This window comes from Paucibacter hankyongi (genome assembly GCF_037482915.1).
Taxonomy (GTDB): domain Bacteria; phylum Pseudomonadota; class Gammaproteobacteria; order Burkholderiales; family Burkholderiaceae_C; genus Paucibacter_A; species Paucibacter_A hankyongi.
Genome location: NZ_JBBHJX010000002.1, coordinates 110,427 through 225,769, shown reverse-complemented (window position 1 = coordinate 225,769; position 115,343 = coordinate 110,427). Strand labels below are relative to the sequence as shown.

General features: G+C 61.5%; 88 protein-coding genes and 1 pseudogene (2 of these 89 cut by a window edge). 51 read left to right on the top strand and 38 right to left on the bottom strand.

Features of this window, described 5'->3' with window-relative positions; all coding sequences use genetic code 11:
- The 3 genes in view from WG899_RS04400 to WG899_RS04390 are tightly spaced (at most 1 nt apart) and all read left to right on the top strand, a layout consistent with a single transcriptional unit that may run on beyond the window.
- Positions 1–81: the 3' end of a tyrosine-type recombinase/integrase gene (locus tag WG899_RS04400; RefSeq protein ID WP_339594408.1), read on the top strand. 1,410 nt of this gene lie to the left of the window's left edge; the window shows 81 of its 1,491 coding nt (coding positions 1,411–1,491); its start codon lies off the left edge, out of view; it ends in the stop codon at positions 79–81.
- Complete coding sequence (locus WG899_RS04395) at positions 78–3,668, top strand: VPA1269 family protein (RefSeq protein WP_339594407.1); 3,591 nt, start codon at positions 78–80, stop codon at positions 3,666–3,668. The genes WG899_RS04400 and WG899_RS04395 overlap by 4 nt, the downstream gene beginning before the upstream one ends.
- A 1-nt stretch (position 3,669) precedes the next feature.
- The gene (locus tag WG899_RS04390; RefSeq protein WP_339594406.1) at positions 3,670–4,404 is read left to right on the top strand and encodes a hypothetical protein; all 735 of its coding nucleotides are present in this window, start codon (positions 3,670–3,672) and stop codon (positions 4,402–4,404) included.
- 788 nt (positions 4,405–5,192) lie between these two features.
- Here WG899_RS04390 and mads8 read toward each other — a convergent pair.
- From mads8 to WG899_RS04345, 9 genes are all read right to left on the bottom strand, one after another.
- Positions 5,193–10,745, bottom strand: coding sequence for a methylation-associated defense system ATP-binding protein MAD8 (gene mads8, locus WG899_RS04385; RefSeq protein ID WP_339594405.1), 5,553 nt, complete (start codon positions 10,743–10,745; stop codon positions 5,193–5,195).
- On the bottom strand, positions 10,742–12,415 hold the full coding sequence (mads7, locus tag WG899_RS04380) for a methylation-associated defense system protein MAD7 (protein WP_339594404.1): 1,674 nt from the start codon (positions 12,413–12,415) through the stop codon (positions 10,742–10,744). The genes mads8 and mads7 overlap by 4 nt, the downstream gene beginning before the upstream one ends.
- The gene (gene mads6 / locus WG899_RS04375) at positions 12,415–16,581 is read right to left on the bottom strand and encodes a methylation-associated defense system protein kinase MAD6 (RefSeq protein WP_339594403.1); all 4,167 of its coding nucleotides are present in this window, start codon (positions 16,579–16,581) and stop codon (positions 12,415–12,417) included. Before mads6 ends, mads7 begins: the two co-directional genes overlap by 1 nt.
- The gene (mads5, locus tag WG899_RS04370) at positions 16,581–17,984 is read right to left on the bottom strand and encodes a methylation-associated defense system restriction endonuclease subunit S MAD5 (protein ID WP_339594402.1); all 1,404 of its coding nucleotides are present in this window, start codon (positions 17,982–17,984) and stop codon (positions 16,581–16,583) included. The genes mads6 and mads5 overlap by 1 nt, the downstream gene beginning before the upstream one ends.
- Entirely contained in the window at positions 17,981–18,625 is a 645-nt protein-coding gene (gene mads4 / locus WG899_RS04365; RefSeq protein ID WP_339594401.1) for a methylation-associated defense system protein MAD4, read from the bottom strand. The genes mads5 and mads4 overlap by 4 nt, the downstream gene beginning before the upstream one ends.
- The gene (gene mads3 / locus WG899_RS04360; protein ID WP_339594400.1) at positions 18,625–19,962 is read right to left on the bottom strand and encodes a methylation-associated defense system AAA family ATPase MAD3; all 1,338 of its coding nucleotides are present in this window, start codon (positions 19,960–19,962) and stop codon (positions 18,625–18,627) included. Before mads3 ends, mads4 begins: the two co-directional genes overlap by 1 nt.
- On the bottom strand, positions 19,959–22,001 hold the full coding sequence (gene mads2 / locus WG899_RS04355) for a methylation-associated defense system DNA methyltransferase MAD2 (RefSeq protein ID WP_339594399.1): 2,043 nt from the start codon (positions 21,999–22,001) through the stop codon (positions 19,959–19,961). The genes mads3 and mads2 overlap by 4 nt, the downstream gene beginning before the upstream one ends.
- Positions 21,994–22,209 carry a methylation-associated defense system helix-turn-helix domain-containing protein MAD1 gene (gene mads1 / locus WG899_RS04350; RefSeq protein WP_339594398.1) on the bottom strand — a complete coding sequence of 72 codons (216 nt, stop codon included), beginning with the start codon at positions 22,207–22,209 and terminating at the stop codon, positions 21,994–21,996. Before mads1 ends, mads2 begins: the two co-directional genes overlap by 8 nt.
- A 573-nt stretch (positions 22,210–22,782) precedes the next feature.
- Positions 22,783–22,926 (bottom strand): hypothetical protein, encoded by a 144-nt coding sequence (locus WG899_RS04345; RefSeq protein WP_339594397.1) that lies wholly within the window; start codon positions 22,924–22,926, stop codon positions 22,783–22,785.
- A 216-nt stretch (positions 22,927–23,142) separates the two neighbouring features.
- Here WG899_RS04345 and WG899_RS04340 point away from each other — a divergent pair, with 216 nt between their 5' ends.
- Both WG899_RS04340 and WG899_RS04335 read left to right on the top strand, forming a co-directional pair.
- Complete coding sequence (locus WG899_RS04340) at positions 23,143–23,472, top strand: helix-turn-helix domain-containing protein (protein ID WP_339594396.1); 330 nt, start codon at positions 23,143–23,145, stop codon at positions 23,470–23,472.
- Entirely contained in the window at positions 23,469–23,729 is a 261-nt protein-coding gene (locus WG899_RS04335; protein WP_339594395.1) for a helix-turn-helix domain-containing protein, read from the top strand. Before WG899_RS04340 ends, WG899_RS04335 begins: the two co-directional genes overlap by 4 nt.
- A gap of 9 nt (positions 23,730–23,738) precedes the next feature.
- On the opposite strand, the gene WG899_RS04330 is transcribed toward WG899_RS04335, so the two are convergent.
- Positions 23,739–24,065 carry a helix-turn-helix domain-containing protein gene (locus WG899_RS04330; RefSeq protein ID WP_339594394.1) on the bottom strand — a complete coding sequence of 109 codons (327 nt, stop codon included), beginning with the start codon at positions 24,063–24,065 and terminating at the stop codon, positions 23,739–23,741.
- A 50-nt stretch (positions 24,066–24,115) separates the two neighbouring features.
- On the opposite strand from WG899_RS04330, the gene WG899_RS04325 reads away from it, so the two are divergent.
- Positions 24,116–24,631, top strand: coding sequence for a hypothetical protein (locus WG899_RS04325; protein WP_339594393.1), 516 nt, complete (start codon positions 24,116–24,118; stop codon positions 24,629–24,631).
- A gap of 99 nt (positions 24,632–24,730) precedes the next feature.
- On the opposite strand, the gene WG899_RS04320 is transcribed toward WG899_RS04325, so the two are convergent.
- The 3 genes from WG899_RS04320 to WG899_RS04310 are packed head-to-tail and all read right to left on the bottom strand — an operon-like array spanning position 24,731 to position 26,720.
- A complete protein-coding gene (locus WG899_RS04320) occupies positions 24,731–25,258 on the bottom strand; it encodes a hypothetical protein (protein WP_339594392.1) in 528 nt (175 codons plus the stop codon).
- 17 nt (positions 25,259–25,275) lie between these two features.
- Positions 25,276–26,109, bottom strand: coding sequence for a thermonuclease family protein (locus tag WG899_RS04315; RefSeq protein ID WP_339594391.1), 834 nt, complete (start codon positions 26,107–26,109; stop codon positions 25,276–25,278).
- A 2-nt stretch (positions 26,110–26,111) separates the two neighbouring features.
- Positions 26,112–26,720, bottom strand: coding sequence for a hypothetical protein (locus WG899_RS04310; RefSeq protein WP_339594390.1), 609 nt, complete (start codon positions 26,718–26,720; stop codon positions 26,112–26,114).
- Positions 26,721–27,065: 345 nt separating this feature from the next.
- On the opposite strand from WG899_RS04310, the gene WG899_RS04305 reads away from it, so the two are divergent.
- From WG899_RS04305 to WG899_RS04280, 6 genes are all read left to right on the top strand, one after another.
- Entirely contained in the window at positions 27,066–27,905 is an 840-nt protein-coding gene (locus WG899_RS04305) for an MbcA/ParS/Xre antitoxin family protein (RefSeq protein ID WP_339594389.1), read from the top strand.
- A gap of 21 nt (positions 27,906–27,926) precedes the next feature.
- Positions 27,927–28,232 (top strand): DUF4926 domain-containing protein, encoded by a 306-nt coding sequence (locus WG899_RS04300; RefSeq protein ID WP_339594388.1) that lies wholly within the window; start codon positions 27,927–27,929, stop codon positions 28,230–28,232.
- Positions 28,229–29,455 (top strand): hypothetical protein, encoded by a 1,227-nt coding sequence (locus WG899_RS04295; protein WP_339594387.1) that lies wholly within the window; start codon positions 28,229–28,231, stop codon positions 29,453–29,455. The genes WG899_RS04300 and WG899_RS04295 overlap by 4 nt, the downstream gene beginning before the upstream one ends.
- Positions 29,456–29,903: 448 nt before the next feature.
- Positions 29,904–31,274 carry a hypothetical protein gene (locus WG899_RS04290; protein ID WP_339594386.1) on the top strand — a complete coding sequence of 457 codons (1,371 nt, stop codon included), beginning with the start codon at positions 29,904–29,906 and terminating at the stop codon, positions 31,272–31,274.
- A 173-nt stretch (positions 31,275–31,447) separates the two neighbouring features.
- Positions 31,448–33,502 (top strand): caspase family protein, encoded by a 2,055-nt coding sequence (locus WG899_RS04285; protein ID WP_339594385.1) that lies wholly within the window; start codon positions 31,448–31,450, stop codon positions 33,500–33,502.
- Positions 33,503–33,698: 196 nt separating this feature from the next.
- Positions 33,699–34,142, top strand: a complete 444-nt coding sequence (locus WG899_RS04280; RefSeq protein WP_339594384.1) for a lysozyme — start codon at positions 33,699–33,701, stop codon at positions 34,140–34,142.
- An 84-nt stretch (positions 34,143–34,226) separates the two neighbouring features.
- Here the strand turns inward: WG899_RS04280 and WG899_RS04275 are convergent, their stop codons facing one another.
- Together WG899_RS04275 and WG899_RS04270 are read right to left on the bottom strand one after the other, a co-directional pair.
- Complete coding sequence (locus WG899_RS04275; protein WP_339594383.1) at positions 34,227–37,787, bottom strand: caspase family protein; 3,561 nt, start codon at positions 37,785–37,787, stop codon at positions 34,227–34,229.
- Complete coding sequence (locus WG899_RS04270) at positions 37,771–40,416, bottom strand: caspase family protein (protein WP_339594382.1); 2,646 nt, start codon at positions 40,414–40,416, stop codon at positions 37,771–37,773. Before WG899_RS04270 ends, WG899_RS04275 begins: the two co-directional genes overlap by 17 nt.
- 1,276 nt (positions 40,417–41,692) lie before the next feature.
- Between WG899_RS04270 and WG899_RS04265 the strand changes: the two genes are divergently transcribed.
- The 7 genes and pseudogenes from WG899_RS04265 to WG899_RS04235 all read left to right on the top strand — a co-directional run bounded on the left by WG899_RS04265 (position 41,693) and on the right by WG899_RS04235 (position 49,753).
- Positions 41,693–43,858 carry an ankyrin repeat domain-containing protein gene (locus WG899_RS04265; RefSeq protein ID WP_339594381.1) on the top strand — a complete coding sequence of 722 codons (2,166 nt, stop codon included), beginning with the start codon at positions 41,693–41,695 and terminating at the stop codon, positions 43,856–43,858.
- Positions 43,859–43,942: 84 nt separating this feature from the next.
- On the top strand, positions 43,943–44,437 hold the full coding sequence (locus tag WG899_RS04260) for a Dps family protein (RefSeq protein WP_339594380.1): 495 nt from the start codon (positions 43,943–43,945) through the stop codon (positions 44,435–44,437).
- 129 nt (positions 44,438–44,566) lie between these two features.
- Positions 44,567–44,941 (top strand): annotated as a pseudogene (locus WG899_RS04255) (Dps family protein); the annotation flags it as partial.
- 92 nt (positions 44,942–45,033) lie between these two features.
- The gene (locus WG899_RS04250) at positions 45,034–46,425 is read left to right on the top strand and encodes a TolC family protein (protein WP_339594379.1); all 1,392 of its coding nucleotides are present in this window, start codon (positions 45,034–45,036) and stop codon (positions 46,423–46,425) included.
- 38 nt (positions 46,426–46,463) lie between these two features.
- Positions 46,464–47,444, top strand: coding sequence for an HlyD family secretion protein (locus tag WG899_RS04245; protein WP_339594378.1), 981 nt, complete (start codon positions 46,464–46,466; stop codon positions 47,442–47,444).
- A gap of 3 nt (positions 47,445–47,447) precedes the next feature.
- Positions 47,448–48,620 (top strand): ABC transporter permease, encoded by a 1,173-nt coding sequence (locus WG899_RS04240; protein WP_339594377.1) that lies wholly within the window; start codon positions 47,448–47,450, stop codon positions 48,618–48,620.
- Entirely contained in the window at positions 48,620–49,753 is a 1,134-nt protein-coding gene (locus WG899_RS04235; RefSeq protein WP_339594376.1) for an ABC transporter permease, read from the top strand. Before WG899_RS04240 ends, WG899_RS04235 begins: the two co-directional genes overlap by 1 nt.
- 9 nt (positions 49,754–49,762) lie before the next feature.
- Here WG899_RS04235 and WG899_RS04230 read toward each other — a convergent pair whose 3' ends face one another.
- Positions 49,763–50,743, bottom strand: a complete 981-nt coding sequence (locus WG899_RS04230) for a GNAT family N-acetyltransferase (protein ID WP_339594375.1) — start codon at positions 50,741–50,743, stop codon at positions 49,763–49,765.
- A 91-nt stretch (positions 50,744–50,834) separates the two neighbouring features.
- On the opposite strand from WG899_RS04230, the gene WG899_RS04225 reads away from it, so the two are divergent.
- Positions 50,835–51,437, top strand: coding sequence for an AraC family transcriptional regulator (locus WG899_RS04225; RefSeq protein WP_339594714.1), 603 nt, complete (start codon positions 50,835–50,837; stop codon positions 51,435–51,437).
- Positions 51,438–51,452: 15 nt separating this feature from the next.
- Here WG899_RS04225 and WG899_RS04220 read toward each other — a convergent pair whose 3' ends face one another.
- Positions 51,453–53,507 carry a S9 family peptidase gene (locus WG899_RS04220; protein WP_339594374.1) on the bottom strand — a complete coding sequence of 685 codons (2,055 nt, stop codon included), beginning with the start codon at positions 53,505–53,507 and terminating at the stop codon, positions 51,453–51,455.
- Between the two features lie 191 nt (positions 53,508–53,698).
- Here WG899_RS04220 and WG899_RS04215 point away from each other — a divergent pair, with 191 nt between their 5' ends.
- On the top strand, positions 53,699–55,339 hold the full coding sequence (locus WG899_RS04215; RefSeq protein WP_339594373.1) for a peptide chain release factor 3: 1,641 nt from the start codon (positions 53,699–53,701) through the stop codon (positions 55,337–55,339).
- A 55-nt stretch (positions 55,340–55,394) separates the two neighbouring features.
- On the opposite strand, the gene WG899_RS04210 is transcribed toward WG899_RS04215, so the two are convergent.
- Both WG899_RS04210 and WG899_RS04205 read right to left on the bottom strand, forming a co-directional pair.
- Positions 55,395–55,670 (bottom strand): hypothetical protein, encoded by a 276-nt coding sequence (locus tag WG899_RS04210; protein WP_339594372.1) that lies wholly within the window; start codon positions 55,668–55,670, stop codon positions 55,395–55,397.
- A 136-nt stretch (positions 55,671–55,806) separates the two neighbouring features.
- On the bottom strand, positions 55,807–58,422 hold the full coding sequence (locus WG899_RS04205; RefSeq protein WP_339594371.1) for a TonB-dependent receptor: 2,616 nt from the start codon (positions 58,420–58,422) through the stop codon (positions 55,807–55,809).
- Between the two features lie 398 nt (positions 58,423–58,820).
- Between WG899_RS04205 and WG899_RS04200 the strand changes: the two genes are divergently transcribed.
- Entirely contained in the window at positions 58,821–59,510 is a 690-nt protein-coding gene (locus WG899_RS04200) for a response regulator (protein WP_339594370.1), read from the top strand.
- 35 nt (positions 59,511–59,545) lie between these two features.
- On the opposite strand, the gene WG899_RS04195 is transcribed toward WG899_RS04200, so the two are convergent.
- Positions 59,546–60,334, bottom strand: a complete 789-nt coding sequence (locus WG899_RS04195) for a substrate-binding periplasmic protein (RefSeq protein ID WP_339594369.1) — start codon at positions 60,332–60,334, stop codon at positions 59,546–59,548.
- Between the two features lie 299 nt (positions 60,335–60,633).
- Between WG899_RS04195 and WG899_RS04190 the strand changes: the two genes are divergently transcribed.
- Positions 60,634–61,848, top strand: coding sequence for a GNAT family N-acetyltransferase (locus WG899_RS04190; protein WP_339594368.1), 1,215 nt, complete (start codon positions 60,634–60,636; stop codon positions 61,846–61,848).
- Position 61,849: 1 nt separating this feature from the next.
- Here WG899_RS04190 and WG899_RS04185 read toward each other — a convergent pair whose 3' ends face one another.
- The 3 genes from WG899_RS04185 to WG899_RS04175 all read right to left on the bottom strand — a co-directional run bounded on the left by WG899_RS04185 (position 61,850) and on the right by WG899_RS04175 (position 64,461).
- Positions 61,850–62,863: a hypothetical protein gene (locus WG899_RS04185; protein WP_339594367.1), complete on the bottom strand. Its 1,014-nt coding sequence runs from the start codon at positions 62,861–62,863 to the stop codon at positions 61,850–61,852.
- Between the two features lie 81 nt (positions 62,864–62,944).
- Complete coding sequence (locus tag WG899_RS04180) at positions 62,945–63,328, bottom strand: nuclear transport factor 2 family protein (RefSeq protein WP_339594366.1); 384 nt, start codon at positions 63,326–63,328, stop codon at positions 62,945–62,947.
- Between the two features lie 50 nt (positions 63,329–63,378).
- Positions 63,379–64,461 (bottom strand): alpha/beta fold hydrolase, encoded by a 1,083-nt coding sequence (locus WG899_RS04175; RefSeq protein ID WP_339594365.1) that lies wholly within the window; start codon positions 64,459–64,461, stop codon positions 63,379–63,381.
- 120 nt (positions 64,462–64,581) lie between these two features.
- On the opposite strand from WG899_RS04175, the gene WG899_RS04170 reads away from it, so the two are divergent.
- Positions 64,582–65,514, top strand: coding sequence for a LysR substrate-binding domain-containing protein (locus WG899_RS04170; protein WP_339594364.1), 933 nt, complete (start codon positions 64,582–64,584; stop codon positions 65,512–65,514).
- A 207-nt stretch (positions 65,515–65,721) separates the two neighbouring features.
- Here the strand turns inward: WG899_RS04170 and WG899_RS04165 are convergent, their stop codons facing one another.
- The 6 genes from WG899_RS04165 to WG899_RS04140 all read right to left on the bottom strand — a co-directional run bounded on the left by WG899_RS04165 (position 65,722) and on the right by WG899_RS04140 (position 70,952).
- The gene (locus WG899_RS04165; RefSeq protein WP_339594363.1) at positions 65,722–68,076 is read right to left on the bottom strand and encodes an SLC26A/SulP transporter family protein; all 2,355 of its coding nucleotides are present in this window, start codon (positions 68,074–68,076) and stop codon (positions 65,722–65,724) included.
- Between the two features lie 191 nt (positions 68,077–68,267).
- Complete coding sequence (locus tag WG899_RS04160; RefSeq protein ID WP_339594362.1) at positions 68,268–68,681, bottom strand: GNAT family N-acetyltransferase; 414 nt, start codon at positions 68,679–68,681, stop codon at positions 68,268–68,270.
- 152 nt (positions 68,682–68,833) lie between these two features.
- On the bottom strand, positions 68,834–69,223 hold the full coding sequence (locus WG899_RS04155) for a DUF5360 family protein (protein ID WP_339594361.1): 390 nt from the start codon (positions 69,221–69,223) through the stop codon (positions 68,834–68,836).
- Positions 69,224–69,233: 10 nt separating this feature from the next.
- The gene (locus WG899_RS04150) at positions 69,234–69,950 is read right to left on the bottom strand and encodes a cytochrome c biogenesis CcdA family protein (protein WP_339594360.1); all 717 of its coding nucleotides are present in this window, start codon (positions 69,948–69,950) and stop codon (positions 69,234–69,236) included.
- Between the two features lie 57 nt (positions 69,951–70,007).
- Positions 70,008–70,448 carry a GNAT family N-acetyltransferase gene (locus WG899_RS04145; protein ID WP_339594359.1) on the bottom strand — a complete coding sequence of 147 codons (441 nt, stop codon included), beginning with the start codon at positions 70,446–70,448 and terminating at the stop codon, positions 70,008–70,010.
- A 72-nt stretch (positions 70,449–70,520) separates the two neighbouring features.
- Positions 70,521–70,952: a thioredoxin family protein gene (locus WG899_RS04140; RefSeq protein ID WP_339594358.1), complete on the bottom strand. Its 432-nt coding sequence runs from the start codon at positions 70,950–70,952 to the stop codon at positions 70,521–70,523.
- A 199-nt stretch (positions 70,953–71,151) separates the two neighbouring features.
- On the opposite strand from WG899_RS04140, the gene WG899_RS04135 reads away from it, so the two are divergent.
- From WG899_RS04135 to WG899_RS04125, 3 genes are read left to right on the top strand one after another with little or no spacing between them, the layout of a single operon-like run.
- On the top strand, positions 71,152–71,364 hold the full coding sequence (locus WG899_RS04135) for a YgaP family membrane protein (protein ID WP_339594357.1): 213 nt from the start codon (positions 71,152–71,154) through the stop codon (positions 71,362–71,364).
- Between the two features lie 3 nt (positions 71,365–71,367).
- Positions 71,368–71,940, top strand: coding sequence for an RNA polymerase sigma factor (locus WG899_RS04130; protein WP_339594356.1), 573 nt, complete (start codon positions 71,368–71,370; stop codon positions 71,938–71,940).
- A 16-nt stretch (positions 71,941–71,956) separates the two neighbouring features.
- Positions 71,957–72,202, top strand: coding sequence for a hypothetical protein (locus WG899_RS04125; protein WP_339594355.1), 246 nt, complete (start codon positions 71,957–71,959; stop codon positions 72,200–72,202).
- Between the two features lie 113 nt (positions 72,203–72,315).
- Here the strand turns inward: WG899_RS04125 and WG899_RS04120 are convergent, their stop codons facing one another.
- Positions 72,316–72,705: a hypothetical protein gene (locus WG899_RS04120; protein ID WP_339594354.1), complete on the bottom strand. Its 390-nt coding sequence runs from the start codon at positions 72,703–72,705 to the stop codon at positions 72,316–72,318.
- A gap of 164 nt (positions 72,706–72,869) precedes the next feature.
- Between WG899_RS04120 and WG899_RS04115 the strand changes: the two genes are divergently transcribed.
- From WG899_RS04115 to WG899_RS04105, 3 genes are all read left to right on the top strand, one after another.
- Entirely contained in the window at positions 72,870–73,322 is a 453-nt protein-coding gene (locus WG899_RS04115; RefSeq protein WP_339594353.1) for a YybH family protein, read from the top strand.
- A 69-nt stretch (positions 73,323–73,391) separates the two neighbouring features.
- Positions 73,392–73,805, top strand: a complete 414-nt coding sequence (gene gloA2, locus WG899_RS04110) for an SMU1112c/YaeR family gloxylase I-like metalloprotein (protein WP_339594352.1) — start codon at positions 73,392–73,394, stop codon at positions 73,803–73,805.
- A gap of 44 nt (positions 73,806–73,849) precedes the next feature.
- A complete protein-coding gene (locus tag WG899_RS04105) occupies positions 73,850–74,260 on the top strand; it encodes a GFA family protein (protein ID WP_339594351.1) in 411 nt (136 codons plus the stop codon).
- 10 nt (positions 74,261–74,270) lie between these two features.
- Here WG899_RS04105 and WG899_RS04100 read toward each other — a convergent pair whose 3' ends face one another.
- Positions 74,271–74,804, bottom strand: a complete 534-nt coding sequence (locus tag WG899_RS04100) for a MarR family winged helix-turn-helix transcriptional regulator (protein WP_339594350.1) — start codon at positions 74,802–74,804, stop codon at positions 74,271–74,273.
- 80 nt (positions 74,805–74,884) lie between these two features.
- Between WG899_RS04100 and WG899_RS04095 the strand changes: the two genes are divergently transcribed.
- Both WG899_RS04095 and WG899_RS04090 read left to right on the top strand, forming a co-directional pair.
- On the top strand, positions 74,885–75,754 hold the full coding sequence (locus WG899_RS04095) for an EamA family transporter (RefSeq protein WP_339594349.1): 870 nt from the start codon (positions 74,885–74,887) through the stop codon (positions 75,752–75,754).
- A 105-nt stretch (positions 75,755–75,859) separates the two neighbouring features.
- Positions 75,860–76,240: a SirB2 family protein gene (locus tag WG899_RS04090; protein WP_339594348.1), complete on the top strand. Its 381-nt coding sequence runs from the start codon at positions 75,860–75,862 to the stop codon at positions 76,238–76,240.
- A 31-nt stretch (positions 76,241–76,271) separates the two neighbouring features.
- Here WG899_RS04090 and WG899_RS04085 read toward each other — a convergent pair whose 3' ends face one another.
- The 3 genes from WG899_RS04085 to WG899_RS04075 form a co-directional block, all read right to left on the bottom strand.
- Positions 76,272–77,270, bottom strand: a complete 999-nt coding sequence (locus tag WG899_RS04085; RefSeq protein WP_339594347.1) for an SDR family NAD(P)-dependent oxidoreductase — start codon at positions 77,268–77,270, stop codon at positions 76,272–76,274.
- A gap of 46 nt (positions 77,271–77,316) precedes the next feature.
- Positions 77,317–79,053, bottom strand: a complete 1,737-nt coding sequence (locus tag WG899_RS04080; protein ID WP_339594346.1) for an alginate export family protein — start codon at positions 79,051–79,053, stop codon at positions 77,317–77,319.
- Between the two features lie 92 nt (positions 79,054–79,145).
- On the bottom strand, positions 79,146–80,618 hold the full coding sequence (locus WG899_RS04075; RefSeq protein WP_339594345.1) for a peptide MFS transporter: 1,473 nt from the start codon (positions 80,616–80,618) through the stop codon (positions 79,146–79,148).
- 281 nt (positions 80,619–80,899) lie between these two features.
- On the opposite strand from WG899_RS04075, the gene WG899_RS04070 reads away from it, so the two are divergent.
- The 4 genes from WG899_RS04070 to WG899_RS04055 are packed head-to-tail and all read left to right on the top strand — an operon-like array spanning position 80,900 to position 85,381.
- A complete protein-coding gene (locus WG899_RS04070) occupies positions 80,900–82,948 on the top strand; it encodes a M13 family metallopeptidase (RefSeq protein WP_339594344.1) in 2,049 nt (682 codons plus the stop codon).
- A gap of 22 nt (positions 82,949–82,970) precedes the next feature.
- Positions 82,971–84,056 carry a sensor histidine kinase gene (locus WG899_RS04065; RefSeq protein ID WP_339594343.1) on the top strand — a complete coding sequence of 362 codons (1,086 nt, stop codon included), beginning with the start codon at positions 82,971–82,973 and terminating at the stop codon, positions 84,054–84,056.
- Between the two features lie 8 nt (positions 84,057–84,064).
- On the top strand, positions 84,065–84,832 hold the full coding sequence (locus tag WG899_RS04060; protein WP_339594342.1) for a LytR/AlgR family response regulator transcription factor: 768 nt from the start codon (positions 84,065–84,067) through the stop codon (positions 84,830–84,832).
- 48 nt (positions 84,833–84,880) lie between these two features.
- Positions 84,881–85,381 (top strand): DinB family protein, encoded by a 501-nt coding sequence (locus tag WG899_RS04055; RefSeq protein ID WP_339594341.1) that lies wholly within the window; start codon positions 84,881–84,883, stop codon positions 85,379–85,381.
- A gap of 36 nt (positions 85,382–85,417) precedes the next feature.
- On the opposite strand, the gene WG899_RS04050 is transcribed toward WG899_RS04055, so the two are convergent.
- Complete coding sequence (locus tag WG899_RS04050; protein WP_339594340.1) at positions 85,418–89,374, bottom strand: response regulator; 3,957 nt, start codon at positions 89,372–89,374, stop codon at positions 85,418–85,420.
- 90 nt (positions 89,375–89,464) lie between these two features.
- On the opposite strand from WG899_RS04050, the gene WG899_RS04045 reads away from it, so the two are divergent.
- From WG899_RS04045 to WG899_RS04015, 7 genes are all read left to right on the top strand, one after another.
- The gene (locus tag WG899_RS04045) at positions 89,465–90,394 is read left to right on the top strand and encodes a hypothetical protein (RefSeq protein ID WP_339594339.1); all 930 of its coding nucleotides are present in this window, start codon (positions 89,465–89,467) and stop codon (positions 90,392–90,394) included.
- A gap of 138 nt (positions 90,395–90,532) precedes the next feature.
- Positions 90,533–91,087 carry a LuxR C-terminal-related transcriptional regulator gene (locus WG899_RS04040; protein WP_339594338.1) on the top strand — a complete coding sequence of 185 codons (555 nt, stop codon included), beginning with the start codon at positions 90,533–90,535 and terminating at the stop codon, positions 91,085–91,087.
- A gap of 132 nt (positions 91,088–91,219) precedes the next feature.
- Entirely contained in the window at positions 91,220–91,990 is a 771-nt protein-coding gene (locus WG899_RS04035; RefSeq protein WP_339594337.1) for an ABC transporter ATP-binding protein, read from the top strand.
- Positions 91,991–91,992: 2 nt separating this feature from the next.
- On the top strand, positions 91,993–92,706 hold the full coding sequence (locus WG899_RS04030; RefSeq protein ID WP_339594336.1) for an ABC transporter ATP-binding protein: 714 nt from the start codon (positions 91,993–91,995) through the stop codon (positions 92,704–92,706).
- Positions 92,707–92,731: 25 nt separating this feature from the next.
- Positions 92,732–93,946 (top strand): ABC transporter substrate-binding protein, encoded by a 1,215-nt coding sequence (locus WG899_RS04025; protein WP_339594335.1) that lies wholly within the window; start codon positions 92,732–92,734, stop codon positions 93,944–93,946.
- Positions 93,947–93,979: 33 nt separating this feature from the next.
- Entirely contained in the window at positions 93,980–94,867 is an 888-nt protein-coding gene (locus WG899_RS04020; RefSeq protein ID WP_339594334.1) for a branched-chain amino acid ABC transporter permease, read from the top strand.
- Positions 94,864–95,847: a branched-chain amino acid ABC transporter permease gene (locus WG899_RS04015; RefSeq protein ID WP_339594333.1), complete on the top strand. Its 984-nt coding sequence runs from the start codon at positions 94,864–94,866 to the stop codon at positions 95,845–95,847. Before WG899_RS04020 ends, WG899_RS04015 begins: the two co-directional genes overlap by 4 nt.
- Positions 95,848–95,904: 57 nt before the next feature.
- Here the strand turns inward: WG899_RS04015 and WG899_RS04010 are convergent, their stop codons facing one another.
- Together WG899_RS04010 and WG899_RS04005 are read right to left on the bottom strand one after the other, a co-directional pair.
- On the bottom strand, positions 95,905–96,282 hold the full coding sequence (locus WG899_RS04010) for a response regulator transcription factor (protein ID WP_339594332.1): 378 nt from the start codon (positions 96,280–96,282) through the stop codon (positions 95,905–95,907).
- A gap of 123 nt (positions 96,283–96,405) precedes the next feature.
- Entirely contained in the window at positions 96,406–97,392 is a 987-nt protein-coding gene (locus tag WG899_RS04005) for a caspase family protein (protein ID WP_339594331.1), read from the bottom strand.
- A gap of 236 nt (positions 97,393–97,628) precedes the next feature.
- Here WG899_RS04005 and WG899_RS04000 point away from each other — a divergent pair, with 236 nt between their 5' ends.
- The 4 genes from WG899_RS04000 (at position 97,629) to WG899_RS03985 (ending at position 104,844) form a co-directional block, all read left to right on the top strand.
- Positions 97,629–98,291: an RNA polymerase sigma factor gene (locus WG899_RS04000; RefSeq protein ID WP_339594330.1), complete on the top strand. Its 663-nt coding sequence runs from the start codon at positions 97,629–97,631 to the stop codon at positions 98,289–98,291.
- Positions 98,288–98,992, top strand: a complete 705-nt coding sequence (locus tag WG899_RS03995) for a hypothetical protein (RefSeq protein ID WP_339594329.1) — start codon at positions 98,288–98,290, stop codon at positions 98,990–98,992. The genes WG899_RS04000 and WG899_RS03995 overlap by 4 nt, the downstream gene beginning before the upstream one ends.
- A 120-nt stretch (positions 98,993–99,112) precedes the next feature.
- Entirely contained in the window at positions 99,113–100,009 is an 897-nt protein-coding gene (locus tag WG899_RS03990) for a fibronectin type III domain-containing protein (RefSeq protein WP_339594328.1), read from the top strand.
- Complete coding sequence (locus WG899_RS03985) at positions 100,006–104,844, top strand: Lcl domain-containing protein (RefSeq protein ID WP_339594327.1); 4,839 nt, start codon at positions 100,006–100,008, stop codon at positions 104,842–104,844. Before WG899_RS03990 ends, WG899_RS03985 begins: the two co-directional genes overlap by 4 nt.
- 199 nt (positions 104,845–105,043) lie before the next feature.
- Here WG899_RS03985 and WG899_RS03980 read toward each other — a convergent pair whose 3' ends face one another.
- Positions 105,044–108,115 (bottom strand): CHAT domain-containing tetratricopeptide repeat protein, encoded by a 3,072-nt coding sequence (locus tag WG899_RS03980; RefSeq protein WP_339594326.1) that lies wholly within the window; start codon positions 108,113–108,115, stop codon positions 105,044–105,046.
- 265 nt (positions 108,116–108,380) lie between these two features.
- Between WG899_RS03980 and WG899_RS03975 the strand changes: the two genes are divergently transcribed.
- The 4 genes from WG899_RS03975 to ubiA all read left to right on the top strand — a co-directional run.
- Positions 108,381–111,197: a CHAT domain-containing tetratricopeptide repeat protein gene (locus WG899_RS03975; protein WP_339594325.1), complete on the top strand. Its 2,817-nt coding sequence runs from the start codon at positions 108,381–108,383 to the stop codon at positions 111,195–111,197.
- A gap of 172 nt (positions 111,198–111,369) precedes the next feature.
- The gene (locus WG899_RS03970) at positions 111,370–113,802 is read left to right on the top strand and encodes an Ig-like domain-containing protein (protein ID WP_339594324.1); all 2,433 of its coding nucleotides are present in this window, start codon (positions 111,370–111,372) and stop codon (positions 113,800–113,802) included.
- 466 nt (positions 113,803–114,268) lie between these two features.
- The gene (locus WG899_RS03965; protein ID WP_339594323.1) at positions 114,269–115,171 is read left to right on the top strand and encodes a PEP-CTERM sorting domain-containing protein; all 903 of its coding nucleotides are present in this window, start codon (positions 114,269–114,271) and stop codon (positions 115,169–115,171) included.
- A gap of 134 nt (positions 115,172–115,305) precedes the next feature.
- Positions 115,306–115,343 carry the beginning of a 4-hydroxybenzoate octaprenyltransferase gene (gene ubiA, locus WG899_RS03960; protein ID WP_339594322.1) on the top strand. Its footprint extends 856 nt past the window's final position, so 38 of the gene's 894 nt are visible here — the first part of the coding sequence; it begins with the start codon at positions 115,306–115,308; its stop codon lies beyond the right edge, outside the window.

The following is a 115,343-nucleotide window of genomic DNA, read 5'->3' as shown; positions in this document are numbered from 1 at the left end:
ATTACCGACTTTTTGTTAATGCCGGAGGCAAAGCGCATCAAGTTTCCTGCGCATTGGGATGGCAGGGTGGAATCACGTTGAAAGCACCTGTCAGAAAAGGGTGTGAGGAGTTACCCACAACCGTCTCACCAAATGTAGGAGAACTCAAAACTGAAAAAGGCTTCTGGTCTGGCAAGACGATCTATTGGAATCCAGGCTCATCTATTGTTGTCCTCAAATCTGATTTAATGCCAAGGCATTTTGCGGATTTGGCGAGAAATTTGTACTTAGATAATTTAAGCGCGGGTATTTCCGAAAGACTCGACCACTGCCGAAAACAGCAGATCCTTCCGTTGTGTGATTTCATGCGAGAGTCAAAGACCTTTCGCAATACCTTCACGCCCAGCAGGCTGAGTGCGTTTGACGGCCAAGAGTTCATTGGGCCATTCAAAAAGAAACGCTGGCTTCCAATATCGGAGTGGCTGAAATCTAATCTAAAAACGGATGCAGAGAGAGAAACTTACTTGATAGAAGTGATGCGTGATTCGATGATCAACGGTAGAGGGGTATTGAACAATGTACACAGGCTGAATGTCTCATTTCTCCATTTTGGAATGCCGGATTTCGCCAAAGCCCTTGAATCATTTCAAACCGTTGAAGCAATGCTTTGCGCATTAGGAACGATACGTCAATTTAGCTGGAACTACTTTAAGCACGATTTCAATTGGGCGCACCAAAACAATAGGCAATGCATTCGGGTTTACAAAGATCTAGATTTCCCATTCGCAAAAATGTTAACGCCTGAGGATGCTCAATGGGCCCTTGGCTTTTCAAATGCAGCCAATCTCTTTCTAGTCTCGTGTGTCCGAGAAGGTTTCGTTCTGCTTCCATCCCACTACACCAATCTTGTCTCTTCGTGCCGTCTGATTCACCCAACCTGGAATTGGGATGCGGTTCCGCCATTGGCGACGCAACTTCTTCAGTCAGTACTCTGTTCCACTTCAGTAAAAAATATTGAGGACCTCCCCAACAATCCTCACGAATGGCTGAATGGGATCAAGGCGAAGTCAAATATGCAGCGTGTCTTCATGCCGCAAATTGAACTACATCAACGACTAAACCCCAGCCTACCGAGATGGCCTTTAGCCAATCTCAATAGGTCAAAACAGTTGGCCATAAGCAGAACTGCGAAGGATGATGCTGATCTCCTTGAGGCCGAATATGGCGAGGTATGGGCCGAGTTCTGCCGGGTTTATGAGATGGCTTCGGAGGTAGGTCCAACAGACCGCCGCATCGCTCTTAGGGCAATACTGCCCTGGGTGAAATTGAGGGGCTTCCGATCACCTGAACAGGTCATGCCACGAGATCTGCATGACCCATTACGGCCGTCCAACAGTGAATCATTTAAGGCGCATCTTGAGATTAACTCAAACTTCGCAACCGCGGGCGAGACTCGGTCACTTGGACCAACTTGGAATGCCGCAGCGCGGGCGTTTCTTTTGGTAAGTAACCACCTGAAAATAAGCCCGAGCGAAAAAATGAAGGGTTTTTCAAACCCGTTCGAACCACATGAAATGCCATTTGAGAAGGGCAAGCGGAGTAAAACAAAAAGAAAGAGGCTGCCAACGGATATTCACGAGGCGATCATTGAAATTCTTATGGACGCTGACGAAAGCGGTAAGCCGACCTACAGGTGGGCAATGAGCGCGTTTCCAGACACGTTTGATTGGTTCAACCCCGCTTCAGGAACACTGGAAAGGGTGCAATGTCCGTCCCGCTGCGCCGCACTTTCCCTTCTGCTATGCCTTCCATTTCGGGGTAAGCAAGTTCAATGGCTTGACAGAGGGCTAATGGATTCCATGAGATGGAACCAAAATGTGTCGGCTATGGTCGTCAACGAGCACCCGCTTAGGAATTTCAGGTATTCCGATGGCAGGACACAGGAGGAACTATATGGCCGACCAAGTGGCGTTCTGCAAGTCATGGGAGATGAGATCGGCGCGGAAGGTGGAACAGTCGGAATATTCGTCAATACGAACAAGACTGCAATGTGGAATCCGGAAAACAAAAGGGGTTATGAGGTGCCGTGGCCTATGCCCGCGCTTGATCCCGCAAATAAGCCGAATGTTGGCTCTTGGATTTCTCGACCCTACCAGATTATCTGGGCGCAGAATTCATGGATAGAAAAGTATTTGCCAATGCCAACGCCGGTTTCATTTGTCGACTCAGCCTCTGAGCGCGGGAAAATTCATGAGCGATACCTGAGCAGTATCCCAAGCTTCTGCCCGCTCTTTGCCGATTTGTCTGAGCGATCTTACAAGCACGGCGACGCACTCACTCATATATATTTGCCAGTTTCGAAGGCAAAATTAACTCGACTATTCAATTCGATATGCGTCGAAGTGGAGCGGAGATATGCGGAGGAAGGCAAAATAATATCAATTACAAGACCAGATTCTTCCGATACGGCCTATCAAGGCCGCAGCGCCATATTTGATATCCATGCTTTACGTGTGAGCGGGATCTCGCGTTTAATTGAACTTGGCATTCCAGTCGCAATAGTGCAAGAGTTTATTGTTGGTCACGCAACAGCTGTAATGACGCTCTACTACAACAAGGTTCTTACGGCTACTGCTCGGCAAGAAATTATGGCAGGCCTTCAAGCCGATGTTGGTGATTGGAAATATCGCAAGGAAGAGCTCTCGAAGAGGGCTGAATTGTGGTCATTTAACGTGCGGTGGGCCAAATATCGTCCTGCTGATCAAATGGCTGATTTTGCTAGTTGGAAATCAGTTCCTGGTGGAATATGTCCTGTCGGAGGGCTAGGGTGTGAAGAAGGGGGGATCCTAGATGACGACGCCGCATCGGGAAAAGAGACATTTGTTCCTGTAGTAGGGGGATGCGGAAACTGTAGATTCTTCTCAACAGGCCCTGCATTTCTCATTCACCAAAGTCAAGCACTGAATGAGATAATGCTTGAACTCAGGCTGCATGGTAAGCAGCGGGCTACGCTTATCGAAAAAAGATCAGAATTGTCATGGTCAGACACCCCAGAGCTGGGTCAACGACAACGTGAGTTGCTCGCGAGACAAATTGCCGAACTGAGTGAAGCAGTTGCAGATATTGACGTAAAGCTTGAGCCACTAGTCTTAGAGTGGATAAATAGACTGAGGATGTTTGAAGATTCGAAGGCAAAAATAGCCGTGTGGCGCGAGAATTCCCCCCAAGAAAGTACGAATCGAGCTACATCTCTCGAACATCTCTATGCTGATAAATTGCCCGTGGAGATTGATATCAGACTTGAGAAGGCAGGTGAATTTTCCTTAGTCCAAAATATCCTAGAAGGGGCTGTTGCCCGCGGCGGGCTTCATCATGCGTCGTCTTTGTCAAAAGAGCGATGTGCCGCGTTTATGGACCGAGTGTTGCGCTCTGGTGGCTCTCGCCGTTTATTAATTGACATTCAGGATGAAAAGACGCGATACGTTGTAGCTCATAAGTTTGCAAATGTGGCCAGCTCAATATTTGGCTCAGCAAGCATTGACGATCATTTGGCTAGCGGCGCACCTCTACATAGCTCTCGAGAGGATAAGGAAGCATTTATCGAATGGGCATCCACGCTACTTTGCTCCCAAGATTCAGCGTCGATATCGACGAAACGTCTGAACTCTAGTGGCGAGGTAAAACACTGAAATGGATGCAGCCGACGATTCATTCAGGCCTGATTCCGTTGACGAGTTGTTTGCTCGATTCAACGATCAAGCGGCTCCGAAAGCCAAGCGAAACCTCAAGCACATCCACGACGCGTGCAACACCATCGCCTTGGCCCGCGGTGAGATGAACTATTCACGTGTCTCAAAGGTTGCGATGGATCTGTCTGGCGGCCCCGCCTACCAGACCATACTGAACAGCCGTCTCTTTAGGGATTACATCGACGAACGAGTGCGCCTGGAGCAACGATTGAGCGGAGCTCACAGAGCAACCTTCCGCACATCTGGTGCTGCGACAGGGAAGGCCCAACCGGAGTACCCATGTGAGGGTTTGGATGCAAAGACGAGGGCTTGCATTGACATGCTTAGGGCCGAAGCAGACAGAAATGAACGACTCATTAAGGGGCTGCAGGAGGTACTGGAGCGCCAAACATTACGAATGCCGCTCTCTTTTGAGGAGGCGCTCAAAATTGGACCAGGCCAAGATGCAGAAGTGCAGCTGGGGCAGCTACCAAAGCAAGACTACATGCCCAAAGCGATGCGGGGTGCTTTGGAGGCGGTTTTGACGGACGCTGTAGCTTTGTTGAAGGTTGAGGCCCGGGGGGCGAGTCGTCGGCTGGTCGCTACCCGCAATGGCACAGAGGAGGTTCTTTTAACCCCAGCCGGATGGTCTGAAGCGTTAGCTTGGTTGCTTCGGGAGGAAGCTCGGTCGAAGTAGCCGTGGTTCAGATCGGATTGCGGTCGCGTTGATGGTCGGACCTAGCTGCAGCAAGACTTTGGCAACCTCTTCACGATCACGGCTGCAAACGCCGGCGAGGTGGACTTGATAACGAACGATGGCTTGCCGGTTGTGGTGGTTGGACCATTCAATAACCATCTTTACAACGGAAGTCTGGCAACCCGGGGTCGATGCCAATGCCGAAAAACACCACTACCAATGCACATCAAACACAAAAGGAGAAACAACATGCCCCCCCCTTCTTCACAGCCCCAGAAGGCTGTAGCCATCGAGGTAGACCTTAGCGGCGAGTCCGACCGTGCATGCATCGTGCTTGGCGTAGAGCTCTTGAACAATCACTTGCAATTGTTATTTGCGCGACACCTTCACGGGGAACAGCGGAATTTAATGTGCGGCCCGCTGAGTGGCTTTGAAACCCGTGCCCAACTCGCGTATGGCTTAGGGTGGATAGGTGAGGAGGTCGCGTCAGACCTGCAGACCATTGGACAAGTGCTTGAGGACTATGCTCATACCCCAGGCTATGTGCGTTCCTTCGAGAACTTCGTAACTGCAGACCGGTGCGCGTCGCTCAGATTCACGGGCGACCTTAGTGAGGACGAAGGTAGGGCCCCTGGCATCGCTCGGCAGCGCTTCGAAACGACCGTGGGTAGGCTAGCTCGACACCTGGCAGGCCTCGCGACAGACGCCGCCTGACCAGCAACCTATTCGCACGGCCCCTCCATTTTCATCGCTGTCGTAATGTTGGTCCGGCCAACTCACGAATTCAGTTACTCCTTTACCGCCACTCGAGTCGCACCGCCGTGCTGTGTAACCCTGGGCCTGCACCGAAGCTTGACGGCCCCTTTAGAAAATGAATCATCAGTGGCCTTGCTTGACCATACATAGGCCTCACCGGCTTTCAGCAGAGCCATTCGCTCTGGAGTCAGATTGCTTAGAGCGGCATTGGCTTTTTGGATGTGCTTCAACCATGCGGGTGAGTTGAATTTGTGCATGATGATCTGGGTGGACAACTCGATCAGACTGACCGGTACGGACGGCGGGTCTTGGCTCGCCACCATGATGCTCACGCCTTTGTGGCGCATCTCCCGCACCACTTCGATGAGGCCCGCAACCAAGTCGGGGCTTTCGATGTACTTGTGAGCCTCATCGAACACCACCAATTTATTGAAGCTGCGCCCATCGATCCGCGCATCGGCAAACAGCTGCAAGAGCACCACAAACAATCCAAGCGCCTGGTCCTTCTCGATGAATTCGTCCCGTAGATCTACGATGATCAGCCTTCCCGGCTTCACCACTTCCGTGAGCGAAATCGAGTCGTTGATGAACTCCTCCGCCAACTCCAGACGCATACGGGCCAGTTCCTTGAGATGTTCAGGAATCGATGAGGCCTCGATACCTGCACGCAGCCCCTCCAGGCTGATGTCATCGCGCATCGACTTCATGATGCGCATGATCTGCCGAATGTAGGTGGCCTGATTGCCTACAGCGCCCATCAAGAACTTCCAGTGCGACGCTTTCAGCTCAGATGCTGAGAACTGCAACGGCAGAACCTCGATACCTGGATACTCTGCTTGCCGCTCCTCGATCTTGTCCGCTGGCACCAGAAGCAGGACATCAGCAAGCGCCTTCGGTTCCGCACCGTAGACCTCTTTCAGCGCGCGAACCTGGTCGTCCACACTGTTTGCCCCCACCATCGAAGTGAACTCGGGCTTGTAGTCCATGGTCGGGCTGTAATGAAAGATCACCGTGGACAGCGGTTCAGGTAGGCAGTTGATGCCAGGTATGGCTAACGAGGCCATCTCTGCAACGCTTCCCAATGTGTAGCTCTTCCCGCCCCCCTGGACACCGAACAAGCTGATGGTGTGGGTCTGGTTGAGGTCCAGCGCAACCTTGCGCCCGGACACTTCGCCCAATAGACCGTACTGCGGCGTTACCCCCGTCGCCCCGAGCATGATGTCGTAGGCAACCCGACTATCGGCTGCCACGCCTGCCGGAATTGCCGGTACAACATCAACAACGTTCTCGGCTGAAGCTTCGCGCACCTCCGGCGCCGGACTCGCCTTCTGTGTACCGGCGGCGGGCGTTGTCGGTTCTTGTTCGACAATTGGCGACTGAACAGTAGCAATCACCATAGGCGCTACCAACACGTCGGGCTCTGGTTCACGCGCTTTAGTTACGGGAATAGCTTCGACGGGACGATAAGTAGGGCGAGGGCGATCATCCCAAGCCAGCGTTCGGTCGCGAGGCGGGCTCAGGAAGGCGGCCGTCTCGAAGGTTGGGACCGCCGGCGCCAACTCTCTGCGCCGCAGCAGTTCCTGCGTGACCTCCATGGCTGGATCTGCTGACCTCACGGCCTGCAAGCTGGCTAGGGTCTCGGTGTCGGTCACAGCCGACTCAACCAGCTGTCGAATTAGGTCGCTGCCGATTCGGTAATACTCGACCCCACTCTCGTGCTCAGCCGGTTCAGTTCCTGGCTTGCTGAAGTCAAAAACCACGGCGCTTCGCGTGAACTTCAGTGTGTAGGCGCGCTCATCCAGGCGCCGCAAGAAGTAGTGAGCTTCTTCAGCAGCCTCGGGCAAAACGACGCCGTACCGCTCCGAACGATCCAAATAGAAACCCAAAAGTGCCGCAAGATCTCGATTCTTGATCGGCCGATCAGGACGATCCATATCGGCGCGCTTCGGGTCGAAGTGGTAAGCGATAACTTGTTCTGTCTGCGCAATTTGCTCAGCAATCGATGCCTTCAGTTGGGCGTAGGCGGCCACATCGCCAACTTGGCTATAGCACTTGACCTCGACCAACCGGCAAGTCACCACGCGGCTGGACGGATCGAGATCAAAAAGTGCCAGGTCAGTTCGACGGAAATTGACCTCGTCACCCATCTCTTCGGCGTTCTGCCGGAGTGCCTTGTACAGCTCCAAATGTGCATCCAACGGGACCACGACTTGGTTCTGAAAGACACCTTGATGTTCAAGGAACAAACGAGAAAGCGCCAGACCCATCGCTTCAGCTCGCTGCGACGACGAGGACAATAACTTTAGGGCCAGGCGGCCGGACAGTGAGCGCAACTGATCCAGCATCACAAGGGCATGGCGGCCAGTATTTGGCAAACCGTAGTCGCCCAGGATGGGCACCAGCAGCGCCTCCAACTCCGCGACCGAGCGCGATGTGATTGCCAAGCGATGACTCATCGCATTGGCCATGTCGGGAGAATGATCGATCAGATAATCCGGCCGCGTCGAGTGCCTCCGATGATCAAAGAACTCAATGCCGAGATTCCGATCAATCGTGAGCACCCAATCGCTGACTTCGTGCACCTGATGAAGCATCGCACGCTCGTCAGCTGACAAGCTCAGTGCCACTACGGGGCGCGCGTGCGGCAGGTATTGGCTGCGGGCGACAGTAGCCACTGCAACCGACACTGCGCGGGAGATACCGCCCATCAAGTCAGACAGCGCTTCCGCCCCATCCAGCGGCTGCGCTGCGCCATGCAGCGGACGACGAAGCCACGTGATGGACTGTTCATCCTCCAGGTAGCTCACCTCAAAGGGCTGAACCAGGCCGTGAACGAAGGAGGAGTCATCCGAGTCTCGAACATCGACAGCGCGAATTTCCTCAGCGGGGAACAAATCAAACAAAAACGACAGATGCGCAGCATGCAGGTCCGGGTCGTCGCGGAACTCCTTGATCGCCCGAATCGCCAATCGCAACTTGGGGTGCAAGTGGCTGTCTGTCGGCGTCGAAAACGCGTCGGCCTCCTTCGCACTGGTGCCCGAGTCTGGCGCCAAGAGTTCCAACAAAGCCTCTCCAGTCGATGGCGCCGCTGGATCAAGTACAAACAGCCGGATGTCGTACCGAAGATCAGCAAACTGGGGATGCCGTTGCAGTGCCAACAAAACTTCAGCCAAGGCCCCAGCACGCCCGGCGTTGAAAGCGTTGATGGTCAGGGTCTCAACATACGGGTGCTGAATCAAATAGCGCTGGACCCGCGCCGCCAGATAAGCACTGTCGATGGTTGCGCCTCCAATGGCAGGCTCCTGCAGACCTAGCGCGGCACACACCTCCCCAACCAACCCCCGAGGGTCTTTCTCATCGGTCGCGGCATACAGCGACCAGAACGGATTGATGTTGTCCACGGCCATCGCCGTGCGGCCCAACTCCTCACCGAAAGGCAGCACTGGAGGAAAAGCTGCGGGCGCAAGCTGCTTGATCACTGCGTCCCGTGTCGGAACCACGAACTCTCGACTACTCGCCCGACTCCGCTCCATCCAGGTTTGTCCGAGCTGGCTCCAAGCGGCATGCCAGTTTGCACGCAGCGGATGCGTTGGCCCCAGCAGCACCGCGTCTCGCCGTCTGCCTTGATAGTCTTCCATCACCAAAGCCACCGAATCGATGGTCAGCGCGAAACGCAGCTCATCCATTGCTTGGCGCGCCACAGCCGCATCGGTCGAGCTGGATCGGACCAGCACGGCGTCGATCCACGCCAAGTAAGCAGCGGCGTAGTTTTGCACGGGCTCCTGCAGTTGCAGAAGGTCACTCGCTTGCATGATAAGGCGCTGGTCGCCCTGAAGGACGGCTCCAAAGAGCGTCGTCCGAGTTTCTCTGAAACGCTCCACCTCGTCAGAAGTGGGCCATTTGAAGGATGTCGTCGAACGCGTAGCGACACCGGATGCGCTGACCGACAACCTCAATCGGTTGAGGCCCTCGGGATCATCAAGAAATGCACGCTCAAGGCTGGCCAATACACCAGACACCAAGACGTTCGCTTTCCCTTCTTTGCCCAGCCGAATCTCTAGGGTCTCACCGCTGGTCGCAGTCTTGCTGCTCCGCTCCACCCACACACAGCCTGTGATCGAAACAGAACTTGGGTCTCGGTCCTGAGTCACTGCAGCGAAGCGTGCTCGCAGCAAGGCATGCATCAAACTCGGCTCACGCGGCACCGCACGTTGAGGAGGCTCTACCTCGACCTCCTCATCGGTCACCACATAGAAGAGATCGCTTTCGTTGGCGTTGGCATGCGTTTCCGCTGCATCGCTGTTGAAGCGCACCGGATTGCCCTCGCCGTCAGCGAGTGGAATGCGGTCACCGTCCTCCGTTTCTGCGTACACCCGAACGAAATGCCAGCCCTCTTCCCAGTCGATCTTGCCAATCGACGAAAACGCAATCACCCCGGAATCCGTACCTTTGGCCCATGGCGCTTTGCGGCGGCGCAGCCCAGTTGGTCCGTTGTCGCGCGAAACCACCTCTGCCACAAAGCGGGACAGGCCCTCCACCTTGGACGGCACAGGGTCAACGCGGAACGACACGCTGAACTTCTTCAGCCCAGTCTTGGAGATGGGCAACACCCGGTGCCCAATCAGTTCAGCCAAGCGCGGGTCTTCGTTGTCATCCTTCACCACAGGCAAATCTGGCAAGACGACATCACCAATGTAGATAGAGTCCGGATTGACGCCACCATCCTCAAAAAGCCACTTGTTGAACGCGAGAGGCCAATGCACGCGGTCGCGGACGATCAGCTGCGTCCACTCCCTTGGATTCGCAACGCCGACCCGCGAAAAAAACTCGCCCAGCTGCTTGCAGAACAAGGGATCAAGCAAACCCAGCTCCAGAGCGCGAACGCGCTCTGTCTTGGTGGACCACGTGATGCGTTCAACGCACTCGCGATTGCGCGCCATCCGAGCGGGGGCGCGCTCTGCCTGCTTGTACAGCTCAAAGTCAGGAACCAAGGCCAACTCGCACAGCGCTGCGCCCATCGCATCCTGGTCAAAATCATTGACTTGGCAGGTCAGCAGATACCGTGCAACTGCGGCATCGTCGGCATATCGCCATCGGCCCTCACCTCGGCGCAGCTCAGTTAGGCAAGCTTCGACGGCAACACGCAGATTGGCTGGAACCTGCGCAACCAGCTGGGCATTTAGCTCTGCATAGGCCCGATCAATCGACACCTCTTCAAACGTTGCAACCCCAAAGGAGTCCTCCGCCGATGCCCGCATGTCATTCGGCACAAACACGAGCAGTGGCGGCCGCAGCTCCTCGTTCGGCAGCGGATTTCTAAGTTCCACCAGCTTGGTACTGCTAACAGCCAAATCCGGCGCCAGCGCACGGAGGCTGTCATCTGCCAGCACCACAACATTGGCAGAAGGAACCGCAGCACGAAGGCCGCCCGCCAAGCGAATCATCAGCTCACGGTCCAAGTCCGTGACCCGCATGCAATGCCCGAGACCGCGGGCCGCCAAGAGCTTGGAAAGCTTCGGCAGCAGGACTGTTTCCAGCGCGGCGTTCAGCTCTTGACTGGTGAGTTCACGCAATCCTTGGCTCATGTGCGCGCTCCCTCGGCTCGTTCTGCAATCGTGTAGCGCGGCACAACGGTTTGTGTCACATAGGCATCTGAAAGGTCTCGATAGAAACCGATCTCGCGGAGGCGTCCGGTAAAGGCCTGCACATTGCTCCGCAGCGCTTTGCGCTCATCGATGGTCGGCGTGCCGAAGCCCTCCCCGGGCGGCAATTGGTCGATGTAAATGCCGTAGCGCTCACGCAAAAAGGACAGCAGGTCATCGATCCGCATTTCACCCGTAAAGTAGCCCTGGTCACCGCCGGGTCGCAGCACAGCAATCTGCAAAAGTACCTCCAGCAAGCGGCTTTCCAGCGCAAATCGCCGAGGCGCATGGCGCGCCCGGGTTTGCGCGAGCAGTGCACCCGACTTGTTTTTCAGCATCGTCGCGTCCAGCGACTCGATGATGTACTTGCGGTGAAAGGCGCCGCGCAGGGCAACCAGAATCTCAATGTAAGTCTCGAAATCCGAGAGCCCCATCTTGGTAATGGCCTCGACCTCCGAGTCCAAGCCCGCATCGCCTTCCGCCAGAGATTCCAAAAGCCCGGCTAAGCGTTCACCAAAGAACTTGTCCCGCTCTTCCGCGAAGGGTTCACCCTGCAACCCGTACAGCTCTCCCACAGAGAACACCGAATTCAAGGGCCGTATCAGCTTGCCGCGCCTTACGAGATGCTCTGAAAACTCGTCCAGCTTCTTGGCCACAAAGTAGGCGCGTACAAAATTTGGAATGCGCCGGTAGTACCCGTCAGCACTTCGCTCGGCCAGCGTCGCCGTTGCCGAATCCGCGCTGCCAGACAGATCAACATACAAGCCCAGCTTGTATGGGCAGTCACCCTGCGGTTCACGCTGTTCGCGGGGCTTCATTGGGCAGGCCGATTCAGCGCACAGCGAATTTGCACCCTCCAACTTCTGCCAGGCGGGCAGCAGCTTCAGCAGGCGCAGGTGATACAGCGCCAAGTGGAACGACAGCAGCACCTTCAGGTACTCCACCATCACCGAGCGTGGCATGAACGGCTTGTAAAACAGCAGCCGCTGAACGTCCTCGGCCATCAGGTCGGCCGAGCCTATGCATACCGGCGCGAAGCGGTCGCCGCCAGCACGCGTATCAGCCGTATCTTTCCGCTGAGACAAGAAGTGCAACAGCGTGGCCGTCTCGATGTCGGTCAGCGCCTTTTCGTTCAACTCACGCGTGACCTTGTCAAAGCCATCGAAGAAGAAACCCTTCAGGTGTTCGATGGCCTTGTGGCCCGCAAGGTGCCGTGCGTGATGGAGCATCTGATAGAGATGCTGGGCAGCGCCGTAGTCACGTGAATGCTTCGGGTTGCGAAAGCGATAGGTGTAGCCATGCAGCGGGCGGGGGCCAGCCACGGCCGCGTTCTTCTTCCCACGATTCACGATGTCCATCAAATGGGTTTCCACCCAACGCTCCACCATGTCTCGGTGCTGCGTGAAGCCCAGGAACTTGTTACTGGCTTCCAGGATGTCATCGACGAACTTGTCCACGGTCAACTCACGCTTGTCGCGGAAGACACTCGGATAGCCGCCATGCTCCAGGCGCTCGAACAGGCCCGTGAGCACCCGGTCCATCTCGATGGTTTTGAAGTCGAGATAGCTGATCTTTGGGAGTCGGAACTCCCTGTCCTTCTTCTGCAATGCCATCAGTTCCCCCTGGCGCCGCTCTCAGCGGCTTCTTCTTGGCGTGCTCCCGTCGCCGGCCCCTGCAGCAATCGCATCTCTACCCGACCATCGTCATGGCGCGCCAAGCGGTAGAAGTCGTGGCCCGTGGTGGTCAGCAGGATCTCTCGGTAAGGCTGGGCGTTGAGGCTGTTCTTGAAGACACCCAGGCAGAGATAGAAGCCCTGCATCTCTTCGACGCTCGGTCGGTAGCCTTCATTCAGGCGCACCAACATCTCGAACACATCCAAGTTGATGATCAACTCGCTGGTGATTGCGCCTTCGCCTTGCCCCTCGAATTTCAGCAGCAGGCCCGTTGGCAGGTGTTCAACGAAGCGCGCCTTGGCCGCAAAGTCTTGCACCTGCAGCCCAAATCCCTCCAATGGGAAGAGTCGGTAACTGCGGACCGTGCCGTGCTCGACCTGGCGCAACTGCAAGGCCAGGCTGGCCCCCAGGCGCTCAGGTCGCTGCAACCCTTCGCCACGGTTGATCGCATGCAGGATTTCGCTGGTGAGTTGTTCGATGGGCGTTGCCCCGCGAACGATCTCAACCATGCGCTTAGCAGAACGATAGGGCAGCATCTTTTCCCAGCTCGTGTCGCGCCGCTCAAAGAAGTGCTTGCGGCGAGCCATGGCCACGTACTCCCGGTGTTTGCGCGCCCGCTGATGCACCGTTGAATCTGACAGCCCACGCGGAAGATCCCCGAACAACCTCTTCAACACCTCGAAGGCGAACTGCCCCCGGCGCTCAAAACGGAACAAGGCTCGGTCATCCGGCTGTACAAAGTCCAACCCACGATCGAAGCGCGGGTCTTCTTGCTTGCCGACATCAAGACCGCTCAGCAAGGTCAACAACCTGTCTGAGGTAACTTGCCCACCACCCATCCAGCTGTTGAAGTAAAAGCTGCGTGCTACTTCATCATGTTTTCCGGCCGCGTACAGCGCGTGAATCTCGGCACAGTCGCGGTTACCGATCAACATGAAGGAAAGCGCTGAGCGCAGATCGCGCATCGTGATGTGCAGACGCCCGCGCAGGTGTGCCATGGTGTAAAGCGTCTTGAGGCGTTCCAGCAGGCGCGGCCCAGCAATCTCATCTTGGAAGCTGCGGGCGTTGTGCAAAGCGTAGCAACTGCTCTTCAAGTCGCACTGTTCGCAAGCTGACCAATTCTTGGGCTGCACGATGCTTTGCAGCGTGCGCTCCAGAATCGAACCGCCTTCAGCGTCGGCAACGACACTTCGCAGGTTCAGGTTCACCACCGCCACGCCAGACTCAGCTTCGCCGCTCGAAAACGCGCGCCGAACCAGTGCGGCCAATGCAGAAAAGTCTCCCTCATGGGTTGCGAGGAAGTCCACCAAACGGCCTTCGTTGATCGCGATCAGCCGGGTCTCTTGCGGCTTCCACAGCTTTGCGTCGCGCCCTTTGAACGGAGCCAGGAAATCCAGCAAAACCTTGTTGTTGTCTTTGTTGCCCTCGTCCTGGCTACCGTCATAGTTGATCAGATAGCGTTTGCCCGCCAAGCTCAGCTCGCTGCCATTGGGCAGGTCGCGATTTGCAGAACCGCCTCGGGCTTCAACCTCTTTCTCCAAGCGCTGCAAGAAGGCTGTCTTGCCATCACCAGCATTGCCCGAGATCAGCACCAACCGGAACTCGCCTTGCAGCACCGCAGGCAACAAGGCCCGATCAAGCGCCGTATCCACGTAGGCAGAGAAGCCCAGCGCATCCATGCCCCGTGTGCCCGCGTTACTGCGACGGCTCTGGCTGTAGAGCGTCAACAGGTGCGAAACAAAGGCATTGCTGTTCAACGCCGACTCGGCGAGAACGGCTTGACCACTTCTGACCGCCGTCGCAACAGCCGTCAGGCTGATGGTTTGAACGCGCCGCGCTTGGCGCACCTCGGCCAGCGCATCCCGGAAATCAATGGCGGTGTGATAACGCTCGGTCCGACGGGGAGCAATGGCCTTCAACACCACGGTCACCAACTCTGGGGCGAGGTCGGCGAAGCCCGATAGTTCGCGCGGGTCTGGCGCAGGCTTGTTGATGGGCGGCTCGGTCGTATCCCAGGGGTAGCGGGCGGTCAGTGCCTCATACAGGGTCAAGCCCAAGGCATACAGATCACGGTCGGCGCGCTCGTTATTGTGAGGAATGACCTCGGGATCGAAGTCGGGCGGCAAATAGCGCCGCGAGCCGCCGCCGCGTGACTCCTTGTCGTCGGCTCGAACCGAGACATTGAAGTCGATGATCTTGGCGCCCTTCTGGGTCCACAGCAGGTTGCGCGGCTTGATGTCGCAGTGATGAAATCCGTGTGCATGCAGGTGCACCAGCCCTTCCATCACCTGCTTGCCCAACTCCAGTGCGTCCTCGGGTGACAGCAAGCGATCCTGGATCATGTCGCCAACGTCGGAGCCTTCCACGTACTCAAACACCAGGAAGGGAATGTCGCGGCCAGGGATTACATCTGCATCCAGAACCCGTACCACGTGGGGGTGCTCTGGAATTTGCACCAGATGACGGTACTCCTTCTTCAATCGCTCCAGAGTCGAGTGCCGGTCGCTGACGATGAGCTTTACTGCGCGCGCCACATCGCCCAAGGTATCGATCACCTTGTAGACCACGCCAAAGCTGCCCCGACCCAACTTTTTCTCGACAATGAACTTGTGGGTCAGCCGGTAGCCCGCTGCAAGGTTCAAGTAGTCGGCTGGGGCTTCTTCCTCCGCTTCAACCAGTTCGGGTTTCCGCGCTTCGACTGGCCCGGAATGCGGTTGGGGTGCTGGTTGCAACAAAGCATTCAATGCCGCCAGTGCAGCCGGGGCGGTCAAGCGCGTGTGTTCGTCGAATGCGCACAGGCTCTGCAGCCAATCGTCAAAGGTCTCGTTCAGGTCAGGCCGCAGCGCGGATGGCTTGTTCAAAAACTCGCCCGCTCGGTCCCACACCTTGGTAGGCTCACCTGCAAACGGACGCTCCCCAGTGAACAGCTCATAGAGGATGACGCCAGCGGAAAAAATGTCTGACGCCGTTGACGCAGCGCCTGGCTCACGGAATGCCTCCGGCGCCACATAGGCCTTCTCTACCAGGTCAACAATCTCCGCCGCTATCGTCCGGGTGCGATCCACGCCAGGCTTGGCGAAATCGAAGTCGGTGATGCGCGTAGTGCCATCCTGCCCAATCAAAATCGCACCGGGCGTGAGGTTGCGATGCACCACGCCGTGATGGTGGGCGTGGGCCAAGGCCGCCAGCAGGTCTTTGGCCACGCGCCACTTTTGGTCCAGCGTCAGCGCCAACTGAGCCCGTGCCATATGCACCGTCAGCGCCTGACCCGGTGCATCGTCCAGGATCAGGATGAAAGACTTGTCATCATCTGTCGGGAAGAAGTCCCGCGCAGCCACGATGTTAGGGTGCAGTGGCAGCTTGGATAGCGCCCGGTAGGCATTGGCAATGCGGTTGACCTGTGCCTTGCGCACATCTTCCGGTTGATAGGGGTCAGCCTGGTACACCCGCAGGCGGGCAGTGCCACCCGCGAACACGTTCTCGGCACGGAACTCGGTGTAGGCCTCCGCTGCCCCGAGCTTTTCTTTCACCTGCCAGTGCCCAAAGCGCTGCACGGCGGAAGCTGGCTTCACCACCTTCAAGGCATGCAGGATCAATGCCTGCTGCTGCAGGATGTTCTTGGAGAAGCGTGTCGGAATGCGCGTGGCATCTTTGAAGTAGCGCTCTGCGTCCTTCAGCTTCACTACCCGGTCTGCATCCAGCTGCTCGCGGTCGTTCAGGTGTGCATCGGGCGCGGTGAGCAGGATGGCCGCATCGACATAGATACCGTCCAGCTCATTTCGACCGGGATTGGCTTGGGTCACCAAACCTTTCACCGTGCGGGCGTGGCCGCGCAACTTGCCGAGCGGCGATGGATAGGGTGCGCGCCCCTCGGGGTACCACCTGTTGCCGTACACATCGATGGTGCCGCGCGTGCCCTTCACGTCGATCAAGTAAAGGGCGTGCGGCGTCAGCAATGCGATGTCGATCTCGAAGCGCTCGCCTTGGCGCTCAATCTCGAAGTTGTGAAGCAAGACGAAACTATCCGGCAAGCGATCCCGCAGGTAAGCGATGGCGCTGCGCTCTGCATCGTTGACCGGCTGGCCTACTGGGATCACTTTCGCCATCAGCTTTCCTTCCTAATTTTTTCTTCTAGCAACGCAACCGCTGTTGCTTCCAGTACGTTGCCCTTGTTCTGCGTCACAACTGCTTTTTCAGCCAATGCACCAATCTCCTGGCGATCCAGATCGGACAACCACGGAATCGTGAGGCCGCTGATCAACGACGAATCGAGGCTGGGAATCGACGATCCGAATGCCGTACCCACCAGCGCCCAGTACCCAGCCTCGGATGCCAAAACGGCCCACAAGTACGCCGCATCTTGCGGCGAATGACACCGCACGCGAACCAGATGCTCACTGCCAGCCTGGCCAACGTTCATGGGCAGGGGCAGCACTGCACGACCAATGATCCCGCCCAATTGGCCACTGCGAGGAATCAAGACATCGCAATCCGAGACCAAGAGCCCTTCCAGATGCGGTGTTAGTGATCGCGAGACCAAATACTCCGCGCTGGGGTTCAGCTCGAACACGGACGACGACGACAAGAAGGGCACACCGAAAGCCGGGTCGGTGACCTTCAAACGTGAGCCTCGATTGGGCTCGAAAACTCGTTCCACTTGATCACCCAGCCGAATTCCGCAATTGGCGGCCAGTGAGGCTCGACCCGTTTCGACTCGCGGTGAGTAGTGAAATGCATCCATTCGCCCGAGAAGTGCTGATGCCATGGGGGCACGAGCGATGGAGTCAGAATGATGGCTCCAACCAATCTTTGCCTGGAATAGCTCAAGCGCCGCTCGACGATGTTTGGATGCTGCAACGCGCTCAGCTGCGGCCGCGTCAATGAGTTGCGCCACCTCTTGCTCGAAGACTGGCCCGAACCTCGGCACAGGCAGTTCGGCGATGTGCTCAGGCTCAATGTGCTGGATGATCGCGCCATATGTTCCCGAAACTACCAGTGGCACGCCATAGCGGCTGGACAGGTAGGCGTACAGGTAGCCCGCCGGAACACACTCTGGGTCCGGTACGACCTTCATGATGTGCTGTGAAGACCACATACCCGCCATGTCAGGGCGGACATAGGTCATCCGCCCAATCGTCCCCGAGCAAGTGATCAAGGTGGTGCCAGGGCTCAGCTCCAGATGAGCCAGCTTTTTGGACTCCGCATAGCGCCGCTGCAACAGTGGCAAGTTAGCGAGGTCCGCATTGAGCATGCCGCTGTTGCTGAGGAACGGAACACCGTAAAGTGGGTCATCAACCCAGATACGTGCGAACACGGGGCCGTTGTAGATGCCCCCCGTATGCCCCGTAGTCAAAGTGCTCAATGCATCCTTGCGCGCTTTGAGCTGCTTGAGAGTGTCACGGGCCTCTAGGGCGCCAGACATGTACGGGTTGCAATCCAGTCGCCGACCACCTTCCTGAAGCCAGCCGGACCGAACAATTCGTGCATTCTTGAAGCTTGCGAAGCTCATACAGGGAACCACTCAAGCAATGCGTTCCTGAGGTCCAGAAACGCCGGATCAACACAAGCGCCAAGGCCAACCCTGGCGCAGAGCCGCTCGTAAACTGACGAAGACAACGGCTGCCGAGTCTGCCGGAGCAACCAGAGCGCTGCCGCTTTGGGATCCGTCGGTTTGGCGGCCCCATCAGGCCAGAAACCTTTTTGTTTCAGCAATTCGCGCAGTGAGCCGTTGCCTTTGTATCCAAGGGCACTTGCAACGTTAGGGTTGTCACCCTGCCAGAGCCAGTTCTCCAGCTCAGGATCGATGGCAATCACTCTGTGCCTGCCTTGCTCCCAGCCGTTCACCGCGAGATTGCCTGAAATGTGCGCGGTAATCTCAGCCCGCTGCTTCCGGTACTCGCCGTTCCAATCGCAGTCCAAGATCACGATGGCCTTGGCATGCGACGCGATGTACGGGCGAAGCAGTTCATGCGCTCGGGTGTAGACACCTTGGTCATTCCCAAGAGAGTCACAAATCAAGTCGATTCTTGGGTCGAAGTCAAACGGAGAGCAGCCCATTTTCATGTGCCAATGCGGGTTGCTGAAGAAGCCTTTAACCGCACCGACCATCATGTTGTCGGCCACCAAAATCACGCAAGGTCGCTTGCTCATCATCCAAGCACCCCAGCGGCAAACAAGCTGCCCAAATCGATTTCGCCACGCCACTCCATAAGTCGCGGGTGCTCTTTGCCTCCAACCATTTGCACGCCGCCCCCCTCACTCGGGCGAGCACAGACAAGATGCTCAAGCTTTGCTTGTGCCAAGACAACCGGCGAATGCGAGGACACCCATACCTGGCAGTCGTACATGGAGGACAGCGATTGCAAAACCGCCTCGATCGCGCGTGGATGGATCCCGTTCTCTGGCTCCTCGGTCACCAAGATGGCCGGCTGCTTGCTGAGGTAGGGCAGCAGCGTCAGCGTGAGGATGCGCAGGGTGCCATCCGACAATCCGGGGGACGGCACTTTGAAATCGCCCTTGTAGCTGACCACGAAATAAGCGTGGTGGTCGTCCTCACGTTCACGCACTTCGATGTCCATGACCTGCGGCAGTGCGGTTTGCACGTGGGCAATCCAGTCGGCATAGCGCTCACTGCGGTAGTCCGCAGGCGCACCGTCGGGGGCTCCCTCGCGCTTAAGCTCCAGTGCGAGCCAGGGGATGTTGCGACCGTTGGCGGTGATGACTTTGGGCTGGCCCGGTGGGCTAGCTTGACGCATGGCCGACCAGTTGGGCTCAAGAAACACCGCATCGGTAGTCAGCAAGGTGTGCAGCCACCGCGCAGCGGGATAGCCCGCCTCTGACTCGAACAGCACGCGCGGCATGGCCAGCAGCGTCTCGGGCAGGCCGACCTTGACGGCTTTGGCGTGCGGTGTTTCTGGCTTGAATTCCGATTCGTAGCCAATCTCACGCTTGAGCGTGAGGTGCCAAAGTTTCTTGCTCGCTGCCGTTGCACCGTGAAAGCCCGCTTGTCGGCGGTCTGGTCCATCAGCTTCCGGGAAGAGGAAGAGGTACTCGTAGGCCACCAGCAGTGATTGATCAGCACCGATGCGCAAGCCGATCTCGTAGCGGATGTGGGTCGGCCATTGACGGCGATCTTCCTGCAAGGCCTGGCGCGAGCGCTCCGTGCGTTTGCTGGCAAACAAGCCTTCAAGCACCTTTGATTGCACAGCCTCGGGCAGGCGGGCTTCGACAGCCAGCGAGAAGTCGCTGCCGCGCCCGGCGAACACCAGTTCGTTCAGGCTGCCAGCACGCGGCGGCAATTCAGGCCGACGCTCCATGAACGGCGCGGAGACATTGTTGGCACGCAGCAAGTCACCCAAGAGAACGGGAAGGTCCAGCAAGGTGGTTTTGCCAGAGCCGTTGGCACCGACAAGAACGCGAAAGTCGCCGACATCGACGCCCAGGCGTTCGAAACAGCGATAACGTGTGGCTTCAAGTCGCGTGATCATTTGCTGGGCTCCGGATGTTGGGCGCGGAACTCGGCATAGGCCTTGGCGATTTCGGGCAGGTCGTCGTCGAGGATGCGCTCCTTGCGGTGCAGAGTGCGCACTTGCAGGCCGCCGCCAATGCGGACCTTCTCTTCGTGGCTGACATCCACCAGGATCTCTTCACCGTCAGGGTGACGCTTGTAGAGCGTATTGCCACGGCGGTCGAAGCCCACCTTCTCGGCGACAGCCATGAAGACGGGGTAGTCCTTCTTTTGACCCAGGTCTTCTGCCTTGATCACCTCTTCAGGCTTGCGCTTCAGGAAGAGCAAGCTGGTCAAGATGTTGACATTGGCCTCGACGATGAAGGACTCCACGGGCAGGTCGATGCTGGCCAGCACCCAGCAGTGGCGAAGAATCCAATAGCGGATGTACTCATCACCAGGATTGCCCAAGATGCCATCGGGCAAAACGATGCCCGCACGGCCGCCCGGCTTGAGCCATTTGACACAACGTTCGATGAACAGCACCTCGGGTGATACCGCAGGCTTGATGGCGTTGGTCATCACAAAGCCATCACCTTGCCGCTCCCAACGGCGGGCTAGTTCGTACTGCTCCAGGATGGTCTTTTCGGTAACGGGGATGTCTGAGCCGAATGGTGGGTTGGTCATCAAGACATCGATGGTGCCGAGAGGTATGGCCTCTTTGGCAGCTTGGACGCCAGGCAGGTGACCTGCTGGAAACTCCAAAGAGTTCATGTGGTAGAGGCTACCCAGTGAATTGCCCGCCATCATCACGTTCATTTGCGCGGCACGAACCAGGAAAGGGTCGAAGTCGGCGCCAAACAGGTTCTTGGCGGCGTAGTTGGCCAGCCGATCACGGATAGAGATGAACTCTTCGGTGTTCTCGTCGCCTGCTTTGATGCGCTTTTCTTCGTGGAAGGCTTTGTTCAGGTAGTTCAGGGTCTCGACCAAAAAGCCGCCCGTGCCGCAAGACGAATCCAGTACGCACTCATGCTCTTTGGGCGCCAACATCTTGACCACCAAGCTGATGGCGCCACGCGGCGTGAAGTACTGGCCGCGGTCCCCCCGCAGGTTGGTGCCGACGATTTCTTGGTAGGCCGTGCCCTTGGCGTCCACGTCGGTGCGACCAAAGTCGTAACGAGCAAGTTCAGACACGATGAAGGCAAGGGCTCGATCGGACAAGGTGATCTCTTCGTTGCCTTTGAACAGCCCGCTGTACTTTTTCTTCACCGCCTCAAACAGAGGCTTGATGCGCAGGCGGATTTGCTCGCGTCCAGTTGGTTCAAACGGCTCGAACGGACCCACCCAGAAACGGCGGGCATCGTTGGGCTGCTGCTCGTCGTACATCTTGCAAAAGATGAGATACAGGAACTGCCAGAAGGCAGCGTCTTTGGGCATGCCTTCGTTGCCGTGGATGTAGTTGTGGCAGCGGCGGAAGGCCGTGCGCAACATAACCGGATCGGCACGGCGCAGGCGCCCCATGGAGCGGCCTTCAACGCTGAAGGTGTCGTCACCCAAGGGCCAGTCACCGATCGGCTTGAACTTGGTGTCGAAGCGGGTGACTTCCTTTTTGAAGAAGAAGAACTCCAGGCCGTTGGTCCACAAGCCGTAGTCGCAGCTTTCGACTTCGGCCATCACGGTTTCCAGCAGCTCAAACTCTTTGCGCGCCTCTTCCGGGTCGCGCATTCGATAGGCACCCTTGGTGCCGACTTTGGGCTCCTTCTCGACCGCCACGGCGCGGTAGAGGTTATCTACCGTATGCGCTTGGCCGGGCTTGAAGATGGCGATGTCAAGTTTGCGGTTCTTGCCGAGCACCTTGACCTTGAAGTCAGGCTCCATGTCTTCTGCGGCAATGCCGTACTCATGGATGATGGCGCGGGCAATGCGTTGGCGGACTTGCTCCTTGTCGCTGTCCTTTACCGGGTTGCCGGTAATGTAGTCAAAGACCTTGCCCTCTTCGAGTGCGCTCTCAGCCACTTGGGCCGCTTGATCAAGGTCGCTCATATCGTTGTTGTCCTGTGCGGAGCGCTGCTTAGGCATTGCGGGGCTCCTTGTCATCAAAATCATCACTGCTGGCAGCGGCACCGCCCTCTCGCACCCAGGCGTCTACGTCTTCCTTCTTGAACTTCCAGAAGCGCCCAACCTTGTGCCCCGGCATGCCTTTGGAGGTCACCCAGGTATAGATGGTGTCTTTGGCTACGCCGAGGTAGTCGGCGATTTCATCGACAGAGAGCCAGCGGTCTTCCATGTCTGCATCCAAACAGAAATGCGCCGCCAAAATGGCGGCAACTGAACACAGTCTACGCGATCTGAGACCGGCCAAACGGGGTTTCAGCCTGGTTTGGTTGGGTTAACTCCGGTTGAATGCGATTGAGCAGGGCTAAATCGGAGGTAACCCGCGGCCACGAGTGGTTGCGCCCGCAGCCCCCTCCCCACGAGTAGGTCTGCATCGACCCCAATGAACAGCACCGAGATCCATGGAGGCTCCAACAGGTCAGGATGGCGACTAGCGTCAGCCGCCGCACCAGTTGCGACTGGCGGGTGCTAGTTGACGCAACTGGCCGACTGCATGTTGGGATGCTCGCATTCTGGCGATGGATGAGTGGCGCTGTCCGTGCTGGGTGCCCAAGCCGCCACACTTCCGGAGCGGTTGGCTTAGCAAGCTGGCGGTTTCGGCCCTTCGGAACGCCAAAATTGAACTTCGGCAATGTGCCCGTTACCAGTCTTCGCACGGTTTCCTTGAATTCACACAAGCGCTGCACAGCCGTCGTCCGGAAGAGTTCAACCCGGCGCCAGGGTTAATGGCGGCCAGCATGTGCGGTCAGGTCAAGCCAGTGACCGCAGTCCAGCAAGTCGCGCCGGCCGCCTTGGCCTTAACCAGCCCCTGCGGCCGCGCCGCGGCATCGCTGACCGGCAGCCGAGCGGACCGTTCAGCACTGCAGGCGGTCGCGCTGGTCAGCGACATCGGCAGAAAGATGCCTACAGCTTTCGTAGGAGCTACCGTAGCAGCGGCCGGATCCGGCGCAAAGCTCGCTAGCCGGGTTGGTGGTGGTCGCGCCTGGAATTGTCCGATAGAGGTTTCAGATGGGGTCAGGTAGGTCCAGCCCCATGAAAACGCACCTTATATGGTGTAGTCCTTAAAGGTGAGAAATGAGCCAATGCGGACCGGAATCCACCCGCAATGAGCCTCAAATCAGCAGCACCCAAATTCGGCCAGGCGCTACGCGCCGTGCGGATCGAGCGCGGGCTAACGCAAGAAGACTTTTATGAGGTCTCCGGCCGCACCCACCTCAGTCGCCTCGAGAACCAAGGTGCAAGCCCTTCGCTCAACAAGGTTGCCCAGCTGGCCCAGACAATGGGCGTCCACCCGTTGACGCTGCTGACGCTATCGTTCTGCAACAAGGGCACAGCCGCCGAGATCGACAAGGTCCTCGCTACTGTCCGCGATGAGATAGCCTCATTTGAGAACCTTCGGCTGGGCTCGCGTGACCGGCAGCGCCGGAGCGGATGAACTGGAAGTTCCGGGCGGCCGAAGCCGCCTTTGTTGCAGAACTGGCGCAGCTCCGGCTGCAAATGGGACTGAGCCGGCACGCGCTTGCCGAACAGGTGGGCATCGAGCCAAGCGACGTCGACCTCAGCGAGGCGGGACTGCGTCGCGTGGACGTGGTCGAGCTATTCCAATGGTGCAAAGCCTGCGGATCCTCACTCGATGTCTTTGTCGAACGCATAGGCCAGCGCCTCTTGGCCAAGACCTCGGATCACCATTGAGTGGCGGTTTCATTTTTCACCGGAAGCCCTCCCTCCGTTCGCAGCACCGCCAGCGCGCTTACGTGGCAGCGTGCGCAAACCGACGCTGCTTAGCCACCGTAATTCATCGTCCAGGTCTTGTAGAAACTCCATGAAGCTGTAGTCCAGGGCTTCGACCCACTCGCGCAACTCGATAACGTTTAGGGTGGTGGCGCCGCTCTCGACGTAGCTGACCCAGCCCTGGCTACGGCCCAGCAAGTCGCCAAGGTCGGCTTGGCGCAGCTGGCGTGACTCGCGCAGGCTCTTGAGCTTCTTCAAGAAGACTTCGTTTTGGCGGCTGTATTGGTATTTGGACATTGAACTCTCTCAGCTTCGCACCGTATCGCAGGTAGCGCCATATCAAGAATTTGCATACGGCAGGCCTGCATCAAAAATTTGCCACCATCAAAACTTTGCCGACGCATCACCGCGCCAGGCACGACAGCGCCATGTTCGTTTCTCTCCCTCAGTACGAGCTTTCATATCCACTGCTATTTGAAGAACCTGGCGCCCAGTACTGGCGCGTGATGGCGCTCAACCTTCATGCGCCATGGTTCTTGCTCTCGGTGGAGCATGTTGCTCCCGACGAACCCGACGAGACCTTCGTGCGTACGCTGTGCATCGGGTGGGAGTTCGACCTTGTCGAGACATTGCGAAACCTTGACTGCTCCCGGGTCAAAGGGCTTGTCTGCATGCTCCCGGCGTGGCAGTCGGAAACCGGTCAATGGTCGGCGCGTGAAATCCGGGAAGTCTGGCTCAGGGGAGACCACGCTGTGCTTGTCGACCCAACTGGCGAAAAGTTTGACGCCAACCCAATCCTGGAGCCAGTCGGTCACGCGGAAATGGAGCTTCTATGGCGGGTAGCTTCGCCTCGGAAGCGGTGAGGCATGACACGCTTGGGCGAGTGTGACCGCTACGAAGAACTTTCAGTGATGCTCGGTGTGTTCGTTTTGCCCTGGGCATTTTGCATACTTGGCTGAGCATCACGCACCACTAACGGCTCTCCACGCTGCCCGCAGCGCCAATGCATCTGCCAACGAATGATGGCGCTCAATTCCTCGATACAAAAAGGACTCAAGCCAACTTGCTTCAGCGGCGCGTACACCGTCAACGCAGCTGGTGATGTCGTCGATGTTTTCCGGCGCCAGAACGGTGTGAACTTGATCCCAAATCTTGGCCTCCAACATCGCGCTGCGCAAAAGAGCAAAGTCATCTTCGTAGTCGTATGCCAAGGTGATTTTTCCACTAGCCCCACCGGCTCGTGCGAGCAACCACTGCCCAGCTTTATTGCCCAACTCCCTGCCGGAACACTTCGATTGAGGCACTCTGCCAAACTGAGGAATCACGGTCTTGCGGGTGAACTCGCTGGAGGCAGCAAGCCTAGCCTGGCCTGTCGGGTCCAGCGCCAAATCAAGCTCTGCATAGATCTCGAAGCCGTCGATCGAAACCATCGAGAAGCTCAGCAGAGCGGGTTCCTCGAGGTTGGTGAATTCAGTGTCAAGGAAGACCATCACAAATAGCTTTCAAATCAAATGAAGACGTCCATGGGTATGCTCAAGGAGCTTTGAAACCGACCTGTCGTCTCCCGCAAACTTGTCTCTTTGCATAGCTCCCCAGATGCACGTCGGATAGCCGCAAGACGATCCATCTCCAGATTCGCAATTTCTCGAATCCTGTCTTTCTCTTCCGCCTCGGCCTCGGATTGGATACGTGAGAGGCGATGGGCTTCCGCAGATGACTTTGTCAGTTCATCTTGCCTTGCGAGCCAGGCCGAAATGCGCGGGTCGTATCTTGAAAAAATGAGTCCCAACAAAGTAACGCTCGACAGTGCACCTACAGCGTAGAGCCACCATCGCAAGGCCTGCCCAGCGCGGGCTCGGTAATCTCGGGGGCGCTCAAGGTGATCCAGGGCCCAGATGCCCTGGCGAGCTTGTTGAGCGGCGGCTGCTGCCCCCTGGTACTTGCCTTGCTCTGACTTGAGTTGCATCTCGAAGTAATCGCGCCAAGCCAGCCCCCGTTGCACCAGTTCCAGGTTCACCAGATGCCCATTGGGGTCGACCACTTCGGCCAAGGTGAAACCGTTTGCGCCCTGGCCGTGAAGCTGAGCAGTCACTTGTCGGCCGAGCACCATGGCCGAGAGAGCTGATTGCGCTTCATCCCCAAAGGGTTGCCCGGATTCCGGCGCGTCAATGAACGCCAGCCTCAATCTGTACTCACGACCATTCGCGTCGACCAGTTTGAGGACATCGCCACCTGAAACGCTGACAACCTGGCCGCGGATCATCTCGTCGGCCCAGGCAGGCACGACCGCGCTGAGTCCGATCAGGCATGCCCATAGAAGCAGCTTCGCGATATCGGCCATGGCTATTCCTCTGAATGGTGGGATGTGCCAGCGCCAGATGGCGATTCGGCGCTCTGCTTGTCGGATGCCTGGCGACGGCGTACGAACTCGACTTGCCTGCGCTGGCGAGCCCGGTCAAGACAAGCCGAGCGTTGGCACTGCTGCCGACAGCTACGAATCGAACCGGTCGTCGGTGTGAAGAACAACTGCATGCTGTTTCGCATGATTCGACGCACTTGGGCGATGCGACGTCGGCGCTCAAGTGGCGAGTTCAAGGATCGACGATCTTGTGTCGGCAAGTCCTCGGGTTCTTGCAGTGAGAAATCTGCCACCGTCGGGAATTCTCCGCCGTGCCTGTCCGGATCGAACTGCTTCAGCCGATCCTCAAGCTGTCGCTGCCGGTCGTCGGCATCGCTCACCCGCAGCCAAACGCCCAGGGCGGTCTTCAAACAGTGCTGGCACAGGTCGAGTTGGACGTCGCGGCCATCACCAAAGATCGAGGCATAGCCGGCCTTCAAGTCGATGCTGACGAATTCCTGAAACTCGCCCTCGCTCACGTCTGCCAGACGGCCACAGCGATCGCAGCGGATCTGTTTGACAAAGGATTCGGGGCGTACGTCCTTGATCTGCATGAAAGCTCCGACGGCTGATGGGTTTTGGTCGGACGCTGGTGGCTCAGACGCCCGCATCCATCATAATGTCTTTATAAATCAATGAGTTACGTAACATTTGTCGCTATGGGGCCGGTATTGATCTGATACTGGATCCGTGTGGCGCGTCGTTTTCCGCCCCGGATTCAGAGGGGGATGGGCCCGGCAACCAGGAGTGCATGTGACGGACTTGCTCATTCAGGCCGGCCCCAAACGATCTCACTCCAGGCACCTTCGCAAGAAGCACCTATTGGTGAGTTCTGACAACAGGGGTTGGAGTAAGAGTTGATTTGGCGGGTAACTGATGCTGACTACAGGGCATAAGCAATGAAATCGCTGGCGCAGAAGAATTGCAATGAAGAGTGGCGGATGCTGCGCGAGTTGGCCGAGACCATCCAGGACTTGAATAGGTATCAGGACGTCTCAAGGCTGAACCTGGGGGCTTTGCAAATGGAATGGGATATTGGACGCGCGGGCCGACAGTGGACAGGCAAGGACGGCCTAGCCAAACTTGACCGATTGCCTGGGCGTCTCGAACTGTTGGGTGGCAAGCTGTGTGCCAGTGAAACTGAAAGGTCCGCCCTGCTGGCCGGTTTGCTGGAAAACCTGGGGCTCGATGCCGTCGTTCGGTTTGGTCGCATTGACGACTGGCAGAAAGCCATCGCCGCGCGCGTAGAGGCTGAACGTAACCCGCCAGATTCTGGCGAGATCAAGACTCCACCAAGGCATTGGAACTGCCGAGTACTCGAGTTCCCGTCCGAGGAGGAGGCATGGTTTGCAATCCACGAGGTGTATTACGAGCATGGCCTGCCAGTGGCTTACAGCAAGTCAGCGGCGGATCCCGGCTGGACCGGGGACGATGGGCCAGATGCCGGACTCAATCAACTGGAGAAGTTCAGGGCCGCGCTGAGCAAACCAGTATTGAAGTTGTCTGACTTTGAGATTGCACGGGCCAAGGCCGCACTCTTGAACAAGCTTGGCCAAATGGGTGATGACAGTGGCGGATCGCGGGACATGGATGCCCTCTTATCTTGGCTGGAGACTTGGCTGGCTGAACCTTGCCTAGAACTTGGAGGCGTTACGCCGGCGCTAGTACTTGCTCGCGAGGATGGTCGCCTCGAAGTAGAGACGCTTCTCGAACGGATGCGCGGTGGTCTTCCTGGTTGATCGGGTGGGATGGAGGCCGTCATGTTTGAGATCTACAGCCTGGTCATGTTGTCGGTGGCGCTACCCCAGCTTCAATTGAAGCCAGGAGCGCTTGGAGTCGTGGTCTACATACACGGTGCGGGCGAGGCTTACGAGGTGGAGTTCATAACGAACGATGGCCAGACGATTGCAGTTGCAACTATTGCTTCAAATCATCTGAGGCAAGCATCAGCCAGTTTTCATGGCTATCTTGACGACACTAATCAGGATTCCTTGCGCTGCTCTGATCCAGCCGTTCCCGTTGTGCGACAGGGGAAAACTTGGAAGACTCTTTGGAGAGCGCGATGAGTGAGTTGCCGGAGCGAGAAAAGCTGTACGCCGAGATCTGGGCTGTTCCCATGATTCATCTCAGCAAGCGCTACGGCCTGTCAGGCCCCGGGCTTCGGCAGTTTTGCGAGAAGCTTGGGATTCCCGTACCCGGCAGAGGCCACTGGGCCAAGCTTGCCGCTGGTCACGAAGTTCCGAGACCTACCCTGCCACCACTTGCCCTCGCCTTGGAGGTGGACACCAGTGGTCGTCAACGTCGGAAGGGTGGGCGGCCTTCCCAACAAGCATCGGCTGAAAACGATCCAAGATCTGCTCGAAGTGATCCGCAGCAGCCATCATTAGAGCAATCTGATGAGATGCCACCCTTGGAACTACATCCTTTGATCCGAGCACTGCTTCCTCTTTACGACAAGGAGGCTACTGAAGCACTTCAGCGAAAGGCGAAGCATGAGTGGGAAGAGATAAATCCTGGGCGACCATACCGGGGCGTAGCGCCGCCACACTACAGCTGGCAGTATTTCTGTGACCGCGGACAGATTCTTGCGCCGACCCACAAGAAGTCAGCGATCCGGGTCTCTCTGATGACCTACAAGAGAGCGCTGCACTTAATGAGCTCTCTGGTCGCATCGCTCGAGAAGTTGGGCTTCCAGCTTATGTTCTCCGAACATAGGCAACGATTGATCGCCAAGCGAGGCGAAGCCCACATCAGCATCAGGCTAACCGAGAAGCTTGACGCCGGCACACGGTTTGACCGGATCAACTCGTACACGCGCGAGAAGGAGTCTGTGAAGACGTTGACGCCTACAGGACGCCTCAGCCTCGGCATCGAGGAGATGGGCTTTGGTGAGACGATCGTGAGCGACACGTCCACTACATCTTTGGAAACCAAGTGGGACGCGGTTCTTTCTGCCGCCGAACTCCGGCACCGTGGCTCCCTGGAGGCTGTAGCTCGATGGAAGCGACAACGCGATGAGCAAGAGGAGGCAACTCGCCGGCGCGCCGATGAGCAACGGCTCAGAGAAATTGCTCAACGAATGGCGGCCGAGGAGACCGCGCGGCGAGATGCACTGCTTAGCGAGGCGCTGAACTGGCAGAACTCGCAGCTGATCCTAAGCTACGTGGCGCACTTGGACCGGCTTCGAGACGTATCTGGCAACGTCAGCGAGGGCTTTGACGCTTGGCGGGAATGGGCTCGCGGCGTTGCCACAGCCCTCGATCAGAGCAGCACAAGGCTTGCGGAATAGTGAAGCTCGGTTTGCACAACCTCGCACCGGCGAATCTACGCCAGCTTGCTGATAGTCACTCGGCTTTATGGCGTCCCGGCATCTGCGGCACAGCCGATGTCATCTTTAGTTATGTCGCTACTAGGCTGACAGCCGAAGTTCACGAATGTCTACTTGGCGGTACTTCAGTGTTTGGTTGTTGCTCCCGCCTTGCAGCAGGTTCGTCGCAAAGTGGAACTGTTCGATCTTGATCGGCGTGCCAGTCATCTGTTCTGCGGTCGCTTTTGCAGTCTTAGCACGACACATCTATGAACCACCATCAAAAGTGATGAAGCGCTCCGTGTCAAGTATGCGCAGCATGTAGTATTTTCGGCTGCTGTCGGCTCTGAAGATTCGGGCTACCTTGTGAATGTGGTGCCTGCGAATGGTGACATCCGCACAGAATGATCGGCTTAAGGAAGGGGGGGACATGATTAAGACCTCGGTACTCATCGTTTGCGTTGCAGCGTTCCTGCAGGGCTGCGCCACATCGCCGTCTGTTCTGCCGGCGCCAGTCCAGGCCGTTGTTGGGCCAACGACGAGCCGTGACCTGCCTGATCAAGACTCACCAGAGGTTGCTCAGCCGAGCCCCGCTGTCATCGCCCGGAACGCTTCGCCGGCACCTATCAAGGTTACGCCTTTAATGCATCTCCAAGACGCGAGCTCGGATTGCACGGGGACTTGCCAGGCGGTGTTTGCTGGCAAGTACACGCGGCTGGTTTTGGTGGGTGAGTTGCCGGTACTTGCGGGTGGTTCAGTTGTTGACAAAACTGCTGAGGTTGCGGCCTACAACAAGCGCGACGCTGTTGCTAGGTTCCTGCTGTCCAAAGCGAGCGGTATATCCCTGGTCGCTCATGTCTCGGTGCCGGGGACCCTTAAAACAGTGGCACCGCTCGTAAGTCTCTCTCGGTTAAGCAATTCTGATGGTGAATCCTGGACGCGCGAGCTGGTGCTAGAAAAAAGGGCGACGCCGCATTTTCTGGTGAAGGACGATGGTTCGAACAGTTCCGTGTCGGTCGTGTTTGAGGCCAAGGCCTCGGATAGCTTTGCCTCTCGCGGGTTGGCACTGGGAGTGAGTGCGCTTAGCAAGCTAGCCTCCACCGCGGGCGTGAATCCTCCGTTGATCACAGCGCTGAATAAGGACAGCGTTCGGAACCTCGCCACAGAACTTGATTCGGCAATCTCCCGGCTCTTGGCGACCTCTATCACGGAGAAAGTTGAGGCGGATCGGTCGTTGATCGGCTGGGGTACAGAAAAAGGGAAGGGGCTGTCACTTTCCTTCCGTGTGCCCAAGGACCTTGAAGGTACGGACATGCAGGAGGGCAACCTGCGGACTGTGGGAACCTGGCATGTGTACTTCGAACCACCCAGGCCCTCAATTTTCGTAGACAAGGTGATCTGTCCCGCCACATCCAGCACTGGCTGTCTGAGCGCGGCGGACGTCGAAACGGCCGTCGGGCAGACAGCAAATCTCGCATCGGTACTGTCGTATCCGGTGGGGGGCTCCGGGGATGTTCAGCGAACGGTGAAGTCCCACATGAGGCAAACGGAATGGTGGGCAACCACCACGCGAGACTGGGCAGCCGCTGCGCCCACGCTGCGAACGCCGGTGATTACGGGTTTCTGCAAGCAGGTGGTCTCTGAAGCATCAGAGCTTGGCTTCTCTGGTGTCGATGCAAGGCTTATTCTTTCTGCGATCATCGAACTCGTTCCTTTGCCGTCCGAGTCTGAGCAGGTGCGAACAGCTTGTGCCGCGATCTCTCTGCGCGTTCGGTCGCAGGGTGCGGGTGCGGGTGCTTGAAATCAAAGCGCCGCTAGTCTGGTCGACCTTGCGCTCCGTTATCAGGTTATGTTCACTTGATGGAGGGTGGCTTGAGGAATAGACAAGCGTTCACTGTCGGCCGTCCCGATCTCTTGGGTACGGAAACCTACTAAATAGCTGGCCTAAGGGTCTCGGCTGATGGAGCTGGTGAGATGAATGGACTGATTCAACGTCTTGCGGCCGCCTGCGCGCTTGTGGGGATTTTGATTTCTCCCACCCGCGCTGCTGAACCAGAACGGTTCGCCTTGCTGGTAGGGGTCACTGACTACCTCCAACCGAAGGACTACACGGTGACGGCCTTGAAGGGACCGGGTAACGATGTGGCTGCCATGAAGGCTCTGCTCACCAGGCACTACAAGTTCAAGGATGACGGACATATCAAGGTGCTAACCGGGGCGGCGGCTACGCGAGCAGGCATCGAGGACGCCTTCAAGTCGCACTTGGTCGGCAATGCCAAGAAGAGTCCTGGTGCGGTGGTTGTCTTCTACTTCTCCGGGCATGGCTCTAAGACAGCCGACGTCAACGCGGATGAGGGGGACGGCATCGACGAGACATTGGTGGCGTACGACAGCCGAGGACCGAACGGCAAGGACATCATCGATGACGAGGTGGACGGGTGGCTGAACCAGCTGCGCCAGCACACACCGAACATCACGGTGATCTTTGACAGCTGTCACTCTGGAAGTGCCGCCCGGGGGCTGGAAACCGCGCGGAACCTTCCGCCGAATCCGAACATGCCACAGCCTCCGGCTTCAAGGGGCCTCGAGGGCAACCCGACGCCACACCTCCTTCGAAAGGACACCTACGTAGGCATCTCTGCCGCGATGGCACATGAGTACTCGTACGAGAGTCAGATCGCCGAAGCGGGTGGAAAGGTCCATGGATACTTGACCTGGTTCCTGACACAGACTCTGGATCGTCGTCCGCAGTTGACCTGGCGGCAGGCGATGAACGAGATTCAGCGCGGCGTGGGATCCGTGACTTTGGTGCAGCACCCGTTGGTCGAGGGGTCAATCGACAGGGTCGCTTTTGGCCTGCCCGGAGAGACTGGGACGCCGTACGTGCGCTTGAGCTCGCAAGACGGCAATGGAGGCATCCAGGTGGCTGCGGGAGTGGCTCAAGGGGTGGCCAAAGGTGGGACGCTGGCGATCTACTCACCTGACACTAGAAGATTGGTCGGTGACGGTGGGAAGATCGCCACAGCACAGGTCACGGAGGTTGGGATCGGACTCTCTCGGGCGGTCATCATCGATGGCCAAAAGAAAGGGTTGCCAGCGGATGCGAAGGTGACGATCGTGACGCCGTTCTACGGCACTGATCCCATGCTGATCCTGCTGGACAAAATGCCGGACCAGCAGGCCGATGCCAAGGACATGGCGCTTCTTCAGTCCTTGCGCACCGCGTTTGCTGAAGGGGCGGCTCTTAAAGCTGTGCCAGCAGGCGAGAACTGGATGGCTGCGGTCCAGAAGGGCTGCCTGGCGGGCGAGCGGCTGCATGTTGCAGACGCCCCAACGGGCTGTACGCCCGTTTACTTCATTGGTGGCCGCCAGGCACAGGATGCCATTGTCGCGAAGTACGTGCCGATCGGTTCAGTGGACGCCGCCGACCGCCTTGTGCAAGCATTCAGCCAGCTTGCGAAGGTCTCTGCACTGCGAGCACTAAGCAACCAGAACTCTGCTCTGAGGCTATCGCTCGAGATGATGCAGGTCGACGTATCCGAGACTGCGGCAGGAGAGCTGGTCTTGGGTGCGATCAGGCCGGTCAGCAGGCCTACCAAGCCCCTGTCAGTGCGAGTTGGTGATCGGTTCACCTTCAAGCTGACCAACGACTCGAACAAGGACGTCTACGCTGCTCTCGTTGTGCTGAACGCGAGTGGAACCGTTGAACGGCTGAGCGAGGCGCCGAATGGTGAACTGGTAAAGGCGGGAAAGTCGATGACCTTCAATGCTCCGATCCTCGCCGGGCTCCCTTTGGGACTCGATACCTACAAGGTCATAGCGACGACGAACTCAAACGTGGACTTCTCCGTTCTCGAGTCGCCAGATCGAGCGAGGGCCGTTTGGTCGCCCCTTGAGCGATTCCTTGCTTCTGCCTCGTCAACTGGTTCCCGGGATGGCAGTACCGCCAAGGGTGTCCCGCTCAGTGAGTGGGTAACCGTCCAGGAGAACGTCCAAGTTCTGCCCGCTACTCAAGGAATTGGGAAATGAAGCTACGCGTCGGACTCAAGCAAAGCCTGGTCTGAATGATCGCAACCGGCGCACTCACAACATCGCTGCTTGCCGAGGCGCATAAGCTTTTCCCGTCGCGTCCAGACAGGCTTCCTCCCGGGATCCTGGTAGAGGAAGACCAGTCAAGGGCGGGCTCCCGGCTGACGTTCCGCTACGACGCGTCAACGAAGCGGGCATGAAGCTGACGAAGGATTCGGAAGGGTGGTCCGCCAAGCTGTATGACGATGCTGCAGGCTATTGCACGATCGGCTATGGGCACCTCATCAAGAAGGCGCGTTGCGATGGCAGCGAACTTTCTGAGTTCCTACGAGGCATCACCAAGCTGCGAGGAGCCGAAATCCTCGCAAAGGACATGAGGCTTGCGGAAATCACTGTGATGTTGGAGGTGGTGCCTCAGCTTTCAGACAACCAGTACGCTGCCATCGTCGACTTTGTTTTCAATGTCGGAGGCCTTAATTTCCGAACCTCAACCCTGCTCAAGCGTTTAAACGAAAGCAGGTTTGATGATGTCCCGGCCCAGCTGGGCCGTTGGACGATGGCAAATGGCAAATGGCAAGCAGTTTCCCGGGCTTGTCACGCGGCGCAAAGCAGAGTCAGTTCTGTTCGCGGGCCAAGTTAAGTCGAGGCAGTTGCCGAGCCAGGATGACGACATGTCCAAGATCGACGTCGGGATCGGCGAGAAGCCAAAGCCGTAGAGCAAACTTCACTTCAGGATGGCATCCGATTGGCTGGGTCTCGCGAAGTCGAAGAGGGCTGGGGTCTGCGCGCGGTCGATTGCCTGCGACCGCAGGCGACCATCGATCGCGCCGTCTCGCGACGCGTTGACTGCGCCCCGGCGTCCCGCCTTGATGTCTGCATAGAGTCTTGGAGTCTGCCGCTCCCCCCATTGCAACCACTCGCCCAATGTGAGCTGGCCGTTTCGATTGGCGTCTGCGAACCGCTTTCCGTCTCGCAGCTCCATGCCGTCATGTATGAGGGCGTAGGTGAGGAGTCCGTGCTTGAGCTTGTCGCTCTCCAGGGCAAAGGCATCGACCTGGCTGGCCGCGAGGATTCGCATCGCCTTGTCATAGGCCAGTTGGCCGAGGCCTCTGTCCCCCATCGGACCGGGCTTGAACCCTGGTCGTTCAACGCTGGCCGCAGAGTGGCATGCGTCGATGATCAGGGCCATCTGCCCTACATCGATCGGGCGTAGCCATTCGCTGAGCTCTTCGCTGGACATGAATCGTGACAGTGATGCCCTGCTGGGCACGGGCTCGGCTTTGCCAGAGTCCGAGGCAAGCAGGTAGAAGCGGCCCTGAGGCGTGGTGTGACCATGTCCGGAGAAGGTCATGATCACGAGATCGTCTGGCGTCGCCTTGATGAGCTGGTCTGCCCCGACTACACCGCGCAAAGAGCCCTGGGCTGGCTTGCCGGCAAGGCGAGCGAGGACGTCCCGGATGTTTGTCTTGGTCGCCATCCAGCGTTTGCGGTCGTTCCCTTCGGATGTCAGGCTGACGTTGATCACCTTGTAGCCATCCAGGCGTGAGAGGACGTTAGTCATGGCCCGTGCATCCTTGACCGCGAAATGCAGCTTCCTGCCGGGCTCCTCATAGGAATCCACACCCACGGCAACGATGTAGGCGCGAGGAACCCGAGACTGGACTTGCGAGGGAACAGTGAAGGTCTGCTCGACCGAGGCGCTCTTGACCCGATCCTCGTTGAACGCATAGGCGGTGAACTTCACGACCTGCCCGGGCTTGGTTGTGGGAAGCGACACGACAACTTCCTGGGTCTCTCGCGGCACCAAGGAGCGCTTGCGCCACACTGCACGGTCATCTCCTGCTTCGGCACCTCCAGGCCAGCGCGCGACGAGTTGGCCGTCACGAAAAAGGCGGAGATCAAATGCTTGAGTTGATGTCTTGTTGTTCAGCTGTGTGTCGTCGTTGACCGGGAAGGCCCTGACGCGCACGCGCGCGGTGTCGGCCGTCGGGCCTGGCAGCACGCTCTCTAACTCCACTCGCGGTTGGATTCGATTCAGCGTGGCAATGTTGACGGCCGGACCTGAGTCAGTGCGGCAGTCTGTCGGATTGGTCTTCATGCAAGCGGCTACTCGCTGGCCCAGGCGAGGCTCGAAGAAATCCCGCATGAACACTTCGGCGCGTAGTGGACGCATTGGGTCGTCCGGAAGAAGCCAGCCGATCGCCTCCAGTTCTTCGATGGCAGATGTGTCAAACCTGTCGTTGGCGAGTACCGTAATGCCGGTGGCGGAGATGAAGGTCTCAGATGCAAGAGCCTGCGGCGCGTTTCGATCCCACGTATAGAAGTGGCCGCCTTGCGTGTTCGCAACAAGCATTCGGTCGCCCTGAAGGAGTCCGATCCTCTCGATCCTTCGATTGGGGGGCATACCCCCGAAGGCGCGAATCAGGTCTCCTGTGGATGCGCTGTACTCCCGGAGCTTGTCGCGGCCCGCCACTATGGTGGCCCCATCGGCTGTCCAGGCCACGGCGCTAGACGTGCCTTCGTTGATGCTCCAGACCGGCTGCTCCTGATCGACGCTCCAGACCCCCAAGGTGATGCCTTGCGGGGAGAACGACGCTGCGAAGCGCTTTCCGTCCGGGGACAGCGCGAGCTCTTGCACCTGGCCGCCATGTTGGATGTAGGTTCGCACGATTTGGAGCGTCTTCTTGTCGACCGCGTAGATTCGCCCGTCCCAGGACGCGGTGAGCACGAACGTTCGCTTGGGGACGGCGACGATGTGCCGCACGGAGTCCAAGTGAGTTTTTGATCGGGCCAGGATCTCGCCGGTTCTGAGGCTGAATCTCACTAGCACCCCAGTATCCGGGGAGCGTACTTTCGACGAGTCGAACGCGGCGGCGATGAGTTCCTCATCGTCGGTGAATGTGAAGCTCTCCAGCCAGGGGAACGCCCCTGCAAGGGGAAGCGTGCGCTCTACATCTCCTGTCGAGACATTGCGCGTGACAAGCGATGAACGGGACGACCATGCGGCCATGGAGCTGAACTGGTCCTGCTTTGGACCCAGCTTGACGAGGAAGTTCTCGCTAGGCGGTCGTGGAATTCGGAACAGGAACCGACCTTGCGCGACGTCGTACCCCACGATGCCCTTGCGCAGCCCAAAGACCATGGCTCCGTCGCCTCGGAGCGTGACCGAGCCTTGCTCAAAATCGGACTTGAATCCGCGCGCCTGAACTGCGTCACAGGTAGGGAAGCGTTGCCATATGGATGGGCCGGAATCCCAGCGCGAGATGCCGATCGCAACCCGCCCGTTTGCCGACGTTTGGAGTCGGTCGATATTGGAGGTGAGGTTGCTGCAGACTTCCTCTACGCGCTGTGGATCGAGCTTGGTGCGGACCAAGTTCGTCGAACTGGTCGAGTTCTCGGGGTGATCGACGTGGGCAACTACATAGGCTTCTGTACCCTCGACCGTCGCGGGCTGTATCCCGGTGACCCTCTGCCGGTAGCCATCGAAATCCGAAAGGAGCTTGCCGGTTTCCCAATCCCAGAGACGGAGCGTCGGTCCGATCATGGAGTTGAGGCGTGCACCTCCGGCACCGGTCAGCAGTCGTTTGCCATTGTCCAAAAACTGGATGGCAGACACGTCGTTGCTGTGAGCCTTGGCTGTCCAAAGAAGCGAGCCGTTGTCCACGGACCAGGCGTGGACAGGCCACTCCGGTTGGTCCTTCGGTCGCGTGACCCCACGATCATCAATATTGCCTTGGCCAGCAGCGATCTTTCGGCCGTCGGCAGAAAAGGCCATCGCCGCTATCGGCCCGTCCATCCGAAACTCGGCAACCGGCTTCCAAGACTGCGACACGTCAAGGACTAGGAGGCGCCCGTTGTCATACCCTACCGCCAGCCGGTCACCGCTACTTGAGAACTTCACCTCCGTCGCACTACCCGATGGGATGAAGTGGACTTTGCCGAAACCAGATACTTCAAAGATGTGCAGGCCGTCGGCCGCGCCTACTGCAACGTAGCGTTCTTTAGGATCGATGGCGACTCCATACGACCAACTTGAACCCACGGCAGGACGTGCGATCTCCAGTCCGGTATTCATGTCGATGATCGCGATGCTTGCCATCATTGCCACGGCGCCAAAACGTCCGCTAGGTGAGATTGCCGTTCCGAAGAAGTTTTGGTTGCTCGTGAGCGACGTCACCAAAATGACCTTGGCGGGTTCAGGTACCGGTCCGGCGAAGCAGTGCATCCAGCAGGCGGCAACCATTGTGCAGACAGCCGCTGCGAAAAATCTAGTGGATCGGAACATCGTTGGCGGCCCTCGCAAAGTCGAAGAGAGCGGGGGTTTGAACCTTGCCTGTCGATGGGGTTCGAAACCGGGCATCTACGGCACCGTCACGCGTCCCTGAGACTGCATCACGGCGCTTTGCCTGAATGTCTGCGTACAGCCGGGGTGTTTGCTGTTCGCCCCACCTGAGCCATTCGGCTAACGTGAGCTGACCGTTGCGGTCCTCATCGGCGGCGAGCTTGCCATCCTTGACGACGAATCCGTCATGCACTAGCGCATAGGTGAGGAGGCCGTGCTTGAGGTTCGCGCTCTCAAGGGCAACCGCGTCGGCCTGGCTGCCCGAGAGGATCCGCATTGCCTTATCGTAGGCCAGCTGGCCCAAGCCTCTGTCGCCCATTGGTCCTGGCTTGAAGCCAGGCTGATCGACGAGAGCCGCCGAGTGGCAGGCGTCAATGATCAGCGCCATCTGTCCCGCATCGATGGGCCGCAGCCAATCGCTCAGCTCATCGCTGGAGATGAACTGAGCCAGAGCCTTTGTGCTTGGGGGCTGCTCTATCTGTCCGGTGTCCGATGCCAACAGGTAGAAGCGCCCCTCCGGGGTCGTATATCCATGCCCTGCAAAGGTCATGATCACTAGATCGTCCGGGTTTGCCGGTGCGAGACGCTCGTAGCCTTTCACAGCCGCCAACGAATTGGAAACGGGTTGCCCCGCCAGTCGGGCTAGGACGGCCCGTATGTTTGCCTTCGTCGCTTGCCACTCCTTGGGTATTCGCCCCTGCGAGGTGAGGCTGATGCCGATGACCTCGTACCCGTCTAAGGCAGACAAAGCTTGATGCATCGCCTTGGCGTCATTGACCGCGAACTGCAACTGGCGGCCCGCGTCTTGATAGGAATCGACGCCAATGGTCAGGACGTAGGCGCGTCGATTGCGTTTTCGAATGTCGGCTGGAACTGGATGATCTTTTCTGGCCGTCGCGCTTTTGACTCGATCTTCATTGAATGCATACGCAGTGAAGCTCACAGGGCCTCCCGCACTGGCGGTCGGTAGCGTCACGAGGGCTTCATGCGTGCCTTCAGGAACGAGCGACCGTTTGCGCCAACCGTCCCAATCGTCCGCCACCTCCGGCCCACCCGGCCAGCGCTTGACGAGTTGGCCATTGCGGAAAAGGCGCAGATCGAACGCCTGGGGCGCCGTTCTTCCTCCGCGTCCTGCTGTATCGCCACGGCCAGTAGCCTTTACGCGGACCCTGACTTGATCAGGTGTCGGCCCTGCAGAGATGCTCTCAATTTGAATGTCCGGCTGCATTCGATTGAGCTGGTTCAGAGATCGCGCAGTCGCAAAGGTTGATCCGGAAAGGAGTCGAGGGATTAGGCGTGGCTCAAAGTAGTCCCTCATGAGGATCTCGAGCGGGAGCGGCGAGAGCGGCTTCCCGTCTACAACCCAGTGGACTCCGTTGACATTGCTCAGGTCCATGTTCGTATCAAACCGGCCTGACGGATCCACCGCTACCCAGGCTCCCGTTTTGTCTAGGAACACCATCGTGGCGATGAGCCGTCCGTCCGCTCCGAGCAGTTCGACACGGTCCTCCAATCGCTTGACCCGGAATGGCCGGTTCTCTAGAGTGCCCGTGTCTTGAAACTCACCGTTGGCCGCAGAGAGTCTCGGAACAACGGCTCTGACCAGGGTGCCGCGCTTGACGTCATAGGTCAGCTGGGTGTCGTACCAGGCCTGCACTGCCATGACCGTCGAGTCCGGAGCCATACCTGCGGCCTCTATCCGATTTCCCAAGCTAGACAGGCGAACGACCGGGCGGGAGAACGGCTTGGGCAGTGCCGGATTAACGATGACGATCTCGCCGTTCTCCTGCGCCACAGCAAGATGTGGCTCGGTCGGGTTAAAAGCGATTGCATTGGCCTGCGCTCCTCCCAGATTCCTCGACTCCCCCGCCGTGCCATCAACGCGCCAGGTCCATAGGGTCACCTCTCCATGCCCTTCCTCTATCGCACCGATCAAGCCCAGCTTGGGTTGGAAGGCGAACGCGCCAAGGTTGCCAAAGGCAGTTGGAAGATCACCAAGTGTCTGCAGCGATGGCAGCTCAATCAGTCTTGGCTTGCGGTCCGTGCCGACTACGGTCACTGCGCTGCCGTCGCTGCTCAAGCGTGACGACGTTTCAAGTCCGGGAGTACTGTAGGCTGGATGAATCTCTACGTGCGTGTTCAAGTCCCAGCGACGGACGGCCTGGCGTACTCCATCTACGCAGAGTAGTTCTGAGCGGCCCAGGCTGACCGCAATAGAAGGGGAAGGACGTTCGGCGCACTGGAAGTCCGGGAAAGCCTTTGCCCTTCGGGATATGTCCCAAAACTGCACCTGACCTTCTTCGCCATTTGCAGCAACAACGTAGGATCCTGGTAAGAAGGCGAGCGAAGTTGACTGGGTGCGATTCGGCAAAGAGGCCACCTCGCGGCCGCTAACGGTGTCCCACACGATGATGGTGCGATCGAGGCTTCCTGCTGCGATCAGCCGACCATCCAGCGAATAGGCGACGCCGCGGGCGCTGTGCCGAATGCCACTCTCGACGTAGAGCTCAACGTTCGCGTCGCCAGCGGCCAGCGATAAAGAAGGCAGCAACCCCAGTACATAAACAAACATAAGTGCTCTCATACGCTCCCCATCGGTTTGGCCGCCCGCTTACGCGGCAACTCGGTGTCACACGTCAAGCGATGGCGCTTTAACTGGAGTTATCGCCTCCCCCTTAGCAGCTTGCCTTGGGTTTGCTTCGTGGCAAGTTGTAGTGACTATTGGGCGTGCTGCAGCCGCTTTGCTAGTTAGCACCCCATGGCTGATACTGACGCTGCCGCCAGGAGCTGCGCAATAGGGAATGCTGCGAGACGCGTGGTACCAACTGTTGATGCGTCCGGTCGAATATGGTGATACCAGTGGCGTCGATCGCCCCGCCATGGCTAGGAGAAGCAGAGGACTATCGCTGATAGCAGAGGGCAGTTCGGGACTGCCCAAGCACCATGGAAAACTGGTGGTGCGATCCTGCGCGACCAACAAAGGGAGAGTCTATGGCGCAATTGAACGACCGCTTACGGGCGCCGAGTTTGACGAAGTGAGGGATCGCAGCCTCTGCATAAAGGCCTTTCCGTGCAGGTTCAGTTTCTGACGGGTCGCTGCCTCCAGTAAAGCACAGGCTGGTTTTCGGCCATCGACCACCTCAAAAATGGCCACGTAGAACCAGGCGCGACCTATGTCGCAACAAAGTCACTCGACCACTCCGGCGCATAGCGACTGTCAAACCAGCTTCTTCTTGCTCATTGTTGCCTGGCGGGCACGTCTCCCGAGGTGCGCTGCGGATTTTCATTTTTTCTGACCAATTGCGCTGGAGACTACCGCGACCAGAATTCCTAAGCTGCTTACGTTGCAAATTCGTGCAACGTCAACAGAAAGGAATAACACCCATGGCTACCAAATCAATTGCCAAATCCACTCCCATGACCGGTAAAGCGGCCAGTCGTATTCAGTCACAGACTGCGAAACGTGGGGACGGTCAGGTACCAGCGGACTCATTTGCTGCGAGGGCTCAGCGCGCAGCCGCCCTGAACCAGGAAGCTGGCAAGACTTCCAAGTAACGAGCTTGGGGCGGCTCCTGCCCGGCGCCGCCCCCTAGTACCAACATGCAATTCAGCAAAGAAAAGCGGATCGCTAGTTTGGTCAGAAATTTGGTGGCGGAGGGATGGCGATATCTGCCGAGTCGGAAGCATGGCAAGCTCGTCGTGCCAAATGGACGACAACTATCAATTCCAAGAACACCAAGCGACTGGCGAGCTGGCCTCAATTTTGAGCACGATGTCCATCGGATTTCTCGATCACTCTATCCATGACTAACCCTCCATACCTTCGGTTCGGCGAGTGCGTTCGAGCAATGTGCATCTCCCTGGATACAAAGGCCAGCAACCGGGACGTCGATAGGCTGGCCCGTGAAGGCGACTTTGACTGGGCCAAACTCGACAGTGTGATCAACGATCTTCTGATCGACGGCGCAAGACAATTTCTAGGTCCGGTCGCGGAAGATTTGCTCGCTCCGTGGCTCAAGGCTGTGCGGGAAGACTACAGCCAACTTCTTTTGGACGTACCGCTTGATAGCGTGGATCGAAGTCAAACCCTGCCAGCGCTAATCGAAGAGTTCTTCGCACCTCATGCACTCAGATTGCTCGTCCAATTGCAGGTGCATCGACCAGGCCCGGATCTCGGCAAGCTTCTCAATGACGGACTCCTTCCAATCGCGACGGTTTTCGAATGGCTCGAAGAAAAGGCCTGTGACGGATCGTCGGACGGCAAGCTAGAAAAATTCCTGTATCCGGGAACCACGAACGACCACAAGTCGTTGCGGGACAAAATGGGCAAGTGGCGCAGCGGCGTCGACTTGCCTACTGGTCAGAGCCTTAAGCTGCTGCTGAAAGATATCCGGGCAGAACCGAGCATTCGCGACCATGCCGACGCGGCGGCGGCGTGGCTTCTAGCGGCACGAGCTCTCTACTATTTCGACCAGCTAGGTGCTACGCCAGTTCGCCCGCTATTGCGGGCTCGGCTTGAATCCACTTTGCCTGATGGAAGCCTACGTTTGCGCCTTCAGCGTCTTGTTGACGTAGGCGCATCCGATTGGCCCGAAATGGCTGAACTGGGCAGCCTCATATGGCGGGACTTGTTGCGGACATCGCCGAAATCCCTAGGAGATCAGTTCGACACCCAGCAACGAATCGAGGCACTGAAGGAACTATCTTCAAGACTAGACCCGGACGGCAAAACCGCATACCACCTAGCCTGGATGGAGGGCCGTTGGTTCGCGCTTTCGGGTAGATACGAAGAGGCTCTTCCTCACTACAAGCGGGCCTTCCAGTTGGCCTACTATCGAGCTGGACATCAACTCAAGGACATCGTCGAGGACGCACTATGTATCGCCTCCTTCCTTGCCGACAAGGTTTTCGTCAAGCAATTGAAGCAGGTCGGAATCGTGTTTGGACTGTTTCTACGCCCTGCCAAATCAGAGGTAACTGAGCCTTGGGAGTTGGAGCAGTTTTCCCAGCAACTGTTAGTCCGTTTTCCATCGCATGGCCGGTTTGTGGGGAGTGAGCCCGATATTTCGGAATCACTCTCCCCTGGGTTCATGATGATCTCTTTGTCCGAAGTCGCTGCGATCCAGCCGGATCTCAGAAATCCTGAGAGAGTCCGTGCGGTTCAGTTCAGTAACGGCGTCGTCAGGCGCCACCCACAGCTAAGACTCTTTGCGTCGTTCGGCGAGGCCACCAAGGTCGAGGCTTTGCTTAGTGCCGGGGCTTCGGTTGACTCTCTAGACAGCTCCGGAGCGTCCGCCCTACTTTGCGCCCTTCAGTCTGCACATGACAGGGGCGAGCGCAATGTGCTCGACCTATTGCTGCGCGTCAGGCATCAGACCCCGACTGTGAACGCTCGTACAGAAAGGAAGCAGCTGACTCCGCTGATGTGTGCGATCGATCTCGGAGAGCCAGACGTTGTTATGAGGTTACTGGAGATGGGTGGCGATGCTGATCAACTTGCACTTACTGACCAACAGTCTCCGCTTTACTACACGGTCTCAAAGATCGCCGGGCGAATTTACCCGAACCGGATGCTCGATCACTTGTCGTTTGCATTGCTGAGAGAGCCGGATTCCGTCGGTAGAGACGCGCTCAGGAGATTTGGTGTTGCTTCTGCAGGCGTGTTCGGTGACGACAGTTCACTCATGAAAGCTGCACCATTAATTGCACTTGGGACGGCCAAAGCCATGGTCGCAGAGCATGTGCGGCGGTATTCAGTGGAGAAACTAAGGCAAATCGTGGAGTTGCTCCTGCGCTTCGGCGCCAGTCCCAATCGCGGCCACAGGTACCCGACGCCAGGACGCACACCCCTGATGTTGGCCGCAGAGCTTGATGTCCCGACAGTTTTCGAACTGATGGTTGCCAACCGCGGGGATCCGCTACAGCCGGATGCCGAGGGGTTAAATTGCTTTCAGATCGCAACGGCGTTCCGCGCCCACCGCGTACTCTCTTGGCTGCATCGCAATAGCGCATAGCTGCCATGGTGGGGGCGAAGGCCCGCTTGAGGCCAAAATACGACTCATGGTTTGTCAAATCACCCACGTCCTAGGAGCCCCCAAATGGCAAAAAAGTCGACTGCATCTGAAATCAACATTGGCATTAACGACAAAGACCGAGCTCAGATTGCAGCTGGTCTTAACAAGCTATTAGCCAACACATACACCTTGTATTTGACGACTCACAATTTTCATTGGAACGTGACTGGTCCAATGTTCAATACGCTTCATCAGATGTTCATGCTGCAGTACACAGAACTGTGGAACGCTGTGGATCCAATTGCTGAGCGGGTTCGAGCGCTCGGGCACTTTGCGCAAGGCTCGTACTCCCAAATGAGTAGGTTGACCACTCTGGACGATGTGCCCGAAGCTCCTCCCAAGGCGATGCAGATGGTCAAAATTCTGGTTCAGGGGCACGAGGCAGTTGCCCGTTCGGCCCGGGAGCTGTTTCCACTGGTTGAAAGGGCCGCTGACGAACCTACAGCCGATTTGCTCACCCAGCGCCTCACCGTTCATGAGCAAACTGCCTGGATGCTGCGAAGCTTGCTAGAAGAGTAAGGTGCGAGGCGGATCGGTATGCAGAATCGGGAGGCATACCGGTTTCGTCTCAAACTTAGTGGGCGCACTCCACTAGGGACCGTTAGTTTGTTACTTCGATTCAGTAGGTTTTAGGGTGCAACAGCTCGGAACAACTTCCACTGGAACGTGACCGGGCCGATGTTCAACACCTTGCACCAGATGTTCATGGTGCAGTACACCGAGCTGTGGAATGCGGTGGACCCAATCGCCGAGCGCATCCGCTCGCTGGGCCATGTGGCCCCGGGCTCCTATGCACAGTTCGCCAAACTCAGCTCCTTGAAGGACGCGCCCGCCACGCCGCCCAAGGCGCTGGAGATGGTGCGCATCTTGGTTGAAGGCCACGAAGGCGTGGCCCGCACCGCCCGCGCCCTGTTCCCGATTGCCGACCAGGCCTCGGACGAACCCACCGCCGACCTGCTGACCCAACGCCTGACGGTTCACGAGCAGACGGCGTGGATGCTCCGGAGTCTGTTGGAAGACTGAGCCATCACGGCCTTGCGCAAGGCTTCAAGGACCTGTTTTTCAAATCGGCTACCCTAGAGCCCTTTTGTTTTCATTCGAATGCAGCGTCGCGCATGAACGTCTTCCCCAAGCTATTGCTGAGCCTGCCCTTGCTGTGGGTGGGCAGCGTTAGCGCAGACCCGGCCAACAGCCTGAGTTGGCACGACGCCGTCCATCGCCTGCAGCAGGGTTCCGATCAACTGGCCGGCGCACGCGCCCAGGTGGCGCAACGCCAGGCCCAGGCCGAGGGCATCGCCCAGGCGGGCGGGCCCATCGTCAGCGTCTACGGCGCGGCCTACAGCTACAAAGCCAGCCTGGACCTGGATCTGGACCCGCTCAAGCAAGGCATAGGCAACGCCATCAATCTGCTGCCGCCAGCCATTGCCGGCATGCTGCCGCCCTTGCCACCGCTGCCCTCTAACTACACCATCGAGCGGCGCAACAGCAGCCACACCGCCCTGGTGAATGCGGTGTGGCCGATCTATTTGGGCGGCGCCACCGATGCCTTGCGCGGCGTGGCTGCAGCCCAAGGCGCCGAAGCGCAAGCCGATTTGCAGCACAGCGAAGAAGAAGCACTGGCCGTGCTGGCGCAGCGTTACTTCCAGACCCAGATGGCGCGCCGCGCCGCCGCTCTGCGCGAGGCTGCCGCCGCCGGCGTGGCCGAGCATGACGCCGCCGTGGACAAGATGCTGAAGGCCGGCGTGGCTTCGCAACTGGAGCGCCTGCAGGCCCGCGCCGCGCTGCAAGACGCACAGTACCAGGCCCGCAAAGCACGCAGCGATGCCGAGCTGATTGCCGTCGCCCTGGGCCGAACCCTCAAGCTCGACGGCACCCCGGCACCCAGCACGCCCTTGGCGGTCAGCTCGCAGCCGCTGCCGCCGCTGCAAGACTTCATCGGCAGCGCCCTGACCCTGCACCCCGGCCTGGCCAAGGTGGCCGCCAAAAAGGCCCAGGCCGAGCAACTCAAGGCCGGCTCCAAGGCACTCAACAAACCGCAGGTGTTCGCCTTCGGTCAACGCTCGCTCACCCACAACGGCGACTGGCTCGCCGGTATTGGGGTCAGAGTCAATTTATGGGACTCGCTGGACCATGCCGCGCTGGAGCGCTCGCACCAAAGCCTGATCACCCAGGCCGAAGCCGCCGACGCCCAGGCCCGCAATGACATCGCTCTCTTGGTGGAGCGCCAATGGCGCAGCGCCGAGCAAGCGCGCAGCCAGTACCTGAGCCTGGCAGCGCAAGACGAGTTGGGCCGGGAACTGCTGCGCCTGCGCCAAGTGGGGCTCAAGCAAGGCACCAGCACCGCGCTGGACCTGATCGACGCCGAGCTGAACCTGGCCAAGCTGCGCACCGAGCGCGCCCAGGTCGCTTATGAGCATGTGATGGCCTTGGTCGGCCTGCTGCAGGCCTGCGGGCAGATCGAAAGCCTGGGCGACTATCTGGCGCGCGCCGATTTGCGCTTGGAATGAATCGCGCCTCTGCACAAAACGAAGAAGAAGCTGCTGTCATGAAACTCCCAAAACTGCTCGTTCCCGCGCTGGCCCTGACGGCGCTTGGCGCGGGCGTCTACGCCATGTGGCATCACCAGCCGCCCGCGCCCGAACAGCTGCAAGGCATGATGGAAGCGCGCGAAACCGATATCGCGCCCAAGCTGACCGGCCGCATCGCCGAGCTGCTGGTGCAAGAAGGCCAGCGCATTGAAAAAGGCGCATTGATCCTGCGCATCGACAGCCCCGAGGTCGCGGCCAAGTTGGCGCAGGCCAGCAATGCCGAAGCCGCCGCCTCGGCCGTGGCCTTGAAGGCGCGGAACGGCGCCCGGCCCGAAGAGATCCGCATGGCGCAAGCCAATTACGAGCGCGCCAAGGTCGGCGCCGATTTGGCACGCAAGAGTTTTGAGCGCGTCGACGGGCTCTTCAAAGAAGGCTTGGTGGCTGCGCAGAAACGCGATGAGGCCGAGGCCAATTGGCGCGCTTCTCAAGGCCTGGCCGATGCCGCCAAGGCCCAGGCCGATATGGCCCGCGCCGGCGCCCGCAGCGAAGACCAGGCCGCCGCCGCCGCCCAAGCTCGCCAAGTGGCCGGCGCGGTGCAAGAAGTGGAAGCCGCCCGCGCTGAAACCGAGTTGAAGAGCCCGGTGGCCGGTGAGGTCGCCAAGTTGCTGGCCAAGGCGGGAGAGTTGTCGCCAGCCGGCGTGCCGGTCGTCACCGTGGTGGACCTGAACGATCAATGGGTGCTGCTGAATGTGCGCGAAGACCAGCTCAAGCGCTTCGCCATCGGCCAAGAGTTTGACGCCACCCTGCCCGCGCTGGCCGACAAGAGCGGCGCTAAGGTTCGTTTCAAGGTGACCGCCTCACAAGTGCTGCCCGACTTCGCCACCTGGCGCAGCACCCGCAGCAACCAGGGCTATGACTTGCGCACCTTCGAGGTGAAGGCGCAGCCGCTGAAGCCGATTGCGGGCGCGCGGCCGGGCATGAGCGTGCTGGTCAAGTAAAGCATGCGTGCTGCGGGGACTTGGCAGCGGGAATGGGCCCGGCTGCGGGCCAGCCCTTTCGATCTGGCCATGCTGTCCTGGCTGCCGCTCTTGATGGGCTTGCTGCTGGTCTGGACCTTTGCGACCGGCCTGCCGACGCGGCTGCCGCTGGGCGTGCTGGATGCTGACCACAGCGGCTTGTCGCGCCAGTTGCTGCGCATGCTGGACGCGGCGCCCGGCCTGCGCCTGAATGCTCAATACAGCGACGAGGCCGAGATGCAGCGCGATCTGCGCGCCGGCCATGTCTATGCGGCGCTGGTGATTCCGGCCGGCATGGCCGCCCATATCAAGCGCGGGCACCCGGCCCACCCCGCGCAACTGGCCCTGCTGCATAACGCCCAATTCGCCACCCACTCGGGCTTGCTGCAAAAAGATGTGCGCACGGTGGTGGGCACGCTCTCGGCCGGCATCGAGATCGCCACCCGCGAGAAGCGCGGCCAAAGCCCGCTAGCGGCCAAGACCGGCTTTGAGCCGATGCGCGCCAGCTTGCAAGCGGTTTACAACCCATCCCTGAACTACCAGCAGTTCCTGGCCGCGGTCTTGCTGCCGGCCTTGTTGCATATGTTGGCCATGGTGGCCGGCGCCTGGAGCGCAGGTACCGAGCTGCGCGGCGCCACGGTACCCGCTTGGTTGGCCAGTGGCGACGGTCGCCCCCTGCAAGCCTTGTTGCTGAAACTGGCGCCGGCCTGGCTCTTGCTGAATGCGGTCAACGCGCTCTTGTGGCTGCTGATGCAGCAGTTGGGCCTGGTGCCCGACCACAGCCTGCCCGCGCTGCTGGGCTTGCACGGCTTGCTGCTGGCGGTGTACTTGGCGCTCGGAGCGTTTGCCGCCTTGGCCAGCAGCTCGCTGCGCATGGCGCTGTCGGCGGCGGGCTTCATCACCGCGCCGGCCTTTGCCTACTCGGGCCTGGCTTTTCCGCTGATGGCCATGCCGCCCGGCGCCCGCATGTGGGCCGAATCACTGCCGCTGACCTGGGTCTTGGAGGCTCAAGTTGGCCTGCTGCAGCAAGGCCGCGCCGCCGCTGAACTGTTGCCGCTGGCGGGCTGGCTCAGCCTGGCTGGCACCGCCCTGCTATTGATCAGCGCCGCCTTGTTGAAGCGCGCCGCCGTCACGCCGACATGCTGGGGGAAGCGTTGATGCGACTCTGGTTCAGCACCCTGGCGCAAACCTGGCGCGCCGCCTTGACGGACAAGGGCACGCTGCTGATGTTCGTCATCGCGCCGATTCTTTATGCCTTTTTCTACCCCTGGCCTTACACGACGCAAGAGCTGCGCCGCGTGCCGGTGGCCATCGTCGACCAGGACCACAGCAGCCTGGCCCGCCAGATCGGCCGCTTCGCCCAGGCCAGCCCGCGCCTGGACCTGCGCTTTGTCACCAGCAGCGAAGCCGAAGCCCGGCGTGCGATGGCGCGGCGTGAGATTGAAGGTTATGTGCTGCTCCCCAAGGACTTGAAGCGTGATGTGCTGCGCGGCCAGGGCGTGGTGGTGCCGGTGCTGGCCGATGGCGCTTACTTCCTGATCAACAAAGTGGTGCTGAGCGGCTTTGGCGAGGTGGTCGGCACCGTTTCGGCCGGGGCCGAGCTGCGCCAGCTGCAGGCCAAGGGTGCCTCCAAACACCAGGCCGCCTTGAGCCGCAGCCCTTTGAACCTGAGCCTGGTGCCGCTCTACAACAAGACCGAGGGCTATGGCAGTTATGTGGTGCCTGCGGTGGCGGTGCTGATCATTCAACAACTGCTGTTGATTGGCACGGCGATGTGGGTTGGCACCTGGTTTGAGACCCGGCGCGCTCGCGAGTCGCTGCTGGGCGTGTGGAGCGCACGCACCGTCGCCTTTGCCGCCTTGGGCCTGCTGTCCGCCGCCTGGTTCTTCGGCCCGGTGTTTCGCTTCTTCGACTATGGCTATGCCGCCAATGTGGGCGCCGCCGCTTTATTGCTGCTGCCTTTTTGCTGGGCGATTGCGGCCTTGGGCGTGGCCATAGGTGCCTTGCTGGCCGACCGCGAGCGCGCCATGCAGGCGCTGCTCTGCACCTCGCTGCCCATGGCTTTCTTGAGTGGCTTTTCCTGGCCTCGCGAGGCGCTGCCGCCGGCGCTGTTTGCGCTGGGGGACTTCATCCCCGCCGTGGTTGGCATTCAGGCCTTTGTGCGCCTGAACCAGATGGGCGCCACGCTGGCCGAGGTGCAGCCCTACACCCAGTTGCTGCTCTTGCAAGCCTTGGGGTTTAGCTTGCTGGCGGCCTGGGCGCTGCGGAGGCGGGCTAAAGCTGCGGCCTAAAGCTGCGTGCTAAGGCAGCACCTTCTCCATGAAAACGCCGGTGGCGTCCGCCACATAGTCGCCAAACGGCCCGCGGCGCTGATAGCCCAGGCCGGCGTACAGCGCCAGCGCCTCGGGCTGGTGAATACCGGTTTCCAGGCGAGCCAGTGCAATCCCCCGCGTTCGCAAATGCCACTCCAGGCTTTGCATCAGGCGCTTTGACAGGCCCTGACCGCGTGACTCGGGCCGCACAAAGATGCGCTTGATCTCGCCGTAAGCCAGGCCATCCGCTTGCTGCAGGCGCGTCACCGCACCACAGGCGACCAGCTGCCCATCGGCATGAATGCCGATGAAGTACACATTCGCTGCGCTCAGCGCTTCGGCGCTGGCCAGATGATTGCTGACGGCCGGATAGAGCGACTGCATCAAGGCGTCCGACGCCGCCAACAGCGCTTGCGCCCCGGCCGAAAACGGGTCCAGCGGCGCGATCTCCAAGCGCGGGCCGTAACCGGGATGGCGGTACAGCTGCCAAGGCCTGCCGCGAAACTCACGCGCCTCCTCCAGATGGGCGCCGACCGCCTGCGCCAGCCGAATCGAGGCGGCGTTGTCCGCATTGATGAAGCTGATCAAGGGCTGCTCGGGCGCCGCCGCCAAGGCCATCGCTTGCACCGCCCGCACCGCTTCGCTGGCATAGCCCTGACCCCAGTAAGCGCGGCTCAGCGCCCATTTGATCTCGGGCTCGGGCCAATCATTCGGGTACCACAGCCCGGCCGCGCCAATCACCGCGTCGCTGGCCTTGTCTTGCAGCGCATAGGGCCCGTAACCACGCAGGGCCCAGTGGCCGGCCATGCTGGCCATGGCACGCCAGCTTTCGCCTTCGCTCAGGCTGCGCCCAAAGGTGAAGCGGGTGCAGGCCGGGTCGGCGTAATGGGCGTGCAGGGCCGGCCAGTCGGCATGCTCGAACGGGCGCAGGATCAGGCGCGGTGACTCCAGGCGAATGGGCAGCTTCATCGACAAATCTTCTTTCCTTCAGCAGGACACGAACACCGAACTTTTCTGGGCCGGAGCGGTTCACAATTCAGCCATGAACACTGTTGGCCCCATCCGTGTCGCCATTGTCAGCTTTGATGGCTTCAACGAACTGGACAGCTTCATCGCCCTGGGCTTGCTGAACTGCTTGCGCCCGCTCGGCTGGTCGGCCGAGCTGTGCGGTCCCGGCCATGCGCTGACGTCAATGCATGGCGTGACCGTTCAACTGCAGCGCCCCTTGGAATGGGCCAACGAGGCTGAGGTGGTGCTGTTTGGCTCCAATCTTTATGCCCGCGCCATTGCCGAGAACTCGGCCCTGCTCGACCGCTTGCAGCTGGACCCGGTGCGGCAGTTGATCGGCGCGCAAAGCTCGGGCGTTTTGTTGCTGGCCCGGCTGGGTTTGTTGGGCGAGCGGCCGGCTTGCACTGACTTGAGCAGCAAGCCTTTTGTGCAAGAGGCCGGCGTGCGGGTGCTCGACGACGAGCCCTTCCATGCCCAGGGGCCGATTGCTACCGCCGGCGGCTGCCTGGCCGCGCAATACCTGGCCACCTGGGTGATGCTGAAGCGCGCCGGTGAGGCCACCACCGCCGCGGCGCTGCATGACGTCGCCCCGGTGGGTGAGAAAACCAGCTACGCCGAACGTCTGCTGGCGACAGTGCGCCCCCTCATTGCCTGAAGGCTTGCGCTCAGCTCAGGGCTGCGCCTTCAGGTGCTGACCCAGAAATTTCTCCACCCGCTTCGCAAAATCGACCTGGGTGCTTTGCATACGCCAGCCATGCGCTTCATTCGCATAGCTGACCCACTCGGGCGGGCGGCCGGCATCGCGCAAGGCGGCGCGCAGGCGCTCACCATGGGCAATCGGCACGCGCAGATCGCTCTCGCCAAAGGCCAGCAGCAAGGGTGCCTTGATCTGCTTGGCCTGGGCCAACGGCGAGTTGGCCGTCAGCATGGCGGCGTCCTTTTCCACATCGCCCACCATCTGCGGCAGCATGTGGCTGCGGCCGCTGTCGCTCAGGTCATCTTCGACCCACCAGGAACCCTTCAGAAGCAGGAAGGGATCGGTCACTGCCACCCAGGCCACGCCGCAGCGGTACAGCTCGGGGTGCTTGATCAGGCCCATCAGCGTGCTGTAGCCGCCATAGCTGGCACCGGCGATACAGGCCTGGCTGCTGGCCAGGCCCTCTTTCTGCGCCCACAGCAAGGCGTCGGCCACATCGTCTTGCATGGACTGGCCCCATTGCTTCCAGCCCGCCTTGTAGTGTTCATCGCCATAGCCGGTGCTGCCGCGGAACTCGGGTGAAATCACCAGGTAGCCGCGCGAGGCCAAGAACTGCTCCATCGGCTGCCACTTCCAATGCCCGATGCGCACCCAGGGGCCACCGTGCACCAACACCACCGCCGGCACGGGCTGGCCGGCCTTGAGGCCGCGCGGCTGGGTCAGCCAGACCGGCAGATCGCGGCCATCGCGGGCCTTGATGCGCTGCAGGTCCACCTGGGCCATCTGGCGCGGGTCAATCCCCTCCATCACCGAGCTGATCGGCTGCAAGCGCTTGCTGGCGGCTTCGTACAGAAAAAAGTGGCCCGGGTCGGTATCGGCATAGGAACGCACCAGCACCACCATGTCCTCGGCGCCACAGCGGCGGCAGCTGAGCTGGTTGATGCGGCCGGGCAGACGCTCATCAAGCATGGCCTGGGTGCGCTTCATGCCTTCGTCAAACCAAACCGTCTGCTCGCCGTCGGTATCAATGCGCACACCCAAGGCGCGCGTGCCGGCGCGGTCCAGCAGCAGACCGCCGTTGAAATCAAAGCCGGGCGCGCTGACCAGGGCCGGCTTTTGCGGCTGCATCTTGTCAAAGTCGAAGCGGCTGAGCACCCCATAGCCTTGCGGCCCGTCGCTGAAGGTGACGAAGAGATTGCCGGCGTCATCGACCGATTTCGGCATGAACGGCATCTTCAGCACATCGCCCTTGTTGAGCTGGCGCCAGGCCGTTTCACCCGGGCCCCGCCAGTGCGCGCCGGCCAGGCCGTCGTGATGAGTCATGGCCACCCGCGGCTCACCCTTGCTGTCAAACAACCAATCCACCGCATGTGCCGGCGCGCCACGGATCTCCATCGAACGGGTCCGGCCGGTGCGAACGTTCAGCCACAGCGGCGTGATCGACTCGAGGCTCTTGGACCCGAACTCCATGCGACCGATCACCACCTCATCCGGCAGCACGCCGGCCTGCGGCATGGGCACCTTCATCAGGCGATGGTTCCACTCCAGCGTGCGGTCAAAAGAGCCGCCATTGGAGACAAAAGACTTGCCATGCCGCTGCACCAGGAAACGCAGCTCGCTGCCATCGGGCTTGGCGGAGAACAAGCCCGGTGCCAGCCGACGGTCCTCGCCGCCGCCGGCGGCCAGATCCAGCACGCTGAAGACCAAGCGGTCGTCGCCGACCCAGTCGAATTCAATGATGTCGGCGTCGGTGAAGCCGCCGGTGCGCATGGCCTTGTAGCCATCGGCCAGGTCCAGCACCACCAGCCCAATGCGGGTGCCACCCTTGGAGGTGGTCAGCGCCAGCTTCTTGCCCGAGGGCGACAGCTTGGCCTCGAGGATGGACGGGTACTGGAAAAAACGCTCGGCCGGAATCGCGGCCGGTGAGCTGGCCGCCGCGGCGGCGGCCGGTAGCGTTGAAGCCTGCGACGTCTGCGCCTGCACTGGCGCCACGGCCATCAAGGCCAGCGGCACAGTCAGCCCAGCCACCACCCTGCGGCCATGCCGAAGCCAGCCTTGTTTCCTCGTCGTCTGCAGCAATCTGTTCTCCCTGTGCTGGCATTTTTAAGGGCGAAGAATAGCAAGCCGCCGCCGGAGGCGCTGCTGCGATAATCCCGCACTTCCCCTTTTCACCACTACTGACCGCGCGAAGGCTTTTTGAGCCTGGCGCGCCACGCGCCATGTCCGCCGACCTGCCCAGCCGTATCCAAACCGAAGTCAAGCGTCGCCGCACCTTCGCCATCATTTCCCACCCGGACGCGGGCAAGACCACGCTGACCGAAAAGCTGCTGCTGTTTTCGGGCGCGATCCAGATCGCCGGCTCGGTGAAGGCACGCAAGGCTTCGCGCCATGCCACGTCTGACTGGATGGAAATTGAAAAGCAACGCGGCATCTCGGTGGCCTCCTCGGTCATGCAGATGGAATACCGCGACTGCGTCATCAATCTGCTCGACACCCCGGGCCACCAAGACTTCTCGGAAGACACCTACCGCGTGCTGACCGCGGTGGACGCGGCGCTGATGGTGATTGACGCGGCCAACGGCGTGGAGCCACAAACCCGCCGCCTGCTGCAGGTCTGCCGCGCCCGCAACACGCCCATCCTGACCTTCGTCAACAAGATGGACCGCGAGGTGAAAGACCCGCTGGCCCTGATGGACGAGATCGAGGCCGAGCTGGGCATGACCGTCGTGCCCTTCACTTGGCCGGTCGGCATGGGCAAGCATTTCCACGGCGTGATGGACCTGCGCGAAGAGCGCATGCGCGTGTTCTCGCCCGGTGAGGACCGCGTCGCCGGCGATGAAGAAGTGCTTGAAGGCTTGAACAACCCCGCCTACGCCGAGCGCTTCGGCATGCAGTACGAGCAGGCCGAGGGCGAGATTGAGCTGGTGCGAGACGCCGCCGCCGAGTTCGACCTGGACCAATTCCTGGTCGGCAAGCAAACGCCGATGTTCTTCGGCTCGGCCGTCAACAACTTCGGCGTGCAAGAAATTCTGGACGCCCTGGTGCAGCTGGCCCCGGCCCCTTCTGACCGCGCCGCGATGCAGCGCGTGGTCAAACCCGAAGAGCCCAAGTTCACCGGCGTGGTCTTCAAGATTCAGGCCAATATGGACCCCTCGCACCGCGACCGCATCGCCTTCTTGCGCGTGGCCAGCGGCCACTTCGAGCGCGGCATGCGTTTGAAGGTGGTGCGTTCGGGCAAAGAGTTACGTCCTAACACGGTGGTGAGCTTTTTGAGCCAGCGCCGCGAATTGCTGGACGAGGCCTTTGCCGGCGACATCATCGGTATCCCCAACCACGGCGTGCTGCAGCTGGGCGACACCATCACCGAAGGCGAGGCCCTGCAGTTCACCGGTCTGCCCTTCTTCGCGCCGGAAATGTTCCGCTCGGTCGAAGTGGCCGACCCGCTCAAGACCAAGCAACTGAAGGCCGGCCTGCAACAGCTGGGCGAAGAAGGCGCGATCCAGGTCTTCCGCCCGATAGCCGGCAGCGTGCTCTTGCTGGGCGCCGTCGGTCAGCTGCAGTTTGAAGTGGTGGCGCATCGCCTGGAGCATGAATACGGCTGCAAGGCCCGCATCAGCGGCAGCCGCTTCCAGGTGGCACGCTGGGTGACCTGTGCGCCCGAGGACGGCGGCGAGAAGGAGCTGAAGCGCTTCATCGATGCCAATGACCACCGCATGGCCTATGACGCGGTGGACGCGCCAACCGTGCTGGTCGAATACGCGCCCGAGCTGCGCGCCATCGAAGCCAACTGGCCCAAGATCAAGTTCCATGCGCTGCGTGAGCACGCGGGTCTGGTGTTCCAGCAGCGCCTGGAAGGCTGACGCCCGGTGAGACAAAGACAAGCCCGCCGAGCGCGGGCTTGTTGCTTGATGGGGCTCAGCGCGGCGCGTTGCCCTTGTCGATGCCGACCGCGTTTTGCTGCATGGCGTCACGGCGCGCCTGCTCGATTTCCGCTGGATCGGTCGGCGCCTTGGCGTTGCTTCGCTTCAGCATGCTGCCCGTGACGGTCTCCGGCGCCTCGTAGAGCGGCTTGGTGGCCGCTTGCTCGCTCGGCGCGGCGCAGCCCACTGCCGCTAGGCTCAAGGCCAGCACAGCGGCCCAGGCGGCGTGCGAAACCCGTGTCGGCAGTCGATCTGTTTGAATTCTTTGCATTTGCCATCTCCCTTTGCTGTTGACAAGAAAAAAGAGCGGGCCGTACTGAACTCAGCCGGCCCGCCCGTCGTTTGAATCAAACCCGGGGCAGGTCGTTCAGACCCTCACCCGGCTGATTCGCCTCCTCACTGCTGGATCAGAAGCTGTAAGTGCCGCGCACGTAATAGGTACGGCCCACTGCATCGGCGAAGCGCGGGTCATAGCCGGTCTGGAAGGTACGCGTCTGGTTGGAGAACGGCGGGTCCTGGTTGAGCAGGTTGCGCACGCCCACGGTCAGGCCCACAGCCTTGATCGGAGCCCAGTTGCCGTAGATGTCCCAGACGGAGTAGCTGTCCACCTTGTGCGAAGGCGTTTCGTCGGTGTAGCCGGTCTTGTAGCGGTTCACCAAGCCGAGGCCGAAGTCACCTTGCTTCCACGACACGCTCAGGGCATGGGTCCAACGGAAGATGGGGCCGTTGTTGCCGCTGTAGACGCCGGTGCGCTGAATCCAGGCGCCGCCCTCTTCGTTCTGGTACTCGTACTTGCTGACGTAGGTGCCGTTCAAGCTGGTGGTGAAGGTGCCCAGCGAGCTGGTGCGCAGACGGTAGTTGGCGCTCAGGTCGACACCATTGCTGTTCACGCCGCCCAAGTTCTGGGTCAGCAGCTCAACATAACCGCACTTCACACCGGGGCAGAGCGAGCCGTCGGTGGCCAAGGTGCCATCGGAAGCGCGCTTGAACAGCGCCGCGTACTTGGCCGGATCGGCAAACACGGCGTTCTCAGGCAGCACGTCGATCTTGTGCTTGTAGCTGACCCACCAGAAGTCAAAGCCGATGCTGGCGTCGGCCATCGGTTCGAAGACAAAGCCCAAGGTCTTGTTGACCGATGTTTCGGGCTTCAGATTCGGATTGCCGCCACCCAGCGACTGGAACTGCTGGTCGCAGTTGGCCGCCTTCGGCGCGCCAGGAATCGGCACACCATTCGGGCAACGGACCGGATCGTCGTGGTTGTTGCCGGTGTTGGTGTAGGTCTGCGGCGCATTCAGCTCATACAGCGAAGGGGCGCGGAAGCCGGTCGAGTAGGAGCCGCGCACCAGCACCTGCTTATTCGGCTGGAAGCGGAAGGTGAACTTCGGATTGGTGGTGCTGCCCGAATCGCTGTAACGGTCGTGGCGCAATGCACCACCCAGCTCCAGCGACGTCAGCACCGGCACCGACACTTCGGCGTAGACGGCGCTGACATTGCGCGAACCGTGGTTGTTGACCGTCGGGTCATAACCAGTGCTGGCCACCACCTTCTCGGCGAATTCGGTATTGGCCTTGTTGGTGAAGTCTTCCTTGCGGTACTCGGCGCCCAGCGCCAGACCGGCATTGCCGGCACCCAGCCAGTTGCCCAACTCACGGCTGGCGCGCATGTCCAGCGAGGTGACCTTGCCCAAGCCGGTGTAGAGCAGGCCATTCACGGCCGCCTTCTGCACCGCTGCGGCGCCGGCCGCATCTTGTGCGCCAAAGGGGTTGATCACGCCGGTCTTGACGCCGGCCTTGATCTGCGCGCCGTCGGTGTAGCCGCCGATCAAGTTGTTTTCAATCTTGTTCTCGTTGTAAGCCAGGCCGGTCTGGTAGTCCCAGCCCGCCAAGCTGCCTTCCAGGGCGGCCACAAAACGCTGCTGCGTGTTGACGCTGGAGTCGGCACGGCCGCCGCTGATCTCGTCACGCATCTTGACGGTGATCGGCAGCTTGGCATCGATCTTGGCCGAGGCCGGGGCGGCAGGCGTGATGCCATTGCCGGGGTAGTACTTGGTGCCCGGGTCCATCGTCAAGGCGCCATAAGGCACGCCGGCGATGACGGTCTTGTTGGTGTTCTCGGCGCGGAAGTACTCGAAGCTGAGCAGATGGTCATTGCTCAGCTGCACGCTGGCCTTGGCCAGGCCGGAGATCTTCTTGGTCTCGGGCACCAGTTCCACCACGCGCGAGAACAGGTACTTACAACCAGTGGCGCCGTCGGACACCAGCATCGGTGAGGCGCAGCCCGGGGCGGCCGGGTTGGCGCTGTCGCCGTCTTGGTAGTAGTTGGCCGGGAACGGGGTCGGCGAAGTCTTGGGCGTGCCGCGGTCCACATAGGGGCGCTGGCCGGCCATCAATTTGTCTTGCTGGCTGTAGTCCAGCACGGCGAAGACGTTGAAGCGGTCCTTGGCCAGGTCACCGAAGCCACCGCCGATATTGAAGTTCTTGGCCTTGGCGCCGGCTTCCTTGGGCGAGTCATAGCCCAGGGTGATGGCACCACCGGTATAGCTCTTCTTGGTGATGAAGTTGATCACGCCGCCGATCGCATCGGTGCCATACAGCGCCGAGGCGCCATCACGCAGCACTTCGATACGCTCAATCGCGCCGAAGGGAATCATGTTCAGGTCGGGTGCGGTCGCGTCCAGCGCATTGTTGGCAATGCGGCGGCCGTTCAACAGCACCAGCGTCTTGTCTTGACCCAAGCCACGCAGATTGGCGAAGGTGGCGCCACCGGTGGCGCTACCGACGGCCTGGCTGCCGCTTTGGGTGGTCTGGCTGGCCGAAATGCGGCTCAGGATTTGTTCGACCGAGGTCACGCCCTCGCTCTTCATGTCGGTCATCTTGATGACGGTGACCGGGTTGGCGGTCTCGGCATCCAGGCGTTTGATGGCGGAGCCGGTCACTTCGACGCGCTCCAACTGCTGCTGTTGGGCCTGGGCGCCAAAGGCGGCCAACAAGGCCACGGCCAAGCTGATATGGGTTTTCTTCACAAGAGTCTCCTCACTCACTGAAATACAAGGTTGACCCGAAAGCCACCGGTCGTGGCTCTGGGCCGCTGGGGCAGACCGGGCACCTCCGCCCGGCCGGCCGCTGCGTGGCGGCACTGCAACAGGCTCTTGGCCTGCGTTGCCGCTGTCTTCGGCAGTGAATTCACTCTTCCACGCCAATCTAAACAGCGCCTTCACGCGATCTAAACGGCAGCTAAATTCGCGGGCCCTTCGTCCCTGAAACGTGGCCACTGACCAACAAGAACACGCCAAACCCTCCGCTTGAGCGGCTAGCCGAGCGCGTCACAGCGGCTCCGGCGGCCCTGGCTTGCGCCCAAGGCAATAGGCGCAAAAGCTCATGACTTTCGGATTCAAGCGACGGCCTGGTATTGAATGTGCGCATGAATGTCTTGCTGTTTGAAGATCATCTCGACTTGGCTCAGCGCCTGCGCACCGATTTGGCGGAGTGCGGTTATCGAACGACGTGGGTGCGTGTCCTCAGCGGTGCGCTCTCGCAACTGGAAAGCGGCTGCATCGATCTGGTCCTGCTGGACCTGAGCCTGGCCGATGACGCCGGCTTCACGCTGCTGCAGCGCATTCGGCGCGACTGGCCCAAGATGCCCGTGTTGAGCCTGAGCACGCTGGAAGCGCTGGAAGACGAACGCTTGATCGGGATCGACAGCACCGCCAGCTGCGACTTCATGCTCAAGCCCTTTGAAACCCCGGAGTTGCGCGCGCGCTTGCGGGCGCTGGCTCGGCGAGCTTGTGGGGTCGACACCGAAAGGCTGGAATTGCGCGGCTTGCGTTTGAACCTGAGCGCACAACGCGCCAGCATTGATGGCCGTCCGCTGGACCTGTCGCGCAGCGAATACCTGCTGCTGAGCGCGTTGGTGACGCGCGCCGACCGGGTGCAGCCGCGTCGCGTCCTGGAGGAGCATATGGGCTCCAGCGTGACCGGTCGCGCCAGCAATGTGCTGGACGCGCAAATCTCCAATCTACGCAAGAAGCTCGGCGATGGCTATGTTCGCACCGTACGAAACGTAGGTTATGTGATCGACCGCCACCACGAGTCTGGCCGGCAGGTGGCCTGAAACTTTCGCCATGCCGCACCCCATGCGGCGCCAAGTTAGCGATGCACCAGGCCCGGATTGCGCAGATACATCTCGCGCAGCATTTGCAACTCGCCCGAGCTGCGAATCTCTTCGAAGCCCTTGCGGAACTGAGCCAGCAACTGCGGGTCAACCTTGGGATTGAAGGCGAAGTAGCAGCCCAAGCCCGGCTTCAACACATGGATGACCTGCAACTCGGCCGGGTCGAAGCCATTGCGCTGGGCCGTGAAGGCGCTGGGCAATTGCAAGCCGGCCAGCATATCCAAGCGGTCGGCGTACAGCATGCGCACCGAAATTTCGCTACGCGGGGTCTGGTAGATATCGGCATCGACGACACCGGCGTCGCGCAGCATCTGCACCGCTGGCGCCCCCCGGCTGGCGCCGATCTGAATCGGAGGCCCGCTGTGCTGCGGGTCAAATTTGAGGTCGGCGCGGCGGCGCAGCTTCATCAGGACGACATCACAAGCATCCACCGGCCCAATCCACAAGTATTGAGGTTCGCGCTCGGGCGTGCGCACGGTGATGTAAAGCACGCTATTGGGATCGTTCGCGGCATCGCGCAGCGAGCGCGCCCAAGGCATATTGAGGCGTTTGATGGCCAAACCGGTGCGCTGGCTGATCCGATCCATCAGTTCGTTAGCCAAACCCCGGTGCTCGCCGTTTTCCAGATAGGCAAAGGGTGGCAAATCCTCGCTATAGCCGGTCAGCTCAAGCGCAGATGCGGGTGCCTGCCCCAGACTAACGCCCAGAAGCAAGCTCAGCCCCCAAGCAACAGCTCTGCCCTTCAGGCCCGACGAGCTTCGCATCACACACGCTCCCCTCTGGCAATGGGGGAGTAGTCCCCCAGATGAGGAGGAGTTTGACCCAATCGGACAGCAAACACCAGCGCCGCTCCATCCGGCCGATGAAACTGTCATGAGACAGCTTTCTTTGCAGCGGACGAAGCTGTAGCGGCCCGCCGCACCAGTTGCGTCCGCCAACAGCTTGCACAATCCGCCCAGCCCCTCACCTAACGGATATCCACCTTGCAGAACATTCAATGCCATCTGTTCGACCACGCAGACACGGTACTCACGACCATGCCGAACGCGAGTGGCAACCTGCGATGAGCAAGCAATACAAAAAAATCGGCATCGTCGGTGGCGTGGCCTGGGCCTCGACGGTGGAGTACTACCGCCAGATCTGCCAATGGAGCCACCTGCGCCATCTGGAGTTGGGCCGCAGCGGGACGCCAGAGATGCCCGAGTTCACCATCGAGTCGGTGAACATCGCCGAGTCGCACGGGCGGCGCGGCGTGGCCGGCGATGAGGCGTCTTGGGCCCGCTTTGACGCCTACTTCCTCGCCGCTTTGCTGCGCCTGCAAGCCAGCGGCGCGGACTTTGCGCTGATCGCCAGCAACACGCCGCACAACCGGCTCGAGGCGATTCGGCGCGGCGTCGATATCCCAGTACTGAGCATTTTTGAGGTGGTCGCCCAAGCCTGCGCAGCGGCCGGCGTGTCGCAATTGCTGATCCTGGGCACCGAGCCAACGATGCAGGGCCAGGCCTTGCCCGAGGTCTTGAGTCAGCATGGCATCGGCAGTTGCGTGCCCGTCGATGCCGCCGACCGCGCCTTGCTGGCCGAGCTGATTGCCGACTTGCAAGCCGGCCGCGCGGCGAATGCGGCCGAACAAATCGCAGCGCTGGCCGAGCGCGCCTTTGCCGCCGCGGAACTGCCCACGCAAGGGCGGCGTGCTGTCGGCCTGGCCTGCACCGAGTTGCCCCTGGCCTTCCCGGCGCAACTGGACTTGGCCTGCTTCGAATGGCAGGGGCTCAGCTATATCAACACCAGCTTGATCCATGCCCGCGCAGCGTTCGAGTTAGCGCTGCTGCCGGATCAGCCGCTGGCGCGACGGCCGGCCTGCGAGGCCGATATCCCGGTCTTGCTCGAATTGCGCCGGCAGACTTTTCACCGCTATATGGCCGAAGCCGGCTTGCCCATCGACGCCGAGACCGACCTGATGCGTGTGCGTTTTCAGTTAGAGAACGCCAGCGTCTTGCTGCTGGGCGGGCAAATCGTGGGCCTGATCAAGATGAGCCGCGACGACGGTGACTGGCGTATCCACCAGTTGCAGCTCAGCCCCAGCCTGCAAGGCCGAGGCTTGGGCAGCACGCTGCTGCGTGAGCTGATGTCCGAGGCCGCCGCGGCCGGGGTCAGCCTGAGCCTGGGCGTGCTGAAAAACAACCCGGCCCAGGCTTTTTATCGCCGCCTGGGCTTTGTTGACGATGGCGAAAACGAACGCGAGTTCTTGCTGGTTTGGCCACCTCGGCCCGCCATTTGAGTCAATGCGTCGGCGCAGCGAGCGGCAAGGCCTCGACCATGGCATCAATGGCTTGCTGCTGAGTCAGCTTGCCCTGCATCCACTGCCGCCAAGGGCCTTCCAGCAAGGGCAAAAACTCAGGCCAAGCGCGGGCGTACAGCCCACCTTGTTCGGCGTAAGGCAGGTAGTCGATCCCACTGCGTTGGTGTAGCACCGCTCTTACGGCCTCGCCCACCGTATAGAACTGCACGGCATGCCAGAGCTGGCTGTCTCGGGCTCGCCCAGTCGACCCGAGTCGCTGATCCAGAGCATCAATGAGAGCATCGACGACCCGCACATGCGAAGCCTCGTGATACAGCATCTCCAAGGTGGCCAGCCCTTGATAGTCAGCGCGCGCGCTCGGCAAGACGGTATGAGGTGGACGTGTCGCGGTGTAGGCCCCTTGGCGAGTGCCGGTGCGTGCAACAACGTCGTTACGAATGACCTGGCAGCTGAAGCGGCCAGCCAGGTGGCGCTCGATGCCCGACTGGATTTCAGCGCCGTAAACGGCGTCCAGCGCGCGCGCACGATGAATCCACGTTTGGTTGAGTCTGTTGTGCTCGGCCCATAGCAAGCGCTCGTAGGCTGGGGCAGCTCGATTGAGCTGATCGATCAGCGCCGGCGGCAACTTCAGGCCGCTCGCGCTGTGTCGTTCATCCTCCACCGCCAGTCCCCGCCGAATGGTCGCCATTTCCTCATCAAACAAGGGATCGCGCTGCGCGTAGTGCTCGGTATAGAAGGCCAGAGCCTCGCCCAAGGCCTGCAGCTCAGCGGCACTGGGGGGCGCAGACCACGCGACCTGATCCAAGGTCTGCTTGCGCTTGGCGCTGTCCAACAGAAAGTGATGCAGATTGGGCAAGAAGGCGCTGTGAAACTCGATCTGCAAGCGCTGGGAGGCGGAGCAAGCTAAGGACTGAGCCTCGGCGGCGGAGCTCGGGGCCGAGGCCATCCCCAAGATCATGACGGCCAAAACGGCAGCGTGCGAAACAAGACGCATGGGACACATCGCTAGCAATGGAAGTGACGATGGTCCATAGCCTAACAGCCAGACGGAACATGCTGCGTCTATCCACAGCGGCTAGCGCGCGTGCAGCCGCGGCTCGCCGCTGATGAACATGCCTGACTGGATCAGGCCGCCGCTCACTTCGTAGATCGCCATCATGTCAAGCTCGCCGGTGCCTTCGGGGAAGGTGCGGGTGATGGTTTCATGATCAATCACCGTGTGCCCGGTGGCCGTGGCCATGACCGAGCGGCTGAGCAAGCGGGCATGCAGATTCGGTTCGGCGAAACGGGCCTGAATGCGCTCGCCGATCTCGGCGTGGCCCTGCGCCAGCAGCGTGCCGGGATAGGCATATTGGCGAGCATCGGCCGCATAGGTGGCCAACCAGGCGGCCACATCACGGGCGTTGTAGGCATCCAGCTGGGCTTGAATCAAGCCAATCGGGTTGGGGGCTGTCGACATGGTGGGCAGGCTTTCGTCTTGCAAGGTTTCGGATTGGGTCGGGGTTCAATTCAGCGCAACAGAAAACTGCTGACGGCCTTCGCCCAAGCCTCGGGTTCTTCGATGAAGGGCCGGTGCCCGGAGCGCTCAAAAACCAGCGCTTGCGGCTTCAGACTCGGCAGCAGCGCGCGCTGCATCTCATTCATCACACTGGGCGGTGCCACCGGGTCAAAGCGGCCAGTCAGCAACAGCGTCGGCGCGCTCACCTTCTTCAAGCGCGGCAGCATCTCCACATCCTGCAGCGTACCGCCAACGCACCACTCGGGGTCAGGCCCCAGCATGGCCAGGTAAACAGCCTTGTTCATCGCGTCGCGGGGGTCGGCGCTGGCGGTCGATGCGCCATGCGGCGCCGCCCGGTCGGCCCAATACATTGGCATCACGGGCTCGCCAAATAAAGCCTGGGCCTCGGCGCTGCCGCTCAGCTGGCCCTGCGCCCGCAGCTCGAGCAGGCGCTGCCAGCGTTCCGGATGATTGCGCCGCAGCCATTCCTTGAAGCCATCAATCTGCTCCTGCCAGCTGCGCGCACCGTGCAGGGTGTTGCCCAGAATCAGGTGGTCAACCGAGCGGGGATGTTGGGCCGCGTAGGCCTGCACCACCAGGCCGCCATAGGAGTGACCATACAGCGCCAGTGTCTCGACGCCGAGGAAGCGACGCAAACGCTCGATGTCATCGGCATCGCGGTCCACGGTATAGCGGCTGGCATCGGCCAGGCGGGCCGAGCGGCCTCGGCCGATGTTGTCCAGCACCACGATGCTGAACTCGCTCGCCAGCGGCCTGAAGGCCTCCCTGAGTTTGTGGCCACTGCCGCCCGGGCCACCGGGAATCACCACCAGCAAGGGGCCATGGCCAAGACGGGTGTAGGCCAGCTGACCATCCGGCGTCGCGAAGCTGTGTTCGGACCATTCGGCTTGCACCGGCTTGCCGGCCTTGGCCCTCAGCTGCTCCGCGGCGCGTGCCGTGGCCGCGCCCAGCTCCAGGTCCAGCGGGCGCGCTTCGGCCTGCAGGCCCCGCGCCGAAACCGGCAACAACTGTGCCCCAAATGCCAAGGACAGGGTCAGCAGGGTCGCCATCAACAGGGGTCGTTTGGGGTTCATGTCGGTAGCCTTCGCCTCGGTGGCGCTCGGGGTTTGTTTGCGATGCTGGGCATGTTAGGTTTTCAAACCCCGGTCGAAAAGCGGCTATTTCTGGCCTGTTTGGGCAGTTAAACTTTCCAAATGAGCAAAACACCGCGCCTGCCCTTGCAGTACATCGCCGCCTTCCGGGCCGTCGCCCGGGGCGAAAACGTGCGCGCCGCGGCCGAGCAATTGCACCTGACGCACAGCGCCGTCAGCCAACAGGTCCGGGCCTTGGAAGCACAGCTGGGCTTTGACCTGTTCAACCGCGCCGGCCGCGGCATACAGCTGAACGCGGCAGGCCGCGCCCTGCAGTCCGCGGTGGAGCGAGCCTGGGCCGAGCTAGAACTGGGCGTGCGCGCCGCCAGCGCCGCCGACGGCAGCGCGATTCAAAGTCTCAACATCACCTGCACGCCCTCGTTTGCCCAGCGCTGGTTGTTGCCAAGGCTGGGCCGCTGGCAGGCCTTGCACCCAGACATCACGCTCAAGCTGTTCACGCTGCAGCGCGTCATCGACCTCGAGCAAGAAGGCTTTCATCTCGCCCTGCGCCAGGGCAAGGGTCCATGGCCCGGCCTGGACCACGAAGTCTTGATGGCCTCACGCCAGATCGTGGTGGCGGCCCCGGCCTTGGCGAAGCGGCTCCAAGGCAGCTCGCTGGAGACCTTGGCCGGCGAATCGCTATTGGGTGATGCCGAGCAATGGACGCAGTGGTTCGCCAGCTCAGGCCTGGCCTGCCGCATCATGCCCAGCGCCAGCTTCAATGACGGCGGCTTGCTGGTGCAGGCGGCCGAACAAGGCATGGGCGTGGCGCTGGCGCGCGAGCTGCTGTGTGCCGATGCGCTGCTGGACGGCCGCTTGGTACGACTGCCCGGCCCGCCGCTGGAGGGCAACCACGAACGCCGCTATCACATCGTCTATCCGCCGGCCTTGCGCGATGAACCGGCGCTACGCACCTTGTGCGATTGGCTGCATGCGGAGATGGCCGAATCGGCGCGCCGGCTAGAAGGCTTGGGCGCGCAGTCCGCACCCTCCTGAGGCCGCTTAGGAATCTTGTTAGGCGTCGAAAGCCGCCATTGCCCCTTCTTAAAACGCGCCTTGTTGCGCAAGCAGCTGCATCGGCCTCCGCCTCGCCCATGAGTTGACGGTGCCGATCCAAACCTTCAAGGGCGGCCCCCCGTTGTGCCTACTCGCTTATCCGGGTGTGTGGGTGAAGCGGCTTAGGGGCGCAGCCCAGCTTGGATTTCAGTCCTCCCCGTACTCGCGACTCAAACGCGCCAGCTCATCGGACAGCTCAGGGGCGGTCGCGGAACCGCGGGCGCTTGAGCGCGCCACCCAGCCCGACAACTCGCTCGTCAGCACGCGCACGCGGTCGGCCAGGTGCAGCGAAATATTGTTGAGCACCTGGGCCGCCAACGCCGGCTGCTCGGCGCGCATGCGGTCAAAGGCTTCGACCGACAAGCGCATCACCGTTAAATCGTCCTCGGCCACTGCCTCGGCAGAGCGCTGACGATGCGCCAGCACCGCCATCTCGCCGAGGCTGACGCCGGGCGCGAAAGAGGCCAGCCGGCGCAGCGTGCCCGGCAGGCGCAGGCCGATATGGCCGCGCAGGCTCACATACATCGCGTCACCCGGGTCGCCGGCACGGAACAGGGTTTGCTGAGCCGGGTAGTGATGGGTCGTCATCTGCGCGGCCAGGGCGGCCAGTTCCTTTTCGCTCAGGCCTTGGCCCAGCAAGGTCTCGCCCAGGCTCAGCAGCCGGTCGGCATCGGGGCGCAAACCCAGCGCGTTCAAGAGCCTGTCTTCGGCATCCTCCAGGGCGCTGTCGGTATCGGCGTAAAACTGCAAGCCCGCATTGCTCTTGGCCTGCCCTGGCGCCACCATCGCCTCAATGGTGCGGCGGCGTGCATCGCCGCTCGCCCATTCGGCCGCCACCAAGACCTTGCCGCGGCGCGCCCAGTCCTCGCCGGTTTCGAGCAAGATCCGTGCGCCGGTGGCATCGATCTCGGGCACCTGGTGCAAGTCCAGCACGGCCGTATCGACCCCGTCGGCCAGGCTCTCCAGTCTGCTGCGCAGCGCGTCGGCGGTGCCGAAGAAGAGCGCCCCTTCGAGCTCCAAAATCACAATACGGCGGCCTTCACGGCTCAGCAACGCTTCGGCCTCCGGCGCGCGCATCTTCAGCGAACGGCGCTTCTCGGCGCTGCGCACTTGGCGCACCACATCGCGCATATTGGCGCGCACGAACAGCAGAATCGCGATGCTGGCGCCGATCAACACCGCCGGGCCCAGACCCAGCACCACGGTGTTCAAGGCCACGGCGGCCGCGACCCCCCAGTTGTCGAGCAAGGTACGGCGCTGGGCGCGGTCATAGCCCACCGACTTGCGGGCCAGCGAGGCGCCCCACAAAGCCAGCGGCGTGCGCCACAACGAGGGCGCCACCATCTGCGCCCCTTGCAAGACCAACACGCCGCCCACGGCCGCCACCGGCAACACACCCAGCAGGCCCGAACCCAGCAGCATCAAAACCAGCACCGCCACGCCATACCCCAAGGTGCTGTGGCGTGTACCGCCATCCGGCAGCACCAAGGCCAGTGAACGTGGGATCGAGGGCGAATTGGCCTGCCCACCGGCCAGGCCGGCGACCATATTGGCGAAGCCCTGGGCGCGCAGTTCGCGGTTGGCGTCGCGCGAGGTGCGCAAGCGTCCGTCCAACACCGAGGCGGCCAACAAGGTGTCGAGCGAACTCAGTGTCGCCACCGTCAAGGCATAGGTAGCCAACAAGGCCAGCACCGGCCAGCGCAGCAGGTCGCTGCTGGCCGGCCAGACCGCCGGGCCTTGTGTCAGCCAGGGCGCGGGCAAAGACGGCGCCGCCACCCGGCCGCCGAGCATGGCCCCATCCACGCCGAGCGCCTGCAGGCTGGCAAACAAGGCCGAGGCCAGACCGAGGCCAACCAAGACCGGCGGCACCGGCCAGCGCGCCCGCGTGGCCCACCAGCTGCCCGCCATCGCGGTCAGCCCCAAGGCCGTGGCGCCGAGCGAGATGCCCTGCAGCCCGGCCAGCAGCTTGGTGCCAAAGCCATGGCCAAACAAGACCGGCAGTGCATTGGCCACCAACAGCAAGCCAATGCCGCTGAGCAAACCCAGGCGCACCGGATGCGGCGTGAACTTGACGATGCTGCCCAGGCGCAGCAGGCCGAAGAACGCTTGCACTGCCCCGGCCGCCATCAAACCCAATCCAAGCAGGACCAGCACTTGCAGCACATCACGCGGCCCCTGCTGCGGCTGCAGTGCAAGCAAGCCGCCCAACAGCCCGGCCGTCAACAGCGCCAGTGACGCCCGCGGCCCGCTGACCAAGCGACCGGCGCCGCACAGGCTGGCGATCAAATTGGCCACGCCCGCTCCCAGCAAGGCCAAGGCCATGGCCTGTGGCGCCAGGCTTGGCCCCAGCGGGGCCAAAGCGATCAGGCCGTAAGCGGCGCTCTCGGGTGCATGGGCCAGGGCGGCGCCGACGACCGTACCCCAGGCCGAAGCCCTTTGGGGCCAGGTCTTGCCGGGGGTTGTTGTCGACGGCGCGCTGCCGCCTGCATCAGTTGAATTCATGAGTTCGCGGTGGCGGCCCAGCGGCTGCCGGCGGGGCAAAAAGAACGTTGCAGTTTTCCAAAGCGCAGCGACCGGATCGCTCGGATGCGGACCCTCTCATCGCTGCGGAGCGACTTTATCTGCCCATTGCGACACTTCGACGAGGGTTCAAGAGCAAGGCCCCCACAGCCGCGAGCGCGCACGAACTCGACTCAGGTGGGCGGGCAGTACTGCATGCCGGGCGCCTCGCCGGGCCGGGCGACAAAGCCATGGCGGGCATAGAAGGCTGACTTGCCCTTGGCGCAGAACAGCTGAATGTCGGTGACGCCCGCAGCCCGGCACTCCTCCAGCAAACCCTTCAACAAAGCGGAGCCGATACCGCGGCCATGATGCTCGGGATGCACGATCATCTCGGTGATGAAGGCGTGCAAGTGACCGTCGGAGATGACACGCGCAAAGCCCAGCAAGCGGCCCTCTGCATAGGCCGCCCGCACGCGCCAAGAGCCAGCCAATGCCGCTTGGTAAAAGGCGGCGTCGCGCGAGGCTGGGCCCCAAGCGGTGGTGTCGTAAAGCGCTTTGAAGGCGTCGGCCGTGGGCAGCTCACTGCAGATTTCGAATGGGGACATGGTCAAGGCTCGTTCGGGCAGCGTGTTTGCACACTGTACTGAAGGCCCTGGCGAGCGCCAGGGCGCTTGCCGCGCCTGCGCACCGAGCAGGCCCACTAAAGCAGCGGCGCAGCGAACAATCACCAGCCCCCAAGCAAGAAAAGATCGCGCGCTCAATCACGCATCAATGGCGGACCCAGCCACAAGGGCCAAAGCAGCAAATAGAGATTGGGCAGCCACCAGCCGAGGTTGAAGTCAGCTCGCAGCGTCCAAAAAGACAATGCCAGCAGGCCTGCGCAAAAAGTCAGAACGAGCGACAGCAGTGCCGGCAGGCGCCAAGGCCCACCTTGGCGGGCACGGGATAGAGCCCACAAACCCAAGGCACTGGCCAACAAATCGAGCGGTGCGAAGGACCAGTTCCACGCCACCAAGATGGCGTTGTCATGGTCCTTGAACAGCCAAGCAGAGGGCAGCAACCCGGTCGCAGAGACGAACCAGTAGGCGACAAAGCCCAGGTCTGTCAGCAGCAGATTGAGGCGTAAAGCGCGAGTGGGTTTGAGCATGAGACAGCCGTCAAAACCGAGTCGTCAAATCGACCAGCCAGGGCGGCATCAAGCCGGTCAACAAGGCCTCCAGCCTGTGATCCGCACCACTGAGCACCAAGAATCCGACCAAAACCAGGCCCAGCCCCATGATCCGTTTGCCCCAAAGCCCGAACTCACCCATGGCCTTGCGTCGGCCTGCCATGGCCGCTCTGGAACCATAGGCCAACAAGCCCATCGGCAAGGCGGCCCCGAGGCCAAATACAAACATGGTCAGCATGGCTTGCAAAGCACTGCCGCCTTGCGAAGCCAGCGTCACGGCCGCCCCCAACGTCGGCCCGACACAGGGCGACCACACCAGGCCCAGCATCAAGCCGAGTAGGCCTTGAGCCCAAACACTGTCGGCCTTGAAACCCGACAGTCGGGCGCTAGCGCCGTCGCTCAGCGGCGTCAAGAATTTGACAAAGGCCTGCTGCAGAACAGGCAGCAGAAACATCGCCCCGAACAGAATCATCAGACCGGCACTGATGTGGCGCAGCCAAGGGCCGTCCACGCCGAGGCTGCTGCCAAACAGCGCCAGCGCGGTGCCCACCAGGGTGTAGGACAGGGCCAGGCCGATCAACAAGGCGATCGGCCCGAATCTCGCCACCTGCAAGGCGCTGGACATGACGATGGGCACGATCGGCAACACACAAGGCGAGAGCGTGGACAAGGCGCCCGCGAGCAGGCTGAAAAGTAGAGCAAGCAAGGTTCGGTCTTCCTGATCAAGAGGGAGGGCGGGGCCATTCAGGGCGCCGGCTAGGCGTCAAGACGCGTCAATTCCCCCGATGGCTTTGCGCAGGAACAAGCGCTTGGCACCGACGGGAAAGTTGTCCAAAGCCCCAAAAATCTCATAGCCCGCGCGCAAATACAGCTCCGGCGCCTGAAAGGAAAAGGTATCCAGGTAGGCCTGCGTGTAGCCCAAGCGGACTGCCTCGGCTTCGGCCGCCTGAAGCAGTTGACTGGCCAGGCCTTTTCTTCGCTGCTCGGGGTGCACCCAAACCGCGGTCAAGTTGACCCAGCCCCAATAGGCTTCGCCGACAACGCCACCGATCACGTTTGAATGGTCATCTCGTGCCACCACCAAAACCGCGTCCAAATGCCCGTCCCCGGTGTACGCGACATTGGCATCGAAGAGCCCGCTTTGTATGGCGTTCTTAGCCAGTCTGTCTGGGTCTGCCTCGACGGCAATGGTGATCAAGTTCATGATGACTTTCGCTCTAGCTAACTCAACATTTGGCCGGTGTGACTGATCGAACACCGGCCCCGGTGTCGCTGATTACAAGGCCTTGCGGATGAAATCGCGCAACTTGTCTTTGTCGGTCGCACCGGCGCTGCGGCCGACTTCGGTCGAACCCTTGGCGGCGATCAAGGTCGATTGAAACTTGACACCCAACTGATCAACCAAGGGCTTGTCGGCATCGAAGTCGATCTTGAAGACGATCACGTCCTTGAATTCAGGCTCCTTCATCAGTTCCTCGATGATGGGGCCCTGCTTGCTGCAGACCGGGCACCAAGCAGCATGGACATGCATGATGATGGGCTTGTTCTGCGTGGCCGCTTGCATATAGGCCTCCATATCGGCCTTGCGGATCTCACCCGCGCTGGCGATGCCGCTGCCAAGCAAGGCGACCATGGCCAAGCTGCCGGCAATAGCCATGCGACTGAAGCTGAGGCGGGTGGAAAAACGAGTTGACGGAGTCGATGTCATGATGGTTCTGAATAAGTTGAAACCTAGGGACGGGGGCTGCCCTGCTGTGCATTGCATGCGCTCCCCATGGCATAGAGGCGAAGGCAGGTGAAAAGGGTTCCGAAAACTTAAAAAATATTTTTTCGTTTTCCCTGAATCCTTTTTGCTGCACCGCGCCTCTAGGCCTAAGTCACTCACCTCAACTTAGGAGTCGCTCATCATGTTCTTCCTGAAACGCAATCTGCCCACGTGGGAACGCGCGCTTCGTATCGCCGCCGGTGTGGCCATCGGGGCCGCCATGTACAAGGGCGCGTTCAGCGCCGGCCTGATCAGCTACTTGGCCCTGGCCACCGCAGCTACCCTGGTGCTGACCGCCTTTGTCGGCTTCTGCCCGGCCTGCGCCATGGCCGGCCGCCGCTACTTGGAGAAATGAAAAATGATCCGTGCCGAAGCGCATTTGATCGAGGCCGCCTCGCGCGGCGAGGCCGGCGCCGTGCAGCGCTTGCTCAGCGTTTGCCAACCCGACCTGAAGCGCTTCGCGCGGCGCACCTGCTCCAGCACCGAAGATGCCGAAGACGCGGTGCAAATCGCGCTGTGGCAGCTTTATCGCAAGATCGGCGCGCTGCGCACCGTGGCCACCTTTGCGACCTGGATGTTTCGCATCGTCGAACGCGAGTGCTACCGACTCTTGCGCCTGCGCAGCAAGGCCGAAGACCTGGACGAACTGGCGCCGCAAGACATGCCCCATGCACCCGAGCTGCCCACCGATCTGCGCATGGACCTGGTACGCGCCATGGAGCGCCTGACCCCGCCCTACCGCGAGGTTCTGATCTTGCGCGATGTGCATGAGCTGACGGCGCCCGAGGTGGCCGCCCAGCTCGGGCTCAGCCTAGAGGCGGTGAAAAGCCGCTTGCACCGCGCCCGCGCCCAGGTCCGCGAGCAACTGCTGGCCAGCGGCTATTGGATGAAGGACGGGGCGCTGGAAGCCCCCGAATCTAGCTGCAACTAAGAACCCGGAGTCTCCAATGTTTTGCAGTACCTCTGTGTCCATCCATCTGCTGCGCGGCGCCGCCGCCCTGGCCTTGCTGGCCTGCGTCTTGTTGTTTTCTCAAAGCCTTGGCACCGTGGCTTCGGTGCTCGCTGTCCTCGGTGCCGTGCTCTTGATGCGTGGCTGCCCGATGTGCTGGCTTTTGGGTTTGATTGAAACGATCAAAAAACCTACGCGCGCCCAGTCATTGGAACGGAATTCCGGCAGCCTTGATGCGCCCTAGCACGGCGTGGAACTCCTCTTCTGCCACGCGAAAGCAGTAGTGCTGCACCGGAAGAGGTATCTTGGCGAAAACACGTCCAGTAGCTCAGTTTGATCGGCTAGATCAAGACATTCTCATAGTCGCATCGACTGCAAGACGTTCACCGACACTTTGCCTTTGCCGCGAGTTGCCTTTACAAGTCCCGAGAGAAGTTCCTGAATCTCCTCCTGGCTTTGAATCTTGCTACGCGTCAAGGTGTAGCTCACCCGCTGCTGACCGGTGGTTTCGTTCAGCTCAATCTTGACGGCGACTTCGAAGCCTTGCTTGATCAGGGGCTGAATCACTGCATCTCTGTGCTCGATATTGCTGGTCGCATTCCGCCACAAAATCACCACTTGACTGGCTTGGCTGAAGTCGATCGGGGCTGGAGATTTCAGACCATTTGTCATTGGCTCACTGGCGGACACGGACTGGACGGACAAGGCCAGCATGGCGGCTAGCAGCAGGGATTTTGTCGGCGACACTCTCGAACTCCTCGGCTGGTACAAAACGCCAGCATACGTTGAGTTCAACCGTTACTCTCAGGGCTGGCTTTCAAAGTTGCGCGGCGCTTCGCTACTCATGGCGATCCACAATCGACGCGAAACAAAATAGTGCCCAGGGCGGACCAATGTTTCAGGAGCATCCGATGAAGATTCAAGTCAGAACTCTCGCGCTCGCATGGGGCTCGGCTCTCGCCTGGCAAATGCCGGCCCTGGCGGACACGAGCACTTTTGATGCTGCGCTCAAAACCCATTTGCAGGCCATCGAGAAAAGGGACTGGACTGGATTCGAGTCGACTCTGACGGAGTCTGATACCTTGACCTTCGTCTTGGCCAACGGAAAACTCTTCAAGACAAGACCCGACTTCAAGAAGGCAACGCAAGACTGGCTCGCAGACTCTGACTGGTCATGGTCCTATCAGGTCGTCAGCGCGAGTTCGAATGCCAACACCGGTGTCGCGGTGCTGGATGTCCAATACACCGACAAGAATGCAGCCGGCATCGAATACAAGCTGCACTATCTGCTCAGCTTGGTCTTCAGCAAAGAGCGGGGTGGCTGGCGCTTGGTTCACGACCAAAACACGCTCGTGGCAAAGTAAGTCTCTGCAATCAAGATCGCTCATTCACCGCCAAGCACACGGAGCCATTTAAGGCCCTCGGCAGAACCCATGCTCAAGCGCATTCATCACGCCGCCATCATCTGCTCCGACTACGCTGTCTCGAAGCGCTTCTACACGGAGTGCCTGGGCTTGCGGGTGATTGCAGAGCACTACCGCGCTGAGCGCCAGTCTTACAAGCTCGATCTGGCGCTGCCCGACGGCTCGCGGATCGAGCTGTTTTCTTTCCCAGATGCGCCGACGCGCCCCTCCCACCCGGAGGCGCAGGGCTTGCGGCATTTAGCCTTTGAGGTCGCAGACATCGAGGCCTGTTGCCAGACGCTGGCTTCAAGAGGCATTGCCGTCGAGGAGATTCGTTTGGATGAGTTCACCCAACGACGCTTTACCTTCTTCGCCGACCCGGATGGACTCCCCTTGGAGTTGTACGAAAGCGCGGCCTCGGCGACAAACGCCGAGCCGGCGTAATTGATACTCAAGCCCATCGAATTTTTAGAAAGCAAGCAGCAGCCATGAGTCCTTATCTCGGAACTTGTCTTTGCGGAGCCGTGGCCCTGGAGGTGGAAGGCGGCATCACGTCCATCATCCATTGCCATTGCTCCAAATGCCGCAAGGCCAGCGGCACGGCCTTCGCCACCAATGGCTTTGTCCAGCGCAGTGGTTTTCGAATCACTCAGGGCGAGGAATTGATTCGGCGCTTTGAGAGTTCGCCTGGCCGCTATCGGCATTTCTGCGGCCAATGCGGCTCGCCGCTGTTCAGCGAGAACAGTGCGGACCCCAGCCGGCTGCGCTTGCGTCTGGGCATCTTGGATTCTGAAATCACCGAGCGGCCGATGTCGCACAACTTCGTCACCTCCAAGGCCTGCTGGGAGGATCTTGACGCGCAGCTACCGCGTTATGAAGCCTATGAGCCGGGTCGCTGAAGCCTGAAACCTAGTTGCTTGAGAGCCCGCCCGTGTCGGGCTCCAAGCGCGCCAACAAGATCGCCAAGCTGCGGTCCAAGGTCGCCAGCTCGGCGGCACTCAAGTCGGCCAAGATTTGGCGCTCATTGGCAAGATGCGCCTCCACGGCCTGGTCGATCAAGGCCAGGCCTTCTGCCGTCAGCTGCACCAGCACGCTGCGCGCATCTTCCGGGTTAGGTAAGCGCAACACCAGGTCGCGGGTTTCCAGGCCACGCATGCGATGCGTCATCGTGCCGGAGCTGACCATCAGCGTCGAGAACAGCGCCGTCGGCGCCAGGCAATAGGGCGCGCCGGAGCGGCGTAGGGTGGCCAAGACGTCGAACTCCCAGGCGCTCAGACCAAACTGGCTGAAGGTGTCCTCCAGGCGGCGCTGCATCAAGGCCGAACAACGGCGCAGCCGCCCGATCGGCCCCATCGGGCTGGCGTCCAGGTCGGGACGCTCGCGCGCCCATTGGCCGAGGATCTTGTCCACCGCATCGCCGCTGCCCGTCTTGGCCTTTGTCATGATCAGGGTCTCGTCTTTTGTCTTGACTTCAAGATTATCTCATCCGACAATTTATCTTTAATTCAAGATAGTTTGCCAACATGAGCCGCGCGCCTGCCCAACGCATCACCGACACCGCCCTGACCGCCCTCGCCCCGCTGATCTGGGGCTCAACCTATATCGTCACCACCGAGTTGCTGCCGCCCGGACTGCCGATGACGGCGGCCTGTATGCGCACCTTGCCTGCCGGCGTACTGCTGGTGCTGCTGTGCCGCCAGCTGCCGGCGCGGACTGAATGGCTGCGCCTGCTGATCCTGGCCTTGCTGAATATCGGCGCCTTCCAAGCTCTGCTCTTTGTGGCGGCCTACCGCCTGCCCGGTGGCTTGGCGGCGGTGATCGGCGCCACCCAACCGCTGCTGGTGATGGGCTTGGCCTGGGGCATCGGCAAGCAGGTGCCGGCTCTGTCCGGCGTGGCGGCCAGCCTCATCGGGGTGGGCGGCATGGCCGCGCTGCTGCTGGCGCCGGGCCTGCGCTTTGATGCCACCGGAGTGGCGGCCGCGGCGGCCGGCGCGCTGTGCATGGGTTGCGGCACTTATCTGACGCGGCGCTGGCGCTTGTCGCTGTCGGTGCTGAGTCTGACCGGTTGGCAGTTGCTGCTGGGCGGTTTGATGCTGACACCCTTGGTCTTTTTGCTGGACCCGCCGCTGCCACATCTGAGCGCCACGCAATGGGCGGCCTATGCCTACCTGAGCCTGTTCGGCAGCCTCTTGGCCTATGGCCTGTGGTTCCGGGGCGTCAAACGCCTGAGCCCGGTGGCGGTGTCATCGCTTGGGCTACTGAGCCCGCTGGCCGCCGTACTGCTGGGTTGGGCGCTGCTGAACCAGACGCTGCGCGGCCAAGCGCTGCTTGGCTTGGCAGTGGTCTTACTGAGCGTGTTGGCGGTGCAATGGAGCCAACGACCCCAAGCCTAAGCCTGCGTCGCCACAGGAAAGCCCGCCCTTGACAGGCTTCGCGCCACTGGCGAAGCTTTCACCCTAACAGGCCAAGAAGGCGGCACCGGGCGACAATCAAGCGGCATGGAATATTCATTCGACTTTCAGATGGGCCAGATCCACGCCCTGCTGGCGTGGTTCAGCGTCACCATTTTTTTGGTGCGCGGGCTGGCCTACCAGTTCGGCGCCGAGTGGGAGCTGGACAGCCGCCTGAGCGTGCTGGTCTTTGGCATCGACTTTGTCCTCACCATCACCGGCCTGAGCCTGTGGGCGCTGCAACGGCTCAACCCCATGTACGACGGCTGGCTGATGGCCAAGCTGATCGCCCTGGCCTGCTACGCCTTTTTCGCCCACTGGTCCATGAGCCGCAACGACTTCCACCTGCCCAGCTACCTGCTGGCCTTGCTCTCGCTGGCCTACATGATGGGTGTCTCGATGACCCGCAGCCCCTGGTTGGGGCTGTAGGGTTCATCGAAGGTCTCGCAGCGTCAGGGGATCAGTAAGCCGTCCAGCCCCCGTCGGTCGCGTAAGTGGCGCCGGTCAAGTTGGAGGCTTCGTTCGACAGCAAGAAAAGCATCACCGCGACCTGCTCACCCACCGTAGCTGGACGACGTTTGGAATCGGCATAAGCCATGATGCTTTGCGTCTTGATGCTGCCCATGCCGGGGCCTTTTGCGGCCTTGCTCGCAGCCATCACCAGCTCGGTGGCGCGCGCAACCATCGGCGTGTCAGTTGCGGCCATATTGACCGAGTTGACGCGAATGCCATAGGGCGCGTAGTCAATCGCCGCATTGCGTGTCAGGCCGGTCACCGCATGCTTGCTGGCCACATAGGCTGGGTTGCCCGCCAAGCCGGTCAGGCCGGCGATGGAGCCCACATTGACGATGGCGCCGCCACGGCCTTGGGCCACCATTTGCTTGAGTTCCGCCCGCATGCTGCGGAACACGCCGGCCGAGTTGCTCAGGAAGACACGGTCCCAATACTCATCCGAGGCCTCATGGATGGGCGCGAAGATCAGCGACTTTTGCTTGTCAAACTCGATCGGATCGCCCGAGTAGACGCCGTCCATCACGCCCGCATTGTTGATGGCCATATCCAGGCCGCCGAAGGTATCAACGGCAGTCTTGACCATCAAATCGCAGGTCTTGGTTTCACCCACATGGCCCGGCACAAAGACGGCGCGGCCACCGGCAGCCCGGATGCGCTCAATCACTTTGGCGCCCAGTTCGGGGATCCAGTCGACGCCCACGACATTGGCGCCTTCACGTGCGGCGCGAATCGCCGCGGCCTCACCCATGCCACGGGCACAGCCGGTGATCAGGATGGTCTTGCCCTTGAAGCGGTCCGGCGTGAACTGGTCCTTGGGCACCGGCTCCACATCTTTGATGCCAACACCGGCCTGTGGCTTGCCCTGAAATTGGGCCGAAGCCCCAGTGGCGGCGGCGCTCGCGGCGGCCATCACGGCCACGCTCTTCATCAAGTCACGACGTTCCATCTCAAACTCCCTTGGGTGTGGACAAAAAACGAATCAGTCGCCGTCATCAATAGCCGATGCGGACAAAGAACATGGTGCTGATCCAGGGGCTGGAATGACTGCCCAGCCCTTGATCAATCGCCCTGCCGGCGTAGGTGGCGGCCACATGGCCTTGGAACATGATGTTGCGGTTCAAGAAGTACTTGGCCGTCAGGTTCAGCTCGGTGGCGAGTTGCTTGGACTGCAGCATCGACAAGGCCGGGTTGCCGCCCAAATTGGTCAAGGAATCGGCCTGGAAGACCCAGTACTGCGGCACCAGCTCGATATTGGCTTGCGGCTTCAAGCGCGCCTGCAGGCGGTGGGCAATCAGGTTGGAGTCCTGAAAGATCTTGAAGTGGTTGATGCCCTGCACCCAGGTCTCGCCATTGCCGCCCGAGAGCAAGGGGTCCCAGCGCTCGAAGCGCGTGGTGTCGGCCTTGTCGCCGGTGAAGCGGGCATAGCGGTAGCTGATGGTGGGCGACCAAGCCGCCTTGGCAAACACATAGCCCAGCTCGGTGGAATAGCCCAAGGCTTCCATATCAAACTTGCTGTGGGTCTGACGCGCAAACTCAGCAGCCACAAAAGGCCCTGCACCGCCGGTCGGCGCCGGCTGCCAACGCACGCGGAAGTCCAGCGCCCGCAGGCCTTCGCGCTGCAGCTGGCTGGTGGTGGTGTAGTAAGAGCCTTGCGACTTGGGTACATGCAAAGCGGTGAAGCCCAGGCTGAAGTCGTTCAGCGCCGTGGTTTCAACATTGATGCCCTGAATCTGCGTCTTGGAGTCCACCTCGGGGATTTCGTCGGGGTCGACATGGAAGGCTTCGAACTTCCAGTCGTTGTAGGCGAAGCGCGCCAACCACACCTGATCGCCAGCCCAGCGCGGGTTGGACTGCAGCGCCGCGCGGTTCAAGCCATTGCTGGCGGTGTTGACCAGCAACATGCCCTCGCCGATGCTGAAACGCTGGCGCCCGCCCGACAGGTTGTAAACAAAACGATCCCCTTGTGCGGAGGTGCTGCCGCCGACCAGGCCGACGAAAGCGTCTTCCATTGCCACATGGCTGCGGGTCTTGTCGGTGAACAACTCCTGCCCCACCGAGCCGCTGGCGATGACGCTGGCGCCGCCGTAGGCGTAGACCGTGTCGCTCAGCGGCGTGATGCCATAAAGCCCGGCCTGCACAAAACCTTCCAGCCATTGGCTATAGCCCTTGCCGGCGGGCTTACCCACCGCAAAAGGGTTGCCATTCAGCATCAGGTCGTCGCGGCCGAACCAGGCATTGTTATTGCCGTAGTACATGCCCAAGGTTTCCAGCTTGGCACGCAGCAAGCTGCCATTGGCTTGGTACAGATTGGGAAACTGCGGGGCTGCCGCCACCGAGGCCGCTGCAGTGCCGACTTGTTTGAGCGTAACGTCCAGCTGCAAGACCACGCCGCCGGTGGCGCCATTGCGCACCTCGTGCGCGACCGACTGGATCTCGGGCACGCGCGACAAACGCGCTAACGCAGCAACCAAACGGTCTTCAGAAAAACTGCTGCTCGGGTAGGCCGCCAGCGTACGGCGGACCTGATCTTCAATGCGCGAATTCAGCGCGTTGTCTGCACTCGGGTTGACTATCGTCACCTGGACCGACTCAATCCGCTGATCCGCGTACGGTTCGGTCTTGACCTGGGCCAGTGCTGGCAGCGGGGCAGCCAGGCTGCACAACAGGGCCAGGGTCGAGAGTCGGAAGTTGCTTTGCATATGGGTCAGGTCCAGATGAACGCGAAGCACCGCAGTGCTTCGACGGTGCTCTTTGCCCCTTAGCCTAACAGAGTAAATTGACGTTCACTAGACCCTTGACCGCGCCACCCTTTTCGGGCGCCTCAAGCCTTGGCAGTCGCCTCCGGCTCGGTGATCAAGCGGCGCAAGAACGGAATCAACAGCGCCAGCACCACGCCCACCGCCACGCTGCCCACGCCCAGTTGGGTGAACAGCAAGCTGTAGGCCGGGTTGCTGACCAAGGCGGTGGTCTCGGGTGGCTGGGCCACCATGCCGGAGAAGTCGGCGGCGAACAGCGAGGCAAGACCTGTCACCAGCATCCAGCTGCCCATCATGACGCCCTGGTATTTGCGCGGCGCCAGGCGGCCGATCATGGCGTAGCCCACCGGTGAAATCAGCAGTTCGCCCACGCTTTGCAGCACATAGCTGGTGAACAGCCAGACAAACGCCACCTGACCGTTGGCATCGGCCAGCGAAATGCCCAGCGGCAAGGCCAAAAAGCCCAGGCCCATCAGCACCAGCGAGGCCGAGAACTGCTGCGGCACATCCACCGGCCAACCGCGCGCCCGCAAGCGCGCAAACCAAGCGGCCAACAGCGGCCCGCCGATCACGATCACCACCGTGTTGATGTTCTGCACCCATTGCGGCGCCACCTTCACGCCCCACAGCTCCAGCTTCACATTGCCCACCGCAAACAGCTGCAGGCCGCTGGGTGCCATCTGGTACAGCGACCAGAACATCAGCGAGCCCAGGGTCAGGATCAAATAGGCCCACATGCGCTTTTTCTCGGCCGCATCGGGGTGCTTGATGGTGATGTAAAGCAAGGCGGCAGCCACCAGCGCGCACACCCACTTCAGCATCGCACCGGTGTCCTTGGGGTTTTGCAAGAGCATCCACAGCACCGGCACCAAGCCGATCAAGATGGCCACGCCGGCCGCAAAGCGCAGGCGGAACTGCGCCGGGCTGGCCTGCATCAAGGGCGTATCCAGATCGGCCAAGGTCTTCCAAAAAACCAGCGACAAGACGATGGACAAGGCGCCGCCGAGTGTGGCGAACAGGAACAGGCTGTTGTAGCTCTCGCTCAGCTGGTAGTGGCCCGCCATCGTGAAGCCGACGAAGAAGCCGATGTTCATACCGGCGTAGTTCCACAGAAAGGCGCTCTCGCGGCGACTGTCTTCCGGCGCATAGCGCTGGGTCAGCATCATGTTCAGGCAGGTCACATTCAGGCCGCTGCCGACCAAGAACAGGGCCAAGCCCCAATAGAGCAAGTCAGACGTGCCGCCGGCAATCGCCGCGCAACCCAGCACTTGCAGCACCATGCCGCCGACAAAGAGATTGCGGTTGCTTAAGAAACGCCCGCCCAGATAGCCGCCGAACAGGTGCAGTCCGTAGTTGAAGGCGCCGAACACGCCCATCATCATCGAGGCCTTCTCCGAGGCGAAGCCCAGATGCTTGGTCACATACAGCACCAGGCTGGAATACAGCACCGCATAAGCCAGCGTGGCAAAGATCTGAATGAAGAAGAGCACGCCCGCGCCTTGTGGGACGGAGGTCAGAGAGGGTTTTGCGGTGGACAAGATGGCTCCAGGAATGGGCAGGGCGCGCCGCTGCGCAAGGAGTAGCAGCAGGCATAGACAAGCAACAAGCGGCGAAATCATAGCGGCGCCCCTGGCCCCACAGCAGGCGAGGAAACCCGCCGCTGCCGGGCGAAGAGACAAGCCGTTTGACCTTTCGATTCCGCACCGCTCATCCCCGGTTAGCGCCGCTCGGCACCTTTTTTACTTCGCCCGACCTGACGCGCCGAGACTGACGCCATACGGCCTTGAACCCAGGCCTTCAACGTCTGAGAAGGACCCTTATGAAAACGCTCCTCCGCCCCCTGCCCGCTCTGCTCTTGGCGCTGCAGTTAGCTGGCCTCGCCAGCCCAGCCATGGCCCAGGCTCAAGCCAAGCCCGCCAGCGCCTCCGGCCTCGACTTGTCGGGCTTTGATCCCCAAGTGCGGCCGCAGGACGATCTGTACCGCGCCGTCAATGGCAGGTGGCTGCGCAACACCGCCATCCCGGCCGACCGGGTGGAGGTGCACGGCGTGGACATGCCGGCCGTGGTGGACGGTCGTGTGCGCGCCATCTTGCAAGCGCTGGCCGCGCGCCAACACCCAGCCGGCAGCGTCGAGCAAAAGATCGGCGACTACTACCGCAGCTATCTGGACACCGCCGCCATCGAGCGCGCCGGCCTGGCGCCGATCAAGCCGCTCTTGGCCGAGATCGACGCAATCCGCAGCCCCGCCGAGCTGGCCCGTTGGCAAGGCCGCGCCCAAGGGCAGCTGCAAACGCCGATCTGGTTCTGGGGCGGCTTTGCCGACTTCATGGACCCCGGCCTGAACCGCGTGATGGCCTGGCAAGGTGGCCTGGGCCTGCCGGACCGCGACTACTACTTGAAGCTGGATGAGCCCGCCTTCGCCAAGGCCCGCAGCGCTTATCTGGCCTACCTGAGCCGCCTGGCCACCCTGGCCGGCGACCGCGACGCCGCCCGCACGGCCCAGCGCGTGCTGGCCCTGGAAACCCGGCTGGCTGCGGTTCATGTGCCCTTGAGCGAGGCCCGCGATCCCAGCAAGATGGTCAATCCCTTGACGCCTGCGGAGCTGCTCGCCCAGGCGCCGGGCTTCGACTGGCCGACCTTCTTTGAGGCGGCTCAACTGAGCGCTGGAGACAAGGTCAACGTCACCCAGCTCGGCACCGCCATCGCCACCGCCCGGCTGTTTGCCGAGCTGCCGCTGGCCGACTGGAAGGCCTACTTCCGCCTGCGCAGCCTGGACGCCAACGCGCAAGTGCTGCCCAAAGCCTTTCGCCAAGCGCATTTCGCCTTCCACGGCGCAGCCATGGGCGGCGCCACGGCCGAGAGAGCGCGTGAGCAGCGCGCGCTGGAGCAGGTCAGCGAGGCCTTGAGCGAAGCGCTGGCCCAGCAATACGTGGCGCGCCACTTTCCGCCGGCGCACAAGCAGCGGGTACAGCAAATTTATGAGCAGGTCTTGGCCGCCTACCGCGAGCTGATGGCCGCCAACAGCTGGATGGCGCCGGCCACGCGCGCCGCCGCGCTCGACAAGCTGGACCGCTACAAGGCCAAGATCGGCCACCCGGATCAATGGCGTGACTACGCGGCCCTGCAGGTGCGCGCCGGCGACGCGCTTGGCAACCAACAGCGCGCGCAGCGTTTCGACTGGGCCGTCAAGGCCGCCGCGGCCGGCAAGCCCATGGACCGTCAGGCCTGGGCCATGTCGCCCCTGGTGGTCAACGCCTTCTACGACCCCATGGGCAATGAGATCAATCTGACCGCCGCCATTCTGCAAGCACCGCTGTTCGACATGGCCGCCGACGATGCGGCCAACTTCGGCGGCATCGGCGCGCAGATCGGCCACGAAATCAGCCACGGCTTCGACAGCATGGGCGCCCAGTTCGACGGCCAGGGTGCGATGCGCAACTGGTGGACGGACGAAGACCGCAAAACCTTTGCCGACAAGAGCGCACAGCTGATCGCGCAGTTCAATGCCTTCGAAGCCCTGCCCGGCAAGCACGTGAATGGCGAGCTGACTTTGCCCGAGAACATGGCCGATCTGCTCGGCCTGCAGATTGCCTACAAGGCCTACCAGCGCAGCCTGGGCGGCAAGCCGGCGCCGGTCATCGACGGCTTCAGCGGCGAACAACGCTTCTTCATGAGCTTTGCGCAGAGTTGGCGCGTCAAGCGCAGCGAGCAGCGCACGCTGCAACTGCTCAGCTCGGACCCGCATGCACCCAACGAGTTCCGCGCCAATGCGCCGGCCATGAACTTGGATGCCTTCCACGAGGCCTTCAAGACCGCGCCAGGCGACGCCTTGTTCAAGCCGGCCACCTCGCGTATCCAGCTTTGGTAAGCCCAGCCACAATGCAAGCCTGATGGTCACGCAAGCCCCACCCTTCTTTCCCCGCCAGCCGCAGTTCTGGCGCTACCACCTGGCGGCCATGGCTTTTGTGGTGGGCGTGACGCTGGCCAGCATCCTGCTGTTCGGCAAGCTCGACGCCTTCAACGGCACCGCCACCTTGATCTGGATGCTGCCCTACACGCTGGCGGTCTTGGGCTTTCGCTGGCTTTACCTGCGGCAGGCCTGGGCCCGCTTCAGCATGCGGCATTTGATCTCGCTGGTGGTGGTCTACAGCCTGGCCAGCGGCATGGCGGTGATGCTGGGCGTTAGCGCCTTGATGGCGCCCTTCTTCTGGCCGCAGCTCAGTGGCGGCCAAAGCGGGGCCGCAGCCTGGGCATTTTTGTCAAAGCAAATCCTCAGCCAGGGCTTGCAAGCCCAACTCTTCATCAGCGCCTGGGCTTTTGTCTATCTGAGCGCCGCGGCCGCCGAGCGGGCGCGCGAGGGCGAGCTGCAAAACCTGCGTCTGCAAATGAGCTTGAAGGCCGCGCAACTGAGCCAGCTGGCCGAGCAGCTGAACCCGCACTTTCTGTTCAATGCGCTGAACAATATCCGCTTCATGATTCATGAAGACGGTGCGCGAGCCGACGCGATGATCGTCTCGCTGTCCGAGATCCTGCGCTACTCGCTGGAAAGCAGCCAGCGCGGCAGCAGCACGCTGCGCGAGGAGCTGGAGGTGATCGAGGCGTACATCTCGCTGATGCGCTCGCAGCTGGAGGACCGGCTGGACTTTCAGCTGCAGCTGGCGCCCGGCCTGCAGGCCTGCAAGATGCCGCCGATGGCCCTGCAACTGCTGGTGGAGAACGCCATCAAGCACGGCATCGAGCCTCTGCCCCAAGGTGGCCGGCTGATCTTGGCGGTGCAGGATGAGGGCCCGGATTTGCTGCTGCGCGTTGGCAATGACAAACCCGCCGCCCGGCCTGGCAAGGCACGAAGAGGTTTGGGCCTGGGCCTGCCCAATATCGAGAAGCGCTTGCAACTTTTGTACGGCCCGCGCGCCAGCCTCAAAGTGGAGGACGGTGCGCAGTTCTTCCAGGTCGAAATGCGCTTGCCCAAGGAGTGATGAAGCAAATGAAGCTGAAAGCCTTGGTGATCGAAGACTCGCGGCTGGCGCGCCAGGGCCTGGTGCGCATGCTCGGTCAATTTGAAGACACCATCGAGGTCATGGGCCAAGCCGAAAACGCGGCCCAGGCGCTATTGCTGATAGACCAGTTGCAGCCCGATCTGCTTTTTCTGGACATCCACATGCCCGGCGACAGCGGCCTGGCCTTGCTGGAACAACTGCCGCCGGACCGACCGATGCCGCGCATCATCTTCACCACCGCGTATTCCGACTACGCGATCCGATCCTTTGACTTCAACACCGTCGACTACCTGCTCAAGCCCATCAGCCCGCAACGCCTGGCGCAAGCGATTGCCAAGCTGGCGACCGCAAGGCCTGCCCCAGAAGCCGGTGCGGAGGAGGAAGACGAAGGACTCGACCCGACGCCCAAGCCCCGCCTGGAGCCGGGCAGCAAGATCTTCATCAAGGACGGCGAGCACTGCCACCTGATCGCGCTTGAAGACATCCTCTATCTGGAAAGCTGCAAAAACTATGTGCGGGTGTTCTTTGGCGCCGGCAAGAGCGCCTATGTGAAAAAGGCTCTCGGGCAAATCGAACAACGCCTGCCGAGCCAGCATTTCTTCCGCGCCAGCCGCCAGTACATCGTCAATCTGCAGGCCATCAGCGGCATCGCCGAAACGATTCGCGAAGGTTATGAGATCACGATGAGCGATCATAAAAAGTTGGAGATCTCGCGCCGCCAAGCGCTGGAGTTGAAAGACTTGCTGAGCTTTTGAAACGACGAAGTCGCTGAATCACCCCCAAACATCCGGAGCCTCGAGACGATGGACGCGAAACCGCTATTGCTGCAACTGATTGCCTTCAAGGCCTGGGCCAACCGGGACTTGTTTCCTCTGGTGATGACGCTATCTGCCGAAACCCAGCACCAGGAACGGCATAACGCCACCCGTCTGCTGAACCATATCTATGTGGTGGACAAAATCTTCCAGGGCAATCTGCAAGGCCTGGCGCATGGCTATACCGGCCTGAACACACCGGAAACCCCGGACTTGGCCGATCTGTTTGCGGCACAGCAGGCCGCCGACCAATGGCTGAGCCACTATGTCCAAGCCTTGAGTGACGCGGCTTTGGCCGAGGCGCTGGACTTCACGTTTGTGGACGGCAAGCCTGGCTGCATGAGCCGCGCCGAAATGCTGCTGCACCTGCTCACCCACGGCAGCTACCACCGCGGCGCAGTTGGCCGCATCCTGTTCCAGGCCGGCGTGCAGCCGCCACCGGACGCGCTGACGGTGTTCACCCACGCCAAGCCCAGCCTGTCGAACTAGGCCGGAGGCGAACCCGGGGAGGCGGCTGCGCCGCCGTCAGCCCAGATCAGCGATCAGTTGCTGGCTCAGCGCGACGGCCGTGTCGAACTCCAAGCGGCTCAGCGCTTCATCCAGCGGCTCAAGCCGCTGACCCAAGAACGCGCCAAACCGAGACTGCAAGAACTGCAAGCGCTGTAGCGCGTCCATGTCGGAGTCGCGCAGCAGCTGCAGCAAGTCTTGGAGTTCGGCGCGCAGCACCTCTCGCTCCGAGTCGGGCAGGGCCCCGGGCTGTGCTCCAGCCGGAGCAGACTCGGCCTCGCTCGCCTGTGTTTGCATCTGCTGCGCCAGTCGCGCTAAACCGGGGCCGGCCTGGCGCATCGCCTGAAGCACAGCGTCCACGCCGTCGCGCCAGTCTGCGTCTGTAGGCATCGCGCTCTCGCAGCGGCTGGCCTCGGCGGCCAGCGGCTTTGCGCCCAGAGTGGCCGCAAGCCCTTTGAGCGTGTGCAACAGCCCCAAGGCGGCCGCCTGATCGCCCGAGGCTGCTTGCTGCCCCAGCTGCGTCTGCATCGCCGGCAAGTCGGCGACGAAGTTGCGCAGCATGCGCTGATACACGGCGGGCTTGCCGCCCATGCGGCCCAGCGCCGCGGCCAACTCCACCTCGGCCGCCGCGGCGGCCTCCAGCCATGCGGCCTGTATCGCTTCGCCACCGTCGGGCGGGCGTGTGCCCTGGCTGGAGCTGAAGTCGCGACCCGACTGCTTGCGCAGCACCCGCACCAACTCGTCCAGATCGAAGGGCTTGCCGACATGGTCGTTCATGCCGGCGTCCAGGCAGGCCTGACGGTCGGAACGCATGGCGTTGGCTGTCATGGCCACGATGGGCAGATCCCGCAGGCCCATGACCTGACGCAGATGCCGTGTGGCGCTCAAGCCATCCATGACCGGCATTTGCAGGTCCATCAAGACCACATCAAAGGCCTTCGGGTCAAGCGCAATGGCGTCCACCGCCTGCTGCCCATCGGCGGCAATTTGAACCTGCGCCCCTTCGTCTTGCAGAAGCTCGCTGGCGACCTGCTGATTGTTGGGGTTATCTTCCACCAAGAGCAGGCGCAGCCCCGCCAGGCGCTGCTCGGCCTGCAAGCCGGCGCCGGGCGCTGACATGGACTTGGGCTTGGGCTTGGGCTGATTCGGCGACAGGCCGGCCTGGGCCACCGCGTCAAACAGCATGGAGGCGGTGATCGGCTTGACCAAATAGCCGTCCAACATGGCCTGCTCGCTCGGGCTGCGTTGCGCCATATGTTCGCGGTCATGGGCCGTCACCATCACGATCAGCGGCGTGGCGCCAGCCAGCCCGAGCTCGCGGATGCGCCCGATGGTCTGCCAGCCATCCATGCCCGGCATCTGCCAATCCACAAACAAGGCCTGGTAGGCGGGCCCAGCAGATTTCCCGGGCGCAGCCTGGGCCTGCAGCAAGGCGATGGCCTCTTCGCCGCTGGCCGCCAGGTCCACGGCCCAGCCTTGCGACTGGCAAAGCCGCCCCAGCACCTCGCGGCACAGGGCGTTGTCATCGACCACCAGGGCGCGGCGCAAGCCCGGCGCGGTGCGCGGGACCATGACTTGCGGCTGCGCCGCCAGCTTCGGCAGGCGCAGCTTGAATTCAAAACAGCTGCCGCGCCCCAGCTCGCTTTGCAGGCTCAATTCACCCCCCATCAAGGCGACCAGCCGCTGGCTGATGGCCACGCCCAAGCCGGTACCGCCAAAACGGCGCGTGGTGGAGGCCTCGGCCTGGGTGAAGCCGGCGAAGATGCGCGCCTGGTTCTCCGGCGCGATCCCGATGCCGGTATCGCGCACGGCGAAATGCACGTGTACAGAATCAGCATCTTGCTCCACGAGCCGGATCGACAGCAGCACCTCGCCCTTTTCGGTGAACTTGATCGCATTGCCGGTCAGATTGATCAGCACCTGTTGCAGGCGCATCGAGTCGGCCAGCCATTCATTCGGCAACGCGGGGTCGATATCGAACAACAACTCCAGCTTCTTGGCGCCGACATTGGCGGCAAGAATAACGGCCAGATCGCGCAGCAACTGGTCCAGTCGCATCGGCTGCGGGTCCAGGCTCATCTTGCCGGCTTCCACCTTGGAGAAGTCCAGAATTTCATTGAGCAGGCCCAGCAAGGCGCGCGCCGCCCCTTCTGTTTTCGCCGCGTAATCGGCCTGGCGCTCACTCAAACTGGTCTTGCGCAGCAGCGTCAGCATGCCCAGGATGGCATTCATCGGCGTACGGATTTCATGGCTCATATTGGCCAGAAACTGACTCTTGGCTTGGCTGGCAGCCTCGGCGGCCTGCTTGGCCTCGAGCAAAGCGGCCTGCGCGCGGTGATGCTCGGTGGTGTCCCAGTTGACGCCGACCATGCGCAGCGCTTGGCCGGCCTCGTCGCGCTTGATCAGGGCCGAGCCGCGGATATGGTGCACGCTGCCATCCGACCAGACGATGCGGAACTCGGTCGAAAAATGCCGACGCCCGTCCAAGGCCTCTTGAAGGGAAGCCTCGGCTTCAACCCGATCATCTGGATGCAGATGACGTGCCCACAAATCGTAGGGCCCTAAAGCTTCTGTCGGGGTCAGGCCATAGAGCCGGTACATCCAGGCATCCCACTTCAGACTGCCCTGCACCAGGTCATAGTCCCAGATGCCGATGCCGCCGCTGTCGGTGGCCAGCTGCACCAAGGAATGCGCCTCCTCTAAAGCCAGCCGTTCCTTGACGCGTTCGGTGATGTCTTGAAAGGCACCCACCACGCGGACCACCTGTCCGTTCTCCAAGTCACAGGAGCCCACGGCCCGCACCCAGATTTGGCGCCCGTCGCGCAGCATCTGCGGCAACTCAAGGTCGAAGCCCTGGCCGGTCTGAATCGCGCGCTCTACCGCTTGTTGAATCTTGGGGCGTGCCTCGGGTGTGTAGAAGGCAATAGCCTCGTCGAGGCTGGGCTGGTAGCCTGCCGGCAAGCCATGGATGCGGCAGGTCTCATCGGACCAAAACAGTCGTTGTTGGGCCAAATCCAATTCCCAGCCGCCGATGCCGGCGAGTCGACCGGTGCGGTCCAGAAAGGCCTGGCTGGTGCGCAGGGCTTGTTGCTGGGTCAGCGTTTCGGTGATGTCCTCCACCGTCCCCACATAAGCCACAAGTTCACCGGCCGCGTCCAAACGCCGCCGGGCGCGGGCACGCACATGGCGCAGTCCGCCGGTTTGCAGATGGACGCGAAACTGCCCATCCATATCGCGCTGCTGGGCCAGAGCCTCGGTCCATTGCGCGGCAACGGCAGCCCGGTCATCGGCGTGCACCAGCTCGGTCCAGTCCATGCTTTGCCCGCGGCGCCGCCCAAAAATGGCCAGCAAACGTTCGTTCGCAAAGGTGAAGACCCCGTGGGTGTCGATCTCAAACACACCAATGGGCACGCTTTCGCTCAGCGCACGCAGCCTCGCTTCACTCTCGGCCATCTCTTGAGAGATGCGCTTCACCTCGCGCAAGGCCCGGCGCCCCTCCAGCGCTTGCGCCGCAGCGGTGGCCAGCTCACGCAAGACCTGGCGCTGGCTCTCATTCAAGGACTTGGGCTGCCGATCGATCACACACAAGGTGCCAATGCGCGAGCCATCGCTCAATTTGACCGGCGCGCCGGCGTAAAAGCGGATGTCGGGTTGGCTGGCGACCAAGGGGTTGTCGGCAAAACGCGGATCCTGCATAGCATCCGGCACCTCAAACAACTCATCGCCCAAGACCACATGGGCGCAAAAGGCCAGGTCACGTGGCGTTTCGCTGACGCCTGGCAGGCCGATATTGGCCTTGAACCATTGCCGCTCGGTATCGATCAGGCTGATCAACGAGATGGGCACCCCGCACACCACCGAGGCGGCGCGCACCAAGGCGTCAAATTCAGCCTCGGGGCCGGTGTCCAAAACCTCCAAATTCCGGAGGGCGGCCATGCTGGCGGCTTCATCATCGCGCAGTGGGGCAGATTGCATGGGCACTGATTCCTTTGCGGGTGCGAATCTCAACTGTGCCTGAATACCCAGGGCCTGGGCAGCCTCAGGGCAATTAAAATCGGTTTCATCATGCCCTCGACCCAATCAACGCAAGAACACTCAGCAGTAGCCCCCGGTCCGACAGGGGTGCTGGAATTCGCCGGCAGCCGCTGGCGCGTGCGCCGGCCCAAGCCCTATGTGTTGGTGATTGAAGGCGAAGAGCTCAGTAGCGACAGCCCTGCCGCGACCCCCTGCGACTATCTGCACGACAAGCTGCTGGCGCCAGCCTGCCGCGAAGACTTCTACAAGCTGGTCGATGCCACCGGGCTGGTGGTGTGCCTGAACGTGGCCAGCAATCACCCGACCTACCGTGATGTGCGGGGCCGCTCCAGCAAGGGTCGACTGAGCCAAGGCGAGTACTACCACCACGATGGTTGCTCGGGCCCGACCAAGCCGCGCTTTGTCGAGATCCGCTGCCCGATTCAACCGCAGACCCGCTCGATCGCGACCGCCGTGGCCCCTCACCATGCGGTGGTGGCGGCCATGGTGGAGGTGCTGCCGGCCGAACTGGCGGCCGCGCCGGCGCTGGCCGAGGCGATGGCAGGGCAAGACCTGTCCCCGGCCGGGGTGGCGCGCATGAGCTATGAGGCGCTGGACCATCTGCAAGGCCTGATCACCCGCACCGTGCGCCGCAAGCTCGACGCTGAAGGCGCGCGCGCCTACTTCCGCGCGGTGGACCGGGCCGCCGACGCCTATTTCGAACCCTGGCAACTGGGCGAAAGCCGCTTCATCGCCAATGCCAACGCCGGCATGACCATGCAGCACCGCCGCGCCTACCAGCACAAGCACAGCGGCGGCGTGGCCAACGGTCACCTGGTCAAGCGCTGGACCAATGAGGAGCTGCTGCTGCCCGGTCAAACGGTGGATGCGGCCTTCATTGAAGCGCTCTGCAGCGAAGAGAACGAAGACGGCGGCGAGCGCGGCGACACCGGTCGCAGCTGTTATCTCGGCGCGCATTGATGTGCGGCGGCGTCGGCCGCTCATGCCGACGCAAACGCGTGCATCAAGGCATGCACTCACCACTGGCGGGCGTGTCACCAAAGGCGCGGCGAAATTCGGTTAGCCTACGCAGCCATGAGCGCCGCAGCACGCCCCAAAATGACCCCTGGATTTTCCCCGGCCGAATCGTTCGCGGCCCTGTGTCCGCTCGGGCTTGCGCTGTCCAGCGAACGGGTGCTGACCTGGGTTAATGACGGTTTTGCCAGCATGTTTGGCTACACGCCAGAGGAACTCTGCGGACAGAGTTTCGCCTTGCTCTTCCCCACCGAGCTGGAGTTCCGTCGCATCGGCCCGCGCATCCAGGCCGCCATGCTGGGCAGCGGCAGCTACCGCGATGAACGACTGATGCGGCACCGCGATGGCGGCATGCGTTGGTTCCGCGTACACGGCCAGGCGCGCGACCTGAACGCGCCGTTTCTGGAGGCCGCTTGGACCTTTGAGCCGATTCCCGGTGGCGGCGACGCCGACACCCTGAGCCCGCGTGAACGCGAGGTGCTGACGGCCATGGCGGCCGGCCAGACCGCCAAGGAATGCGCCCAGCAACTGGGCCTGTCACCCCGCACGGTGGAGAAGCTGCGCGCCAAGCTGCGCCAGCGCTATGGCGTGCACAACGCCGCCGGTCTGCTCGGTCGCCTGCTCGCGCCGTCCGCCTGATTAAGGCGTTACCTAGGTGTAAACCCTGGCGCAATGCTACGCACAGGTAATTCCTGTGCCAGCGCGGTGCGGAACGCCCTACATTGGCGTCTCAACTCATGCCGTGCCCTCGATCGGTGCGGCCCGGCCACTGTGAGCGAACTCATCCTCGAAACACGCGGACTCAGCAAGGACTTCAAGGGCTTCACCGCCGTTGATGGCGTGGACTTGCGGGTGCAGCGCGGCGCCATTCATGCCTTGCTGGGGCCGAACGGCGCCGGCAAGACGACTTGCTTCAATCTGCTGACCAAGTTTTTGGAGCCGACCCGCGGCAGCATCCATTTCAATGGCGTGGACATCACCGCCGAGAAGCCGGCCGAAATCGCCCGCCGCGGCGTGATCCGTTCGTTCCAGATCTCCGCGGTGTTTCCGCATCTGACGGTGTTGGAAAACGTGCGCATCGGCCTGCAACGCTTCACCGGCACCAGCTTCCACTTCTGGAAAGGGTTGACCGGGCTGAAGCAACTGGACGCCCGCGTGCTGGCCCTGCTGGAACTGGTGGACCTGCGCGATATGGCGCAGCTGAAGGCCGGCGACCTGCCTTACGGCCGCAAGCGCGCGCTGGAGATTGCCACCACCATGGCGATGGAGCCGACGCTGATGCTGTTGGACGAGCCCACCCAAGGCATGGGCCATGAAGACGTGGACCGCGTCACCGACCTGATCAAGCGCGTGGCCGAGGGCCGCACCGTGCTGATGGTTGAACACAATATGAAGGTGGTGGCCAAGATCGCTGACCGCATCACGGTGCTGGCGCGTGGCGCCGTACTGGCCGAGGGCAATTACGCTGAGGTGTCCAAGCATCCGGCCGTGCTCGAAGCCTATATGGGCAGCGAAGCCGCCGAACTTCAAGGGGCGCATTGAGCATGGCTGAAGTTGCGCTACAGATCACCGACCTGCATGCCTGGTACGGTGAAAGTCACATCCTTCACGGCATCAATCTGAGCGTCAACAAGGGTCAAGTCTTGACCCTCTTGGGGCGTAACGGCGCCGGTCGCACCACCACGCTGCGCGCCATCATGGGCCTGACCGGCAGCCGCAAGGGCTCGATCAAGGTGCACGGGGTCGAGGCGATTGGCATGCCGACGCACCGCATCGCCCATCTGGGCCTGGGCTACTGCCCGGAGGAGCGCGGTATTTTTGCCTCGCTGACGACCGAGGAAAACCTGCATCTGCCGCCGCGCCTGAGCGGTGGCCGCGCCACGCCGATGAGCGACGCGCAGATCTACGCCATGTTCCCGAACTTGGCCGAACGCCGCCACAGCCCGGGCACGCGCTTGTCGGGCGGCGAGCAACAAATGTTGGCCGTGGCGCGCATTCTGCGCACCGGCGCCGACATCTTGCTGCTGGACGAAATCTCCGAGGGCCTGGCCCCGGTGATCGTGCAGACCTTGGCGCGCATGATCCTCACACTCAAGAGCCAGGGTTTCACCATCGTGATGGTGGAACAGAACTTCCGCTTTGCCGCCCCGCTGGCCGACCACTTCATGGTGATCGAGCATGGCGAAGTGGTGGAGTCTTTCCCCGCCGCCGAGTTGCCCGCCAAACAGGCGAAGCTCGATGAATTGCTCAGTGTTTGATTGACCCCTTGAAGGAGACAAAACCATGAACTCGAGTTTCAAGCGCATTGCCCTCGCCAGCCTCGCCGCCTGCGGCCTCATCGGCAGCGCCGCCCAGGCACAGATCTCCGGTGATGTCGTCAAGATCGGCATCATCACCGACATGTCCAGCGTCTACGCCGACATCGACGGCGCCGGCGGCGTTGAAGCCATCAAGATGGCCATCGCCGACATGAAGGGCATGGTCGCCGGCAAGAAGATCGAGCTGATCTTCGCCGACCACCAGAACAAGGCCGACGTGGCCGCCAGCAAGGCCCGCGAGTGGATCGACACCCAGGGCCTGGACATGTTGATCGGCGGCACCAACTCCGGCGCCAATCTGGCCATGGCCAAGATTGCGGCCGAGAAGAAGCGCCCCTTCATCGTCATTGGCGCGGGCTCGGCCCGCCTGACCAATGAGGACTGCTCGCCTTACACCATCCACTACGCCTACGACACGGTGGCCCTGGCCAATGGCACCGGCGCGGCCGTCACCAAGGGCGGCGGCAAGAGCTGGTACTTCCTGACCGCCGACTATGCCTTCGGCGCCTCGCTGCAAAGCGACACCGCGGCCGTGGTGGGCAAGAGCGGCGGCAAGGTGGTCGGCAGCGTCAAGCACCCGCTCAATGCCAGCGACTTCTCGTCCTTCTTGCTGCAGGCCCAGGGCAGCGGTGCGCAGATCCTCGGCCTGGCCAATGCCGGCGGCGACACCATCAACGCCATCAAGGCGGCCAATGAGTTCGGCGTCACCAAGACCATGAAGCTGGCCGGTCTGCTGATGTTCATCAACGACGTGCACTCGTTGGGTCTGAAGACCACCGAGGGCATGTACCTGACCGACAGCTGGTACTGGAACCAAAGCCCCGAGGCGCGCACCTGGAGCCGTCGCTTCTTCGAGAAGATGAAACGCATGCCTTCCTCGCTGCAGGCCGCCGACTACTCGTCCACCATGCATTACCTGAAGGCCGTTGAGGCGCTGAAGAGCGACGACGCCGACAAGGTGATGGCCAAGATGAAGGACACGCCGATCAACGACTTTTACACCAAGGGCACGATCCGCAAGGAAGACGGCCGCGGCATGCACGATATGTTCCTGCTGCAGGTGAAGGCGCAAAAAGACTCCACCGAACCTTGGGACTACTTCAAGGTCGTGACCCGCATCCCTGGCGAGGATGCCTTCACCAAGCTGGCCGATTCCAAGTGCCCTCTGGTGAAGAAGTAATCAAGCGACGCACTTGTTGAGCAGGCCCTGAACATGACGGATTTCTTCGGCATCCCCTTGCCCGCCCTCTTGGGCCAGCTGCTGCTGGGCCTGGTGAACGGCTCGTTCTACGCGATGCTGTCGCTGGGGCTGGCCGTCATCTTCGGCATGCTCAACATCATCAATTTCGCTCACGGCGCGCTCTACATGATGGGCGCCTTCTTGGCCTGGATGGGGCTGGAGTACCTGGGGCTGAACTACTGGGTGATGTTGCTGCTGGCGCCGGCCATCGTCGGCGTGCTGGGCATCATCATTGAGCGCACCATGCTGCAGTGGCTCTACAAGCTGGATCACATCTACGGCCTGCTGCTGACCTTTGGCATCACACTGGTGATGGAAGGCGTGTTCCGCAGCTTCTACGGTGTCTCGGGTCAGCAGTACTCGGTGCCTGAGGCATTGCAGGGCGCCACCAACCTCGGCTTCATGGTGTTGCCAAACTACCGCGCCTGGGTGGTGGTGGCGTCGATCACCGTCTGCATGGCGGTCTGGGCCTTGATCGAGAAAACCTCGCTGGGCGCTACGCTGCGCGCCGGCACCGAGAACGCCAAGCTGGTGCAGGCCTTCGGCATCAATGTGCCGCGCATGATCACGCTGACCTACGCCGGCGGCGTGGCCCTGGCCGCCTTTGCCGGCGTGTTGGCGGCGCCGATACTGCAGGTCAGCGCGCTGATGGGCAGCAATCTGATCATCGTCGTGTTTGCGGTGGTGGTGATCGGCGGCATGGGTTCCATCCTCGGCTCCATCCTGACCGGCCTGGGCCTTGGCATCGTCGAAGGGCTGACCAAGGTGTTCTATCCCGAGGCCTCGAGCACGGTCGTATTCGTTGTGATGGCCATCGTGCTGCTGGTCCGTCCCGCGGGTCTTTTTGGTAAAGAGAAATGAGCCTCCAAAAGAACCCCCTCTACGGCTACGCCGCCTTGTTCGGCGCCATTGCCCTGCTGCCGGCGCTGGGCGTGTATCCCATCTTCGTCATGAAGGTGCTGTGCTTTGCGCTGTTCGCCTGCGCCTTCAACCTCTTGATCGGCTTCACCGGCTTGCTCAGCTTTGGCCATGCCGCCTTTCTGGGTACGGCTGCCTATGGCGCCGGCCATGCCTTGAAAGTCTGGGGCCTGCCGGCACCACTGGGTTTGATCTTCGGCGCGCTGGCGGCCGGCGGCGTTGGGCTGGCCATCGGCCTGCTGGCGATTCGCCGAACCGGCATTTACTTCTCGATGATCACGCTGGCGCTCAGCCAAATGCTCTATTTCTTCTTCCTACAGGCGCCTTTCACCGGCGGTGAAGACGGCCTGCAATCGGTGCCACGCGGTAGTTTTCTGGGTCTCGATCTGACGCAAGACCTGACCCTGTATTACGTCGTGCTGGCAATCTTCATGGCCGCCTTCTGGCTGATTTACCGCACGGTGAATTCGCCCTTCGGCCAGGTTTTGACCTCAATCCGCGAGAACGAACCGCGCGCGATTTCGCTCGGCTATGACGTTGAGCGCTTCAAGCTGCTGGCCTTTGTGCTGTCGGCCACGCTGGCGGGCCTGGCCGGGGCCACCAAGACCCTGGTGCTGGGTTTTGCCACGCTGACCGACGCGCTCTGGACCACCTCCGGCCTGGTCATCCTGATGACCCTGGTCGGCGGCATGGGCACCCTGGTCGGGCCCATGGTCGGCGCGCTGATCATCATCGCGCTGGAAAACAAGATCGGCGATCTGGGCAAGGCCCTGGCCGAACTCAGCGGCATCAACTGGTTCAATGGCCTGGGTGAATCGGTCAGCCTGGTGACCGGCCTGATCTTCATCGTCTGCGTGCTGGCCTTCCGGCGCGGCTTGGTCGGCGAGGCCCTGGCCTTGCTGGACAAGGCGCGGAGCAAATAGACCGGGTTCGAGAAAAAGCGCCGGCTCGGCGGGCGCCTGCCTGCCCGCCCAAGCCGGCTAGCTGCGGTACAGCGCCGTCAAGCTGGCCACCAGTTGCACCGGACCAAAAGGCTTGGCGATGAACAAGTCGGCGCCACAGGCCTTGGCACTTTCCTTGATCTGATCCACCGGCTTGGCACTGATCAGCACCACCTTGGGCGCCTCGTCCCCGCCGGCCGCCTTGATCTGGCGGCAAGCCTCCACGCCATCGATCGGGCCGGGCATCATGATGTCCATCAACACGATCTCCGGCTTCACACTGGCCGCCGCCTCGACCGCGGCGCTGCCGTCACGGGCCTCAAACACCTCAAAAGCATCGGCCAGATCCAAGGTCGCATGCAGCAACGCGAGGATGTCGGTGTTGTCGTCAACGATGAGAATTTTTTTCTTCGTCATGAGCAAAGTCTCCTGAACCTAGGCTGCGAGGTGGCCTGTGGTGCTGGCAGGGTAGCGCATGGCCAAGGCTTCGACAACAGACGCACGCGTTTCAACCTCAACCAGTAGCCCCCTCGCACCAACTCAGGGCGCGGCAGACACCGGAAATGTGCTCTCCAAGGCGCCAACAAACTGCGGCGACGGGAACGGCCGATCCTGATACGCCCGCTCAAGCCGACGCGCCAGCTCAGCCAGATGGCCACCCCAGCTTTGCGCCGCCTGCGCGAACTTGTAGGTGAACAGGCCAAAGCGCCGCAGGTTCTGAGGCTCTTCAGGGTCGGGCAAAAGCTCTTCCAAACTACCCTCGTCCTTTTGCGCCGAAAAGAAGGCCACATAAAGCCCAGGCTTGACGGTGCCCGTCCGCCCGCCCTGCAACACCGGCGTGCTGCGCAAGGGCGCGGCGCCGCGTGGCTCTGCGGCCCTGCGCCAGCTACCGGCGAACCGCTCTGCCCAGAGCTGCATCGGTATGTTCAAGACCTCCGGGCTGACGAAGCGCCAGTCCAGGGCGCGCGATGGTTTGCGCAACATATCGGCCGCATGGCAGGTGTCCAAAATTGCCCAGACATTGGCGCCCTTGTTCAGGATGCGGCGGACAGCAGCCCCCAGCTCTTGGTCCCGGATGGCGCCTTGCACCTGCTGGGTCTGCGGGTTCCAAAGCTGGGTGTCGCGCGGCAAGAACACCTCGTCCAACCCGCGTGCCTCGCCGGGGCCATCCGAGCGACGCGGAGGCCGCGGCACTTGTGCGCCATGACCGGAGAAATAGACCAAGACCCAATCGCCGGGTTTGGCGCTGTCCGCTAATGCAGACAAACCATTCAAGATATTGGCGCGTGTGGGCAAGGCGCCGGAGTCTTCAGACAAGACATGCAAGCGCTCGGACTCGAAGCCCAAACCACGCAGCGTCTTTGTCATCAAGCGAACGTCGTTGGCGGGTCCAACAAGGTCTCGACCCGACAAGCCTGGGTAATGGCTGACCCCCACCAGCAAGGCGCGGCTGTCGGCCTGTGCCACCCCGTGCAAGGCCAAGCTGACCAGCAGCCCGCCCACGCTTCCTGACAAGAGCTTGCGCAAGAAGCCCCTCACCACGGCACCGAGCCCGGTGTGCCTGAAACCCCGATGACGGCCATTTCTTGTTCTAGGCTTTGCATCTTTGAATTTTTGCTTGATCCCTGTTTCGGCATATCTTGCCATGCGCTGCAAGCCCCAGCCATTGGGGCTTACCGGAGCGGTAAGCGGCTGGCCTGACAATTCGCCCCGCAGCGACTCTTTACAGCTAAACCCACAAACGGACGCACTGCATCCACGCCATGAACCCACGCCATTTCGATGCCGATGCCTTTCTGAAGGCGCTCGCCCAGGGCGGCCCGGCCGCTGAGCGCGCCACCCTGGTCTTGCTGCAGCATTACCGGCCCTTTCTGCGCGCGCGGCTGCAGCTGGCCGGCGTGGCCGCCAACGCATTCGAAGACTTGAGCAGCGACATCCTCTTCAAGGTGGTGACCGGCGCCCACAAATTGCGCGCAGCGCCCGCCTTTCACAGCTGGCTGATGACGATTGCAGACAACGAGATCAAGGCGCACTGGCGGCAGCTCAGCCGTGAACGGCAGATGTTTTTCGATGTGTCGGCGCGCGAAGACGGTGATGCCGACAACGAAGTGGATGCCACCTTGTCCCTGTTGCAGCGCATGCCCGACGAGGGCGCCTCGGACCACGGTTTGCGCCTGTGTCTGGAGGGGCAGATGGCCCGGTTTGAACGCGAGCAAGGCCCGCGTTATGCCTGCATCGACCTCATTGCTCAGGGCTTTGACGCGCGCGAAATTGCGGAGCTGATCGGCCGCAGCTACGGTGCCACAAGGCAGTTCATGAGTGAATGCTGCGCCGCCTTGCTGGGCTATTTCAAACCATGCCTCGGCGATGAGTCGGCCCAAGGAAAGAAACGCGGGGCCGCCGGTCGCGCCAGGAGCGAAGCATGAGCACCGAGTTTGATTTCGAACGCTGCCTGCATGCGCTGAGCGGCCAAGCGACCCAACACCAAGACCCCAGCACCCGCGCCGGTCGCCTGATGCGCCGCCTGCTGCTGGAACGCCAGGCTCACGCCGGCGTCGTCACCGTGGTCGCCCACCCGACCGAGGCCGCCAACCAACGCTTGATGGCCCGCCTGCGCGCCGCCGATGCCTTTTCGGGCAAGCCGATCGACCGAGGCGGCCCGCGCTGGCTGCCGCGCCTGTTGCAGCAAGGTCTGCCCACGTGGCTGAGCCTGCCGGCCGCTGCGGGTCTGCTGTCCTTGGCGGGCATGGCCATATTCATGCTGGTACGGCCGGTACCGACTTCTGGACTCGATCCCCAGGCAACGGATGATGGCCTCGAAGTGATGCGCGGTAACGAACAGGCTCAACACCTGCGGGTGGCGAATCCCCAGGCCTTTGCCGACGAAGTGCAGGCCCTGCTGAAAGCCCGGCAAGTGCCGGTATGGCGCAAGGATGGACTGCCCCCTGCCGGTCAGTCCCCTCAGCAGATCCAACTGCACGCCAAGCTCCCAGCGGACGATGCTCAACTGAAGCAAGCACTGCAAGCAAGAGGCATCAGCCTGCCGGAGCATGGGCGACTGTTCTTGGTGATTGAGGGCATGCCAGAGAGCCGTCCTACAGCGGCTAAGCCGCCCAAACCCAACTGAATCACAGCGCCCAGACGCAGGCCCTGGCCTCTCGGATTCTTGGTGTTTTCCCTGGGAACCCTGACAAATCGTCCGGCCCGCACTCTCCCCCAAGCAACAGCATTCATTGGGGAGACATCCGTGCACCGAAATCATCAGACGAGCAAGCATCTGGGCTTGTCATTCGGCTTGGCGCTGGCCTTGGCGGCCTGTGGCGGCGGTGGAGGCTCATCCACGCCATCCACGCCAGACCCCGTCATTCCGCCGGCTCCCGCCAACACCGCCCCCAGCAATGTCAGCTTGGTCGCCATAACGGCTCAGGACAGCGTCAGCCTGAGCGCCGTCTGGCTGCCGGCTCAGGATGCACAAACCGCCAGCGGGCAGCTGAAGTACGAACTGCACGTCTCGGCGCCCGGCGCCCGCCCAGACTTTGAAGTCTCGGCCAGCACGCTCAAGGCCAGCTCGGTGGGCAGCACCAGCGCCCAGATCACCGGCTTGCAGGCCGGCAGTGCCTACCAGGCGGTCAGCAAAGCTGGCGATTCCTTGGTGTTTGACAGCGCCCAAGCCTCGCCGGTCAACGCAGGCGAAGTCATTGCAAGCAGCGCCGGTGATGACTATGTGCGCCGCGTCACAGCGGTGACGCTAAAGGGCGGCAAGACGGTGCTGAGCACCAAGCGCGCCTCAGTCAACGAGGTCTACAAGCAGCTTGGCCTGAACAGCACAGGCAATAGGCAGCCGGTGGCCGCTTCGGTCGCCACGGGTCGGGTCTCGGCGCAGTCGCTGTTGCAGCGGGCGGCAGCGGGGCGTTCTCAAGCCGCCGCCGACTCCGGGGACCGCAAACGCATCTTGGCAGTTGAGTTGGGTGAAGGAGCGCCACTCGGTAAGGGCCCCTATGGCTGGGCCACCGGTGCCACCAACGCCATAGACATGCTGGCCTCGTCAAGGGCGAATCTGAATCGGTCAACCGTTCCATGCGAGTCGAACTTGACGGCGGTGCAGTTGAATTTCCTATCCGTTGTTGCAGGCCTATTGACATGAAATTCAATTCTCAAACCGCGGTGCGCCGCCTTTTGGCCGCGGCAGCGATGTCGTTGTTGACCGTACTGGCTGCCTGTGGCGGTGGCGGTGGTGGTGGGGGGGGGAGCGGCGCGCCCATTGCACCTGCATTGGGCGCACCCTCGATCACGTCTCAACCCCAGGCCCTGACTGTCGAGGCCGGCACCGAGGCCGTGCTGCGCGTGGCTGCTTCCGGCACCGGGAGCCTTGCCTACCAGTGGCTGCGCAACGGCAGCCCGGTGGCGGGCGCCACCGCAGCTGAATACCGGTTCAAAGCCTTCCACGCCGACAACGGCGCCAGCTATGCCGTTTCCGTCACGGACGCCGGTGGCGCGGTGCAAAGCCAGGCAGCGCCGGTGCGCGTTACCTCACCCGAGCTGCCCAGCCCCGCAGTGACGGTCAGCAGCGCCACGCAGCGACCCGGTGTGCGCGATGCAGATGGTCTATTGCTGCGAGCCAACGGCAGTGATTCGCGCTTCCAGGTGCTTTCGGGTGCCTGGCCTGTGGGCACCGTGTTTGTGTACGGTCAGATGCCCTTCAAGGTGACGGCCGTCACGCCGGCGGCTGCGGGCAGCACCGCCCAGGGCGTGGTGCTGCAGACCGAGCCCGCAGATGCTGAAGACGTGTTCAGCGATCTAAAGTTCAAGGTCTCGATGAACACAGTAGCTTACGACAGCGCGGGCAAGCCCTTGTCCAGCGCCCAACTCGTGCAGGGCGACCGCCGCCGGGCGTTGGGTCAGGGCCAGAGCGGCAAGCAGGGCCTGCAGGGCTTGATTCCCTGCCTGACGCCCAAAGGTGAAATCAAGAACGAATCCAGTCGCGAACAAGGCTCCGAGTTCGGCTACGAATTTGAAATCGACTGCTCGATCGAGAAGCTGCTGGGCGAAGACGACTCCAACGCCGGCCTGCGTTTTGGCGGCACGCTCATCCACACCGGCACCATCGATCACTACTTCGACCAAACCCGCAAGACGCAGTATCAGGAGAAGCACGTCACCACCACCGGCAACCTGAAGGTGCTGGTCAGCGCCGAGATCACACCGGCGATGCGCCAGCGCCTCAGCGGCATTTGCCAGAAGTTCAAGAATGCCGACTCGGCGCAGAACTATTGCGAAGTCAAAGCCGACAACGGCGCCACCACCATCGAAGTGGCCCGCACCTTATTCGACCCCGTGGTCATCAAGCCCGTGATCGGTGGCATCATGGTGCCGATGTATTTCACCGTCGGGCTGACCTTCAAGGTCGAGGTCAGCGCCACGGGTGAAGTGCGGCTGACCTACACCACCAAGAAGACCTTGCGCACCGGCTATATCGAAGGTGAAAAGGTCAACTACAACCCGCCTGCCGAACGCGTAGGCCCGGAACTCACCACACAGGCACAGGGCAAGGTCGACGTCTTTTTCGGCGTCTTCGTGGCTGCTGGCGTGGGCGAAAGCGGTCTGTTCTCGGTCGTGCAGACGCAGGTGGACCTGGGTGCCTATGCGGCTGGCGCCATCGAGCTGGTGCCGCCCTGCGCGCGGCTGGACAAGGGAGCGCAAGGCGGCGTGAAAGTGACCGTAGGCAGGTCGCGCTGGTGGAACGGCTGGGACCCCATTGACCTGACCTTCAAGCAATCCGCCGGCGAAGCGACCATGCCTGAGAACTGCACGCCCATCAACGGCAAGGTGTTCCTGTCGTACGTGGTGGCAGGCAAGTCCTTGTACAGCTACGACCAGACCAACAGCACCGCCGACACCGACCTGTATAACGCGCAATATGCGCTGATCCAGCGCGTGGACCCGCTGGTGCCCAAGACGCTGCGCATCGACCTGGCCGGCAGCCGCGCACCCACCGGCAAGACCATCGTCTTCGACGCCACGCTGCTGGACGACAGCAAGCAGTCGTTCGTGAACCTGTTTCCCTCGGCCAGTGCTGGGCCTGCAGACGGCGCGTACCTGGTCGTCAACCCGGGCAGCAACAGCTACGGCGACACGCTGAAGCTAAAGATCAGCGCCTACGTGCCCGGCAACCGAGCCGCCACCGAAGTGAGCCGCATCGTGGCGCTGAAGTTCGAACCGCGGCTGGAGGCTGCGCCCTACTACCGCGACGTGGTGTCCACCGACGGCACTGAATACGTGAGCACCGAATTCGTCTACCGCGGCGAAACCGCCAGCCGCGTGAAAGGCGGCTACGTGCTCTATGACGACGGCCACAAGGATCCGCTGGAGCAAAAGGACGGCCAGTGGCAGACCCAGGCCACACGCATGCAGAACTACTGCGCCTGGTACCAACACGACTGCACCGACACGCCGACCCGGCCGGTGCAACTGGTGCTGTACTCGGTGGCGTCCAAGGAAGGCGTGGGGCAGGTGCTGCCCATAAGCTATTCGCAGGTCACCGCCATCGACCGGCTCGAGCTGTCGCCCGCCAACGTGAGCCTGTTCGACATCCTCAACCTGAAGGCCAGCGGCCGAGGCCTCAAGCAGGCGGTGAACGTGCAGGTGCCCAACTGCCGAAACATCCAGGAAAAGCGCAGCGAAGGCAATGTGCGCATGGGCAACTGGGCCACCGACTACCGGGAATTCAGCTGCGAGACCACGGCTGCGGGGAGCGACCTGGTGGCGTCGGTGGAAGGCTATCCCACGCTTTTTGCCATCACCGGCTACACCTGCGCGCCGGGCCAGGCCCTGTGGCGCGGCAACTGCACGCCGGTTGGTCGGTTGACCACAGACCCGGGGCTGGTGGTGGCCGGGCAGACAGCCCAGCTGTGGCTGGCCAACACCTGGTCTTCGGCCTGGAGCGTGCTGTTCGAATTCGTCAGCGCCGGCGCGCAGGCGGTGGCGGCCGTGGCCAATAACATCAGCGAACGTGTGAGCATTGTCTTCCAGCAGGCTGGCAGCTACCTCGTGAACCTGACGCTGCGCGATGCCACCAACCAAGCCCTGACCAGCACGGCTGCCTTCACAGTGGACGTGGCAGCCCCCGTGTTTGCCGTGGCACCACTGGCGGCCACCGCGGGCGTGCAACAGGTGTACACGGTCAGCGGCACCAACCTGCCGCCGCGACTGCGCTTCATGCTGCCGGGCTGTGAAGGCGTGGCTGAACTGTCGCCCACCAATGGCGCCGGCGCCGGCACGCAGCGTCAATTCAGCTGCACCTTTGACCGTTCTGCGACAGCTGGTGCTTACGAAGGCTCGGTGTCATCGAGCGACAGCCCGTTCGGCAGCTCGCCATACCAGCGTTTCAGCGTGAATGTGGCGGCGTCCGGCGGTTCGGTCGCGCTGGTCGGGCCTGACGAGGTGGTGCGTACGGTGGAGACCTCTCTGCAGTTCTCGGGTCAGTCCTTGCCCAGCGGAACACCGGTGGTCAGCCTGGTAGGGGACGCTCGGGCAAGCTGCAGGTCGGTGAACGTGTCCACCACGGGCTTTGCTGCACTGTGCACGCTGTTCAACGTCGGGCCGCAAACGCTGGAGGTGCGTTACGGCAGCACCTTGGTGGGCCGGGCAGAGGTCAAGGTTCAAAGCAACGTCAGGGCCGTGACCTGGACCTCCCCCAGCACCAACAGCTCCGGCACCGTCAAGTTTGGCGAAACCGTCACCTTCACCGTGGCGGGTGTCAACTTGTTGGCCGACCCGCAGATGGGCTTTGCGGTGCAGTTGTGCGGCGTCTCCAACACCGAAACCGGCAGCCCCAGCAGCATCGCCCGCAGTTTTGTCTGCAACTTCAACAATGAAGCCGGCGCGGTGGCCGGGCAGATGCCGGGGGTGGTAAAAGATGCCCCCAGCGGGCAGGTGTTGTTCGGTGGCTGGCTGGTGCCGGTTGAAACGGCTGCCCGCTTGTTGGCCCAAAGCATGGTTTCCCACACGGGCACGTCTGCGGCTGCTTGCTTCAAGGCCGGCAGCAATGTGCTGGTCAGTTGCACCAGTGCTGAAGCCTTGAACCTGAGCGGGGCCGGCAAGCAAGACGGGATGTACCGTGACCGCAACAGTTTGAGCTACTCGCAGGTGGACCGTGCATCTGGAGGCCTGTTCGCCAAGACCGATTGCGTCAGGGACAACGTCTCGGGCCTGCAATGGGAGGGTAAGGAGGCGGCTGGCGCGCGTTCAGGCTTGAACCGCTATTCCAATGTCGGTGACGGCCGTGCGGGCGACGCCAGCGAATACCTGAACGTCGTACGGGGCCTGCAACTCTGTGGCACAACGGATTGGCGCATGCCCACGACGACCGAGCTCTTCTCGTTGATTGATCTGGGCAAATCAACACCCGGCGGTTTCCACAACAGCGAGTTTCTGCCGAACTCGGCATCGGATTACTGGGCGCAAGGTACCTGGCCGACTGCTGTGGACTTCGGCGTCCAGGTGGGCACGTTCAACATCACCGTGAACGAGGCAGGAAAGTCCGGCAGCCTGTGGCTTCGACTCGTCAGTGGGTCCAAGCCATCGGGTTTCACAAGCAGCGGTGACGAGGTGCTCGACCGTGCCACCGGGTTGGTGTGGAAGCGCTGTGTCGAGGGCATGAACTGGAACGGCTCGACCTGCACTGGCAGTGCCAGCACCTTTACCCACGAGCAGGCTTTCGCGCGGGCTCGGAATCAGGGGGCATGGCGCGTTCCCAACGTGAAGGAACTGCAAAGCCTGCAGGACCCCGCAGTGCAGGACGTGCCAGCATTTTCGGCTGCCTTTCCGGCAACTCCTCCCTTCAGCTACGGTTGGGCCAGCACGCCGGCCATCGGCTTGGGCTTCGAAGGCTATAGCTACGCGGTGGGCTTGAGGGAATGGAAGCTTCAAACCATGAACCGAAGCACGGCGCTTCGTTTGCGCTTGGTTCGCGACCAATGACCGGCTTTGCGCGGGCAGCCTGAACCGTCCCTGCAATACAAGATAGGGCCATAGTGGCGTGAGCTATGTCTTCCAACAGGCTGGCAGCTAACTCGGAAGAAAACGGGGGCAGGTTCATTTATTGGGACGTGAGTGTGTCAGCGGCCATACTCGCCGCTGCTATGGTCAGCCGCTGGATAGTGCCACCAGCCACCGGCGCTCAAGCCCCATAAAGCACAAACGCCGCCCAATGCCGAGGGTCCCGCAGGCGGGCATTCGGGTGGCTGATGAACTCTCGCTTGGTGCGAGCCAAGGCCTGCGCTGGCTTCAGGCCGCGATGCACATGGGCAAAGAAGCGGCTGACCAAGAGCGCGGTTTCGCGGTCGGCCACCGGCCACAAGGTGGCGACCGTGTTGGCGTTGCCAGCCACAAAGAGGGCGTAGGACAGACCCAACAAGCCCTCGCCATTGAGCTCGCGGCCACGCGCGGTTTCGCAGGCTGAAAGCACCACCAGATCACTGTTCAGACGCAGCGGCAACCACTCGGCGAGCGAGACGAAGCCGTCGTGCCGCACGTCCTCGCCATCGGGCTTGAGCACCAGGCTGGAGAACTCGGGCCGCACAGGATCGAAGTAGCCGTGGGCACTGAAGAGCAGATAGCGGTACTTCGCCAGCTCACCGCTGGCCGATAGCTCACGCAAGCGCGTTTCGGTGGCGGCGTCGCCGCTGACCTGAGTCACCTGCGCGGGTTTGAACAGGCGACCGACCTGGTCCATTTCGAACTGGGCAAAGGGCAGCCGCGGCCAGCTCAGGCTGCTCAAGGCCACACCGGCTTCCTGCGGGCTCTGCCCGGCACGCAAGGGGCTGCTGCGCAAAGCGTAAGGGCGGCCGGAGCGCGGCGTGCCGGCGTCGGCCCCGCTTGCCTGCGCAGTTTGTGGGTAGCTCGGGTTGCCAAAGGCCAGCAGTCGCGCGGAATCGGCGCCGCTGCGAGCGGCCAACCGCTGCTGCACCATTTGCAGCACCGATAAGCTGTGCACCTGTTGCACCTGCACGGCCTGGGCCAAAGGCCTGCCGTCCAGTTTCAGCAGATCCCAGGGCAGCAACCAAAGCGGCCCATCGGGTGCGATCAGCAAGCGACGGGTCTTGGGCTCGCCGCCCTGCTTGCGCAAAGGCGCGAGCAGAAAGTCTGACAAGGCAGCCACGATGTCTTGCCGCGCCTCGCGCGGCGCCACCCGCACCGCGCCGGGCGGCACACACTCAGGGGCGGCCGCGGCGCTGGCCAGGCCCAAGTTCGCCACCGACTGGGCCGCCGCGAGCGATTCCCCCGCAAGGATGCGCATGTCTGCGGCGCTGCAAATGGCCGTGCCGCTGATGCTGCGCCAGCGCGGCTGCCCCGCCTGCTGCCAACGCCAGATCGCTTGCCCCTCGGGCGCGCCGACCAGCGCCGCCCGCAAGGCATCGATGCTGTGCTCCAGGCCGGGCAGCACACCAAGATCGTGCCAGCGCACCTGGGCATTGGCGTCGACCGTGACCGCGCGCACCCGCTGACCCGGCATCCGCACATAGCTGAGGAACACCGAGCCTGCTTGAAGCAGCCGCTGCGCGTCAGCAGCACGCGCCAGCACCGGGCGGGCCAGCTGCGCATAACGGGGCGACTCGGTGGCAAGCCGCGTCTGCAGTTGCGCCAACTCGCGGCTGAGCGCGTTGACGCGCGCCTGCAAGGCCTGGCGTTCGCCGGCTTCGCCCAGGTTGGCCAAGGGCGCGGCAGCCTGCGCCAACTGCTCTTGCAAGGCCAGCAACTCGGTCGCCTGTTGCGGCGGCAAGTCGGCCCGAGCCGCCGCCTCGCCCTGCGCCATCTGCTCCAACAAGACGCGCGCCTTGGCGGCCTCGCTGAGGTTGAAAGCGGCCTCGACCTGACCGGTGGCCAGCATTTGGCTGAGCAGTTCTTGATGAATGCCCACATAACGCAACAACCACTGGCGACGCGCACTCTCACTCAGCTCGACCATTTGCTCGCGCTGCGACTCCAAGGTCGCACTCAGCGCTTGCAAGCGAGCGATGGCGCCAGCCACATCGCCCAGCTTGGCTTGCGCCTGCGCCCAGCCAAAGTGGCTGGCCACGGCCTCGCTGCTGGCCTTGTCTCCCAAGCGGTCAAAGCCTTGGCTGGCGCGGCGAAACGCAGCCTCGGCCTCGGCCCATCGCCCCGCTGCTCCCAGCGCGCGGCCCAACATTTGCCGGGCATTCAGACAATGGACATGCTCGGCTTGACCCTTGTGCTCGAAAGCGGCGATCACCTCGGTCAGCAGTCGGATCGCCGCATCGGTCTTGCCCATCTCAACCAGGCTGGCCGCCTCCTTGCTGGTTTGGCGCAGCGACAAGGGATGGTCGTCGCCCAAGGCCCGCCGGGTCAGTTGCGCCGACTCGACAAAGCGCTGCTCGGACTCCTCCGTGCGGCCCATGAGGCGCAAAACAACAGCTAGGTTGCTCATCGCCATGGCCGTATCGGCATGGGCCGGGCCAAGCACCTCTGTACGCAACTGCAAGACCTGCCTCGCCAACACTTCAGCCTCTTCAACCCGCCCGACTTCCATCAGGCTGATCGCATAGTTGGCCAGCACCGTGATCCTGTCGGGATGCTTGGGGCCCAAGAGCTCCGTTTGCAAACGCAGAACCTGTTCATACAAACGCATGGCCTGTGACCACTCGGCCAGCCTCGAGAGCAGCACCGCCTGGTTCTGCAAACCCACCAGCGTTAAAGGATGACGCTCGCCCAAGACCCGTAGCTGAACCTCCAACAGCTTCGCGCCCTCCCGTTTCGCTTCATGAAAGCGGCCCAGGTACATCAAGGAAACCAACCGATTGCCCGCATCCGTCAGGGTCTTGAGATGCTCGGGGCCTTGGACTTCAATGCGCAAGCCCAGCAAGCGCTCGCGCACGTCAAGGCTTTCGGCATAACGCCCCAAATCGCTGTAAACCGAGCCCAGCAAGCTCAACAGTTCCAGCGTGCGCACATCGCGTTCACCCCAGTCCTGCCGGGCCCGGTTCAGCGCTTGTTGATTCAGCAGCAAAGCTTCCTCGGGCTTGCCTTCGTCAAGGAGGAGGTTGATGCGGTCCTCGTCGGACAGCGATGCCGAGTCCGGCGCCGGCATTGCCGTTGCTGCTGCCGCCGCCGCTAGCTCAGCCGCAGCACTCTGCCCACCCACCAGCAGCGACACCAGCCCGGCCACGCCCCAAGCGATCTGTCTGACGCGGGCATTCACGGTTTTTTTCTTTTTCATCTTTTCAACAGGCACGACAGGCTCCTCTGCGCTGGGTGCCGGATTCTGGCCTCGACATAGCGACTTTGGCATCGGGACATGCCTGATGCGGCGGGTGCCAACCCGTCTTGCTGTGCCGGTTCCCTTGCTTGCACAGGCAGCTTCCACAGGACATCAGCGACAACAGAATTTAGCCCTGCAAGTCCTCGCGCCCCGCGTGGCATCATTCCTGCCGCTTCAAGCAGGGGGAAGAATGAAAAAGCAGCGGACAAACGATCCAACAAGATGGAGCCTCGGCCCCGTGGCATGGGGCTGTGCACTGGCAGCCGCCATGGTCTGCGGCACGAACCTGGCGCAAGCACAGGGCACAGAGCAGCCCACAAGCTCGCAGAGCCCGCCACAAACGACGCAGACCCCAGAGCCCGCCCCGGGCGACGAGACAGAGATCATCCGGCTGATGGACATCGGCAAGCCGGCCGAAGCGCGCGCGCTGGCCCAGCGTGCGCACGCGCAGGCCTTAAAGGACTGGGGGGAACGCGACCCGCGCAGCATTGAACTACTCGCGCTGCACAGCGGGACGCTCACCGAGTTGGGCCTGCCGGCCGAAGCCCTGGCCTTGCGCGATCAAGCCTTGGCCCTGCGTACCGCCGTGCATGGAGCGGATGATCCGCGCACGCTAGAAGATGGCGCGATGCGACTGGTCTCCCTGGCTTACCTCGGCCAGTTGCAGCTGACTAAGACCGAGGGCCTGGCTTTGCTGGCCCGCCAGGAGCGCGTGCTGGGGCCGCAGAACCCGATCACGCTCAGCACCATGATGACCTTGGGGGCGACCTTGGCTTGGCTGGGCGAATGGCAAGAAGCGCTGCGCATCCACGAGCTCGCCTACCGCACCCAAGCGAAGGTGCAAGGTCCTTTGCATGCCAACACGCTAAGCGCCCAAGCCAATTACTCGGTGGCCTTGTTGGAAGTGGGTCGATTGGATGAAGCCGAGCCGATGGCACGAGGCGCTTGGCAGGGCCGCTTGCAAACCTTGGGGGCCGAACACGGAGACACCGCCTTGGCCTTGTCCAGCTACGCCACCATGCAACGCGAGCGCGGTGACATGGCTGCCGCATTGCTGAGCTTCGAACAAGCCGACGCGAGCGCGCAACGCACGCTCGGCCCGCGCCACCCCCACGCGCAGCTGACCCGTGTGAACTTTGCGGCCGGTCTGATCGACACAGGCAAGACTGAGCAAGGCCTTGAGCTGCTGGCGCAGCTGATTGCGGATTTCGACAGCATTGGCCAGCAACTCAACCCCTATGCCTTGCGGGCCCATATTCTGTGGGGCCAGGCGCTCGCCAAACAGGGGGCTTGGGCGCAAGCCCAAGCGCATTGGTTGACCGCCAGCCAAGGCCACGCGGCCTTGGGCATGTCGGGTGCGAAGAATGGCCGAGCAAGCCTGATCGGCTTAGCCCAATCGCAGGCCGGCCTCGGCGATCACGCCGCCGCCATTGACACCTTGCGCGGCTTGGTCCAACTGCTGGAGACCCAAGGCCTGCATGTCAATGAACTGACGGCCGCGCACAAGCGAGACTGGTTGCGAAGCGTCCTGGATGGCTATCAGCAGTTGATCGGCCTGCTGTTGAGCAGCAACAAAACCCAGCATGCCCAAGAAGCCTTCAGGCTGAGCGAGACTGTGAAGGCACGCGTGTTGGTGGATCAAATGGCCCAAGGCGATGCCGCAGCCTTGGCCGAGCTGCCGCCCGCCGATGCCGAGTCGCTACGCCAAAAGCAGGCGCAGCTGGCTGAAGTCAGCGCCATGCTGGCTCGCGGCGCTGCCACTGAAGAGCGCTCACAGCTATTGAACCGCGCCAACGCGCTCAGCCGCGAGCTGCATCAACTACGAGAAAAATTTGCGACTCAGTTTTCACGTTTTGCCCAGCTGACCCATCCGGTGCTTGTGGACGCCCAGGCGGGCGCACGTCTGCTGGGGCCCAAGCAGCGCTACGTGAGTTTCATGGTGGATGGACAGCACCATGTGCGAGCCGCCCTGCTGGCGCCTTCGGGTGAGTTGCTTTGGCTCGACTTGGGCGTGATCGAGAACTTGGATAACGACGTCGAGGCCATGCGGATGACCGCGGCCGGCGAGTTACGCAACCATGCGGCCGCTCGCAAGCAAGCGGCTGCATTGGCGCAGCGTTTGATCCAGCCTTTGAACCCCCACCTTCCCCCAGACGCCGAGCTCTTGCTATCACCCGACGGCCCGCTATGGCAACTGCCCTGGGATGCTTTGCCGGGACCAAACGGCAAGCCTTGGGGTTTGAAGATTCAAACCCAGCAGGTGCACAGCCTGGCGGTCTTGCAAAAAGTCCAACAACGCCTGGCGGCGCGGGCTGCAAGCAAGGACGAAAGTTCCAGTCTGCTGGCTTTTGGCGCGCCCAACTATCCACTGGCCGAAGACGGTAGTGCCGCACGCGGCCGCAGCCGCTACAGCCCATTGCGCGTCGGCCAAACAGCGCAGGACAGTGTCGCTGCGCTGACCGCGCTGCACTGGCCGCGCCTGCCCTTTGCGCAACTGGAAATGGACCGGGTGAGCGCCTTGTTCCTGCCCAAGGATGTGCGCCAGATCAGTGGCGATGCGGCCACCGAAACCTCGCTGCGCGGCCTGTCGGCCAGCGGCGAGTTGGAGCGCTATCGCTACCTGCTTTTCAGTGCGCATGGCTACTTTGACCCGAATCGGCCCGAGTTCTCCAGCCTGGTTCTCAAGCCCGAGGGAACAGAGACCGCGCGAGATGGCTTTGTCTCAGTGCCTGAATGGTTGGCGCTGCGCCTGAACAGCGAACTCGTTGCACTCTCGGCCTGCGAGACCGCGCGAGGCAGCGTTGTCAGTGGCGATGGTTTGGTCGGTCTGTCTTACGCGCTCTTTGTGGCCGGCAATGCGAATACGCTGGCCACACTCTGGCCGGTGGCCGATCGTGAAACCGCCCTCTTCGTCAGTCACTTTTTCTCACGTGTACGGCGCGGCGAAACGCACACCCAAGCGCTGGCCGAAACCAAGCGCTACTTCCTGCGCCATCCCGACCCGCGCCTACGCCAGCCCCGCCATTGGGCCGGCTTCGTGCTGTACGGCGCCTAATGACCAAGTCCCCGCACTGACGTCAAGGGAGCCCGACATGCTCAGCCAGATACCCCCGCGAAAACCCTCAAAGAAGTGACCTGACAAATCTGTCGCAGCTCGCTCTTCCTCGGCATCAAGCACTGAATCCGAAAGGGGAGCCATGTTCCGTCAATCAAAGAGTTGGCCTTTGTTGCCACTTGCCCTCGCCTTGTCCGCATGCGGAGGTGGAGGCGGGTCCACGCCCGAGCCACCCAAGCCTGGCGCCGTGGTGTTGAACTTGGCGGTTGACGAGGCAACCCTGAGTTGGAACAAAGCCAGCAGCCTGAAGGTGTTGGCCAACGACAGCGCCAGTCGTGGCGCACTCAGCCTGTCCGAGGTTAGCAAACCAGCCAACGGCACGGCCAAGATCATTGGCAGTGAGATTGAATACACACCAACCGCGGGCTATGTCGGCAGCGACACCTTTACCTACACCGCCCAGGGTGAAGACGGCAGCAAAGCCACGGCGGCGGTGAACCTGAAAATCAATGCAGCGCTGCTCTTGAAGGGCGTGGTCAGCGACGGCCCGATTGCTAACGCCGTCGTCACCGCTAACGTCGGCAGCAAGACCTTCACCGCCACGGCGGATGCGCAAGGCGCCTATTCACTACCGGTGCAGACCGACAGCTTGAGCGACTCCGTTCAGCTCAGCGCCAGCGGTGTGGGCACGCAAAGCGCGGTCAAGTTGACCAGCCTGCTGGGGGACATGGCAGCCCTGGGCAAGTTGGCAGACAAGGACGGGCAGCTGTCACCGGCCCAGGCATCCTCCACGCAAGTGACGCATTATTCCACTGCGCTGGCAGCCTTGGTCAAGGAAAACAATGGCAGCCAAGCGCCCTCCACCCTGGCCAAGCTCGAAGAGCTCAGCGCCGCGGTTTCTGGCGATCGCTTGATTGAGCTGGCCACGGCCATCAAATTGGTGGTGGACAAGGGCGTGGCCCTGCCAGCGGGCGTGGCCGACACGGCAGCGCTGGTGGCCAACCCAGGTTCGGCAGCGGCGCTGGCGGCCTTTTTGAAGACGCAACAGGCCCTGCCGGTCTATGAGGCCACGCGTGGCGAAGTACTGGCAGGCCCCGGCACCAACCAAGGCCAAGTCTTTGCGCCCAAGGAGGCGCAGAGCCAACTCTATTTTGTGGCCGAGTTGGGCCGCAGCGCCCTGCAACGGGTGGACTACCGTCCAGACGGCAGCGCAACCATCATCAACAGCAGCGGCACCCGCGAAGCCAAGTGGACCGCCAAGGCGGGAGAAATCGAGCTGACCCTGCTGACACCCTTCAGCCAGAGCAGCTTCTCAGCCGAACCCGACGCCACCGGTCAACAGTACGAAGTTCGCCTCGACACTGTGGGGGCCCGCTTCAAACAACTGGCCGGCGGCCCGCAAAAAGGCCAGGTCTTGGTGAGTCTTCACAACCGGCAGGAAGTCGTCAGCGGCAGCAACAAGGGCAAGGTACTGAGCGATGACTGGAGCTTCGCCTACCCGGCGAGCAGTCAGGACCTGCGCAGCCTCGCGCCGACGCAGGCATCCGACTTCCCGGTGGGTGCTCGATTTCCCGGCATCTTCGTCGAGTCGGAGTTGAAGGAATACGGCCAGGGCAACACGGCCGACATCATGGTCATCAACGGCGCCGGCACCGCAACGCTGCTACTCAGCGGCGTGAACTTGACCTGGTCGATTGTTGACGGCCAGTTGGTGACCTTTTACCCCAACGGCGCCGAGCGCCGCTACTCGATGCTGCGCGAGAACCTGCCCGGCGATCTGGTGTTGCTAATGGCGACCGACTACAGCAAGGGCCTGCCGCAACGTGCGCTCCCAACGCTGGCTACTCGCATGGATTCGCCACAAGGCTTCATTGCAGACGCGGGCCTTTACAAGCGCTGGTACAGCCGCCTCAATCCCAGTAGCTCAGACAAATTCGGCTTCGAGTTCCGAGCCGGCGGTACAGGCTTGACCCTCAATGTATTCAATGGAGTTGAAAGCAACCAAGCGCTCAGTTGGAGCATCAAGCCTGACGGAAACCTGCGCATGTTGCGCGGTACTTCTTCGATTCGCGAATGGAAGCTGCTGGCGCGTCAAGGTGCCAATTTGACGGTCCTGGAAAGTCAACAATCCGCGAGCAATGGCAGCATCACCATTCCCTGGCGCGTGGCGGTCTACACCGACACCAGTGCCAACAGCAGCGGAGGCGCCGCCAGCGTGGGCCAGTTCCTCAGCGTCAAGGGTGAGAAGTACCCCTTGCGCGTGAACTTCACCTTGGACTCGCAAGGCAAGATCACCGGCGGCGACTTCGACTTCCATGGTGTCAACGGCAGCATGGAGCCCTGTACCTGGTCGCAGGCCAATACCGCCACCTGCTTCGGCACCAACGGCAGCATCACGCCCAAGGTGCAGCAAGGCGGCCCACTGCTGCGTGAGTCCGGCAGCGCCAACAGCATCAGTTTGATCGACGGCCCGAACGACTACGGCTACACCTTCACCGGCACGCTGACCGGGCTGATTTGGACCGGCACCTGGACCAAGGTCGCCACGGCCATCGAACCCCGGGTGGACTCGGGCACCTTCTCGGTCAAGGTGGGGATTCGCTGAGCGAAGGGGCGCGAGCGCCCGTCGTGGAACGTGGAGCTGGGAGCTTGGAAGTCGAGCGGCAAAGGCTGCTAAACATGCCGCCATGTCGCCTTCCCGCTTCGACTCCCACCTGAACCTGACCCGCTGGCACCTAGCCTCCGGCTGCTACGTCAAAGAGGCGGCCGACCGATGTTTTGACATACCCGTCAAACGCACCGCCAACTCGCCGGGCGCCCTGGGCCAGTGGCGCGGTCGAAGTGAAAGATGCTTTGGCCTTGGAGGCAGGTCTTGCCTCGGCTGTGGTGTGGGTTCGCCTTGCACCAACTAAATAACGGTTTAGAAATGCTGCACTTCTCGTGCGCATATCACGCGATTGGAAATTCCCCAGGGATGACAAAGCTCTATTGGGTGGCCCCCGCACTGACACTGCGAGGCCGATCTGCACGCTCATTTGCCGTGCGACGCCAACCGATAGAGGAAGAGTCCCATGCAACGCAAGAATCGTCTCAGCCTGGCGTTCGTCGCCGCCGGCTGCATCGCGAGCACGCCGGTGTTCGCCGCTCCGGTGCTGCTCAGTCAGACCTTCCAACTCAGCAACGCGCTGGATCGCAATAGCGTCAGCCTGAACTTCGATTTGGGCAGCTTTTTGTCCGGCAAGGGCTATGGATCCAAGGACATCGTCTCGGGCAACGCCACGCTGCATGGTTTCTCGGACAGCCAATATGGCGCGGCCACAGCGACGGTGTACAGCGGCTATCAGGTCACAGGGCAAACCAGTCACCAGGTGCAGTATTCCTATTACGCGCCGGACTCCAACAACTGCGGTTCATGGTGGAACTCCTATCAAGGTGAAGGGCCTTGCAGGGACGCGGGATCTAGGACTGCTCAGTACAGCATCCAGGACACTATTTCCACCCATTACCGAGACATCAAACACGAGGATCTGGTCGCGGACAGCATGAAACTATTGATCGGCGACAGCAGCGCCAGCGATGTCGCGGAGAGCCGCAGCAGCTCCGTCGGAAACTATGGCGGCGCGCAATATGAAAATACTTTTTGCAAGGCCCGCGACTCGCGTAACAACTGCATCTACGACAAAAGATATGCCCAACAGCGGGACACCTATAGCGCGATCTATGGCGCGTTGGACACCAGCCTGAGTTTCGATGCGGCGGCCTTGCTGGACGTGCGCGGCGACGGGATCTTGGGGGTCGACGTACAGGCCACGGCCGGGCAGTTCAAGCTCAACTCGATCAGCTTTGACGTGATGGTGGAAAAAGCCGCCGCGGTGCCCGAGCCGGCGTCCTTGTTGCTGGCCAGTTCGGCCTTGGCTGGTTTGGTGCTGACGACGCGCCGGCGCCGCAAAGTGAGCACGGACAGCAAGCACTGAGCCAAGCTCCCGCGGCTGACGCTTGGTTCGGCTGCGCCAAGATGCGCGCCTGAAGGCGCTGTGGCCATCCGATGGCCCGGTTGGGCGCGGCTTGTAGGGCGGCCCGGGCGGCAAAGGCTGGCTAAACTGCCGCCATGTCGTCTCCCCGCCTCGCCTCCTATCTGAACCTGAT

Bases quoted from the DNA above. Each gene is read 5' to 3' on its own strand.
- WG899_RS04390 (WP_339594406.1), top strand. From the start codon at position 3,670: ATGGATGCAGCCGACGATTCATTCAGGCCTGATTCCGTTGACGAGTTG.
- mads8 (WP_339594405.1), bottom strand. From the start codon at position 10,745: ATGAGCCAAGGATTGCGTGAACTCACCAGTCAAGAGCTGAACGCCGCG.
- mads7 (WP_339594404.1), bottom strand. From the start codon at position 12,415: ATGGCATTGCAGAAGAAGGACAGGGAGTTCCGACTCCCAAAGATCAGC.
- mads6 (WP_339594403.1), bottom strand. From the start codon at position 16,581: ATGGCGAAAGTGATCCCAGTAGGCCAGCCGGTCAACGATGCAGAGCGC.
- mads5 (WP_339594402.1), bottom strand. From the start codon at position 17,984: ATGAGCTTCGCAAGCTTCAAGAATGCACGAATTGTTCGGTCCGGCTGG.
- mads4 (WP_339594401.1), bottom strand. From the start codon at position 18,625: ATGAGCAAGCGACCTTGCGTGATTTTGGTGGCCGACAACATGATGGTC.
- mads3 (WP_339594400.1), bottom strand. From the start codon at position 19,962: ATGATCACGCGACTTGAAGCCACACGTTATCGCTGTTTCGAACGCCTG.
- mads2 (WP_339594399.1), bottom strand. From the start codon at position 22,001: ATGCCTAAGCAGCGCTCCGCACAGGACAACAACGATATGAGCGACCTT.
- mads1 (WP_339594398.1), bottom strand. From the start codon at position 22,209: ATGGAAGACCGCTGGCTCTCTGTCGATGAAATCGCCGACTACCTCGGC.
- WG899_RS04345 (WP_339594397.1), bottom strand. From the start codon at position 22,926: ATGTCGCTGACCAGCGCGACCGCCTGCAGTGCTGAACGGTCCGCTCGG.
- WG899_RS04340 (WP_339594396.1), top strand. From the start codon at position 23,143: ATGAGCCTCAAATCAGCAGCACCCAAATTCGGCCAGGCGCTACGCGCC.
- WG899_RS04335 (WP_339594395.1), top strand. From the start codon at position 23,469: ATGAACTGGAAGTTCCGGGCGGCCGAAGCCGCCTTTGTTGCAGAACTG.
- WG899_RS04330 (WP_339594394.1), bottom strand. From the start codon at position 24,065: ATGTCCAAATACCAATACAGCCGCCAAAACGAAGTCTTCTTGAAGAAG.
- WG899_RS04320 (WP_339594392.1), bottom strand. From the start codon at position 25,258: ATGGTCTTCCTTGACACTGAATTCACCAACCTCGAGGAACCCGCTCTG.
- WG899_RS04315 (WP_339594391.1), bottom strand. From the start codon at position 26,109: ATGGCCGATATCGCGAAGCTGCTTCTATGGGCATGCCTGATCGGACTC.
- WG899_RS04310 (WP_339594390.1), bottom strand. From the start codon at position 26,720: ATGCAGATCAAGGACGTACGCCCCGAATCCTTTGTCAAACAGATCCGC.
- WG899_RS04305 (WP_339594389.1), top strand. From the start codon at position 27,066: ATGAAATCGCTGGCGCAGAAGAATTGCAATGAAGAGTGGCGGATGCTG.
- WG899_RS04300 (WP_339594388.1), top strand. From the start codon at position 27,927: ATGTTTGAGATCTACAGCCTGGTCATGTTGTCGGTGGCGCTACCCCAG.
- WG899_RS04295 (WP_339594387.1), top strand. From the start codon at position 28,229: ATGAGTGAGTTGCCGGAGCGAGAAAAGCTGTACGCCGAGATCTGGGCT.
- WG899_RS04290 (WP_339594386.1), top strand. From the start codon at position 29,904: ATGATTAAGACCTCGGTACTCATCGTTTGCGTTGCAGCGTTCCTGCAG.
- WG899_RS04285 (WP_339594385.1), top strand. From the start codon at position 31,448: ATGAATGGACTGATTCAACGTCTTGCGGCCGCCTGCGCGCTTGTGGGG.
- WG899_RS04280 (WP_339594384.1), top strand. From the start codon at position 33,699: ATGAAGCTGACGAAGGATTCGGAAGGGTGGTCCGCCAAGCTGTATGAC.
- WG899_RS04275 (WP_339594383.1), bottom strand. From the start codon at position 37,787: ATGTTCCGATCCACTAGATTTTTCGCAGCGGCTGTCTGCACAATGGTT.
- WG899_RS04270 (WP_339594382.1), bottom strand. From the start codon at position 40,416: ATGTTTGTTTATGTACTGGGGTTGCTGCCTTCTTTATCGCTGGCCGCT.
- WG899_RS04265 (WP_339594381.1), top strand. From the start codon at position 41,693: ATGTGCATCTCCCTGGATACAAAGGCCAGCAACCGGGACGTCGATAGG.
- WG899_RS04260 (WP_339594380.1), top strand. From the start codon at position 43,943: ATGGCAAAAAAGTCGACTGCATCTGAAATCAACATTGGCATTAACGAC.
- WG899_RS04250 (WP_339594379.1), top strand. From the start codon at position 45,034: ATGAACGTCTTCCCCAAGCTATTGCTGAGCCTGCCCTTGCTGTGGGTG.
- WG899_RS04245 (WP_339594378.1), top strand. From the start codon at position 46,464: ATGAAACTCCCAAAACTGCTCGTTCCCGCGCTGGCCCTGACGGCGCTT.
- WG899_RS04240 (WP_339594377.1), top strand. From the start codon at position 47,448: ATGCGTGCTGCGGGGACTTGGCAGCGGGAATGGGCCCGGCTGCGGGCC.
- WG899_RS04235 (WP_339594376.1), top strand. From the start codon at position 48,620: ATGCGACTCTGGTTCAGCACCCTGGCGCAAACCTGGCGCGCCGCCTTG.
- WG899_RS04230 (WP_339594375.1), bottom strand. From the start codon at position 50,743: ATGAAGCTGCCCATTCGCCTGGAGTCACCGCGCCTGATCCTGCGCCCG.
- WG899_RS04215 (WP_339594373.1), top strand. From the start codon at position 53,699: ATGTCCGCCGACCTGCCCAGCCGTATCCAAACCGAAGTCAAGCGTCGC.
- WG899_RS04210 (WP_339594372.1), bottom strand. From the start codon at position 55,670: ATGCAAAGAATTCAAACAGATCGACTGCCGACACGGGTTTCGCACGCC.
- WG899_RS04200 (WP_339594370.1), top strand. From the start codon at position 58,821: ATGAATGTCTTGCTGTTTGAAGATCATCTCGACTTGGCTCAGCGCCTG.
- WG899_RS04195 (WP_339594369.1), bottom strand. From the start codon at position 60,334: ATGCGAAGCTCGTCGGGCCTGAAGGGCAGAGCTGTTGCTTGGGGGCTG.
- WG899_RS04190 (WP_339594368.1), top strand. From the start codon at position 60,634: ATGAGCAAGCAATACAAAAAAATCGGCATCGTCGGTGGCGTGGCCTGG.
- WG899_RS04185 (WP_339594367.1), bottom strand. From the start codon at position 62,863: ATGCGTCTTGTTTCGCACGCTGCCGTTTTGGCCGTCATGATCTTGGGG.
- WG899_RS04180 (WP_339594366.1), bottom strand. From the start codon at position 63,328: ATGTCGACAGCCCCCAACCCGATTGGCTTGATTCAAGCCCAGCTGGAT.
- WG899_RS04175 (WP_339594365.1), bottom strand. From the start codon at position 64,461: ATGAACCCCAAACGACCCCTGTTGATGGCGACCCTGCTGACCCTGTCC.
- WG899_RS04170 (WP_339594364.1), top strand. From the start codon at position 64,582: ATGAGCAAAACACCGCGCCTGCCCTTGCAGTACATCGCCGCCTTCCGG.
- WG899_RS04165 (WP_339594363.1), bottom strand. From the start codon at position 68,076: ATGAATTCAACTGATGCAGGCGGCAGCGCGCCGTCGACAACAACCCCC.
- WG899_RS04160 (WP_339594362.1), bottom strand. From the start codon at position 68,681: ATGTCCCCATTCGAAATCTGCAGTGAGCTGCCCACGGCCGACGCCTTC.
- WG899_RS04155 (WP_339594361.1), bottom strand. From the start codon at position 69,223: ATGCTCAAACCCACTCGCGCTTTACGCCTCAATCTGCTGCTGACAGAC.
- WG899_RS04145 (WP_339594359.1), bottom strand. From the start codon at position 70,448: ATGAACTTGATCACCATTGCCGTCGAGGCAGACCCAGACAGACTGGCT.
- WG899_RS04140 (WP_339594358.1), bottom strand. From the start codon at position 70,952: ATGACATCGACTCCGTCAACTCGTTTTTCCACCCGCCTCAGCTTCAGT.
- WG899_RS04135 (WP_339594357.1), top strand. From the start codon at position 71,152: ATGTTCTTCCTGAAACGCAATCTGCCCACGTGGGAACGCGCGCTTCGT.
- WG899_RS04130 (WP_339594356.1), top strand. From the start codon at position 71,368: ATGATCCGTGCCGAAGCGCATTTGATCGAGGCCGCCTCGCGCGGCGAG.
- WG899_RS04125 (WP_339594355.1), top strand. From the start codon at position 71,957: ATGTTTTGCAGTACCTCTGTGTCCATCCATCTGCTGCGCGGCGCCGCC.
- WG899_RS04115 (WP_339594353.1), top strand. From the start codon at position 72,870: ATGAAGATTCAAGTCAGAACTCTCGCGCTCGCATGGGGCTCGGCTCTC.
- gloA2 (WP_339594352.1), top strand. From the start codon at position 73,392: ATGCTCAAGCGCATTCATCACGCCGCCATCATCTGCTCCGACTACGCT.
- WG899_RS04105 (WP_339594351.1), top strand. From the start codon at position 73,850: ATGAGTCCTTATCTCGGAACTTGTCTTTGCGGAGCCGTGGCCCTGGAG.
- WG899_RS04100 (WP_339594350.1), bottom strand. From the start codon at position 74,804: ATGACAAAGGCCAAGACGGGCAGCGGCGATGCGGTGGACAAGATCCTC.
- WG899_RS04095 (WP_339594349.1), top strand. From the start codon at position 74,885: ATGAGCCGCGCGCCTGCCCAACGCATCACCGACACCGCCCTGACCGCC.
- WG899_RS04090 (WP_339594348.1), top strand. From the start codon at position 75,860: ATGGAATATTCATTCGACTTTCAGATGGGCCAGATCCACGCCCTGCTG.
- WG899_RS04085 (WP_339594347.1), bottom strand. From the start codon at position 77,270: ATGGAACGTCGTGACTTGATGAAGAGCGTGGCCGTGATGGCCGCCGCG.
- WG899_RS04070 (WP_339594344.1), top strand. From the start codon at position 80,900: ATGAAAACGCTCCTCCGCCCCCTGCCCGCTCTGCTCTTGGCGCTGCAG.
- WG899_RS04065 (WP_339594343.1), top strand. From the start codon at position 82,971: ATGGTCACGCAAGCCCCACCCTTCTTTCCCCGCCAGCCGCAGTTCTGG.
- WG899_RS04060 (WP_339594342.1), top strand. From the start codon at position 84,065: ATGAAGCTGAAAGCCTTGGTGATCGAAGACTCGCGGCTGGCGCGCCAG.
- WG899_RS04055 (WP_339594341.1), top strand. From the start codon at position 84,881: ATGGACGCGAAACCGCTATTGCTGCAACTGATTGCCTTCAAGGCCTGG.
- WG899_RS04050 (WP_339594340.1), bottom strand. From the start codon at position 89,374: ATGCAATCTGCCCCACTGCGCGATGATGAAGCCGCCAGCATGGCCGCC.
- WG899_RS04045 (WP_339594339.1), top strand. From the start codon at position 89,465: ATGCCCTCGACCCAATCAACGCAAGAACACTCAGCAGTAGCCCCCGGT.
- WG899_RS04040 (WP_339594338.1), top strand. From the start codon at position 90,533: ATGACCCCTGGATTTTCCCCGGCCGAATCGTTCGCGGCCCTGTGTCCG.
- WG899_RS04030 (WP_339594336.1), top strand. From the start codon at position 91,993: ATGGCTGAAGTTGCGCTACAGATCACCGACCTGCATGCCTGGTACGGT.
- WG899_RS04025 (WP_339594335.1), top strand. From the start codon at position 92,732: ATGAACTCGAGTTTCAAGCGCATTGCCCTCGCCAGCCTCGCCGCCTGC.
- WG899_RS04020 (WP_339594334.1), top strand. From the start codon at position 93,980: ATGACGGATTTCTTCGGCATCCCCTTGCCCGCCCTCTTGGGCCAGCTG.
- WG899_RS04015 (WP_339594333.1), top strand. From the start codon at position 94,864: ATGAGCCTCCAAAAGAACCCCCTCTACGGCTACGCCGCCTTGTTCGGC.
- WG899_RS04010 (WP_339594332.1), bottom strand. From the start codon at position 96,282: ATGACGAAGAAAAAAATTCTCATCGTTGACGACAACACCGACATCCTC.
- WG899_RS04000 (WP_339594330.1), top strand. From the start codon at position 97,629: ATGAACCCACGCCATTTCGATGCCGATGCCTTTCTGAAGGCGCTCGCC.
- WG899_RS03995 (WP_339594329.1), top strand. From the start codon at position 98,288: ATGAGCACCGAGTTTGATTTCGAACGCTGCCTGCATGCGCTGAGCGGC.
- WG899_RS03985 (WP_339594327.1), top strand. From the start codon at position 100,006: ATGAAATTCAATTCTCAAACCGCGGTGCGCCGCCTTTTGGCCGCGGCA.
- WG899_RS03965 (WP_339594323.1), top strand. From the start codon at position 114,269: ATGCAACGCAAGAATCGTCTCAGCCTGGCGTTCGTCGCCGCCGGCTGC.